The 92,558-nt window shown below is 68.1% G+C and carries 91 protein-coding genes, 1 tRNA gene and 1 pseudogene; 70 read left to right on the plus strand and 23 right to left on the minus strand.

Annotation, left to right across the window (positions count from 1 at the left end; all coding sequences use genetic code 11):
- Positions 1-363: 363 nt before the first annotated feature.
- The 3 genes from ctrA to ABIC44_RS11400 form a co-directional block, all read right to left on the minus strand.
- Positions 364-1,065, minus strand: a complete 702-nt coding sequence (ctrA, locus tag ABIC44_RS11390; RefSeq protein WP_307103291.1) for a response regulator transcription factor CtrA — start codon at positions 1,063-1,065, stop codon at positions 364-366.
- Between the two features lie 100 nt (positions 1,066-1,165).
- On the minus strand, positions 1,166-2,260 hold the full coding sequence (locus ABIC44_RS11395; protein ID WP_307103293.1) for an AI-2E family transporter: 1,095 nt from the start codon (positions 2,258-2,260) through the stop codon (positions 1,166-1,168).
- On the minus strand, positions 2,257-3,180 hold the full coding sequence (locus ABIC44_RS11400; protein ID WP_354295516.1) for a LysR family transcriptional regulator: 924 nt from the start codon (positions 3,178-3,180) through the stop codon (positions 2,257-2,259). The genes ABIC44_RS11395 and ABIC44_RS11400 overlap by 4 nt, the downstream gene beginning before the upstream one ends.
- A gap of 138 nt (positions 3,181-3,318) precedes the next feature.
- Between ABIC44_RS11400 and ABIC44_RS11405 the strand changes: the two genes are divergently transcribed.
- Both ABIC44_RS11405 and wrbA read left to right on the plus strand, forming a co-directional pair.
- Positions 3,319-4,050, plus strand: coding sequence for a pirin family protein (locus ABIC44_RS11405; RefSeq protein ID WP_307103297.1), 732 nt, complete (start codon positions 3,319-3,321; stop codon positions 4,048-4,050).
- A gap of 27 nt (positions 4,051-4,077) precedes the next feature.
- Positions 4,078-4,680: an NAD(P)H:quinone oxidoreductase gene (wrbA, locus tag ABIC44_RS11410; protein WP_307103299.1), complete on the plus strand. Its 603-nt coding sequence runs from the start codon at positions 4,078-4,080 to the stop codon at positions 4,678-4,680.
- Positions 4,681-5,088: 408 nt separating this feature from the next.
- Here the strand turns inward: wrbA and ABIC44_RS11415 are convergent, their stop codons facing one another.
- On the minus strand, positions 5,089-5,862 hold the full coding sequence (locus tag ABIC44_RS11415; RefSeq protein ID WP_354295518.1) for a M15 family metallopeptidase: 774 nt from the start codon (positions 5,860-5,862) through the stop codon (positions 5,089-5,091).
- 49 nt (positions 5,863-5,911) lie between these two features.
- Here ABIC44_RS11415 and ABIC44_RS11420 point away from each other — a divergent pair, with 49 nt between their 5' ends.
- Positions 5,912-6,556 carry an RluA family pseudouridine synthase gene (locus ABIC44_RS11420; RefSeq protein WP_354295520.1) on the plus strand — a complete coding sequence of 215 codons (645 nt, stop codon included), beginning with the start codon at positions 5,912-5,914 and terminating at the stop codon, positions 6,554-6,556.
- 12 nt (positions 6,557-6,568) lie between these two features.
- Entirely contained in the window at positions 6,569-6,994 is a 426-nt protein-coding gene (gene arfB, locus ABIC44_RS11425) for an alternative ribosome rescue aminoacyl-tRNA hydrolase ArfB (protein WP_354295522.1), read from the plus strand.
- Positions 6,995-7,175: 181 nt separating this feature from the next.
- Here the strand turns inward: arfB and ABIC44_RS11430 are convergent, their stop codons facing one another.
- The gene (locus ABIC44_RS11430; RefSeq protein ID WP_309693246.1) at positions 7,176-7,553 is read right to left on the minus strand and encodes a hypothetical protein; all 378 of its coding nucleotides are present in this window, start codon (positions 7,551-7,553) and stop codon (positions 7,176-7,178) included.
- 125 nt (positions 7,554-7,678) lie between these two features.
- On the opposite strand from ABIC44_RS11430, the gene ABIC44_RS11435 reads away from it, so the two are divergent.
- From ABIC44_RS11435 to ABIC44_RS11460, 6 genes are all read left to right on the plus strand, one after another.
- Complete coding sequence (locus ABIC44_RS11435; protein WP_354295524.1) at positions 7,679-8,641, plus strand: ArsR/SmtB family transcription factor; 963 nt, start codon at positions 7,679-7,681, stop codon at positions 8,639-8,641.
- Complete coding sequence (metF, locus tag ABIC44_RS11440) at positions 8,638-9,579, plus strand: methylenetetrahydrofolate reductase (RefSeq protein WP_354295525.1); 942 nt, start codon at positions 8,638-8,640, stop codon at positions 9,577-9,579. The genes ABIC44_RS11435 and metF overlap by 4 nt, the downstream gene beginning before the upstream one ends.
- A 258-nt stretch (positions 9,580-9,837) precedes the next feature.
- Positions 9,838-10,884, plus strand: a complete 1,047-nt coding sequence (locus ABIC44_RS11445; protein ID WP_354295527.1) for a homocysteine S-methyltransferase family protein — start codon at positions 9,838-9,840, stop codon at positions 10,882-10,884.
- A 142-nt stretch (positions 10,885-11,026) separates the two neighbouring features.
- Entirely contained in the window at positions 11,027-13,621 is a 2,595-nt protein-coding gene (gene metH, locus ABIC44_RS11450; protein ID WP_354295529.1) for a methionine synthase, read from the plus strand.
- A 130-nt stretch (positions 13,622-13,751) separates the two neighbouring features.
- Positions 13,752-14,471, plus strand: a complete 720-nt coding sequence (gntA, locus tag ABIC44_RS11455; protein WP_354295531.1) for a guanitoxin biosynthesis heme-dependent pre-guanitoxin N-hydroxylase GntA — start codon at positions 13,752-13,754, stop codon at positions 14,469-14,471.
- Complete coding sequence (locus tag ABIC44_RS11460; RefSeq protein ID WP_354295532.1) at positions 14,468-15,064, plus strand: DUF1989 domain-containing protein; 597 nt, start codon at positions 14,468-14,470, stop codon at positions 15,062-15,064. Before gntA ends, ABIC44_RS11460 begins: the two co-directional genes overlap by 4 nt.
- 125 nt (positions 15,065-15,189) lie before the next feature.
- Here ABIC44_RS11460 and ABIC44_RS11465 read toward each other — a convergent pair whose 3' ends face one another.
- Entirely contained in the window at positions 15,190-16,881 is a 1,692-nt protein-coding gene (locus ABIC44_RS11465; RefSeq protein WP_354295533.1) for an alkaline phosphatase family protein, read from the minus strand.
- Between the two features lie 67 nt (positions 16,882-16,948).
- On the opposite strand from ABIC44_RS11465, the gene ABIC44_RS11470 reads away from it, so the two are divergent.
- From ABIC44_RS11470 to ABIC44_RS11485, 4 genes are all read left to right on the plus strand, one after another.
- Positions 16,949-18,976, plus strand: a complete 2,028-nt coding sequence (locus ABIC44_RS11470) for a protein-disulfide reductase DsbD family protein (protein WP_354295535.1) — start codon at positions 16,949-16,951, stop codon at positions 18,974-18,976.
- Positions 18,977-19,183: 207 nt separating this feature from the next.
- Positions 19,184-20,677, plus strand: coding sequence for a circularly permuted type 2 ATP-grasp protein (locus ABIC44_RS11475; protein WP_354295609.1), 1,494 nt, complete (start codon positions 19,184-19,186; stop codon positions 20,675-20,677).
- Positions 20,677-21,612 carry an alpha-E domain-containing protein gene (locus tag ABIC44_RS11480; RefSeq protein ID WP_309693270.1) on the plus strand — a complete coding sequence of 312 codons (936 nt, stop codon included), beginning with the start codon at positions 20,677-20,679 and terminating at the stop codon, positions 21,610-21,612. Before ABIC44_RS11475 ends, ABIC44_RS11480 begins: the two co-directional genes overlap by 1 nt.
- Positions 21,612-22,385, plus strand: a complete 774-nt coding sequence (locus ABIC44_RS11485) for a transglutaminase family protein (RefSeq protein ID WP_354295536.1) — start codon at positions 21,612-21,614, stop codon at positions 22,383-22,385. The genes ABIC44_RS11480 and ABIC44_RS11485 overlap by 1 nt, the downstream gene beginning before the upstream one ends.
- 54 nt (positions 22,386-22,439) lie before the next feature.
- Here ABIC44_RS11485 and ABIC44_RS11490 read toward each other — a convergent pair whose 3' ends face one another.
- Both ABIC44_RS11490 and ABIC44_RS11495 read right to left on the minus strand, forming a co-directional pair.
- Positions 22,440-23,237, minus strand: coding sequence for an arginyltransferase (locus ABIC44_RS11490; RefSeq protein ID WP_307103326.1), 798 nt, complete (start codon positions 23,235-23,237; stop codon positions 22,440-22,442).
- A gap of 128 nt (positions 23,238-23,365) precedes the next feature.
- On the minus strand, positions 23,366-24,643 hold the full coding sequence (locus ABIC44_RS11495) for a threonine ammonia-lyase (RefSeq protein WP_354295538.1): 1,278 nt from the start codon (positions 24,641-24,643) through the stop codon (positions 23,366-23,368).
- A gap of 480 nt (positions 24,644-25,123) precedes the next feature.
- On the opposite strand from ABIC44_RS11495, the gene ABIC44_RS11500 reads away from it, so the two are divergent.
- The 5 genes from ABIC44_RS11500 (at position 25,124) to ABIC44_RS11520 (ending at position 30,223) form a co-directional block, all read left to right on the plus strand.
- Positions 25,124-27,043 (plus strand): potassium transporter Kup, encoded by a 1,920-nt coding sequence (locus ABIC44_RS11500; protein WP_354295540.1) that lies wholly within the window; start codon positions 25,124-25,126, stop codon positions 27,041-27,043.
- Positions 27,040-27,552: a 2'-5' RNA ligase family protein gene (locus tag ABIC44_RS11505; RefSeq protein WP_354295542.1), complete on the plus strand. Its 513-nt coding sequence runs from the start codon at positions 27,040-27,042 to the stop codon at positions 27,550-27,552. The genes ABIC44_RS11500 and ABIC44_RS11505 overlap by 4 nt, the downstream gene beginning before the upstream one ends.
- 55 nt (positions 27,553-27,607) lie before the next feature.
- Positions 27,608-27,684 (plus strand) — tRNA-Met (locus ABIC44_RS11510).
- Between the two features lie 575 nt (positions 27,685-28,259).
- Positions 28,260-28,595, plus strand: coding sequence for a hypothetical protein (locus tag ABIC44_RS11515; protein ID WP_354295543.1), 336 nt, complete (start codon positions 28,260-28,262; stop codon positions 28,593-28,595).
- A 395-nt stretch (positions 28,596-28,990) separates the two neighbouring features.
- Positions 28,991-30,223 (plus strand): GGDEF domain-containing protein, encoded by a 1,233-nt coding sequence (locus ABIC44_RS11520; RefSeq protein ID WP_354295544.1) that lies wholly within the window; start codon positions 28,991-28,993, stop codon positions 30,221-30,223.
- A 7-nt stretch (positions 30,224-30,230) separates the two neighbouring features.
- Here the strand turns inward: ABIC44_RS11520 and fdhD are convergent, their stop codons facing one another.
- From fdhD to ABIC44_RS11535, 3 genes are read right to left on the minus strand one after another with little or no spacing between them, the layout of a single operon-like run.
- Positions 30,231-31,037, minus strand: coding sequence for a formate dehydrogenase accessory sulfurtransferase FdhD (gene fdhD / locus ABIC44_RS11525; RefSeq protein ID WP_354295545.1), 807 nt, complete (start codon positions 31,035-31,037; stop codon positions 30,231-30,233).
- A complete protein-coding gene (mobA, locus tag ABIC44_RS11530) occupies positions 31,034-31,540 on the minus strand; it encodes a molybdenum cofactor guanylyltransferase (RefSeq protein ID WP_309693293.1) in 507 nt (168 codons plus the stop codon). Before mobA ends, fdhD begins: the two co-directional genes overlap by 4 nt.
- A 10-nt stretch (positions 31,541-31,550) precedes the next feature.
- Positions 31,551-33,839 carry an FdhF/YdeP family oxidoreductase gene (locus tag ABIC44_RS11535; protein ID WP_354295547.1) on the minus strand — a complete coding sequence of 763 codons (2,289 nt, stop codon included), beginning with the start codon at positions 33,837-33,839 and terminating at the stop codon, positions 31,551-31,553.
- A 121-nt stretch (positions 33,840-33,960) separates the two neighbouring features.
- Between ABIC44_RS11535 and trxB the strand changes: the two genes are divergently transcribed.
- Positions 33,961-34,929 carry a thioredoxin-disulfide reductase gene (gene trxB / locus ABIC44_RS11540; RefSeq protein WP_354295548.1) on the plus strand — a complete coding sequence of 323 codons (969 nt, stop codon included), beginning with the start codon at positions 33,961-33,963 and terminating at the stop codon, positions 34,927-34,929.
- Between the two features lie 38 nt (positions 34,930-34,967).
- Here the strand turns inward: trxB and ABIC44_RS11545 are convergent, their stop codons facing one another.
- Positions 34,968-35,423 (minus strand): universal stress protein, encoded by a 456-nt coding sequence (locus ABIC44_RS11545; protein ID WP_307103347.1) that lies wholly within the window; start codon positions 35,421-35,423, stop codon positions 34,968-34,970.
- A 130-nt stretch (positions 35,424-35,553) separates the two neighbouring features.
- Between ABIC44_RS11545 and ABIC44_RS11550 the strand changes: the two genes are divergently transcribed.
- The 4 genes from ABIC44_RS11550 (at position 35,554) to lpdA (ending at position 38,997) form a co-directional block, all read left to right on the plus strand.
- Positions 35,554-36,894 carry a pyruvate dehydrogenase complex dihydrolipoamide acetyltransferase gene (locus tag ABIC44_RS11550; protein ID WP_354295549.1) on the plus strand — a complete coding sequence of 447 codons (1,341 nt, stop codon included), beginning with the start codon at positions 35,554-35,556 and terminating at the stop codon, positions 36,892-36,894.
- Positions 36,895-36,913: 19 nt separating this feature from the next.
- The gene (locus ABIC44_RS11555) at positions 36,914-37,126 is read left to right on the plus strand and encodes a hypothetical protein (protein ID WP_307103351.1); all 213 of its coding nucleotides are present in this window, start codon (positions 36,914-36,916) and stop codon (positions 37,124-37,126) included.
- A complete protein-coding gene (locus ABIC44_RS11560; protein ID WP_354295551.1) occupies positions 37,123-37,518 on the plus strand; it encodes an acyl-CoA thioesterase in 396 nt (131 codons plus the stop codon). Before ABIC44_RS11555 ends, ABIC44_RS11560 begins: the two co-directional genes overlap by 4 nt.
- 66 nt (positions 37,519-37,584) lie before the next feature.
- Positions 37,585-38,997: a dihydrolipoyl dehydrogenase gene (lpdA, locus tag ABIC44_RS11565; protein ID WP_354295553.1), complete on the plus strand. Its 1,413-nt coding sequence runs from the start codon at positions 37,585-37,587 to the stop codon at positions 38,995-38,997.
- A 168-nt stretch (positions 38,998-39,165) separates the two neighbouring features.
- Here lpdA and ABIC44_RS11570 read toward each other — a convergent pair whose 3' ends face one another.
- Entirely contained in the window at positions 39,166-39,711 is a 546-nt protein-coding gene (locus ABIC44_RS11570) for an isochorismatase family protein (protein ID WP_354295555.1), read from the minus strand.
- Positions 39,712-40,141: 430 nt separating this feature from the next.
- Here ABIC44_RS11570 and ABIC44_RS11575 point away from each other — a divergent pair, with 430 nt between their 5' ends.
- Entirely contained in the window at positions 40,142-41,524 is a 1,383-nt protein-coding gene (locus ABIC44_RS11575; protein ID WP_354295557.1) for a hypothetical protein, read from the plus strand.
- A 46-nt stretch (positions 41,525-41,570) separates the two neighbouring features.
- Positions 41,571-41,909: a DUF3140 domain-containing protein gene (locus ABIC44_RS11580; protein ID WP_354295559.1), complete on the plus strand. Its 339-nt coding sequence runs from the start codon at positions 41,571-41,573 to the stop codon at positions 41,907-41,909.
- Between the two features lie 306 nt (positions 41,910-42,215).
- Here the strand turns inward: ABIC44_RS11580 and ABIC44_RS11585 are convergent, their stop codons facing one another.
- Entirely contained in the window at positions 42,216-43,970 is a 1,755-nt protein-coding gene (locus ABIC44_RS11585) for a fatty acyl-AMP ligase (RefSeq protein ID WP_354295561.1), read from the minus strand.
- A 132-nt stretch (positions 43,971-44,102) separates the two neighbouring features.
- Between ABIC44_RS11585 and ABIC44_RS11590 the strand changes: the two genes are divergently transcribed.
- From ABIC44_RS11590 to ABIC44_RS11610, 5 genes and pseudogenes are all read left to right on the plus strand, one after another.
- On the plus strand, positions 44,103-44,633 hold the full coding sequence (locus ABIC44_RS11590) for a regulatory protein RecX (RefSeq protein ID WP_354295563.1): 531 nt from the start codon (positions 44,103-44,105) through the stop codon (positions 44,631-44,633).
- A gap of 132 nt (positions 44,634-44,765) precedes the next feature.
- A complete protein-coding gene (locus ABIC44_RS11595; protein WP_354295611.1) occupies positions 44,766-45,329 on the plus strand; it encodes a cold-shock protein in 564 nt (187 codons plus the stop codon).
- 18 nt (positions 45,330-45,347) lie between these two features.
- Entirely contained in the window at positions 45,348-45,839 is a 492-nt protein-coding gene (locus ABIC44_RS11600; protein ID WP_354295612.1) for a DUF192 domain-containing protein, read from the plus strand.
- Positions 45,840-46,036: 197 nt separating this feature from the next.
- Positions 46,037-46,429: an NADH:ubiquinone oxidoreductase subunit NDUFA12 gene (locus ABIC44_RS11605; RefSeq protein ID WP_307104758.1), complete on the plus strand. Its 393-nt coding sequence runs from the start codon at positions 46,037-46,039 to the stop codon at positions 46,427-46,429.
- Between the two features lie 206 nt (positions 46,430-46,635).
- Positions 46,636-46,869, plus strand: a pseudogene (locus tag ABIC44_RS11610) (DUF2155 domain-containing protein); the annotation flags it as partial.
- A gap of 35 nt (positions 46,870-46,904) precedes the next feature.
- On the opposite strand, the gene aat reads toward ABIC44_RS11610, so the two are convergent.
- The 3 genes from aat to ABIC44_RS11625 form a co-directional block, all read right to left on the minus strand.
- Positions 46,905-47,663: a leucyl/phenylalanyl-tRNA--protein transferase gene (gene aat / locus ABIC44_RS11615; RefSeq protein WP_354295564.1), complete on the minus strand. Its 759-nt coding sequence runs from the start codon at positions 47,661-47,663 to the stop codon at positions 46,905-46,907.
- Positions 47,660-48,373: a ParA family protein gene (locus tag ABIC44_RS11620; protein ID WP_309693338.1), complete on the minus strand. Its 714-nt coding sequence runs from the start codon at positions 48,371-48,373 to the stop codon at positions 47,660-47,662. Before ABIC44_RS11620 ends, aat begins: the two co-directional genes overlap by 4 nt.
- Before the next feature lie 117 nt (positions 48,374-48,490).
- Positions 48,491-48,877, minus strand: a complete 387-nt coding sequence (locus ABIC44_RS11625) for a hypothetical protein (RefSeq protein ID WP_307103371.1) — start codon at positions 48,875-48,877, stop codon at positions 48,491-48,493.
- Positions 48,878-49,062: 185 nt separating this feature from the next.
- Here ABIC44_RS11625 and ABIC44_RS11630 point away from each other — a divergent pair, with 185 nt between their 5' ends.
- The 22 genes from ABIC44_RS11630 (at position 49,063) to ABIC44_RS11735 (ending at position 73,662) form a co-directional block, all read left to right on the plus strand.
- Positions 49,063-50,028 (plus strand): cysteine synthase A, encoded by a 966-nt coding sequence (locus tag ABIC44_RS11630; protein WP_354295566.1) that lies wholly within the window; start codon positions 49,063-49,065, stop codon positions 50,026-50,028.
- Positions 50,029-50,149: 121 nt separating this feature from the next.
- Entirely contained in the window at positions 50,150-50,377 is a 228-nt protein-coding gene (locus ABIC44_RS11635) for a hypothetical protein (protein WP_309693344.1), read from the plus strand.
- Positions 50,378-50,834: 457 nt separating this feature from the next.
- Positions 50,835-51,350 (plus strand): division/cell wall cluster transcriptional repressor MraZ, encoded by a 516-nt coding sequence (locus ABIC44_RS11640; RefSeq protein ID WP_502959845.1) that lies wholly within the window; start codon positions 50,835-50,837, stop codon positions 51,348-51,350.
- Positions 51,347-52,336, plus strand: coding sequence for a 16S rRNA (cytosine(1402)-N(4))-methyltransferase RsmH (rsmH, locus tag ABIC44_RS11645; protein WP_354295570.1), 990 nt, complete (start codon positions 51,347-51,349; stop codon positions 52,334-52,336). The genes ABIC44_RS11640 and rsmH overlap by 4 nt, the downstream gene beginning before the upstream one ends.
- Entirely contained in the window at positions 52,333-52,995 is a 663-nt protein-coding gene (locus ABIC44_RS11650; RefSeq protein WP_354295572.1) for a hypothetical protein, read from the plus strand. The genes rsmH and ABIC44_RS11650 overlap by 4 nt, the downstream gene beginning before the upstream one ends.
- Entirely contained in the window at positions 52,992-54,710 is a 1,719-nt protein-coding gene (locus ABIC44_RS11655; RefSeq protein WP_354295574.1) for a peptidoglycan D,D-transpeptidase FtsI family protein, read from the plus strand. Before ABIC44_RS11650 ends, ABIC44_RS11655 begins: the two co-directional genes overlap by 4 nt.
- 10 nt (positions 54,711-54,720) lie before the next feature.
- The gene (locus tag ABIC44_RS11660) at positions 54,721-56,151 is read left to right on the plus strand and encodes a UDP-N-acetylmuramoyl-L-alanyl-D-glutamate--2,6-diaminopimelate ligase (protein WP_309693352.1); all 1,431 of its coding nucleotides are present in this window, start codon (positions 54,721-54,723) and stop codon (positions 56,149-56,151) included.
- Positions 56,148-56,279, plus strand: a complete 132-nt coding sequence (locus ABIC44_RS11665; RefSeq protein WP_354295575.1) for a hypothetical protein — start codon at positions 56,148-56,150, stop codon at positions 56,277-56,279. Before ABIC44_RS11660 ends, ABIC44_RS11665 begins: the two co-directional genes overlap by 4 nt.
- Entirely contained in the window at positions 56,276-57,655 is a 1,380-nt protein-coding gene (locus ABIC44_RS11670) for a UDP-N-acetylmuramoyl-tripeptide--D-alanyl-D-alanine ligase (protein WP_354295576.1), read from the plus strand. The genes ABIC44_RS11665 and ABIC44_RS11670 overlap by 4 nt, the downstream gene beginning before the upstream one ends.
- Entirely contained in the window at positions 57,655-58,725 is a 1,071-nt protein-coding gene (gene mraY / locus ABIC44_RS11675) for a phospho-N-acetylmuramoyl-pentapeptide-transferase (RefSeq protein WP_307103386.1), read from the plus strand. Before ABIC44_RS11670 ends, mraY begins: the two co-directional genes overlap by 1 nt.
- A complete protein-coding gene (gene murD / locus ABIC44_RS11680; protein WP_354295577.1) occupies positions 58,722-60,089 on the plus strand; it encodes a UDP-N-acetylmuramoyl-L-alanine--D-glutamate ligase in 1,368 nt (455 codons plus the stop codon). Before mraY ends, murD begins: the two co-directional genes overlap by 4 nt.
- A 47-nt stretch (positions 60,090-60,136) precedes the next feature.
- The gene (locus ABIC44_RS11685; protein ID WP_307104767.1) at positions 60,137-61,318 is read left to right on the plus strand and encodes an FtsW/RodA/SpoVE family cell cycle protein; all 1,182 of its coding nucleotides are present in this window, start codon (positions 60,137-60,139) and stop codon (positions 61,316-61,318) included.
- A complete protein-coding gene (gene murG, locus ABIC44_RS11690; RefSeq protein ID WP_354295578.1) occupies positions 61,315-62,466 on the plus strand; it encodes an undecaprenyldiphospho-muramoylpentapeptide beta-N-acetylglucosaminyltransferase in 1,152 nt (383 codons plus the stop codon). Before ABIC44_RS11685 ends, murG begins: the two co-directional genes overlap by 4 nt.
- Positions 62,463-63,878, plus strand: coding sequence for a UDP-N-acetylmuramate--L-alanine ligase (murC, locus tag ABIC44_RS11695; protein ID WP_354295579.1), 1,416 nt, complete (start codon positions 62,463-62,465; stop codon positions 63,876-63,878). The genes murG and murC overlap by 4 nt, the downstream gene beginning before the upstream one ends.
- Positions 63,875-64,762, plus strand: a complete 888-nt coding sequence (murB, locus tag ABIC44_RS11700; RefSeq protein ID WP_354295580.1) for a UDP-N-acetylmuramate dehydrogenase — start codon at positions 63,875-63,877, stop codon at positions 64,760-64,762. The genes murC and murB overlap by 4 nt, the downstream gene beginning before the upstream one ends.
- 169 nt (positions 64,763-64,931) lie before the next feature.
- Complete coding sequence (locus ABIC44_RS11705; protein ID WP_354295581.1) at positions 64,932-65,864, plus strand: D-alanine--D-alanine ligase; 933 nt, start codon at positions 64,932-64,934, stop codon at positions 65,862-65,864.
- Positions 65,861-66,814 (plus strand): cell division protein FtsQ/DivIB, encoded by a 954-nt coding sequence (locus ABIC44_RS11710; RefSeq protein WP_307103399.1) that lies wholly within the window; start codon positions 65,861-65,863, stop codon positions 66,812-66,814. Before ABIC44_RS11705 ends, ABIC44_RS11710 begins: the two co-directional genes overlap by 4 nt.
- Before the next feature lie 7 nt (positions 66,815-66,821).
- Complete coding sequence (ftsA, locus tag ABIC44_RS11715) at positions 66,822-68,081, plus strand: cell division protein FtsA (protein ID WP_307103401.1); 1,260 nt, start codon at positions 66,822-66,824, stop codon at positions 68,079-68,081.
- Between the two features lie 119 nt (positions 68,082-68,200).
- Entirely contained in the window at positions 68,201-69,718 is a 1,518-nt protein-coding gene (gene ftsZ / locus ABIC44_RS11720) for a cell division protein FtsZ (RefSeq protein WP_354295582.1), read from the plus strand.
- 357 nt (positions 69,719-70,075) lie between these two features.
- On the plus strand, positions 70,076-72,121 hold the full coding sequence (locus tag ABIC44_RS11725) for an SPOR domain-containing protein (protein WP_354295583.1): 2,046 nt from the start codon (positions 70,076-70,078) through the stop codon (positions 72,119-72,121).
- The gene (locus tag ABIC44_RS11730) at positions 72,118-73,284 is read left to right on the plus strand and encodes a deoxyguanosinetriphosphate triphosphohydrolase (protein WP_354295584.1); all 1,167 of its coding nucleotides are present in this window, start codon (positions 72,118-72,120) and stop codon (positions 73,282-73,284) included. The genes ABIC44_RS11725 and ABIC44_RS11730 overlap by 4 nt, the downstream gene beginning before the upstream one ends.
- Positions 73,285-73,476: 192 nt before the next feature.
- Positions 73,477-73,662: a hypothetical protein gene (locus tag ABIC44_RS11735; RefSeq protein ID WP_354295585.1), complete on the plus strand. Its 186-nt coding sequence runs from the start codon at positions 73,477-73,479 to the stop codon at positions 73,660-73,662.
- Positions 73,663-74,025: 363 nt separating this feature from the next.
- Here the strand turns inward: ABIC44_RS11735 and ABIC44_RS11740 are convergent, their stop codons facing one another.
- Positions 74,026-74,322 carry a hypothetical protein gene (locus ABIC44_RS11740; protein ID WP_307103408.1) on the minus strand — a complete coding sequence of 99 codons (297 nt, stop codon included), beginning with the start codon at positions 74,320-74,322 and terminating at the stop codon, positions 74,026-74,028.
- Between the two features lie 224 nt (positions 74,323-74,546).
- On the opposite strand from ABIC44_RS11740, the gene argS reads away from it, so the two are divergent.
- From argS to tatC, 8 genes are all read left to right on the plus strand, one after another.
- Positions 74,547-76,271: an arginine--tRNA ligase gene (gene argS / locus ABIC44_RS11745; RefSeq protein WP_354295587.1), complete on the plus strand. Its 1,725-nt coding sequence runs from the start codon at positions 74,547-74,549 to the stop codon at positions 76,269-76,271.
- On the plus strand, positions 76,271-77,014 hold the full coding sequence (locus tag ABIC44_RS11750; RefSeq protein ID WP_354295589.1) for an SPOR domain-containing protein: 744 nt from the start codon (positions 76,271-76,273) through the stop codon (positions 77,012-77,014). Before argS ends, ABIC44_RS11750 begins: the two co-directional genes overlap by 1 nt.
- 52 nt (positions 77,015-77,066) lie before the next feature.
- Entirely contained in the window at positions 77,067-78,071 is a 1,005-nt protein-coding gene (locus ABIC44_RS11755) for a glycoside hydrolase family 3 N-terminal domain-containing protein (RefSeq protein WP_354295591.1), read from the plus strand.
- A 302-nt stretch (positions 78,072-78,373) separates the two neighbouring features.
- Positions 78,374-79,099: a segregation and condensation protein A gene (locus ABIC44_RS11760; RefSeq protein WP_307103417.1), complete on the plus strand. Its 726-nt coding sequence runs from the start codon at positions 78,374-78,376 to the stop codon at positions 79,097-79,099.
- On the plus strand, positions 79,096-79,701 hold the full coding sequence (gene scpB / locus ABIC44_RS11765) for an SMC-Scp complex subunit ScpB (RefSeq protein ID WP_309693391.1): 606 nt from the start codon (positions 79,096-79,098) through the stop codon (positions 79,699-79,701). Before ABIC44_RS11760 ends, scpB begins: the two co-directional genes overlap by 4 nt.
- 141 nt (positions 79,702-79,842) lie before the next feature.
- Entirely contained in the window at positions 79,843-80,079 is a 237-nt protein-coding gene (locus tag ABIC44_RS11770) for a Sec-independent protein translocase subunit TatA (RefSeq protein WP_007405493.1), read from the plus strand.
- A 29-nt stretch (positions 80,080-80,108) separates the two neighbouring features.
- Positions 80,109-80,567, plus strand: coding sequence for a Sec-independent protein translocase protein TatB (tatB, locus tag ABIC44_RS11775; protein ID WP_354295593.1), 459 nt, complete (start codon positions 80,109-80,111; stop codon positions 80,565-80,567).
- Positions 80,564-81,346, plus strand: coding sequence for a twin-arginine translocase subunit TatC (tatC, locus tag ABIC44_RS11780; RefSeq protein ID WP_354295595.1), 783 nt, complete (start codon positions 80,564-80,566; stop codon positions 81,344-81,346). The genes tatB and tatC overlap by 4 nt, the downstream gene beginning before the upstream one ends.
- Before the next feature lie 226 nt (positions 81,347-81,572).
- Here tatC and ABIC44_RS11785 read toward each other — a convergent pair whose 3' ends face one another.
- The 4 genes from ABIC44_RS11785 to ABIC44_RS11800 form a co-directional block, all read right to left on the minus strand.
- Complete coding sequence (locus ABIC44_RS11785; RefSeq protein WP_007405456.1) at positions 81,573-81,707, minus strand: entericidin A/B family lipoprotein; 135 nt, start codon at positions 81,705-81,707, stop codon at positions 81,573-81,575.
- A gap of 286 nt (positions 81,708-81,993) precedes the next feature.
- Positions 81,994-83,586 (minus strand): sensor histidine kinase, encoded by a 1,593-nt coding sequence (locus tag ABIC44_RS11790; RefSeq protein ID WP_354295596.1) that lies wholly within the window; start codon positions 83,584-83,586, stop codon positions 81,994-81,996.
- Between the two features lie 12 nt (positions 83,587-83,598).
- Complete coding sequence (locus ABIC44_RS11795) at positions 83,599-83,754, minus strand: NepR family anti-sigma factor (RefSeq protein ID WP_354295597.1); 156 nt, start codon at positions 83,752-83,754, stop codon at positions 83,599-83,601.
- A gap of 71 nt (positions 83,755-83,825) precedes the next feature.
- Positions 83,826-84,020, minus strand: coding sequence for a hypothetical protein (locus ABIC44_RS11800; protein WP_354295599.1), 195 nt, complete (start codon positions 84,018-84,020; stop codon positions 83,826-83,828).
- Here ABIC44_RS11800 and ABIC44_RS11805 point away from each other — a divergent pair.
- From ABIC44_RS11805 to ABIC44_RS11815, 3 genes are all read left to right on the plus strand, one after another.
- Positions 84,019-84,819, plus strand: a complete 801-nt coding sequence (locus tag ABIC44_RS11805) for a response regulator (protein WP_183951702.1) — start codon at positions 84,019-84,021, stop codon at positions 84,817-84,819. The genes ABIC44_RS11800 and ABIC44_RS11805 overlap by 2 nt on opposite strands.
- A 63-nt stretch (positions 84,820-84,882) precedes the next feature.
- Entirely contained in the window at positions 84,883-85,020 is a 138-nt protein-coding gene (locus ABIC44_RS11810) for a hypothetical protein (protein ID WP_307103430.1), read from the plus strand.
- A gap of 118 nt (positions 85,021-85,138) precedes the next feature.
- Positions 85,139-85,777, plus strand: a complete 639-nt coding sequence (locus tag ABIC44_RS11815; RefSeq protein ID WP_354295601.1) for a sigma-70 family RNA polymerase sigma factor — start codon at positions 85,139-85,141, stop codon at positions 85,775-85,777.
- Between the two features lie 108 nt (positions 85,778-85,885).
- Here ABIC44_RS11815 and ABIC44_RS11820 read toward each other — a convergent pair whose 3' ends face one another.
- Positions 85,886-86,053 (minus strand): hypothetical protein, encoded by a 168-nt coding sequence (locus tag ABIC44_RS11820; protein ID WP_354295602.1) that lies wholly within the window; start codon positions 86,051-86,053, stop codon positions 85,886-85,888.
- 109 nt (positions 86,054-86,162) lie between these two features.
- Here ABIC44_RS11820 and ABIC44_RS11825 point away from each other — a divergent pair, with 109 nt between their 5' ends.
- The 6 genes from ABIC44_RS11825 to xth all read left to right on the plus strand — a co-directional run bounded on the left by ABIC44_RS11825 (position 86,163) and on the right by xth (position 92,227).
- The gene (locus tag ABIC44_RS11825) at positions 86,163-88,823 is read left to right on the plus strand and encodes a bifunctional [glutamine synthetase] adenylyltransferase/[glutamine synthetase]-adenylyl-L-tyrosine phosphorylase (RefSeq protein WP_354295603.1); all 2,661 of its coding nucleotides are present in this window, start codon (positions 86,163-86,165) and stop codon (positions 88,821-88,823) included.
- Between the two features lie 4 nt (positions 88,824-88,827).
- The gene (locus tag ABIC44_RS11830) at positions 88,828-89,283 is read left to right on the plus strand and encodes a peroxiredoxin (RefSeq protein WP_354295604.1); all 456 of its coding nucleotides are present in this window, start codon (positions 88,828-88,830) and stop codon (positions 89,281-89,283) included.
- A 2-nt stretch (positions 89,284-89,285) separates the two neighbouring features.
- Positions 89,286-90,110: a ferritin-like domain-containing protein gene (locus ABIC44_RS11835; RefSeq protein WP_354295613.1), complete on the plus strand. Its 825-nt coding sequence runs from the start codon at positions 89,286-89,288 to the stop codon at positions 90,108-90,110.
- Between the two features lie 89 nt (positions 90,111-90,199).
- On the plus strand, positions 90,200-90,940 hold the full coding sequence (locus tag ABIC44_RS11840; protein ID WP_309693425.1) for a M23 family metallopeptidase: 741 nt from the start codon (positions 90,200-90,202) through the stop codon (positions 90,938-90,940).
- A 170-nt stretch (positions 90,941-91,110) separates the two neighbouring features.
- Complete coding sequence (gene erpA, locus ABIC44_RS11845; RefSeq protein ID WP_354295606.1) at positions 91,111-91,449, plus strand: iron-sulfur cluster insertion protein ErpA; 339 nt, start codon at positions 91,111-91,113, stop codon at positions 91,447-91,449.
- Between the two features lies 1 nt (position 91,450).
- Positions 91,451-92,227, plus strand: a complete 777-nt coding sequence (gene xth, locus ABIC44_RS11850) for an exodeoxyribonuclease III (RefSeq protein WP_354295608.1) — start codon at positions 91,451-91,453, stop codon at positions 92,225-92,227.
- Positions 92,228-92,558: the final 331 nt, after the last annotated feature.

Raw genomic sequence — 92,558 nt, forward strand, 5'->3', positions numbered from 1 at the left:
GGAGAGGGTTGCGCAGACTTGGCCTTTGCGAAAGCAAAGGCTTAGTCGGAGCTGGGTGAGGGGTGGGCGCTCGCTTGGCGAGCGCGCGAGCCCTTGGGCTCGCTGTACCCCTCACCCAAGCTGCGCTAGCCAGCAGGCTGGCAAGCTTCGCTAACCCTCTCCCCCTGTCCAGGGGAGAGGGAAGAAGACGCAATCCTAAATGTCGATCCGACCTGGACTGCGCCCAGGCCGAACGGGGGTTTGATGCATCCCCTCACGCCGTTCAGCCTGAGCGCAGTCGAAGGCCACGCGACACCCAGGCAACGAAAAAGGCCGGTCCGCCCCCGCGAACCGGCCTTTTCTGCATTTCCGAAACCGGGTCGATCAGGCGACGGCGGCCTGTTCGCCCTCGTCGGGCTCGCGCAGCACATAGCCGCGGCCCCAGACCGTCTCGATATAATTCTCGCCCTCGCAGGCCAGGCTCAGCTTCTTGCGCAGCTTGCAGATGAAGACGTCGATGATCTTCAGTTCGGGCTCGTCCATGCCGCCATAGAGATGGTTCAGGAACATCTCCTTGGTCAGCGTCGTGCCCTTGCGGAGCGACAGCAGCTCCAGCATCGCATATTCCTTGCCGGTCAGGTGGACGCGGGCACTGTCGACCTCGACCGTCTTGGCGTCGAGATTGACCGCCAGCTTGCCGGTGCGGATGATCGACTGCGAATGGCCCTTGGAGCGGCGGACCACGGCATGGATGCGCGCGATCAGTTCCTCGCGGTGGAACGGCTTGGTGACGTAATCGTCCGCGCCGAAGCCGAAGCTGCGCACCTTCGAGTCCATCTCGTTGATGCCGGACAGGATCAGGACCGGGGTCGAGACACGGGCGACGCGCAGCCGCTTCAGCACGTCATAGCCATGCATGTCGGGCAGGTTCAGATCGAGCAGGATGATGTCGTAATCATACAGCTTGCCGAGATCGAGGCCTTCTTCGCCCAGATCGGTGGTATAGACGTTGAAGCCTTCGCTGCCGAGCATGAGCTCGATCGCCTTGGCGGTCGTCGGTTCGTCCTCGATCAGCAATACGCGCATCGATTGTCCCCATTCGCGGAAATGTCGCCCCCTGTGCCCCGGCGACTGGTATTCTAAACATTAACCAATGCAGCAGTGAACGTAAAAGGTTAATTCGGTCCTAACCCGGAACATTGTCGTCGGGCTTCAGCCTTGCACCGGGTCCCAGCAGCGTCTGGTGTTCGACGCGCGGAATATCCTCGCCCAGCACTTCGCGCAGATACAGGCTGCGGATCAGGGTGAAGGCGACGATAAGCAGCGCGGCGGAGAAGAACAGCCCGAACAGGCCGAAGATCGTGCCGATGCCGATGATCGCGAACAGCGTGACCGCCGGGGGGATGGCGACCACGCGGCTGGTGACGAAGGGGGTGATCGCGTTGGTCTGGACCAGCCGGACGACCGCGAAGGTGATGAGCGTGCCGATGATCGCGCCGTTGCCCCCCTGCGCCGCCAGCCCCAGCGCGGGCAGCATCGCGGCGATCGGCCCGACATAGGGCACGAACTCGCTGAGGCCGGTCAGCAGCCCCAGCGCGGCGGCGGAGGGTACGCCCGCAATGGCGAGCCCGACGCCGACCAGCACCCCCATCGTCGTCATCTGGATCAGCTGCGCGCGCAGCCACAGGCGCAGCGTCGACCCCGTGTCGAACAGCGCATCCTCCATCGCCGACCGCATCGAGCGGGGCACGAGCAGCAGGAAGCCGCGCTCGTAGATTTTGGGATCGGCGGCGAAGAACAGCGCGCCGACCAGCAGGAGCAGGCAGTTGAGCACGAACTCCCCGGCGCCCGACACGATGCCGCCGATATCCTGCGCGACGCGACTGCCCGCATAGGCGGCGCGCACCGCATCGACGACTTTGGCCCCGACCGGCGACTGCGACGCCCAGGCGGCGAGCTGGTCGATCAGGATCGGCAGTTGCGTGACCAGCGTGTTGAGCTGCTGGCGAAAGGCGACTCCGAACAACCAGGCGAGGAACCCCAGCACCGCCAGCACCGTGGCGACCGACAGGGTCAGCGATCGCTTCGGCCCGATCGGCAGGTGGTCGGCATAGAGGTCGGCGATCGCATGGATGACGATCGCCCCCAGCACCGATCCGAAGGCGAGGATCAGCAGGTCGCCCGCGCGGAACAGGGCGGCGGTGATGCCCAGGACCAGCAGGGTCAGGACGATGCGGCGGATGAAGCGCGCATCGCTGTCGTCGGGGCGCAGCCGGTTCATCGCACCGCCTCCCGTTCGCGCGCCACGGTACAGGGATCGCGCACCGTATCGGCCAGCCAGGCGATCAGCGCCTCGACGCGGGCGGGACGCAAGGGGCTGGGCGGGGTCAGCAGATGCAGCCCGATCGGCGGCGGGGTCCAGTCCTCCAGGATCGGCACGACGCGCCCGCTGGCCATGTGCGGCCCGATGATGAAGCCCGGCAGCCGCGCGATGCCCAGCCCGGCGACCACCGAGGGGACCAGCGCGTCGCCGCTATTGGCGGTCAGCGGACCCTGCGGTCGCACCGACACCTCGGCCCCGCCGGGATGGCGGAAACGCCAGGGGCCGGTGACGTTGGAATAGCTGAGCAGCCGATGCTCGCCCAGTTCGTTGGGATGGCGCGGCGTGCCATGTTCGGCCAGATAGCCGGGCGAGGCGACGACATGGGTCGAGATGCCGCACAGCCGCCGGGCGCGCAGCGAACTGTCGGGCAGGTCGGCGATGCGCAGCGCGATGTCATAGCCCTCCGCGACGATATCGACCTTGGCGTCGGACAGGCTCAGCTCGATCTCGATCCCCGGATGCCGCGCCAGGAAGTCGGCGATGACCGGCGCGATGTTGGTGACGCCGAACGACATCGGCGCGGCCAGCCGGATGCGGCCCGCCGGCGCGCTGGCGGCGTCGCGCGCGGCCTCCTCGGCGGCGCGCGCCTCGGCCAGGATGCGCGAGGCATGCTCGGCCAGCGGCTTGCCCGCCTCGGTCAGCGCCAGGCGGCGCGAGGTGCGGTGGAACAGCGACTGGTTGAGCTGCGCCTCCAGCCGGGTGATCGCCTTGGACACGGTCGCCTTGGACAGCCCGATGGCATCGGCGGCGGCGCTGAACGAACGATGCTCGACCACGGCGGCGAAGATCGCCCAGGCCTCCAGATCCGGCAGACGCATCGCTTTCCCTTGCCCCTTCGCGCGACCATCGGCGATCGGCTCCGCGTTACAATGAACGTGGAAACGATCGGTTTCCAGCGTTTCCGTTTACGCGATCCTATTCGGCCCTATCTTGTGAGCATCCAAGGGAGAAATTCCATGACTGCCATTACCGCCGAGAAGGGCATCGACCGTCGCAGTTTCGAAAGCCTGGGCCATGCCAATCATGGCTGGCTGGACGCGCGGCATCATTTTTCCTTCGCCAGCTATTATGATCCCGCCCGCATGGGCTGGGGCGCGATCCGGGTGTGGAACGACGACGTCATCGCGCCCAATGCCGGTTTCCCGCCGCATCCCCATGCCGACATGGAGATCATCACCTATGTTCGCACCGGCGCGATCACCCATCAGGACTCGATGGGCAATGTCGGCCGTACCGCAGCGGGCGACGTGCAGGTGATGAGCGCCGGGTCGGGCGTCCGCCACGCCGAATATAATCTCGAGAACGAGCCGACGACGCTCTTCCAGATCTGGGTCGAGCCGCGCAGCCGTGGCGGCCAGCCGAGCTGGGGTGCCAAGCCCTTTCCCAAGGGCGAGCGGTCGGGCCGGTTCGTGACGCTGGCGAGCGGCTTCGACGATGACGGCGACGCGCTGCGCATCCGCGCCGATGCCCGCGTGCTGGCCGCGACGCTGCGCGCCGGGGAAAGCGTCGAGCACCGGGTGGGCGCGGGGCGTCACGCCTATCTCGTCCCCGCCACCGGACGGATCGAAATCGACGGTGTGCCGTTCGCGGCACGCGATGGTGCGGCGCTGTCGGGCGATGCGGAAGGCCGGACGGTGACGATCACCGCCATCGAGGATGCCGAGATCGTTCTGGTCGATTCCGAATAATTCCATTTACCCAAGGGAGTATTTCACATGGCGAAGGTTCTGGTCCTTTATTACTCGTCCTATGGCCATATCGAGCAGATGGCCGACGCCATCGCCGAGGGCGCACGCTCGGCCGGTGCCGAGGTGGACATCCGCCGCGTCGCCGAGACCGCCCCGGCCGAAGTGGTCGCCGCGGCGCACTTCAAGACCGACACCGCGCATCCCGAGATCGAGGGCCCCGACGCACTGACCCATTATGACGCGATCATCGTCGGGACGCCCACCCGCTATGGCCGGATGGCCAGCCAGATGGCGGCCTTCTGGGACACGACCGGCGGCGTGTGGATGCGCGGCGGCTTGGTCGGCAAGGTCGGCGGCGCCTTCACCTCGACCGCCAGCCAGCATGGCGGGCAGGAGACGACCCTGTTCTCGGTCCTGACCAACCTGATCCACCACGGCATGACCATCGTCGGCTTGGATTATGGGTTCCAGGGACAGATGGGCGTCAAGGAAGTCCATGGCGGCACGCCCTATGGTGCCTCCACGCTGGCGGACGGCGACGGCAGCCGCCAGCCCAGCCAGGTCGATCTGGACGGCGCCCGCTATCAGGGCAAGCGCATCGCCGAGACGGCGGCCAAGCTGTTCGGTTGATTTCAGGGCCGACCGGCATTCGGCGATGCCTTTCCTTCCCTCGCCCCTCGCAGAGGGGAGAGGGTTGCGCAGACTTGGCCTTTGCGAAAGCAAAGGCTTAGTCGGAGCTGGGTGAGGGGTGGGCGCTCGCGAAGCGAGCGCGCGAGCCTTTGGGCTCGCTCAACCCTCACCCAAGCTGCGCTAGCCAGCAGGCTGGCAAGCTCCGCTATCCCTCTCCCCTGTCCAGGGGAGAGGGAAGAAGCGATTATTAATATCGATCCGACCTGGGGACGGGGGTGCCGAAGGGTGCCCCCGTTTTTGGTGCCGGGCGTGGCCTTCGACTTCGCTCAGGCTGAACGGAGGTTGGGGAACTGGGCTGGATACCAAACCCCGTTCTGCCTGAGCGAAGTCGAAGGCCACGGGAAACCCCTATCGCCGCTTGCCCTTCGTTTTCACCGGCACCGGCGGAGCCGCCACCGGCACCGGCGGCTGGCTCGTGACCACCACATTCAACGGATCGCGCACGCCCGGATCGGCGGGGAACTGCGCGCGTGCCTTGGCGAAGACCGCCCGCGCCTGTGCCGCGCCCGGTTCGGTCGGACTGGTGCCGACCCAGCGCCAGTGCCACGGCTCCCACTTCACCCGCTGCCTGTTGCCCGCCGGGAAGCTCATCTCGAACCCGAAGCGCGGCGCGTTGGCGATCAGCCAGCGTGCGGCCGGGGTCGCCGCCATGCAGGCCTCGGCATCGGGGCAGCCCTTGGCCGGGCGGACCGCGAAGTCCAGCGCATAGCCGGTCGCATGCTCGCTATGCCCCGCAGGCGCGACCGAGACGACGCGCTCGGCGGCGGACACGCTGCGGTCGCGGCAGAAGACGTTGCGCTGGCGCGCGACCTCGCGGTGGCAGGACAGGCCGCGCAGCGTGCCCCCCACCGACGGATCGCGGCGGGCCGCGTCGAGCAGTCGCTGAAGATCGGGGATCATCGCCCGGTGCAGGCGGCAATAGGGCTTGAGCCCGAAGCCTGCCGGGGCGGGCACGATGTCCTCGGGCGGCGCATCGCCATAAGCGAAATGCCCCGCGACCCGGCCGTCGGGGCCGGGCGGCGGCAGCGCGCCGTCGCAGGATTGCGCCCGTGCCGTCACGGGCATCGCGGCGATCGTCAGCAGCGCCAGGAAGCGCAGTAAAAGGGCGGGGGCGGTCGGCATGACGCGCGCGCCTCTGGCATGTCGGCGCGCACGGTGGCAAGGGAGCGGCATGCACGGAGATCGCGTTCTATTCATCGACGGCGAAGCGCTGGTGATCGACAAACCGGCGGGCTTGCCTGTCGATCGGCCCCGTAACGGGTCGATCAGCCTCGAAAACCATCTGGAATCGCTCAAATTCGGGTTCAAGCGCTGGCCGACCGCGGTCCACCGGCTGGACCGCGACACCAGCGGCTGCCTGTTGCTGTCGCGCAATCCCAAGGCGCATGCCCGCTTCCAGCAGGCGTTCGAGGCCGGGCTGGTCGAGAAGCGCTATCTGGCGGTGCTGAACGGCGTGGTCGAGGGCGAAGGGATGATCGACCTGGCGCTGGCCAAGGTCTCGACGCGCGAAGATGGCTGGCGGATCGTCACCGATCCGGCGGGCAAGGCGGCCCGCACCGGCTGGCGCGCGCTGCGCCATGAGGGCGGGCGGACGCTGGTCGAGTTCCGTCCCGAAACCGGCCGCACGCATCAGATCCGCGTCCATGCCGCCACGGGCCTCGGCGCGCCGGTGGTGGGCGATCCCGTGTATGGCGCGGGCGAGGCGGGGGGGATGCTGCTCCACGCCGCCAGCCTGACGCTGCCGCGCGGCGAGGCCAAGGACCCGATCACGGCGGAGGCCCCGTTGCCCGAACGCTTCGGCGCGTTTCGCGACTAGGGCGGACCGGCGATGGCGCTGATCCCCGTCACCCGCGCCATCGCGATCGACGAGCGCGAGATCGCCGAGAGCTTCACCCGCGCCTCCGGGCCGGGCGGGCAGCATGTCAACACGACCGACAGCGCGGTGCTGCTGCGCTTCGACGTGGGCGGCTCGCCGAGTTTGCCGGAGGCGGTGAAGATGCGGCTGGCCGTGCTGGCGGGGCAGCGGTTGAGCAAGGACGGCGTGCTGACCCTGCGCGCCGATGCCAGCCGGTCGCAGGAGATGAACCGGCGCGAGGTGCGCGAGCGGCTGATCGACCTGATCCGCGAGGCGACGATCGTGCCCAAGACGCGCCGTCCGACCAAACCGACTCGGGCATCCCAGACCCGGCGGGTGGATGCGAAAAAGGGGCGGGCGCAGGTGAAGGCGGGGCGGGGGAAGGTGCGGTTCGATTGAAAGCGTCGGGGCGTGGCCTTCGACTTCGCTCAGGCTGAACGGCGTGAGGGGTTTGTGGCCCCATATTCCAACGTCCGTTCAGCCTGAGCGAAGTCGAAGGCCACGCGAACCGCTCGCCCAAAGAAAAACGGGCCGGCGAACTGATCGCCGACCCGCTTCCCATTGCCGAAGGGCGAACCCTTTAGCGGCGGACATCCTCGCCCGCGCGGACCAGCGCGTTGCCGGTCGCCTGGCGGGCATTGTCCGCGCCCTGCTCGATCTTGTCGCCCGCCCGGTCCAGGCCACGGTCGATATTGTCGCCCGCGCGGTCGGCATGCGCCGCGGCCCGGTCACCGGCGCGGTCCAGCTTGTCGCCCGCCTTGTCCATGGCATTCTCGGCCGAGTTCAGCGCGCGTGCGGTCGCCGCCTCGACATCGTCCGAGGCATTCTGCGTCGTCGCCTTCACGTCCGAGCCGATGGCGTCGGCGGCCTGCTCGGTCTGCTGCTGGGCGTTCTCGCTGCACGCGGCCAGCGACAAGGCGGCGGCACCGGTCAGGGCAAGGATCAGGGCCTTCTTCATCGCAAACACTCCCGTTTTCATCATTTGATCGGCGTGCCAACGCAGATTATCCGTTTCGGGTCCGTGTCGGCCGAAATCTGTTCGCTCCGTTGACCGCATATAAAGATATCTTTATATCGTGATCCATGGCCAATGCGCTCGAAATCTTTCGCGCCCTCAGCGATCCGACGCGGCTGCGCATCCTGGCGCTGCTGCGGTCGATGGAGCTGTCGGTCGGCGAACTGGCGCAGGTGCTGGGCCAGAGCCAGCCGCGGGTCAGCCGCCATGTGAAGATCCTGGTCGATGCCGAACTGGCCGAGCGCCGCAAGGAGGGCAGCTGGGTCTTCGTCGCGCTGGGCGATCGCGAGGCGGTGGAGCCGATGATGGCGGCGCTCGATCGCTGGACGGCAGAGGCGCCCGATCCTTGGATGGTCGCCGATGTCGCGCGGCTGGCGGCGGTGCGGGCCGACCGGGCGGCGAGCGCGGCGGCCTGGTTCGAGGATCATGCGGGCGAGTGGGATGCGATCCGATCGCTCCATGTCGCGGACAGCGAGATCGAGGAGGCGATGGCGGGCCTGATCGGCGAGGGCGATCTGGGCGCGCTGATCGATATCGGCACGGGCACCGGGCGGATGCTGGAGCTGTTCGGCGACCGGGCGGACTCGGCGCTGGGCATCGACCGCTCGTCGGAGATGCTACGGCTGGCCCGCGCCAAGCTGCACGGCCGCACCAATACCGAGTTGCGGCAGGCGGACCTCTATGCGCTGCCCATGGGCGACGGCGCGGCGGATATCGCGATCCTGCACCATGTGCTGCACTTCGCGCAGCAACCGGGCGCGGCAATCGCCGAGGCGGCGCGGGTGCTGGGGCCGGGCGGGCGGCTGTTGATTGCCGACTTCGCGCCGCATGATCGCGAGGAATTGCGGCAGAAGGCGGCGCATAGCCGCCTGGGTTTCGCCGACGAACAGATGGCGGGCTGGTTCGGCCCCGCCGCGCTGACGCTGGCGCGGACCGAGACGCTGGAGGGCGGCGAACTGACCGTCAAGCTCTGGCTGGGTGTGAAGAAGGGGCTTCGGCCCGTCGAGACGAATAGGGTGAAGGCGGCATGACGAACACGATCCTGACGCGGGCCGAGGCCGCGCTGGCGCATGAGGAGCCGCTGTTCGCCGATGTGGGCGGCGATATCGCGGTCAGCTTCGAATTCTTTCCGCCCAAGACGGAGAAGATGGACGCGCAGCTGTGGGACGCGATCCGCACGCTGGAGCCGCTGGACCCGCGCTTCGTGTCGGTGACGTACGGCGCGGGCGGCTCGACCCGCGAGCGGACCCATGCGACCGTCGCGCGCATCCAGCGCGAGACGACGATGGACGCCGCCGCGCATCTGACCTGTGTCGAGGCGACCCGCGAGGAGATCGACCAGGTCGCGCAGGAATATTGGGCGGCGGGCGTGCGGCATATCGTCGCGCTTCGCGGCGATCCGCCTGCCGAGGGCGCGCGCTTCGTCAGCCATCCCGGCGGCTATGAGAATGCCGCCGATCTGGTCGCGGGCCTGAAGAAGCTGCACCCGTTCGAGATTTCGGTCGCGGCCTATCCCGAATGCCACCCGGATTCGGCGGATCAGAAGGCGGATATCGACAATCTGAAGCGCAAGATCGATGCGGGCGCCAACCGCGCGATCACGCAGTTCTTCTTCTCGCCCGAGGCCTATTTCCGCTTCCGCGATGCAGCGGCGTCGGCGGGGATCACCGCCGAGATCGTGCCGGGCATCCTGCCAGTGTCCAACGTCGCGCAGACCCGCAAGTTCGCCGCGATGTGCGGCGCGGCGATCCCCGAATGGATGGACCGTCTGTTTGAGGGGCTGGACGATCATCCCGGCGCGCGCCAGCTGGTTGCCGCCACGATCGCCGCCGAGATGTGCCGCCGCCTCTATGCGGGCGGGGTGAAGGGGTTCCACTTCTACACGCTCAACCGCGCCGAGCTGGCCTATGCGATCAGCCATTTGCTGGGCGTGCGGGGGAAGAAGGCCGAGGCGGTCGCGGCGGCGTGATCTTAACCCTTCGGGGGTAGGGCGGAGGCGATGCGGCGGGCCGTGTCGCTTCGTGGCTTTCCCTCCCCCGGCCCCTCCCGCTTGCGGGAGGGGAGTGATGAATTCGAGGGTCGGGGTCGGCGACAGCGCATAACCCACGACCCAGGCACGCCCCTCCCGCAGGCGGGAGGGGATGGGGGAGGGCAGGGCCACAGGCGGTGACGCTTGCGGCGCACCCGAACCAGACGAACAACCGCTCGCCAGAGCAGGAGCAAGACGATGACGACCCGCGAAACCTTCCTGGCCGAAGCCGCCAAGCGCATCCTGATCACCGACGGCGCGTTCGGCACCGAGATCCAGAACTGGAAGCTGGACGAGGCGGCCTATGCGGGGACGCTGGGCCTCTCGCACGACCAGAAGGGCAATAACGACATCCTGGCGCTGACCAAGCCCGAGGTGCCCGAGGCCATCCACCGCGCCTATTTCGAGGCGGGGGCGGACATTGCCGAGACCAACACCTTCTCCGCCAACCGGATCAGCCAGGCCGATTACGGCGCGGAGCATCTGGTGCGTGAGATCAATGTCGAGAGCGCCAAGCTCGCCCGTCGCATCGCCGACGAGTTCGCCGCGAAGGACGGCCGCCCCCGCTTCGTCGCGGGCGCGATCGGGCCGACCAACAAGACGCTGTCGCTGTCGCCGGATGTCAACGATCCGGGTTACCGCGAGATCGACTTCGACTATCTCAAGGACGTGTACCGCGAGCAGATCGACGCATTGGTCGAGGGCGGAGCGGACTTCATCCTGATCGAGACGGTGTTCGATACGCTGAACGCCAAGGCCGGGATCATGGCGACGATCGAGGCGGGCGAGGCGTTGGGCCGCGACATCCCGATCATGCTGTCGATGACGCTGACCGATCTGTCGGGCCGCAACCTGTCGGGCCACACGGTCGAGGCCTTCTGGCACGCGGTGCGCCATGCCAGGCCGTTGACCATCGGGCTGAACTGCTCGTTCGGCGCGGAGCAGCTTCGTCCGCATGTGAAGACGCTGAGCGAAATCTGCGACACGCTCATCATGATCTATCCCAATGCCGGGCTGCCCAACGAACTGGGTGCCTATGACGAGGCGCCCGTCACCACCGCCGGTCTGGTCGGCGAATGGGCGGTCGGGGGGCAGGTCAATGTGCTGGGCGGCTGCTGCGGCTCGACCCCTGCGCATATCAAGGCGATCGCGGACAAGGTGAAGGGCATGCAGCCCCGCACCATCCCGACCCCGCCGGTCGTCACCCGCCTCGCCGGGCTGGAGCCGTTCACCATGGCGGCCTGACCCCATAATTCCTCCCCTGTAAGGGGAGGGGGACCATGCGGAGCATGGTGGAGGGGTGTCCCCCCTCTCGATAGCGCGACACCCCTCCGTCAGGCCTTCGGCCTGCCACCTCCCCTTAAAGGGGAGGAATAGAGATCGAGATATGACCAACACCTCCACCAATTTCGTCAATGTCGGCGAACGGACCAACGTCACCGGATCGGCGGCGTTCAAGAAGATGATCCTGGCGGGCGATTACACCCGCGCGGTGGAGGTGGCGCGCAGCCAGGTCGAGAATGGCGCGCAGGTGGTCGACGTCAACATGGACGAAGGGCTGCTCGACGCCGAATACGCCATGACCACCTTCCTCAAGCTGATCGCCGCCGAGCCCGACATCGCGCGCGTGCCGATCATGATCGACAGCTCGAAATGGAGCGTGATCGAGGCGGGGCTGAAATGCGTCAGCGGCAAGCCGATCGTCAATTCGATCAGCATGAAGGAAGGCGAGGAGGCGTTCCTCCACTATGCCCGCCGCTGCATGGCGTATGGCGCGGCGGTGGTCGTCATGGCGTTCGACGAGGTGGGGCAGGCCGACACCAAGGACCGCAAGGTCGAGATTTGCGCGCGCGCCTATGAGCTGCTGATGGGGATCGGCTTCCCGCCCGAGGACATCATCTTCGATCCCAATGTCTTCGCGGTCGCCACCGGCATCGAAGAGCATAACAATTACGGCGTCGACTTCATCGAGGCGTGCCGCGAGATCAAGGCGCGCTGTCCGCACGTCCATATCTCGGGCGGCCTGTCGAACCTGTCGTTCAGCTTCCGGGGCAACGAGCCGGTGCGCCGTGCGATGCACTCGGTGTTCCTCTACCACGCCATCCCGGCGGGCATGGACATGGCGATCGTCAATGCGGGCCAGCTCGACGTGTACGACACGATCGACCCCGAACTGCGCACCGCCTGCGAGGATGTGATCCTCAACCGCGACCCGGAAGCGGGCGAGCGTCTGGTGGCGCTGGCCGAGCGTTATCGCGGCACCGATGCGGTGGCCGAGAAGCAGGCCGCCGAGTGGCGCAGCCTGCCCGTCACCAAGCGGCTGGAATATGCGCTGGTCAAGGGCATCGACGCGCATGTCGTCGACGATACCGAGGAATGCCGCCAAGCCTTTGCGCGGCCGATCGAGGTGATCGAAGGCCCGCTGATGGACGGGATGAACGTCGTCGGCGACCTGTTCGGCTCGGGCAAGATGTTCCTGCCCCAGGTGGTGAAGTCCGCCCGCGTCATGAAGAAGGCGGTCGCGCACCTGCTGCCCTTCATCGAGGCGGCGAAGGAGCCGGGCGCCAAGGGCAAGGGCAAGATCGTGCTCGCGACCGTGAAGGGCGACGTGCACGATATCGGCAAGAACATCGTCGGCGTCGTGCTTCAGTGCAACGGCTTCGAGGTGGTCGATCTGGGCGTCATGGTCCCCTGGTCGAAGATCATCGCGGCGGCGAACGAGAATGACGCCGACATGATCGGGTTGTCGGGCCTGATCACCCCCTCGCTGGATGAGATGGTGACGGTGGGCGAAGAGATGCAGCGGGCGGGCATGACCATGCCGCTGCTGATCGGCGGGGCCACGACGTCGAAGGTCCATACCGCGCTGCGCATCGCGCCTGCCTATTCGGGGCCTGTGGTGCACGTCCTCGACGCCAGCCGCGCGGTCGGCGTGGCGACGACTTTGGTGTCCGACACCCAGCGCGACCCCTATGTCGCGCAGGTCGCCGCCGATTACGAAGCCGTCCGCAAGGCGCGCGAGGGGAAGGGGGCCAATGCCCTGCTGCCGCTGGAGGAAGCGCGCGCGCGCGGCTTCGTCGCGGACATGGCGCTGAAAGCCGGGGAGCCCAGGCAGCCGGGCGTGCATGTCTATCAGGACTGGGACCTGTCCGACCTGCGCGACTATATCGACTGGACGCCCTTCTTCCGCGCCTGGGAACTGGCGGGCAATTTCCCCGCCATCCTGACCGACGAGGTGGTCGGCGAGAGCGCCAGCGGCCTCTACGCCGATGCGCAGGCCATGCTCGACACCATCATCGCCGAGAAGTGGCTGACCGCGCGGGGCGTGGCGGCGCTCTGGCCCTGCCGCCGCGACGGTGACGATGTGATCCTGACGGCCGATGGCGTGGAGACCCGCATCCCCTTCCTGCGCCAGCAGATCGCCAAGCGCGAAGGCCGCGCCAATATGTGCCTGGCCGACTTCATCGATCCGGCGGGCGACTGGATGGGCGGCTTCGCGGTCGGCATCCATGGCATCGACGCGCATATCGAACGCTTCCGGGCGGGGCATGACGATTATAACGACATCCTGCTCAAGGCGCTGGCCGACCGTCTGGCCGAGGCGTTCGCCGAGCGGCTCCATGCGCATGTCCGCACCGACCTGTGGGGCTATGCGGTGGGCGAGCAGCTGACCAACGAGGCGCTGATCCGCGAGCAATATCGCGGCATCCGCCCCGCGCCGGGCTACCCCGCCTGCCCCGAACACAGCATCAAGCGGACGCTGTTCGACCTGCTGGGGGCGGAAAGCGCGGTCGGGCTGGAGTTGACCGACAGCTTCGCGATGCTGCCGACGGCGGCGGTCAGCGGCTTTTACTTCGGGCACGCCCAAGCCGAATATTTCGGCGTCGCGCGGATCGGCGAGGACCAGGTGGCGGACTATGCGACCCGGCGCGGGGTCGATGTCGCGCAGGCGACCCGGTGGTTGCGCCCCAATCTCGATTGATCGGGGCGTTCCACCATTCCTGACGGCTTGATCTTGATTATTATCAAGGCGAGCGAGTAGTCGATGCTAATCACATAGGATATAAAGGCTTTTTGGGAACGCTGCCCATCGCGTCGCGTTGGGGCATCCCATGTCGAAAACCGGAAGCAGCCTTTTCCCCGCGCACGATCCCAGCGAGCCGCAATCGGCCGAGCTGCTGCGTGCGCATATCGCGGCAGCGGATTTCCCTTGCGTCGGCGCCAAGGCGGCGATGGCGCGGGGGACGCTGGATATCCTGGGCGCGCGCGACATCGCCAGCGCCTGGGACGATCTGCGCATCCATGACCGGCTGCGGCGCTTCGCCGAACGCTATCGTGCCGAGCCGCAGCTGTTCCGCAGCCTGGCGGTGGTGTTCGCCGGGCCCGAGCAGCTAGACGAAGCCGCGTTCGAGCGCGCGATCTGGGCGCGGATCCAGTCGCTGTCGGACAAGGATGTCTGGCTGGGGCAGGACTGGGACGAACGGGTCAGCGCCGACCCGGAAGACCCGCATTTCTCGCTGTCCTTCGGCGGCGAGGCGTTCTTCGTCGTCGGGCTGCATCCCAACGCCAGCCGCCCTGCGCGGCGCTTCCCGCGCCCCGCGATGATCTTCAACCTGCACGACCAGTTCGAGATATTGCGCGCCCAAGGCAAATATGAGGGGATGCGCGAGAAGATCATGGTCCGCGACGAGGCGCTGGCGGGATCGCGCAACCCGATGCTGGCGCGCCATGGCGAGATGAGCGAGGCCCGGCAATATAGCGGTCGCGCGGTGGAGGAGGGCTGGCGCTGTCCCTTCCACTATGCGGGCACGGAGGCCGGGGCCGGGCGATGAGCGCGACGACGGTCGAAATTCCGCCCCGTAGCGGCGACGCCTTTCGCATGGCCAGGGGCGACAGCCTGACCGTCATCGACCCGCGGGGCCGACAGGTCGCCGATCTGCTCGCCTTCAACGCGGAGGATCTGGACGAGGTGATCTCGTCGGGCCGGACGCTCGACTATGCCGAGACGATCCGGCTGACCACCGGGCACAAGCTCTATTCCAACCGATCGCGGGTGATGCTGGAGATCGTCGCGGATACGGTGGGGATGCACGACTTCCTGCTGACGCCCTGCTCGGTCGACACGTTCGACCATTTCTATCCCGACCTGCCGCGCCATCGCGGATGTTTCGGCAATCTGGCGGCGGCGCTGGCGCCTTTCGGGGTGGTGCCCGACCGGATTCCGGTGGCGTTCAACTGTTTCATGAACGTGCCGGTCGACGGGACGACCGGCAAGCTGGAGGTGTTGCCACCGCTCAGCGGACCCGGCGACCATATCCGCTTCGTGGCGCATATGGATCTGGTGATCGGCCTGACCGCCTGTTCCGCACCCGCGTCGAACGGGGGGAGCTTCAAGCCGATCGAATATAGGGTCGAGCGCCCCTGACATTCCTCCCCTGTAAGGGGAGGTGGCAGCCCGGAGGGCTGACGGAGGGGTGTCGCGGCCAGCGGGGACACCCCTCCACCATCGCTTCGCGGCGGTCCCCCTCCCCGTGCCGGGGAGGAACAAGCTTACTTCTTACACGTATCCGCCGCACCGGGATCGAGGTCCAGGCAGCGCCCGTCCACGCCCGGTATCGGCAGGCCGATCGTCGCCGCCAGCGTCGGCGCGATGTCGACCGTTTCGACCGACAGCGGCTGCTCGAACCCGGCCATGCCCTTGCGCCAGAACAGGATCGGCACGCGGCGGTCATAGTCCCAGGGCGAACCATGCGTCTCGACATAGCCGGGCGCGGCTTCCTCGATCGTCGTCACGCGCGGCTTGAGCAGGATCAGCAGGTCGCCCGAACGCGTCGGGTCGTAGGAGGACCGCGCCTTCTCCTTCAGCGTCCAGGTCTCGGGCGGGGTGGTGGGCCAGGGCGTCGCGGCGATCTCGTCGCGGGTCAGCGCGGCGGCGACCTGGGGCAGCGCCTCGTAACGGCGCTTCGCCTCGGCCAGCACCTTGGCGCGGGTGGCGGCGGGCAGGTCGCGGTTGATATAGATGTCGCCCTCCGCGCTCATCATGATCGGCGGGGTGTTGGACAGGCCCAGACCTTGCGCGATGACGGCGGCCATCGCCTTGGTCTTGGCCTCGGGCGCGATATGGCTTTCCATCGGCATGGCGCGAATCTGCTGCCGCTCGGTCATGTCGTGCGCGCCGTGGTCGGCGGTCAGCATCACCTCATAGTCGACGCCCGTCGCATCGAGCACGTCGAAGAACCCCGCCAGCGAGCGGTCGAGCTCCTCCATCTGGATGCACATCTCGGCCCCCTGGGTGCCCAGCGCATGGCCGATATAGTCGGTCGCCGACAGGCCGACCGACAGCATGTCGGTCTGCGGACCCTGGCCCAGCTTCATGTCCTGAACGAAGCCCGCCGCCATCGCCAGCACCGCCGCATCGGCGGCGGGCGAGACGCGGAACGCCTTCAGGTCGCCCGCCGCGCGCTGGAACCGGCCGGTGCCCAGGGTCTGGCTGCCGACCGTGATCGGCCGGTCGAGCGACTTGCAGAAACCGGGCAGCGGCAGCGGCGCCTGCGGTTTCGCGACCAGATCGGCGACCGCCTTGCGCGTGCGCTCCACGACCGGCGGCACGGCGCGTCCGGCATAGGAGACATAGGTCTTGCCGTCCCACCACCAGATCTCGTCCATCTTGTGCCCGCCCATCATCACGGCGGCGCGGTCTTTCCCTGCGACCGAGACGGTGCGGACGCGCGGATCGGCGGTCTTCATCCGCTCGCCCAGCGTCGGCACCTTCAGGTGCATGTCCGACACGGTGTAGTTGTTATGGTCGTTGCCCGCGACGCGCTCGTCCTCCGAGCAATAGACGATCTTGTCCGCGCGCCCGACCGACTGGTCGATCCAGTTGTTGGCGATGATCCCGGTATGCGCGGGGCGATAGCCGGTCAGGATGGTCGAGTGGCCGGGGCAGGTCTCGGTCGCGGCATGGCTCTGATAGCCCGAGGGGAAGACCGCGCCGGTCAGCAGGCGCGCCATGCCGCCGGTGAAGTGGTTGCGATATTGCTGGAACAGGTCGGCGGAGAACTGGTCGACCGAGATCGCCACGATCAGCTTGGGCGGCGTGGTGGGAAAGGGGGGCTGCGGCGTGCCCGGCAGGGTGGCGACGGGGGCGGGCGCGGTGCCCGGCACGGGGCTGGCGGTCTGGGCGAGCGCCGGGGTGGCGAACAGCGCGGCGGAGGCGAGAAGCGCGGCAGTCAGGGAGTTCATGGGCAACCTTGGTGCAAAGCGTGGACGGGGACGCTATGGAACGCGAAAGCGGGTTAGGGCAAGGTCGATGCGCGGTTGGTTTTACATCCTGATGACGGCGCTTTTCATGGTGATGGGCTATGCCCCCGCCATGGCGGAAAGCGGCCCCCCGGCCGCGCCCGGCGCGATCCATCTGCCGATGCGGCTCGTTCCCGAAAGCGCGACCCCGGCGGCGGGCGGCCATGTCACGCTGGCCATCGCCGCCACGCCCGAAAAGGGCTGGCACGGCTATTGGAAGAATGGCGGCGATGCGGGCCTGCCGACCGAGGCGCACTGGACGCTGCCCCGGGGCGTGACGGCGGGCGAACTGCGCTATCCGGTGCCGGGGCGGCTGAAGATCGCCGGGCTGATGAACTATGTCTATGAGCGGCCCTTCGCGCTGCTCGTCGACCTGAACCTGCCCGCCGGGCTTGCCAGGGGCACCGCGCTGCCCGTGTCGGTCAAGCTCGACTATCTGGTCTGCACCGACACCATCTGCGTCCCCGAAAGCCAGACGCTGTCGACCACGCTGACCGTGGGCGACGGCGCGGTCGCACCTGCGACGCGCGCCGAGTTCGACCGCTGGCGCGCCGCGCTGCCCCGGCCGCTGGGCGGCGACGGCGTGATCGAGACGAAGGGCAAGGGCGTGCGGATCGCCATCCCGCTGCCCGCCTCGGTCGCGGTGAAGGATGCCTATTTCTTCCCCGACCGCAGCGGGGTGATCGACCATGCCGCGCCGCAGACGCTGACCCGCAATGGCGACCAGCTGATCCTGGCCATCCCGGCGGCCGCCGTGCCGACGCCGGGGCCGGTGTCGGGCGTGCTGTCGATCGGCGAGGGGCAGGGGCTGGCCTTCGCCGCCAAACCGGGCGCGATCGCCGGGGCGGGCGGCGATGCCGATCATGGCGTTGGCGCGGTGGCGCTGGCCTTTCTGGGGGCGGTGCTGGGTGGGTTGCTGCTCAACATCATGCCCTGCGTCTTCCCGATTCTGAGCCTCAAGGCCCTAAGCCTCGCCCGTGGCGGGGGTGACGAGCGGCATGCGCGGGCCGAGGCGCTGGCCTATACGGCGGGCGTGGTGCTGGTGTGCGTGGGGCTGGGCGTGATCCTGCTGGCGCTCCGCGCAGGGGGGCAGAGCGCGGGCTGGGCATTCCAGTTGCAGGACCCGCGCGTGATCGGCGTCCTCCTGCTGCTCGTCGCGGGGATCGCGTTCAACCTGGCGGGTCTGTTCGAGCTGCCGACCCCGGCCTTTGCGGGCCGTTCGGGCGCGATGGGGGCGTTCGCGACCGGCGCGCTGGCGGCGTTCGTCGCGACGCCGTGTTCGGGGCCGTTCATGGCAGGCGCGCTGGGTGCGGCGCTGGTCCTGCCCGCCGCCGCCGCGCTGGCGGTGTTCGCCGGGCTGGGGATCGGCATCGCGCTTCCCTTCATCGCCATCGGTTTCGTGCCCGCGCTGCGGCGGCGGCTGCCCAAGCCGGGCATGTGGATGGTCCGGCTGCGCCATATCCTGTCGGTGCCGATGTTCCTGACCGCGCTCGCGCTGGCCTGGATATTGGGGCAGGAGGCGGGGGTGACCGGCATGACGTTGGGGCTGGCCGCCGCATTGCTGGCGTCGCTGGGCTTCTGGTGGACCGGGCTTCGCCAGCATGGCGGCAAGGGCCGCGCGGGCTGGCCCGCCATCGCCGCACTGGTGCTGGCGGTGGCGATCGTGGTGACGGTCAAGCCCGCCGCGGCGGTGGCCAGGACCACCGCCGACACCGCCTTCAGCGAAGCCAAGCTGGAGGATCTGCGCAAGCAGGGCCGCCCGGTCTTCGCCTATTTTACCGCCGACTGGTGCCTGAGCTGCAAGGTCAACGAGGCCGCCGCGATCGAGCGCAGCTCGGTGCGCGATGCCTTTGCGCGCAACAAGGTGGCGGTGCTGGTCGGCGACTGGACCGATGGCGATCCCGTGCTGGGACGGTTTATCGAGCGGCACAACCGGGCCGGGGTGCCGCTCTACCTCTATTATGCCCCCGGCGCGAAGGAGCCGCAGGTGCTGCCGCAGGTGCTGACCCCGTCGATGCTGGAGAAGCTTGGGGCGTAAAATCCTCCCCGGTACGGGGAGGGGGACCAGCCGCAGGCTGGTGGAGGGGGCTCTCCACCAGGCGAGTCATTTGCGGCGATCCCCCTCCACCCCCGCTTCGCGGCGGTCCCCCTCCCCGTGCCGGGGAGGATTGCATATCCCCCCTTGCACGCCCCCATCATGCGGTGCAGCATGGAACCCGGCCGCAAGGGGGAGCGTAACAACCGGATGGGGACCATCGCCGCGTTCGACGAAATCATGGGGGGCTCGGGCGCGGTTGCGTCTCGCCCCGAACTGTCTGCTTTGCACCGCTGGCTCGATACCACTCCCGACACCGAATTGCGCCGCCGCCAGCAGGCGGCCGAGGCGACCTTCCGGCAATTGGGCATCACCTTCGCCGTCTATGGCGAGAGCGATGCGGCCGAGCGGATCATTCCGTTCGACATCGTGCCGCGCGTCTTCCTGCCCGACGAATGGGCGCGCCTGTCCGAAGGGCTGGTCCAGCGGGTCGAGGCGATCAACGCCTTCCTCGACGATATCTATGGCGAGCGGAAGATCCTGCGCGACGGGATCCTGCCGCCCGACCTGATCTTCGGCAATCCGCAGTTCCGCCCCGAAATCGCGGGGATGCGCCCGCCGCACGGGGTGTGGGCGCATATCTGCGGCATCGACCTGGTCCGGACCGGCCCGGACGATTTCTTCGTGCTGGAAGACAACGCCCGCACGCCCTCGGGGGTCAGCTACATGCTGGAGAATCGCGAGGCGATGCTGCGACTCTGCCCCGAGCTGTTCCGGCAATTCCGGGTGGCGGCGGTCGACAGCTATCCCGACCGGCTGCTCGCCACGATGAAGTCGGTCGCGCCGCACGGCGTGGCCGAGCCGACCTGCGTCGTGCTGACGCCGGGCCATTACAACTCCGCCTATTACGAGCACAGCTTTCTGGCCGATTCGATGGGGATCGAGCTGGTCGAGGCGGCCGATCTGGTGGTGGACGACGACATCGTCTGGATGCGCACCATCGCGGGCCGGGTGAAGGTCGATGTCATCTATCGCCGGGTCGATGACGATTTCCTCGATCCCTTGGTCTTCCGTCCCGATTCGATGCTGGGCGTGCCCGGCCTGATCGCGGCCTATGCGGCGGGCAATGTCGCGATCCTCAACGCGCCGGGCAACGGCATCGCCGACGACAAGGCGATCTACAGCTATATGCCCGATATCGTACGCTATTATTCGGGTGCCGAGCCCAAGCTGAAGAATGTCGAGACCTGGCGCTGTCGCGAGCCCGAGGCGCTGGCCTATGTGCTCGACCATCTGGACGAACTGGTCGTCAAGCTGGTCGACGGGTCGGGCGGCTATGGCATGCTGGTCGGCCCGACCGCGACAAAGGCGCAGATCGAGCATTTCCGCGCCGCGCTGATCGCCGAGCCGCACCGCTATATCGCGCAGCCGACGCTGGCGCTGTCGACCGTGCCGACCCTGGTGGAAAGCGGGGTCGCGCCGCGCCATGTCGATTTCCGCCCCTTCGTCCTGACCGGCCGCAACGGGGTTGAGGTGACGCCGGGTGGCCTGACCCGTGTCGCCCTTCGCGAAGGCTCGCTGGTCGTCAATTCCAGCCAGGGCGGCGGCACCAAGGACAGTTTCGTCCTGCTCCATCCCGAACCCGATAGCTGGGTGCAGGTGCAGGGCCAGCAGTCGCAGATCCAGACGCAGGGGGCGCGCTGATGCTGTCGCGGACCGCATCCTCGCTCTACTGGCTGGGGCGTTATTTCGAACGGGCGGACTTCATCGCCCGACTGGTCGAGGCGACCGTCCGGCTCGACGTGCTGTCGCCGCGATCGGCGGGGCTGGCCGCCTGGGGCTCGGCGCTGGCCGTCACCGATACCGCCAGCGCCTTTGCCGATGGCGGGCGCGAGCTGCGTCGGCGCGAGGTCGCGCGTTTCCTGACGGTGGAGGGCTGCCATCCCGGCTCGATCGTCCGCTGCGTCGACATGGCGCGGACGAACGCGCGCGCGGTCCGCACCGCGCTGACCCGCGAGGCGTGGAGCGCGATCAACCGCGCCTGGCTGCATTTCGAGGCCAAGCCCGCCGCCGACGATCCCACCGCCGTCCTGGGCCTGGTCGAGGCGGTGAAGAACGAGACGCGCGGGTTCGAGGGTGCGGTGCACCGGATGCTGCGCAACCAGACGACCTGGTTCATCCGGCTGGGCCAGGCGGTCGAGCGCGCGGACAACACCGCGCGGCTGCTCGACGTCAAATACCACATCCTGCTTCCGGCGGGCGAGCGGATCGGCGGCGTCGTCGATCGCGACCAGTGGACGACGATCCTCCAGACTGTCTCCGCGGTCACCGCCTATCGCTGGCTTTATTCCGACGGGTTGAAGCCCGCCAATGTGATCGACCTGCTGATCGCGCGCACCGAGCTGCCGCGCAGCCTGGCGGCGTCGGTCGAGGAAACGGTGGACGTGCTGGGGCAATTGGCCCGGCGTACGGGGCAGCATGGGGAAGCGGATCGTATGGCGAGGGTGCGCGCAAACCGGATGGGCAAGACGCGGTCGGGCGACGTGATCGCGGGCGGGCTTCACCAATATCTCGAAGCCTTTATCCAGGAGAATGCCCAGCTGCACGGCGCCATCGGCCGTCAGTTCAAGTTCGCCTGATGCGTATCGCCATCGAGCATCAGATCACCCACCGCGTGCAAGGGCGCGGCGGGGCGATCGCCCAGATGCTGCGCCTGACACCGGGCAACAGCGACGACCAGACGGTCGGGCACTGGCGGATCGATGTCGACTGCGACGCGCGGCTGCGCCCCGGCCAGGACGGGTTCGGCAATGCGGTGACGATGCTCTATATCGAGGGGCCGGTCGAACAGGTGACGATCACCGCCAGCGGCGACGTGCTGACCAGCGACGCGCATGGCGTGGTCCATGGCACCATCGAGACGCTGCCGCCCGCGCTGTTCCTGCGCGCGACCCCGGCGACCCCGCAGGACGCGGGCATAGCCGCCTTCGCGCGCGAAGTGACGCAGGACACGGACGGGCCGCTCGCCGCGCTCCATGCGCTGAACGCGGCGTTGCACCGGCGCTTTGCGGACAAGGTCGGGCCGGGGGCGGCCGATGCGGGACAGGCCTTCGCCGCGGATGCGGTCGGGGCGTGCGACCTGGCGCATATCTTTTGCGTGGCGGCGCGGTCGCTGGCGATCCCGGCCCGCTTCGTCTCGGGCTTCGCGCTGCTCGACGGCACGACCAGCGCGCATTGCTGGGCCGAGGCGCATGTCGAGGGGCCGGGCTGGATCGGGTTCGATCCCAGCATCGGCCTCAGCCCGCAGGACCGCCATGTCCGGGTCGCGGTGGCGCTCGATGCCGCAGGCGCGGCGCCGGTGGCGGGCGAGGCGTGGAGCGACCGGGTTCCGGTGGCCGCTGCGAGCCAGTAGGATATAAGGCCCGACCCCCGACCCTCCCCTGAAGGAGCGGGGAGGGGCCGTCCGCTATGCCTCGCCCGCCTCGATCGCGGTTTCGACCGCGGGCGGGCCGGAGGCATCGGGGTTGTCGGCATGGAGCGGCGCCCAGCCGCGCGGGCCCAGCGCTTCCAGCGGCTGGTAGCGGGTCTTGTACATCATCCGCGCCGACCCCTTCACCCAATAGCCCAGATAGACATAGGGCAGGTCGGCCGCGCGGGCGCGCAGGATATGGTCCATGATGATGAAATTGCCCAGGCCGGGCCGCGTCGCGTCCTGAGTCTCGAAGAAGCTGTAGATCATCGACAGCCCGTCGCCCTGCCGATCGGTCAGGCAGGCCCCCAGCAACCGCCCGCGCTGCCCCTGCGGACCGGCGGGTTCGCGATATTCGATCAGCATCGACTTGACCGGCGACAGCTCGACCATGTCGGCATAGTCGCTTTCGTCCATCGTGGTCATGCCGCCGCCGGGATGCCGCTCGCCCAGATAGCGGCGCAGCAGGTCGAACTGCTCGGCGGTCGCCCAGGGCTGGCAGGCGGTCACCTCCAGATCGGCGTGGCGGCGGAGCAGCTTGCGCTGGGTGGCGTTGGGGCGGAACCCCGTGCTGAGCACCCGAACCGAGACGCAGGCGGTGCATCCGGCGCAGGAGGGGCGATAGGCGACCCCCTGGCTGCGGCGAAAGCCGATCCGGCTCAGCGCCTCGTTCAGCTCGTCGGCATGTTCGCCGTTGAGCTCGGTGAACACCTTCCGCTCCTCGCGCCCCGGCAGATAGGGGCAGGGCGCCGGGCTGGTGACGAAGAAGCGCGGAAAACGAAAGGGCGCAGTCACCGCCGGGCAGTTCCTTCAGGAGGGGAGAAGCACATGTCTAGCGATCTTCCCGCCCGATGGGATGGGGGTATCGTCGTACGGAAACGGGACGGTCGGCCGGGACATCGCCGACCCGGCCGCCATCCGGATCATGCGAGTTCGACCTGCGTCGTCTCGTAACCCGCCGCGCGCAACGCCTCGATCAGCCGGTGCAGGTGGAGCGCGTCGCGCGTCTCGCACTCGATATCGGTGATCAGTCCCTTGGCGGGCAAAGTGGTGAAGACGCGCTGGTGATAGACCTCGATGATGTTCACCCGCTCGTGGTCGAAGATGCGCGCGACGTTGAACAGCGCGCCCGGCTGGTCCTGCAACCGGATGCGCAGCCGCGCCAGACGCCCGGAGCGGGCGAGGTCGCGCAACAGGACATTGGCGAGAAGGCGCGTGTCGATATTGCCGCCGCACAGCACGATGCCGACAGTCTTGCCCCGGAACCGTTCGGGATAGGACATCAGCGCGGCCAGCCCCGCCGCGCCTGCACCCTCGACCACCGTCTTCTCGATCTGGAGCAGCGCGCTGACCGATTCCTCCAGATGGCGTTCGTCGACCAGCAGGATCTCGCGGACCAGCTGTGCCACCATCTGCGAGGTGAGGCCGCCCGGCTGCTTGACCGCGATGCCCTCGGCCAGCGTATCACCCGCGCAGGGCAGGGCGGTGCCGTTCAGATGGTTGTACATCGAGGGAAACAGCTGGGCCTGCACGCCGACCACCTCGACCGGCGGGGTGGCGGCCGCCGCGACCGTGGCCATGCCCGAGATCAGCCCGCCGCCGCCGATCGGCACAATCAGCGTGTCGATGTCGGGCGCATCCTCCAGCATCTCGAGAGCGACGGTGCCTTGCCCTGCGATGGTGCGGGGATCGTCAAAGGGATGGACGAAGGTATAGCCGCGCTCGGCCTCCAGCACGCGGGCATGGGCATAGGCGGCGTCGAAGGTGTCGCCCTCCAGCACCACGGTCGCGCCGTGCCCTTCGGTCTGGACGACCTTCACGATGGGGGTGGTGCGCGGCATCACGATGGTGGCGGGCACGCCCAGCCGGTTGGCGTGATAGGCCAGGCCCTGCGCATGATTGCCCGCCGAGGCGGCGATCACGCCCTTGGCGCGCGCTTCGTCGGACAGTTGCAGCAGCGTGTTGAGCGCGCCGCGTTCCTTATAGGCGGCGGTGAACTGGAGATTCTCGAACTTCAGATAGACGGTCGCACCGGTCAGCTGGGACAGGGTCCGGCTGATCAGGGTCGGCGTGCGGATGATCCGGTCCGAAATCCGCGCATGGGCGGCGCGGACATCGTCGATCGTGACGATGGGTGCGGCCGATACAGGGACGGAGGACGGGATTTCCGAAGCGGCCTCTGGGGCGGTGCGAGTTACCATGGATCAGGCCGTAGCCGATCGGGGGCGGGAGGTGAACCGTTTCGGTGGCGGCGTTGTCGAGGGCGGGAAACTTCTTCTCCCTTCCTGCGGGCGGCGGGGCGGGCCGGGGAGGGCCTCTCCCCTCCCGCAGGCGGGAGGGGTCGGGGGAGGGCAAGGTGTCTCACCGAGCCCGTCCGCCTGCGGCGTTCCCTCCCCCATCCCCTCCCGCCTGCGGGAGGGGCGTGCCTGGGTGAACGGCATGCGCTGCCGCAGGCGTCCCCCTTCTTGCAGGGGCGCGCTCACCGAAACCATTCCTCGAAGGAACGCCCTACCACTGTTGCATTGCGGCATCGCCGCCCACGCGAATCGTGCCCGAATGCAACAAGGGCCCGGCACCTGCGTTGCTGGCCTTTTGGGGCCATGCTAGGGCGTCGCGATGATCACAGGGTTGCCACGGATGTCGCCGATGATCCGCTCCGTCACCGGCACGATCGCCCAGTCATGAGCGTCGCACCGACCGGGATCGCCACCACCGCGACCGAAGAATCCCATTCCCACCATCCCCAGGGGCTGGGGCGCCTGGCGCTGGGGGCGATCGGGGTCGTCTTCGGCGACATCGGCACCAGCCCGCTTTACGCCTTTCGCGAGACCTTCGCGAACCCGCACCACCCGCTGCCGCTCGACAATGCGCATATCCTGGGCGTCATCAGCCTGATCTTCTGGTCGATGATGATCGTCGTGTCGGTCAAATATGTCGCGATCATCATGCGCGCCGACAATCGGGGCGAGGGGGGCAGCCTGGCGCTGCTCGCGCTCGTGTCGGGGCAGACCAAGACCCGGCGCTGGTCGCGCGGGATCGTCCTGCTCGGCGTCTTCGCCACCGCGCTCTTCTATGGCGACAGCATGATCACCCCCGCCGTCACGGTGCTGGGCGCGGTCGAGGGCCTGGCGGTCGCCGCCCCCGCCTTTGGCAGCTTCGTCCTGCCGATCGCGATCACCATCCTGATCGTGCTGTTCAAGATCCAGCGTTCGGGGACCGAGCGGGTCGGACTGTTCTTCGGGCCCGTCATGCTCGTCTATTTCACCGCCATCGCGGTGCTGGGCATCATGAGCTTCGTCCAGACGCCCGAGGTGCTGTTCGCGCTGTCCCCGCATTATGCGGCGCAATTCTTCCTGATCGAGCCGGTGCGCGGCTTCCTGGCGCTGGGTTCGGTGGTGTTGGCGGTGACGGGGGCCGAGGCGCTCTATGCCGATATGGGCCATTTCGGGCGGCGGCCGATCGGCCTGTCCTGGCTGGTCTTCGTGCTGCCCGCGCTGATGCTCAACTATATGGGGCAGGGGGCGCTGCTGGTCCGCGAGGGCGCGGCGGCGCTGGAGAGCCCCTTCTACATGCTGGCGCCCGAGGGGTTGCAGCTTCCCCTCGTCATCCTCGCCACCGCCGCCGCCGTGATCGCCAGCCAGGCGGTCATCACCGGCGCGTTCTCGGTCACGCAGCAGGCGATCCAGCTGGGGTTCATGCCGCGTCTGCGCATCGAGCATACATCGGCCGCGACCGCCGGTCAGATCTACATCCCGCTCATCAACTGGATGCTGATGGTGATGGTGATCCTGCTGGTGCTGTTCTTCCGCTCCTCGTCCAACCTGACCTCGGCCTATGGGATCGCGGTGACGGGGGCGATGCTGATCGACACCTGCCTGCTGGGCGTCGCGCTGACCCGGTTGTGGAAATGGCCGCTCTATGCCGCGCTGCCGCTCCTCGGCCTGTTCTTCCTGGTCGACGGCGCCTATTTCCTCGCCAACCTGACCAAGGTGCCGTCGGGGGGCTGGTTCCCGCTGCTGGTCGGCTTCATCATCTTCACCTTCCTGACCACCTGGTCGACGGGGCGCAAGCTGATGATCCAGCGGTTGCGCGAAGGGACGATGCCGATCCACATCTTCATCGATTCGGCCGCTGGCGCCGCCAGCCGGGTGCCCGGCACCGCAATCTTCATGACCTCCTCGCCGGAGGGGGTGCCGCACGCGCTGCTCCACAATCTCAAGCACAATAAGGTGCTGCACGAGCGGATCATCCTGCTGACCGTCAAGATCATGAGCCAGCCCTATTGGGCCGAGGGCGAGCGCGCCAAGCTGGACGATCTGGGACATGGTTTCCACCGTCTGGTGCTGCGTTTCGGCTTCATGGAAGAGGCCGACGTCCCATCGGCGCTCAAGCGGGTCGAGATGGCGGGCGGCGCGTTCAAGATGATGGACACCAGCTTCTTCCTGTCGCGCCAGACGCTGCTCGCTGCCGAGCGGCCGGGCATGTCGGTGTGGCGTGAGAAGCTGTTCTCCTGGATGCTGCGCAACGCCGAAAGCGCGATGGAATTCTTCCGCCTGCCCACCAACCGCGTGGTCGAGCTGGGCAGTCAGGTCGAGATTTGAGCGGCGAGCCAGCCCCGATCATCGTCACCGCGCTGTTCGGGCGCGCCGACCAGGGCTGGTTCGACGGCTTGCGCCGCCAGCATTTTCCGCCCGAGCGCAACGTGCTCGATGCGCATTGCACGCTGTTCCACCATCTGCCGCCCTCGGTTGAGGCGGAGTTGAAGCATCGGCTGAACGGCCTGACGCGTGGGCAACGCGCGCCGCAGGCGCGGGCGGGCGGACTGATGTCGCTGGGCCGGGGCGTGGCGATTCGGATCGAATCGCCCGGACTGGTCGCGATCCGGCGCGAACTGGTCGATGTCTTTGCCGGGATGCTGACCCCGCAGGATGCGGGCGGCTGGCGTGCGCATGTGACGATCCAGAACAAGGTGACGCCCGCCACCGCCAAGCTACTCCTCCAGCAGATGGAGCGCGATTTCCGCCCGCGCGAGGTAGAGGTGATCGGGCTGGGGGCCTGGTGGTATCGCGGCGGCCCCTGGGAAATGCTTTCGCGTCATTTGTTCGCTTGACGCCCGAAAATAGCCTGTCTATAGGCGCGCCTCCACCGGGTGGAACGCCTAGCATGGCGAAGTAGCTCAGCTGGTTAGAGCAGCGGAATCATAATCCGCGTGTCGGGGGTTCAAGTCCCTCCTTCGCTACCACCCGGTGTATTTCCTTCTTCAGAATGACGCGGATGGCCAGGCCTCCGATGTCTCCGGTCCTGGCTTACCGGATTGGCACGCGACCCTGACGCCGGGCGTCCTTTATCCCGACAGTATCGAACGTGCCCCAAAGGCCCGTGGCGTTGCGGACGCCGGAAATCGGGTCCCGCCATGTGCGATGATGCCCATTCCAGCGCATGATTGTTGGGCAAGCGAGAGCGTGTTGGATGCCCATGCGACCGCCTGCGATCGGAGCGTGCATCCTCTCAAAACTGGGATACGCGAAAAGACGGAAGTCGCCACGCCCCAATCCCGATCCTTCATTCTAAATTGTCCAATATCTTGATGAACTTAGATTGGCTCATATAGTTCTCGATCAAGAAGTCTGTCGTCAAAATATTTACTAATAAAACAACTGGCGATATAGTTGAGGCATGGGAAACACGCCCAGAAATTCTCTTATTTATTCAGTGGTATAATCGGAATGCCTCCATATTTGTCTGGCGCGATGTGATATGGGAGGGGCGCGCTATGCCGGATTGGGGCGGGTGGCCAAGGCGGCCGCGAGGGCGGTCATGGATCTGCTCGAATGGCCCAAGCAAAGGCCTTCCCCGGATTTGGTCCCGGCCATGGTTTTCGATTATCGGATGGATGATGGTTCCGAAATCCATGTCCAGTTGCGCAACTGGATCGAGGATGGCGATTGTGTCTGGGGTTCGCCTTTTCCGGACGAAGAGCAGAGATGCTATCATCGTCTTCGCATCGTGCGGTTTCATTGGCCCGCAATGGATCAGGACACGTTCCGTCTGATCAACGAATTGCCGCTCGCGAGCTTCATGTTTCGACGCGATATTCCAGTCGTTTTCGAAAATCTCGACCTGTCGGTATATCCCCGGCGGAACGCAGGCTGAAGAAGGCGAGGTATCGCCTCGGCTTCATCGGACAATATACAGATTGATCCGCACCTTTTGGGACGCGGCGGCGAATAGCCTTGCCGCAGCCATGGGTGTTCGGGCTGTCCTGTCGGAATCGACCGGCGGCGGCATCTTGCCGCTTCTGTCTCAGGACTCGCCCGGCGGGTCAGCGGTCCGCGTGGGCGTCCAGAAACCGCGCGGAAGCCGCGTCATGCCCATTGTCCTCCGACCTGACCTATGCGGAAGGATGACATCTTGGCCATTGTTACGATAGAGGGGCGGCGGACGTATTTTCGTGCCGCGATTCATGACCTGATCTTAACGGATATTTGGTCAAACGGGCGATAGGTCCCCTCATCACGATCCCAATGGGAGGCTTTGGGTTCCACGCCGTGAATGCCGCCGTCTATGCCCTGATAGCCAATAGCTGCATGGCGGCGCTGTTCGTCGTGACTTACGGCGTCGTCGCAATAACCTATTCGCGGCAGCGCGCGGCGGTCTGGTTCATGGTCAGCTATCTGCTGGGTTTCCTGACCCCGATCTGCGAATTGCTGTTCCGCTTCACCGATTATCGGCTGCTGTTCGCGGTGCTGGGATATGCCGCGTTCCTCGGCGCCATCACCGTGATGTCGGTGGGGATCCAGGCCTTTGCGGGTCATCGGCTATGCCGCCGTCCCGCCGCCTTGCTATGGGCGGGCGGAATGACCCTGCGGATGAGCCTGCTGGGCGGCACCCGCAACAGCCTGCCCTATGAGATGCTGTTCCAGCTGCCGTTCGCGCTCGGATCGATCCTGGTCCTGTTCTCCATCCGGCGGATCGCGCAGAAGGGGCCGATCCGAACCCTGCTGATGGTGGTGTTCGGGATCATCGGCGCGCATTTCCTGGCCAAGCCGTTCATGGCGGCATCGCTGGGTTCGGGGCATTCGGCGCAATATTATGCGACCAGCTATTATGCGGTCGTGTCGCAGGTCTCGACCGGGGTGTTGCTGGTCGCGGCCGGGCTGTTCCTGATGCTGCTGGTCATCCAGAAGGCGCTGGACGACACGATACGGGATGCGGAGAGCGATCCGTTGACCGGGCTGGCCAATCGGCGTGGACTGGCCCGGGCCGGCCCCGCGCTGCTCGCCGAGGCCAGGCGCGACGGGCACGGCCTTTATGCGATGGTCCTGGACCTCGATCACTTCAAGCGGGTCAACGACATGTTCGGGCACGCGATGGGGGACCGGGTGCTGGTGGCCTTTGCCGACCTGCTGCGGACCGTGGCCGCGCGCGACGTGCTGGCGGTGCGCCTGGGGGGTGAGGAATTCGCGCTGCTGGTGCCCGATGCCTTTGGCCCGGCGGAGCGATCCGACAACCGGGCCAGCCACCTGGCCGGCGACATCCGCGCCCTGCTTCGTCGTTTCGACCGGCAGGGCCTGCCACCTCTGACGGTCAGCGGCGGCATCGTGCGCCATGCACCGGGCGAGACGCTCGACGATCTGATCGCCCGCGCCGACCAGCTGGCCTATCGCGCCAAGCGGGCCGGTCGCGACCATATCCTGCACGAGCCGGTGCCCGTGTCGGTCGAGCCGTCCCATGACTGGCACGACGAGGCCCAACCCGGGCGGCGCGTCGCCACGGGCTAAGGCCCGGTCAGTCGCGGAACAGCCCGTGCGGGTCGTTCGCGACCAGCATGGCATCGGCGCGCGCCAGCGCGATCAGCGTCAGGCCCTGCGCACGGGCATGCTCGATCGCGAGACTGGTCGGGGCCGAGATTCCGACCAGCATCCCGACGCCCGCGACCAGGGCCTTGTCGACCATCTCATAGCTGATCCGCGAGGTGACGAGGATGAAGTCCGCCGCCCGATCCGATCGCGCCAGCGTGCCGACCAGCTTGTCGAGCGCATTGTGCCGCCCGACATCCTCCGCCGCCGCGAGCGTCGCGCCCGCCGCATCGCAGGCGATGGCGGCATGGACCGCGCCGGTCAGCGCGTTGAGCGGCTGGGACGCGCGAATGCCCTCCAGCGCGGCGAACAGCGTCGCGGTGCGGGCCTGGGGGGCAGGGGGGCGGTTGGCGACGGGGCGGGCGATCTGCTCCAGCCCGGACAGCCCGCACAGGCCGCAGCTGGTGTCGCTCGTACGGTGGCGGACCCGGTCGTGGATCCGCCCCCGGCAATGTTCGGCCAGCGTCACGCGGACGATCCAGCCCGCCTCCGCCGCGAAGGGATCGATCTCGACGATATCGCCCGGCGCGTCGATCAGCCGCTCGGTCAGCAGGAAGCCGGTGGCGAAGTCCGCCAGCCGCTCGGGCGTCATCATCATCACCGCATAGCCGAACCCGTCCACCTCGATCGCGACCGGGCATTCGACCGCGACGGCGCGGGTGATCGGCTCGACCGTATCGGGCGACAGGCGGACGAGCGTCAGCGGCCGGACGGGATCGCCATTGACCGCCGTCACAGGGCGGCGAGGTCGGCGGGGGTGTTCACATTGGCGATCGGCTGGGGCGATGCGATGGGGATCGCCCCGATCGCCCGGACCCAGCCGCGCACCGAGCGATCGCGGTTGAGCGACAGATGCGCCATCAGATGCGCCCCCAGGGCGGAGGGCCAGAGCCCCAGCACCGGCGCATCCTGGCAATAGCTGGGCTCGCGCCGCAGGATCGCGTCGATCAGCCCGTCGGGCAGGCGCGGCATGTCGCATCCGATGGTCAGCACACAGCGAAAGCCATGGGCGGCGGCATAGTCCAGCGCACCCGCGATCCCGCCGAGCGGCCCCAGATCCGGCTCGGGCATGTCGGGCACGCCTTGCGCGCCGCCCACCTGCACCACGCGCGCGCAATGGGGGGCGATGGTGGCGCGGGCATGCGCCACCAGGGTACGGTCGCCCAGCATGGCGACCGCCTTGTTCGATCCGAAACGCGACGAACGCCCCCCGGTCAGGACGGCTCCCAATATGCTCATGACGTCATGCTCATGCGGGGACGCGCACCTTCACCGGCACCGACTTGCCCGCGGGCACATGGCTTTCCAGCGCATGATGTTCCAGCGGGATCAGATAGTTGAGTTCGGGGTAATAGCCGCCGATACACCCTTCGGGGATGTTGTATTCGACGACGCGCAGGCCCTCGACCACCCGGTCCTGCCCGTCATCGGCATCGCTTTCCAGCGCGATGGTCTGTCCGTCCGACAGGCCCAGCCTGGCGATGTCGGCCTTGTTCATCATCGCCACCATGCGCGTCCCGCTGATCCCCCGGAAGCGATCGTCATAGCCATAGATGGTCGTGTTGAACTGGTCGTTCGAGCGCAGCGTGATCAGCCGCATCCGCCCCTCGGCGGGGGGGATGCCGGAGGCGTCCATCGCGCGCGGCACGTTGAACTCGGCCTTGCCGCTCTCGGTTTCCCATTTGCGGTGCGAGGCGGGATTGCCCTTCCAGAAGCCGCCGGGCTCGAACAGCCGTTCGTTGAAGTTGGCGAACTTGTCAGGATAGACATTCTCGATCGCGGTGCGGACCAGCCCGTAATCGCCGACCCATTCGTCCCATGGCACGTTGGGATTGGGCGGCAGGACCGCCTTGGCGATCCCGGCGACGATGGCGGGTTCGGACAGTAGCGTGTCGGCGGCGGGCGTCGCCTTGCCGACCGAGCCATAGATATGGCTGAACGAATCCTCCATCGACACCGCCTGGCGGCCGCTCTTCTGCATATCGGTCTCGAGACGGCCGAGGCAGGGGAGGATGTAGCTTTCCTCGCCCGGCACCAGATGGCTCTTGTTGAGCTTGGTCGCGATATGGACGGTGATGGGCAGCTTCGCCCACGCCGCCTTCATCCTGGCATGCTCGGGCGTGGCGCGCAGGAAGTTGCCGCCGAGCTGGACGAAGCCTTGTGCGGTCCCGGCGATGATCTGGCGGCACGCCTCGACCGTGTCCCATCCCTTTTCGGTCGGCGGCTCGAACTCGAACAATTCCTTCAGCCGCTCGACCGGGGCGAGTTCGGTCTTCTCGGTGATGCCGACGGTGCGCTGGCCCTGCACGTTGCTGTGCCCGCGCACCGGCCCCGGCCCGGCACCCTCGCGGCCGATATTGCCGCGCAGCAGGAGTAGGTTGACGATCATGTGCAGCGCATCGATGCCATAGCGATGCTGGGTGATGCCCATGCCGTACACCGCGATGACGCGCTCGGACTTCATATAGACGCGCGCGGCCTGTTCGATAGCGTCGCGGGTCAGGCCGGAATCGCGGATGATCTCGCTCCACGCCGCCTGGCGGCAGTAATTCGCGAAATCCTCGAACCGGGTCGTGTGCTGCTCGATGAAATGATGGTCGAGGATGCGCTTGGTGCCCTTGGCGAGCGCGCGGTCGTCCTCCTCGATCACCAGCTTGCAGATGCCGGTCAGCGCGGCGATGTCGCCGCCCGCCTTCACCTGATGATATTGGGTCGAGATGTCGGTCGAGCTGCCGGTCAGCATCTGTATCGGGTTCTGCGGCGAGGCGAAGCGTTCCCAGCCGCGTTCGCGCAGCGGGTTGAACGTCACGATCTCCACCCCGCGCTTGGCGCAGGCCTGGAGGTTGTGGAGCATGCGCGGCGCGTTGGTCGCGACATTCTGCCCGAAGGAGAAGATCGCGTCGCACTTGTCGTAATCCTCCATCTGGATCGTCGCGACGGGCGAGCCGATGGCGGACTTGAGTCCGACCGAGGTCGTCTCGTGGCACATGTTCGAGCTGTCGGGCAGGTTCTGCTGCCCCCACATCCGCGCGAACAGCGAATACATGAACGAGGTTTCGAGGCTCGCCCGCCCCGAGGCATAAAGCACGACCTTGGTCGGGTCGCAGGTCTTCAGCTTGGCGCCGATCGCCGCGAACGCCTCGTCCCAGCTGATCGCGACATATTTGTCGCTCGCGCGGTCGTATCGCATCGGATGGGTCAGGCGGCCCGCCTGCTCCAGATCATGGTCGGGCCATGCCTCCAGCTCCTTGACCGTATGCCTGGCGAAGAAATCGGGCGTGACGCGAAGCGAGCTGAGCTCCCACGCGGTCGCCTTGGCCCCGTTCTCGCAGAATTCGGCGATGTGCGGCTTGGCGGGCTTGCCCCAGGCGCAGCTGACGCACATCGCCCCGCCGGGCTTGTTCTGGCGACGCAACGTGTCGAGCGTCTCGGGCCCCAGCCCCTCCTTGGGCAAGATCTTGGCCATGCCCTTCATCGATCCCCAGCCGCCGGCGGGGGCGGTATATTCGGTGATCTTCACATCGTCGTCGTCGCGCATCAGGCCCATCTCCACTTGCAGCGTCAAACGAAGCTAGCGCCGAATGGCCGCATGAGAAGCGGTTCATTTTTGTCGCTCGCGCGACTATCTAGGGCGAAAACATGCTTCACAGGACTATGACATGACCACCCACGCCACCCGCATGCTCATCCTCGGCTCGGGCCCAGCCGGGCTGTCCGCCGCCATCTATGGCGCGCGCGCGGGGATGCAGCCGATCGTGGTGCAGGGCATCCAGCCGGGCGGCCAGCTGACCACCACGACCGATGTCGAGAATTATCCGGGCTTTGCCGACGTCATCCAGGGCCCCTGGCTGATGGAGCAGATGCAGAAGCAGGCGGAACATGTCGGCGCGCGGATGATGTGGGACACGATCACGGAAGTGGACCTGACCAACCGCCCGTTCCGCCTGATCGGCGACGGTGGGGACGTCTATGAGGGCGAGGTGCTGGTCATCGCGACGGGCGCCCAGGCCAAGTGGCTGGGGCTGGACAGCGAGGATGCGATGAAGGGCAAGGGCGTGTCGGCGTGTGCGACCTGCGACGGCTTCTTCTATCGCGGCAAGAAGGTGGCGGTGATCGGTGGCGGCAACACTGCGGTCGAAGAGGCTTTGTACCTGACCAACCATAGCGACGACGTGACGCTGATCCACCGCCGCGACTCGCTGCGCGCCGAGCGCATCCTGCAGGAGCGGCTGTTCGCGCATCCCAACGTCAAGGTGCTGTGGAACAAGGAAGTCCGCGAGTTCGTCGACGGCGGCGGCAATGCGGGCCTCGTCGCGCTCGACCTGCTCGATACGGTCACGGGCGAGCATAGCCGCCTGGACGTGGAGGGCGGCTTCGTGGCGATCGGCCATCACCCGGCGACCGAGCTGTTCCGGGGGCATCTGGAGCTGGATTCGGACGGCTATATCGCGGTCGAGACGGGATCGACGCGGACCAGCGTGCCCGGCGTGTTCGCGTGCGGCGACGTGGCGGACAAGGTCTATCGCCAAGCGGTGACGGCGGCGGGCACCGGCTGCATGGCCGCGCTGGATGCCGAGCGGTTCCTGGCGGCGGCGGAGTTCGAGGACATGGCCAAGGCGGCGGAGTAACCGCGCGCATTCCTCCCCTTGCAGGGGAGGAATTTATCTTAACTCAACCGATCGATCGCCTCCAGCGTCAGCGACCCCGGAATGATCATCACCGGCACGGGCAGCGCGCCCGCGTCGGTGCCCGAGAAATGGCTGACCAGCTTGCCCGGCGCGCCGCTGGCGGCGGCGCCCAGCACCAGCGCGGCGATGTCGGGATTGGCCGCGATCATCTCGCGGATCACCTTGGGCGCATCGCCCTCGCGCACCGTGATCGAGGGACGCAGCCCCGATTCGTCGAGCAGCGTGCCCGCCGCGCTCGCGACCAGCGCCTCGGCCTGCTGGCGCGCCTCGTCCTCGATCGTCGCCTGGACGCCGCCGAACGCGATGAATTCCTGCGGCGGCAGGACGGTCAGGATCTCGACGCCGCCGCCCGTCTTCACCGCCCGTCGCGCAGCAAAGCGCAGGGCGATCACCGATTCCGGACTGTCGTCGATCACGACCAGATAGATACGCATGGCGGCCCCCCAATTTGTGTCGAATGGATGCCGTTACATAACATTTCGTGCAAGGCCATGACTTGACCGGGCGCAATTCGGGCGCAAGAGACGGGCCGCTACGGAATTGGTTTGCCCCGAGAGGACCTCCATGTCGATCGAGATCAAGATGCCCGCGCTGTCGCCGACCATGGAGGAAGGCACGCTGGCCAAATGGCTGGTGAAGGAAGGGGATACGGTGAAGTCCGGCGATATCATGGCCGAGATCGAAACCGACAAGGCCACGATGGAATTCGAGGCGGTGGATGAAGGCGTGATCGCCAAGATCCTCGTCGCCGAGGGTTCGGACAATGTGAAGGTCGGCACCGTCATCGCGATCCTGGCCGAAGAAGGCGAGGACGCCGCGTCGGTTCAGGCGCCGTCCAAGTCGGAAACCCCGGCTCCGGCCAATCCGATGCCGACCGACCCCGCCGATCCCAACAAGACCGGCAGCGAAGCCAAGCCCGTCGAGCGCACGGTCGAACAGGCCGAGGATCATGGCAAGCCCGCCGATTCGGGCAAGCAGGCCGGCCAGGGCGGCCGCGCGATCGCCAGCCCGCTGGCGCGCCGCATCGCCTCGCAAAAGGGCCTCGACCTGTCGGCACTGACCGGCTCGGGTCCGAACGGCCGCATCGTGAAGGCGGACGTCGAGAATGCGCAGCCGGGCCAGGCCAAGGCTGCGGCTCCGGCCGCGTCGACCTCGGCTCCGGCGGAAAGCGCCTCGGCCCCCGTCGCCGCGCCGAAGCCCGCGCAGGTGCCGGATATCCCGCACGAGGCGTCGAAGCTGTCCAACATGCGCAAGACGATCGCGCGTCGCTTGACCGAGTCGAAGCAGCAGGTTCCGCACATCTACCTGACGGTGGACGTGCGCCTCGACGCGCTGCTCAAGCTGCGTGGCGAGCTGAACGCCGGTCTCGAATCGCGCGGTGTGAAGCTGTCGGTCAACGACATGCTCATCAAGGCGCTGGGCGTCGCGCTGATGGCGGTGCCGAAGTGCAACGTCATGTTCACGCCCGATCAGCTGATCAGCTTCAAGCGCGCCGACATCTCGGTCGCGGTGTCGACCCCGGCGGGCCTCATCACCCCGATCGTGTCGGAGGCCGATACGCGCTCGCTGTCGTCCATCTCGACCACGATGAAGGACCTGGCCACCCGCGCCCGCGACAACAAGCTGCAGCCGCATGAATTCCAGGGCGGCACCGCCTCGATCTCGAACATGGGCATGTTCGGCATCAAGCAGTTCGAGGCGGTCATCAACCCGCCCCAGGGCATGATCCTGGCGATCGGCGCGGGCGAGAAGCGCCCCTATATCGTCGACGACCAGCTGGGCGTGGCGACCGTCATGTCGGCGACCGGCAGCTTCGACCACCGCGCGATCGACGGGGCCGATGGCGCCGAGCTGATGAAGGTGTTCAAGGAACTGGTCGAGCGTCCGCTGGCGATGCTGGCCTGATAGACCGGGGGCGGGCGCCATGCGGGTTCGGATCGAGCTGTTCTATATCGGCCTGGGGCTGATCGCGGCGCTCGTCATGACCTGGGCCGCGGCCTGGGCCTATCCGCTGGGCCGCACCGAAATCTGGTGGTGCGGCGTGGCGGCGATGGTCGCGACGATGGCGATGGGCATCGGCCCGCTCCACCGGGCGCGCATCGCCGACCGCATGGCACGGAGACACGCCGAACAATGAGCACGCTGCCCGATCAGAACCCCACCATCCGCGTCACCGCCATGCCGTCCGACGCCAATCCTTATGGCGATATCTTCGGCGGCTGGCTGATGGGGCAGATGGACCTGGCGGCGGGTTCGGTGGCGTCGCGCCATTCGGGCGGCCGCGCGGTCACGATCGCGGCGGAGGGGATGAAGTTCCACGCCCCCGTGCTCGTCGGCGACGAGGTATCGGTCTATGCAACGCTGGTCCGGGTCGGCAACACGTCGATGACGATCGAGGTCGAGGCCTGGCGCCGCGCCCGCCACGTCGAGGATGCGACCAAGGTGACGCAGGCCCGCTTCGTGTTCGTCGCGACCGACAAGGACCGCAAGCCGCGCAGCGTTCCGCCGCTGGCTTCCGCGCAAGACTAAATCCCAATTTCTCGGGGGGCGAACCCCCGCGCACCGTCAAGGCGCGCGTTCAGAAGGAAGAGCAAAGTGGCTGACACTTACGACCTTATCGTCCTCGGCTCCGGCCCCGGCGGCTATGTCGCGGCGATCCGCGCGAGCCAGCTTGGCCTGAAGGTCGCGATCGTCGAGCGCGAGCGGCTGGGCGGCATCTGCCTCAACTGGGGCTGTATCCCGACCAAGGCGCTGCTGCGCTCGGCCGAGGTCTATCACTACATGACCCACGCCGCGCAATACGGCCTGTCGGTCGAAAAGCCCTCGTTCAGCCTGGACAAGGTGGTCGATCGCAGCCGCAAGGTGGCGGGCCAGCTGAATGCCGGCGTCAAGGGCCTGATGAAGAAGAACAAGGTCGCCGTCCATGAAGGCGTCGGCACGGTCACCGGAAAGGGCAAGCTGTCGGTCGTCCAAGGCGACAAGACCACCGAGCTGACCGCCAAGCACATCATCGTCGCCACCGGCGCGCGCGCCCGCGACCTGCCCTTCGCCAAGGCGGATGGCGAGCGTATCTGGACCTATCGCCACGCGATGGTGCCGCCCGCCATGCCGACCAAGCTGCTGGTCATCGGATCGGGTGCGATCGGCGTCGAATTCGCCAGCTTCTACAACGACATGGGCGCGGAAGTGACCATCGTCGAGATGCTCGACCGGATCATGCCGGTCGAGGATGCCGAAGTCAGCGAGTTCATGACCAAGCAGCTGACCAAGTTCGGCATGACCATCAAGACCAAGACCGGCCTCGAGAAGCTGGAGGCGACCGCGTCGGGCGTCAAGGCGACGATCAAGGGCCCGGACGGCAAGGTCGAGACCGCCGAGTTCAGCCATGCGATCGTCGCGATCGGCATCGTCCCCAACACCGAGAATATCGGTCTGGAGAAGCTGGGCATCACTACCGATCGCGGTCACATCAAGACCGACGGCTATGGCCGCACCAATGTCGACGGCATCTGGGCGATCGGCGACGTGACGGGCGCTCCCTGGCTGGCGCACAAGGCGAGCCATGAAGGCGTGATCGCCGCCGAGGCCATCGCGCAGGCGCTGGGCAACAAGGACGTCCACCCGCACGCGATGGACAAGGGCAATATTCCGGGCTGCACCTATTCGCGTCCGCAGGTCGCCAGCGTCGGCCTGACCGAAGCGAAGGCCAAGGAAGCCGGTTACGAAGTGAAGGTCGGCAAGTTCCCCTTCATCGGCAACGGCAAGGCGATCGCGCTGGGCGAGGCCGAGGGTTTCGTGAAGACCGTGTTCGACGCCAAGACCGGCGAGCTGCTGGGCGCGCACATGGTCGGCGCGGAAGTGACCGAGATGATCCAGGGCTATGTCGTCGCCCGCCAGCTGGAGACGACCGAGGCCGAGCTGATGGAAACGGTGTTCGCGCATCCGACCATCTCCGAATCGATGCACGAGTCGGTGCTGGCCGCCTATGGGCGCGCGCTGCACATCTGATCCGGCTTTTCCGGTTTCGGGATGGGGAAGGGGCTCGCGGTGGCGGGCCCCTTTTTCGTTGTGGTTTCCCTTGGCCTTCGACTTCGCTCAGGCTGAGCGGAGCGATGGAATGATGCCGCTCCCCAATTCCCGTTCAGCCTGAGCGAAGTCGAAGGCCACGCCCAACCCTCACCCCAATTCGGCCAGGACCGCCTCGCTGTCGCGCAATTCGGCAAAATCCGCCGCCAGCAATCCCATGGTGACATCGAAGATCGCTTGCGCCTCCAGCCCGGCGGAGGGCAGGTCGAAGCCCAGCACCGCATCCGGCACCACCGTCACCGCAAAGCCCAGATCGGAGGCCGCGCGGACCGTCGAGTTGACGCAGAACCCCGCCACCGCTCCCACGATGTGGAGATGCGACAGCCCCTGTTCGTGCAGATGCGCCGCCAGCGGCGTCGTGGCGAAGGCGGAGGAACTGCGCTTCACGAAGATCGCCTCACCGGGCCGCTCCACCGCGCAGGCCATTGGCGGATAGCCGGGCGCGTCGGGATGTAGCGGCGAGGTCGGGTCGGCCTCGGCATGGCGGATATGGATGACCGGCCGCCCTGCCCCGCGAAACGCCTCGGCCAGCGCCTCGATCCTGGCGGGGGCATCCCCGTTGACGTGCGGACGCCCGGCGTCGATCCGGTCCTGCATCGCCTGTTGCATGTCGATGATCACCAAGGCGCTGGTCATACCCACTCGCTCCCCCATCTTCGCTGCAATGTCCCTCGGTAGTATCGACATTCAGTATTGCGTCTTCTTCCCTTTCCCCTGGACAGAGGAGAGGGTTAGCGAAGCTTGCCAGCCTGCTGGCTAGCGCAGCTTGGGTGAGGGGTCGAGCGAGCCCAAAGGCTCGCGCGCTCGCCAAGCGAGCGCCCACCCCTCACCCAGCTCCGACTAGGCCTTTGCTGTCGCAAAGACCAAGTCTGCGCAACCCTCTCCCCTCTGCGAGGGGCGAGTGAAGGAAAGGCATCGTTGCATGTCGATCGGCCCTAATCCACGCGGGCGGCCGCGCAAAGGCCATGGCCGATCGGCCTATCCGGGCCATCCTGCCGCATTCCGCTTGCGAAACGGATGGTTTTGGCCGCATCGGTCGCATCCGCAACAGTTCGACCGGCGAGCCATGACCCGAGCCTTTTCCCACCGCCTGCGCATCGCCATCGCGGCGCTGATCCTGTTCGGGTTGAGCCTGCTGATCTTCGCGCCGGGCTATGTCGAATATGACAGCGTGGGCCAATATGCGCAGGCGCTGACCGGGACATATGACGACTGGCACCCGCCGATCATGGCGCGGCTCTGGTCGCTGTTTTCGGGGCAGGGGGCGCGGCCGATGCTGGTCCTGCAACTGGCGACATGGTGGCTGGGGCTGGGGTGCATCGCGGCGGCGATCGTCGACCGGCGGCCGCGCGCGGCGCTGGGCGTGCTGGCGGTCGGACTGGTGCCGCCCTGGCTGGGCTGGCAGGTGGCGATCCTGAAAGACGCGCAGATGACCGGCGCGGCGCTGGCGGCGGTCGGCATCCTCGGCTGGTGGCGATTGCGCGGACGGCCGGTGGCCGGATGGGGCTGGGCGGCGGCGGGCATGTTGCTCGCCTATGCCGCGCTGGTCCGCGCCAATGCGATCTTCGCCATCGCGCCGCTGGTCGCCTTGCTCGTCGCCGATCGCTGGGGCCGCCGGATCGCGATCACCGTCGCGCTGACGCTGGCGACGCTGGCGGCCGCGCCGCTCGTCAATCACGAACTCCTCGGCGCAAAGCCCAGCGGCGTCGCCCGATCGCAGGCGCTGTACGATCTAGCCGGAATCGCCGTGCGGGTGCCCTATGACGCGCGGCTGGGCTTTACCCCACGGGAAGTCGCCGAAATCCGCGCCAAGGGGTGCGTGAAGCCGTTCTTCTGGGACCCGCTGGGCGAGCCCGCGCGGTGCGGCACCCGGTTGCAGCGGTTCGAGACGATCCCGCCTTCGCGTCTCTATGCCAGGCTCGCCCCCGCCATGCTGCATCATCCGCTGGCCTATGCGGCGCAGCGGCTGGCGCATGTCAATTCGACCTGGCGTCTGTGGGTGCCGCCGCGCTGGCCCAATGCCGCGCCGCCGCAGGGCAGCGAGCCGAACGACTATGGCCTGGGCCATCCGGGGCCCGTCGCGCTGACGTGGCAGCGCATGGCGAGCCCCTGGGTCGATGCGCCGATCATGTGGCCGATCGTCTGGATCATCCTGGCGGCGGGCGGCCTGGCGGTGACGCGGGGGAGCGGGCTGGCGGGGGCGTTGTTCGGATCGACGCTCGGGCTGGAGGCCAGCTTCCTGGTCGTCAGCGTCGCCTCGGATTTCCGCTATCACCTGTGGCCGATCATGGCCTGCGCGCTGGGGCTGATCCTGGCCAAGCCGTGGCAGGGCGACCGGCGCATCGTCCGCGCGACGCTGGCGGCGTTGGTCGCGGTGCTGCTGCTCGGCGGGATCGCACGCGCGACCATGGCCGTGCCGCCGCAAAGCTATCAGGGTATGCTGGTCTGAACCCGAAATCCGGTCGGCGGCGTTACCCCGCCGAAAGGAGCCGCAAATGGCCGACGACCACGACCAGATCTATGCCGACTTCAAGGAGGCCGTGAACATGGCCCCCGCCGAACTCGAGAAATTCCTCGACAGTCACGAGTCGAAGGAGGTCGGGCAGAAGAAGGACGGCGCCAACGAAAGCGTGGGGCATGAATCGGGCGGCAAGATCGTCGCGATCAAGCGCAAAAAGAAGGCCGATCTGACCGACGACGACTATGCGCATATGAAGAAGGTCATCGGCTATGTGCACCGGCATCTGAAGCAGGGCGGCCCCGACAAGGATGTCGAGCATTCGCCATGGCGCTATTCGCTGATGAACTGGGGGCATGATCCGCTGAAGGACTGAGATGCCTGGAACGCCGTTCAGCCTGAGCGAAGTCGAAGGCCACGCCTTGTCCTCACCCCATGCCGCCGCCGCCCCCGCGAAGGCCGGGGTCCAGTCGGGGTGGTCTATCGAGCACGCGACGGACCTAGTGGCCACTGGACCCCGGCCTTCGGCGGGGTGGTGGTTGGAGTAGGAGCGACCGGATTCCCTTGGCCTTCGACTTCGCTCAGGCTGAACGGGGGGATGGGGATACCGGCTCCGAAGTGATGGAGACGGAAAAAGGGCCCGGTCTTTCGACCGAGCCCCTCTTTGCCCCCGATGGGAAAATCAGGCCGCGACGTCGTACGGCTTGATTTCACCCGCCAGATACAGGTTGCGGGCCTTGGCGCGGCTCAGCTTGCCCGAGCTGGTGCGGGGCAGGGTGCGCGGCGGGATCAGTTCGATGACGCAGTTCATGCCGGTCACCGCGCGTACGCGCTCGCGGATTTCGTCACGCAGGCGGGCGCGTTCCTCGTCGTCCGAGCTGCGGCACTGGACCAGCACGGCGGGGGTTTCCTCGCCGCCCGGCGTGGTGATGGCGAAGGCGGCGATGTCGCCTGCCTTGAAGCCCGGCAGCTGCTCGACCGCCCATTCGATATCCTGCGGCCAGTGGTTGCGGCCGTTGACGATGATCATGTCCTTGGCGCGGCCGACGATGTAGATATAGCCCTTGGACATATAGCCCATGTCGCCGGTGTCGAGCCAGCCATCGACCATGCAGGCTTCGGTCGCGGCCTGGTCGCGGAAATATCCCACCATGACCGACGGGCCCTTGCACCACACCTTGCCGATCGCCCCGTCGGGAAGCGGCGTGCCGTCCTCCTCACGGATCTCGATCACCATGTCGCGCGCGGGCTTGCCGCAATTGACGATGGCGCGGAAACGCTGCGGCCGGTCGGTGCCGCGTGCGCCGCCGGACAGCTGGGTTTCCTCGACCAGCTCGACGCGGATGCCTTCGCCCGGCGGCATGATCGACACCGCCAGCGTCGCCTCGGCCAGACCATAGGAGGGCAGGAAGGCGGTCGCCTGGAAGCCCGCATCGGCAAAGGCGTCGACGAAGGACTGCATGACGTCGGGGCGGATCATGTCCGCGCCATTGCCCGCGATCCGCCAGCGCGACAGGTCGAACCGGTCCGACGCCTTGGTCTGCGACGAGATGCGGCGCGCGCAGATATCATAGCCGAAAGTCGGCGAATAGCTGACCGAGGTGCCCGGATTGCGGCTGATCATGTCGAGCCATGCCAGCGGGCGACGCGCGAAATCCTCGGTCTTGAGGTAATCGGTCGACACCTGGTTGGCGACCGGCGACAGGAAGCAGCCGACCAGACCCATGTCATGATACCAGGGCAGCCACGAGACGCAGCGGTCGCTCTCCTGGATCTTCATGCCATGGCTGTGCGCGGCGAGATTGTTCAGCAGCGCATGGTGGGTGATCGCCACGCCATGCGGGAAACGGGTCGAGCCGCTGGAATATTGCAGATAGGCGATCGCGTCCGACTTAGCCTCGGGCAGCGGCGCCTCTGGCGCCTCGCGAGTGGCGAAGCTGTCCCAGTCGATGCCCTCGACACCCGCCGCCTCGGCCGCCGCACCGGCCATCTGCGCCAGTTCGGGCGGGAAGATCAGCATCTTGGGGTCGCAGCTGGCGAGCTGGACGCGCAACTGCTCGATATAGCTGTCGCGCCCGCCGAACGAGGTCGGCAGCGGCAGCGGCACCGGCCAGGCGCCCGCATAGATCACGCCGAAGAAGAGGGCGGCGAATTCCGGGCCCGTCTCGGCGACCAGCGCGATCCGCTCCTCGGGGCGCACGCCGCTGGCGATCAGCCGGCGGGCGCAGGCCAGCGCGTCGTCGCGCAGCTCGGAGAAGGGATAGGGACGGGTCAGGACCCCGCGCGCATCGTGGAAGTTCAGACCGCGCGAGCCCGAGGCGGCATAGTCCAGCGCCTCGCCCAGCGTATCGAAGTCGGCGAAGCGGCGCGGCAGCGCATCTTCGGTCGGCGTCGCGATGATGGCGCGCGCGTCGTCCTGATGGTGCTCGATCGTCATGGCCTTGCCTTCGTTCCTTATGCTCTTGCGTCGTCCGGGCCGCGGGGCCGCGGAGACGAGTATGATTCTTTCGCCGGATGGACGGCGGCTTCCCGCGTTCTAATTCCAGTGTCAGTGTGGCACAAACAAGGCGTGTCTGCCGATCGTCGCCCGCCAAAGCCCCTTGATCCCAAATTGCTGGAGCAGATCGCGCTGCGCTATGTCGAGCGGTTCGCGACGACCGAGGGCAAGCTGGTCGAATATCTGACCCGCAAGCTGCGCGAACGCGGCTGGGCGGGGGAGGATGCGCCCGATCCGCGCGGGCTGGCGGCCAGGATGGTCGAGCTGCGCTATATCGACGACCGCGCCTATGCCGAGATGAAGGCGGCGTCGCTGGCTCGCCGGGGGCTGGGGGCGCGGCGGGTGCGGCAGGCGCTGCAGGCGGCGCGGGTCGGGCCCGAGGATCACGAGGCGATTGCGGGGCAGGTGGCGGAGGCGGCGCGCGACGCCGCGCTGGCCTTTGCCCGGCGGCGGCGAATCGGGCCTTTCGGCGATGGCGGGGCGGATCGCGCGCTTCGCGAGAAGCAGTTCGCGGCGATGCTGCGCGCCGGTCACGACATGGCGCTGGCCCGGCAGATCGTGTCGGCGGCCCCCGGCGAGATGATCGACGACCGGGAATATTGATCCAAATTTGGCAAATTTTCCTTCAAGCAAAGAATCTTGGCCGTTTCGTCCCACTCCGGACCAGCAAAAAGTGATCCGCCTCGCATTGCGGGTGCGAACAAAGATGCTAGCAATGCATCCAAGGGTGCGATGATGCTGGATGAAACGCCAAATACAGGGGGCGGCATCGACGGCGAAGCGGCGGATGCGGCCGTAAGGCTGACGGGGGTCGTCAAGTGGTTCGATGTGACGCGCGGCTTCGGCTTCGCGGTCGCGGACGATCGGGCGTACGGGGATGTGCTGCTGCACTTCACCGTGCTTCAGGCGCATGCCCGGCGCAGCCTGCCCGAAGGTGCGCGGGTGGAGATGCTCGCGGTGGAGCGGGGGCGCGGCTATCAGGCGCGCGAGGTGCTGAGCATCGACCTGACCCATGCCGTGCCCGAAATGCCCAAGCGGCCCCGCTCGCCCGACAGGGTCGATCCCGAGACGCTGGTCGATGCGGCGGGCGATCCCGAACTGGTCGCGGTCAAATGGTTCAACAGGCTGAAAGGCTATGGCTTTCTGCTGCGCGACCGCGACGGGGCGGATATCTTCGTGCATATGGAGACGCTGCGGCGCGGTGGCCTGATCACGGTCGAGCCGGGGCAGCCGCTGGCCGCGCGGATCGTCGATGGGCCTAAAGGGCCGTTGGCGGTGGTGGTGACGGAAAGGATGTAAGGCGTGCGACAGCGGGCTATGGGGGCGGGGCGCGGCATGGCGCTCGCGCTGGGGCTGGCCGCGATCCAGCTAAGCGGCTGCTCGGGCGCGGATCCGGCCGCCAAGACGGCGGACGTCCAACAGGCGTCGAAAATGCCGGTGACCATCACCACCGCATCGGGCAAGCAGCAGCTGCACGTCGAACAGGCCCGCACCGCCGCCGAGCAACAGCAGGGGCTAATGTACCGCACCGACCTGAAGCGCGATGACGGCATGTTGTTCGCGCCCTATCCGCCCGAGGGCGGCGGCCCGCGCGAGGCGAGTTTCTGGATGAAGAACACGCCGACCTCGCTCGACATCATCTTCATTCGCGCCGACGGCACCATCGCGCGCATCGCCGAGAATACCACGCCTTTCTCGGAAACCCCCATCCCCTCGGGTGAGCCGGTCGCGGCGGTGCTGGAACTGGTCGGCGGCCGCGCGGCCGAACTCGGCCTGTCGGAGGGCGATTCGGTGTCCTGGGCGAAATGAGGCCGTTCGGGGCGGGTAACGTCTGAACCACGCCAAGCCACTCCCGAAGGTGGGAGGGCGGGGGGCTCATCGAGCGAACCCCTTGCGGCGCTTCCCCCACCCCAAACCCCTCCCCCTGCCGGGAGGAGGGGCTTCATGTGCCCCATGCATGCGGAACGCGGTTGAAGGGCGGCGACAGCCGGGCTACACGGCGCCTCATGGGCATCAACCTCAATCCCTTCACCTGGTGGAACGGCGCCACCATCGGCACCTGGTTCGGTCTGCGCGGCAAGGCGCAGGTGGGCGAGGATGCCCACGGCAATGTCTATTATGAAGGCGGCAGCGACACCGCCGGACGCCCGCGCCGCTGGGTGATCTACAAGGGTTCGAACGATGCCAGCCGGGTTCCGGCGGAATGGTTCAGCTGGCTGCATCATCAGATCGAGGATGTGCCCGACCGCTCGCTGCCGCTGCGTCGCGCGTGGCAGAAGCCGACCCTGCCCAACCAGACCGGCACCGCCATGGCCTATCGCCCGGCAGGTGCGCTCGAAAAGGGTGGCCAGCGCGCCGCCGCGACGGGCGATTACGAAGCCTGGACGCCCGAGGGGTGAAGACGGCTCGCTGGCTGGCCGGCGCTGCGCTGGCGGCCGCGCTGGGCGTAGGGGGCTGGTTCGGCTATCACGCCCTGACCCATAAGGACGGGACGACCGCCGAGGATGCGGCGGTCAGCCAGATCCTGCCCGACCGCCCCGGCGGCGGGTCGGGGATCGAATCGGTCGATGCGGGCCAGGCGAACCTGCCTAGCGGCGGTACGCCGATGGCCGAGCGCGTCGCGGTGGTCGGCCTGCTCAACAAGCGCAACGGCGTCTCGCGCGAACTGACGCTGAAGCCGGGCCAGGCGATTCGCGTCGGGGACGCGGTCGTGCGCCTGCGCGCCTGCGAAAAGACCGCATCCTGGGAACCCGAACAGCTGACCGGCGCCTTCGTCCAGCTGGACGTACGTGGGGCGAATCAGCGGTGGCAGCGGGTCTTTTCGGGATGGCTGTACAAGGAACGCCCGGCGCTGAACGTCGTCCAGCACCCGGTCTATGACGTCTGGGCCAAGAGCTGCACGATGTCCTGGCCCGAAACCGGACCGGAGACGGTGCCCGCCGCCTCGTCCGGCGCGGCGCCCAGGCGGTCGAGCGCGCCGAAGTCGCCCGCCGCCGACACGCCCGCGGACGAAGCCCCCGGCGCGACCACCCCGGCCAACGCATCGGACAGCAGCGCGACATAATCGTCGCGCCCGATCTCGACCGCGCCCATGGTCGACAGATGCGGGGTCTGGAACTGGCAGTCGAGCAGGCTGTACCCCCCGGCGCGCAGCCGCGCGACTAGCCAGACCATCGCGACCTTGGACGCGTCGGTCCGGCGGCTGACCATCGATTCGCCGAAAAAGGCGCGGCCCAGCCCCAGGCCGTACAGCCCGCCGACCAGCTCTTCGCCGTCCCAGCATTCGATCGAATGGGCAAAGCCCATGTCGAACAGGTCGATGAAGACCCGCTCGATCGCGTAATTGATCCAGGTCTCGGGCCGGTCGGGCACGCTTTCCGCGCACATCCGGATGATCGATTCGAATGCGGTGTCGGCGGTCACGCGAAACCGGTCGGCCGCGACCGTCTTGCGCAGCGAGCGCGACAAGTGAAAGCCGTCGAGCGGCAGGATCGCGCGCTTGCGGGGCTCGACCCAATAGACATGGTCGGCCTCGCGCGTGTCGGCCATGGGGAACACCCCCACGGCATAGGCGCCCAGCACGAGATGGGGAGTCAGCCGCTCGACCGGGCCCGGCTGATCCCGCCGGCTCATTTCCCCGACAGCCGCCGTTCGACCGCCCGCCACAGCGTCGCATAGGCCTGCGCCGCCGCGCTGCGCGGGGCGAAGGCGCCGATGGGGGCGCGGTGCTCGCCCATCGCCTCGACCAGGCTGGCCATGGGGATGGCGGGCCAGTCGGGCTGGGCGGCGACGGCCTCTGCATGAAGGCGACGGCGGCGGTCGACCATGACATGGACCGGCAGGATCGGCACCCGGCCCCGGACATGGCTGTCCACCACCTCTAGCGCACGGGTCGACAGCGCGGAGGGGACCACCGGCACCACGATCAGGTCGACCGCGCGCAGCACCTGGTCGGTCGTCTCGGTCAGCCCCGGCGGGCAGTCGAGCAGCACCCGGTCATAGCCGTCCAGCCCGTCGATCAGCTTGCCCAGCCGCTTCTTCTTGTCGAGCTGGTGGAACAGCAGGTCGAGCCCGCGCAACGAGGTGTCGGCGCCGATCAGCGACAGGTTGGGCGTGTCGGTCCGGCGCACCAGCCGTTCGACCGCGACATCGCGCGAAAAGATCGCCTGCGCCTGGTCGCCGGGAGCCGGACCGCCCAGCAGCCAGGTCGACGCGGCCTGCGGATCGAGATCCCATAACAGCGTGCGGCGCGCGCACTGGGTCGCCGCGCACCAGGCCAGGTTGACCGCCATGCTGGTCTTACCCACGCCGCCCTTCATGCTGTAGATCGCGATCGCCGCCACGATTCGTCCCCCGACCTCCCGAGCCTGCCCCAAGAAAAAGGCCGACGAGGTATCCCCGCCGGCCCGATTTCGATCAAGTCCCTATCGTCCGATTGCCGAACGATGGAGAAAGACGTCTTAGACGTGGCAGCTCTGCGCGGCCTTCTTCGGGGTGGTCAGGGTGATGGTCTTCTCGTCACCCGTCAGGCGCCAGCCACCCTCGGCGGTCAGCGGCTCACCGGCGGCCGGAGCCTTCAGCACGACCGGCGTCTCGCCTTCCTTCAGGCGGACATTGGCCTGCTTGTCACCCTGGAAGAAGGTGACGTAGGCCAGGCTCTGGTCCTTGCAGCGGAAGGTCTTTTCGGCCTTGATCGCGGGCGGCAGTTCGACCGGCGCGCGGTTGGCCAGGACATTGGCCATGGGATCCGGGTTGGTGTCGACCACCTCGGGCTGGCTGGGCTTGGAATTGCACGCTGCCAGGGCGAGCAGCGGTGCGGCGACGATGAGGGGGAGAAGGCTCTTCATAGCGAGGCGTTGCTTCGCAAATGCAGCAATGCCCCGTCAAGCGCGCAGATGGCCGTCGGGATCGAAATGTCCGGCATCCGCACGCGCCGCCGCGTCCTCCGCGCCCCGCGACCCGGCCTTGCGCTTGGGGCTTCCCAAGCAAGGCTTTGCTTGCCGAGCGGCGGGGCAGGGGCCATCTAGCGGGCATGGATGCGACACCCGACACGCTGGCCCTGATCGGCAACACCCCCCTCGTCCGTCTGAAGGGGCCGAGCGAGGCCACCGGCTGCGACATTTACGGCAAATGCGAATTCGCCAATCCGGGCGCCAGCGTGAAGGACCGCGCCGCGCTGTTCATCGTCGAGGATGCCGAGGCGCGCGGGGCGCTGCGCCCCGGCGGCACGATCGTCGAGGGGACGGCGGGCAATACCGGCATCGGCCTGGCGCTGGTCGCCAATGCCAAGGGCTATCGCACGATCATCGTGATGCCCGAGACGCAGAGCCGCGAGAAGATGGACACGCTGCGCGCGCTGGGGGCCGAACTGGTGCTGGTGCCCGCCGCGCCCTATTCCAGCCCCTGTCACTTCGTCCACACCTCGCGCCGGATCGCCGAGGAGACCGACAATGCCATCTGGGCCAACCAGTTCGACAATATCGCCAATCGCCGCGCGCATATCATCGGCACCGCCGAGGAGATCTGGACCCAGCTGGACGGGCGGATCGACGGCTTCACCTGCGCGGCGGGCACGGGCGGCACGCTGGCGGGCGTCGGCATGGGGCTGAAGGCGCATGACGAGTCGGTCGTCATCGCGCTCAGCGACCCGCACGGCGCGGCGCTCTATGACTATTATGCGCATGGCGAGCTGAAGTCCGAAGGCTCGTCGGTCGCCGAGGGGATCGGGCAGGGGCGGATCACCGCCAATCTTGACGGCGCGCCGATCGACACGCAATTTCGCATTTCCGACGCGGAAGGCTGGTACTGGGTGCAGCGACTCCTGAGCGAGGAAGGGCTGTGCTTGGGCCTGTCGTCGGGCATCAATGTCGGCGGCGCGGTGGCGCTGGCCAAGGCATTGGGGCCGGGCAAGCGTATCGCAACCATTTTGTGCGATACGGGGTTTCGCTACCTCTCCACGCTCCATAATCCGGCGTGGCGGGCGGAAAAGGGTCTTTAAATCCGGGACGGTGGGGCCGTTCCGGTGGTAGAGGTCGACATCGGTGCAGGCGCAGGATAGTTACACCCACTTCATGAAGTCACCCGACCACCATCATATCATGCAACGTGTGAAGGTCGGTATGATCGGCCTGGCTGCGGTCATCCTGTTGATCGCCATCGCCAGCACCATCCTGGGATCGCTGAATCGCGACAATCCGCCGGTCGAGACGGCCGGGGCGGCGCAGAGCAACATGGTGGCCGACATGGCCGTGGCGAACGCGACCGCCCCCAGCAGCGAACCGCTGGCCGAACTCGGCGTCGCGCCCGCCCCCGTCAACGCCCAGTCGCCCGCCGAACCCGCCCGCTGATCCGCGACACTGGCCTGGACCCGGTCCCGTCATAGCGGGGCGGTGCGGTCCGACGCCCGATCGCATGGATTGATTCGAATCAAGACCGATTCGGGCGTGCTTCGGCCGGTGACCCGGCTCGGCCGTCGTGCCCCGCCGCCTTTCTCACCGCATCCCGACGCCGTCTGGCGATGATGGGAATCCTTCGGGGAAATCCGGGGATCGGTGCTTCGTGCGCCCGTTTTTCGGCACTTTTCCGCCAGTTCGCCGATGCGCTCCCTCCCGCGCCGCGCCCAGCCGTTCGTCGCATATACAGCGATTTAGGAGCGGTTTCCCCGATCATCCCCAAAAATCCCGTTGCCACCCGTTGACGCTATAGGTAAACCCATTCCCAACAGAGGGGCAGGCTCATCATTGTCCAGCAATGGGTCGGAGCGCGGCATCGGCCGGGTTTCGAAGATGTGAGGCCGTGCGCGCCATGTGCGAGGTTGGCGTGTCCGAAAGGGGTTTGTATCAGGGAAGTGGCATTGGCCTTGTCGACGACAAGGGTCGCGTGGCCATCCCCAACGCCCTTCGTTCCACCCTGGCTCAGAACGCGCCGCGCCCCGATGGAAAGGACGGCGGGACCATCATCATCGCCGTACACGAAACCGAACGTTGTCTGATCGCTTATGACCCGGGTTATGTCGCGGTGCTGAAGAAGGAACTGGACGCGCGCACCGAGATGTCGCGCGGGCCCGACGGCCGCATCGACTATAACATCAAGCGCGATCTGGCGAACGGCGAAGCCGTGCCCTTTGACGGGTCGGGCCGTTTCATCATGCCGGGCTTTCCCCGTTTCCATGCCGGGATCACGGGCCATGCCTTTTTCTGGGGCACGTTCGACTATATCGAAATCTGGGACCCCAGGACGCTGGTCGAGACGCCGGGCCTGCCGCCCAAGATGATCTCGGCTGCGCGCTATCACTGCCAGGAAAAGGGGATCGTGCTGTGAGCGATCCCGTGACCCTGCCCGCCGACGCCCCGCACATCCCCGTCCTGCTCGACGAGGTGCTGGACGCGCTCGCCATCCAGCCCGGCGAGACGCATGTCGACGGCACGTTCGGCGCGGGCGGCTATACGCGTGCGATGCTGGGCCGGGGGGCGAAGGTCGTCGCCTTCGACCGTGATCCCGACGCGATCGCCAATGGCCAGGCGCTGGTCGCGGCCGCGCCGGGGCTGACGCTGATCCACCGGGAATTTTCTAGCCTGGATCAGGAACTCGATACCCGCGTTGATGGCGTGGTGCTCGATATCGGGGTGTCCTCGATGCAACTCGACCAGGCGGAGCGCGGCTTTTCGTTCCAGGGGGACGGGCCGCTCGACATGCGGATGGCGCAGGAGGGGGAGTCGGCCGCCGATTTCCTCAACACCGCCGATGAGGCCGCGATCGCCGATGTCCTCTATCATTATGGCGAGGAACCGCGTTCGCGCCGCGTCGCGCAGGCGATCGTCGCCGCACGCCCGCTGACCCGTACCGGCGAACTGGCCGCCGTGGTCCGCCGGGCCCTGGGCTATCGCCCGCATGACAAGAAGGACCCGGCGACCCGGACCTTCCAGGCGATCCGCATCCATGTGAACCGCGAGCTGGACGAACTGGCCGAGGGGCTGGCGGCGGCGGAGCGCGCGCTGAAGCCGGGCGGGCGGCTGGTGGTCGTCACCTTCCACAGCCTGGAAGACCGCATGGTCAAGCGCTTCTTCCGCGAGCGCGCCGGGCAGATGCCGGGCGGGTCGCGTCACCTGCCGCAACAGGCCGCCGCCGCCGCGCCCAGCTTTGCCCAGGTCGGCAAGGCGGTGCGCGCGGGCGAGGCGGAGCTGGCCCGCAATCCGCGCGCGCGTTCGGCGACGCTGCGTTTTGCGACGCGGACCGAGTCCCCCGCCTGGTCGGCGGGATCGAATGGATTGCCGGGGGGCGAGTTGAGTCAGGAGTTGGGCGTATGACGGCGGCGTATCGGTTGAAGGGGATCGGGTGGTTCGGGAGCTGCGTCACGGTGGTCCTGGGCTTCTACCTGGTCTCGCTCCAGGTCGCGTCGGAGCGCAAGAAGCTGGACGACGTCAACGCCCGCATCGCCGCCGCGCAGCGCGACATCCGCGCGCTGGAGACCGAGTTCGACACCCGCGCCAACCTGGTCCAGCTGGAAAAGTGGAATGGCGACACGCTGGCGCTGACCGCGCCGGTCGCCGGGCAGTTCGTCGGTGACGAGTCGCAGCTCGCCTCGCTCGACGTGACGCAGGGGCCCGCCGCCGGAGCGATCCAGACCGCCGCGCTGCTCGTCCCCTCGCAGCCCCAGCCCGCTCCGGTCGCCCAGCCGGACGCGCCGGTCGCCGCCCCCGCCGCCGCCAAGCCCATCGCGCCCGCTCCCGTCGTCCGGCTCGCCAAGGTCGAGCTGCCCAAGGCCCAGATCGTCAAGGCCGTCTCCGAGCGTGTCGTCGCGACCAAGGGCGCCAAGCCCGCGCCGATCGCGACCGTGCGCACCGCCGCCGCCGTCGCGAAAGTCCGGCCGCAGGCGGTGGCGATGCTCGACCGCCAGCTGCTGTCCGACACGACGCTGGGCGACATTCTGAAGGGGGCCAAGTCCGAATCGCGGCGGCCGCGTTGAGCGTACTCGTCGCACGTCCCACCGGCACGCAGCGTACCGCCGGCCAGCGCCATGCGCTGGTCGCGACGACGCATATGCGGCTGATGATGCTGATGATGCTGTTCGGCGCGGCGGTGCTCGTCGTGATCGGACGGCTGATGATGCTGGCGATCTTCGCCGGCCCGGCCGACGCGGCGGCGCGCACCGCGACGCTGGCCGCGCGCGGCGACATCGTCGACCGCAACGGCGCGCCGCTCGCGCGCACGATCGACAGCTGGACGATCGCGGTCCATCCCAAGAAGCTGATCGGCGATCCGATGGAGATCGCCGCGCGCCTCGCCGCGCTGATGCCCGATCGCGGCGACCAGGCCTGGTTCTACAACCAGCTGACCCGCAAGGCGAATTTCGTCTATCTGCAACGCCGCGCCAGCCCCGCGCTGGTCGAGCAGGTGAACGCGATCGGTGAGCCGGGGCTGGTCTTCGACCGCGAGACGCAGCGCCTCTATCCGCAGTCCAACCTGGCGGCGCACGCGCTGGGCTTCCTGTCGACCGACGGGCACGGCATGAGCGGCATGGAGCGCGTCCTCGACCAGCGGCTGCTCGACCCGGCCCAGGCGGGCAAGCCGGTCGCGCTGTCGATCGACACGCGCGTCCAGGCGGCGATGGAGAGCGAGCTGGGCCGCGCCATGACGACCTTCTCGGCGCGCGGCGGCGGCGGCATCGTGCTCGACGTGGCGACGGGCGAGGTGATCGCGATGGTCTCGCTGCCCACCTTCAACCCCAATCGGGTCGGCATGGCGGGAGCCGAACAGCTGCGCAACATCACGACGCAGAGCGTGTTCGAGCTGGGTTCGACCTTCAAGCCGATCACCATGGCGACCGCGATGGAGAATGGCGTCGTCACCTCGATGGCGCGACGCTTCGACGCGACCCATCCGCTCAAGGTCGGCGGCTATACCATCCATGACGAGGCGGGCGATCCGAAGCGCTGGCTGAACATGGCCGAGACGCTGATCTATTCCTCCAACATCGCCACCGCGCGCGTCGCCGACGAGATCGGTCCGCAGCGGATGCAGGCGATGTTCAAGAAGCTGGGCTTCGATACCAAGCCCGATATCGAGCTGCGCGAAAAGGGCCGTCCGCTGCTCCCCACCTATTGGGCGCGGACGACGACGATGACGACCGCCTATGGCCATGGCATCGCGGTTACGCCGCTGCACCTCGCCTCGGCCTATGCCGCGCTGGTCAATGGCGGCATCTGGCGGCCCGCGACGCTGTTGAAGGTGGCGCCCGGCCATGCGCCCGAGGGACGCCGCGTGCTGAGCGAGGCGACGAGCGCGCGGATGCGCCAGATGCTGCGGCTGGTCGTGATGCGCGGCACGGGGCGCAAGGGTGATGCGCCGGGCTATCGCGTCGGGGGCAAGACTGGTACGGCCGAGGCGGCGGTGGCGGGCGGCTATGACCGTTCGCGCAACGTGGCGACGTTTGCGGCGGCCTTTCCGATGGATGCGCCGCGCTATGTCGTGCTGGCGATGCTCGACTCGCCAAAGGGGACGAAGGAGACGTTCGGGTGGAAGACCGCAGCCTGGAACGCCGCGCCGGTGGTCGGGCGGACGATCACGCGGGTCGGTGCGATGCTGGGCGTCGTGCCGGACGCCAACAAGGATGTGGACGTGTCGGACATTCTGCCGACCCTGTGGCAGGACCCCAAGGCGCCGCCCGTGGATGGACGATGAGGCGCGCGGCATGAAGCTGAACCAACTGGACCATGACATCACGGGCGAGGGCGGCGACGCCCTCGTCTCCGGTTTCGCGATCGACCATCGCAAGGTCGCGCCGGGCACGATCTTCGGCGCGTTCCAGGGCGCGCGGGTGAATGGCGAGGATTTCATCGCCGATGCGGTGCGCAGCGGCGCGGTGGCGGTCGTCGCCCGGCCGGGCGTGGCCGTGGAGGGGGCGGTGCACATCGCCTCCGACGAACCGCGCGCGGCCTTTGCCCGGCTGGCGGCGGCGTTCTTCGCGCCCTTCCCGGCGACCGCGGTGGCGGTGACAGGCACCAACGGCAAGACCTCGACCGTCGAGATGACGCGCCAGCTCTGGCGGATGGCGGGGCATCATGCCGCCTCGATCGGCACGCTGGGCGTGACCACCGCCGACGAGCGGACCTATACCGGCCTCACCACGCCCGACGTCGTGACCTTCCTGTCCAATGTCGCGGGGCTGGCGCGCGAGGGCGTGACCCATCTGGCGTTCGAGGCGTCGAGCCACGGCCTGACCCAGTATCGGACCGAGGGGCTGGAGGTGTCGGCGGCGGCCTTCACCAACCTGTCACGCGACCATCTCGACTATCATGGCGACATGGGGGCCTATCTGGCGGCCAAGATGCGGCTGTTCTCCGAGGTGCTGTCGCCCGAGGGGACGGCGGTCGTGTGGGCCGACGACGTGGAAAGCGGCCGGGTGATCGACCTGGCGCGTGCACGCGGCAACAGGCTGGTGACGGTCGGCACGCGCGGATCGACGCTGAAGCTGGTCGAGCGGCACCCGACCCTGCTGGGCCAGGGGCTGGTGATCGAGGATGAACAGGGCGCGGTGCACAAGGTGCAGCTGCCGCTGATCGGGGCCTATCAGGCGGCCAATGCGCTGGTCTCGGCTGGCCTGGTCATTGCGACTGGCGGCGACGTCGCGCGGACGGTCGCCGATCTGGCGCGGTTGCAGCCGGTGCGCGGGCGGCTGGAACGCGCCGCCATCGCGCGCAGCGGGGCGCCGGTCTATGTCGACTATGCCCATACCCCCGATGCGCTGGAGGCGGCGATCGCCGCGCTCAAGCCGCATGCGGGCGGGCGTCTGATCGTGGTGTTCGGCGCAGGCGGCGACCGCGATCCGGGCAAGCGCGAGGTGATGGGACAGGTCGCCTCGCTGCATGCCGACCGGGTGATCGTGACCGACGACAATCCCCGGACCGAGGACCCCGCCGCGATCCGCGCGCAGGTGATGCGCGGTGCGACCGGCGCGATCGAGATTGGCGACCGGCGCGAGGCCATCGCCGCCGCCATCGCGGAGGCAGGCGAGCAGGACATCGTGCTGATCGCGGGCAAGGGGCATGAACAGGGCCAGATCGTTGGCGACCTCGTCCTGCCCTTCGACGATGTGTCGGTGGCGCGGGAGTGCGCGGCATGACGTCCCAGGCCCCCACCAAGACGCCGCCGGTCGACAAGGCCGATTCCGCGCAGCCGGACGTGCCCGCACGCGTGCGCCCCAAGCTGTCGCTGCATTATGGTGCCAAGACGCCCGAGGAGCGCAAATGACCCTGTGGACCGCGCAGGAGATCGCGGCGGCGACCGGCGGGCAGGCATCGGGCGATTTCGCCGTGTCGGGCGTCGCCTTCGACAGTCGCGAGGTCGGGCCGGGCGACCTGTTCGTCGCGATGGCGGGGGAGGCGACCGATGGCCATCGCTTCCTGGACCAGGCCTTTGCGCAGGGCGCGGCGGGCGCGCTGGCCAGCCAGCCGACCGATCATCCGCATGTCCGCGTCGCCGACAGCTTCCACGCGCTGGAGGACCTCGCGCGCGCCAGCCGGGCCCGGACCCAGGCGACGATCATCGGCGTCACCGGCTCGGTCGGCAAGACCAGCGCGAAGGAAGCGCTCTATGCCGCGCTGGACCGGGGCTGGCGCGGGGCGGTGCACCGTTCGGTCAAGAGCTACAACAACCATACCGGCGTTCCGCTGAGCCTGGCCCGCATGCCGCGAGGCGTACGCGCGGGCGTGTTCGAGATGGGGATGAACCATGCGGGCGAACTGTCCGCGCTGACCGCGATGGTCCGCCCGCACATCGCCATCGTCACCGCCATCGCGCCCGCGCATACCGAATTCTTCCCCGACGAATCCGCCATCGCGGATGCCAAGGGCGAGATTTTCCAGGGGCTCCAGCCCGGCGGCACCGCCATCGTCCCCTATGACAGTCCGCATCGCGACCGCCTGATCGCGGCCGCCCGGCCCTATGCCGCGCGGATCGTGACCTTCGGTTTCGATCCCGCCGCCGATGTCCGCGCGGTCGAGGCGATGCGCGGGCCCAATGGCGGCAGCTTCGTGACCGCCCGGCTGGGCGACAAGGAACTGAACTTCACCCTGTCGCAGCCGGGCCAGCATTGGGTGTCCAACGCGCTGGCGGTGCTGGCGGCGGTGGATGCGGCGGGCGGCGATCTGGGGCTGGCGGGGCTTGCGCTGGCCGAGATGGGCGGGCTGGCCGGGCGCGGTGCGCGGTTCCGCATGGCGAATGGCGCGCTGGTAATCGACGAAAGCTACAATGCCAACCCCGCCTCGATGCGTGCCACGCTGGCGGTGCTGGCCGAGGAGCCTGGACGCCACGTCGCGGTGCTGGGCGAGATGCGCGAGCTGGGCGAGGATTCGGCCGACTATCATGCGGGCCTGGCCGAGCCGATCCTGGCCGCGCGCGTCGAACGGGCGCTGCTGGTCGGTGAATCGATGGCGCCGCTGGCCGCCGCGCTTGAGGGGCGGGTCGATTTCGTCCATGTGGCCGATGCTAAGGCCGCGCAAGCCGCGCTGGCCTCGATCATCGCGCCCGACGACGTGGTGCTGATCAAGGGTTCCAACGGGGTCGGGCTGTCGCGCGTCGTCGCCGCTCTGGGACGCGAATCTCGACTGGGCGGGGCGCAGGGTTAATGTTGTACTGGATCGCGGAGCATCTGGGTTTTCCGGGGCTTTTCAACCTTATCCGCTATCAGTCCTTTCGCACCGGCGCGACGGTGGCGACCGCGCTGTTCATCGGCCTGATCATCGGCCCGCGCTTCATCGGCTGGCTGCGCGTCCGCCAGGGCAAGGGGCAGCCGATCCGCGCCGACGGACCGCAGACCCATCTCGCCAAGCGGGGCACGCCGACCATGGGCGGGCTGATGATCCTGACCAGCATGGCGCTGGCGATCATCATCTGGATGAACGTCTTCAACCCCTATGTCTGGGCGTGCCTGTTCGTCACGCTGGGCTTCGGGGCGATCGGGTTCCTCGACGACTATGACAAGGTGCGCAAGGCCTCGACGGCGGGCGTGTCGGGGCGGACCCGGCTGCTGCTGGAATTCGCGATCGCGGGCATCGCGGCATGGATCATCATGGGGCAGAACGGGCCGCACCTCTATCTGCCCTTCACCTCGCGCATGTATATCGACCTCGGCTATTTCTATCCGTTGTTCGCCGCCTTCACGATCGTGGCGTTCGGCAATGCGGTGAACCTGACCGACGGGCTCGACGGCCTCGCCACCATGCCGGTCATCATCGCCAGCGTCGCGTTCATGGTCATCGTCTATCTGGCGGGCAACGCGAAGTTCGCCGACTATCTGGGCATTCCGCATGTGCCGGGCGCGGGCGAGCTGGCGATCTTCTGCGGCGCGGTGGTCGGCGCGGGGCTGGCCTTTCTGTGGTTCAACGCGCCCCCGGCGGCGGTGTTCATGGGCGATACCGGCAGCTTGGCGCTGGGTGGGGCGCTGGGCACCATTGCGGTCGTCGCGCATCACGAGATCGTGCTGGGCATCATCGGCGGCCTGTTCGTGGTCGAGGCGATGTCGGTCATCATCCAGGTCTTCTTCTACAAGCGGACCGGCAAGCGGGTGTTCCGCATGGCGCCGATCCACCATCATTTCGAACAGCTCGGCTGGTCGGAGCCCACGGTCGTGATCCGCTTCTGGATCATCGCCTTCGTGCTGGCGCTGGCGGGCCTGTCGACGTTGAAGCTGCGATGATCGTTTCGCGGGACTGGGCGGGAAAACGTTACGCGGTGCTGGGGCTTGCACGCTCCGGCGCCGCGACCGTTTCGGCGCTGCTGGCGGGCGGGGCGAGGGTCGTGGCGTGGGACAGCGATCCGGCCAAGCGACAGGCGCTTGCTTCCCTATCCTTCAGCGGTGGGGCGTCGCCGCAAACCGTATCGCTAGAGGAAGCGCCCCACCCCAACCCCTCCCCTGAAGGGGAGGGGCTTATTCTGGCCGACCTCGACACGCTCGACCTTTCGGGTTTCGACGCGCTGGTCGTATCGCCGGGGGTGCCGCTCAATACACATCCGCTCGCCGCCGCCGCGCGCGCAGCGGGTGTGCCGATCATCGGCGACATCGAACTCTTTGCCCAGGCGCGCCGCGATCTGCCGTCGCACAGGGTCGTCGGCATCACCGGCACCAACGGCAAGTCGACCACCACTGCGCTGGTCCATCACATCCTGAAGACGGCGGGCGTGCCGACCCTGATGGGCGGCAATATCGGCCTGCCGATCCTGGGGCAGGCGCCGCTGCCCGAGGGCGGCGTCTATGTGCTGGAGCTGTCCAGCTATCAGATCGACCTGACGACCGGCCTCGATTGCGACGTGGCCGTGCTGCTCAACATCACGCCCGATCACCTTGACCGCTATGACGGCTTCGCGGGCTATGCCGCGTCGAAGGCTCGGCTGTTCGCGATGCAGTCGGCCGGGCATGTCGCGGTGGTCGGCACGGGCGACGAAGCGTCGGCCAATATCGCGCAGGGGCTTGCCGGGCGGACCGACGATCTCGTCACCATCGCATCGGACCCGATCGACCAGAGTCGCTGGCCCGCCTTGCAGGGGCCGCACAATGCCCAGAACGCCCGGGCCGCCATCGCGGTCGCGCGCGCCCTGGGTGTCGCCGAGGATGCGATCGAGGCGGGGCTGGCCAGCTATGCCAGCCTGCCGCACCGGATGCAGCAGGTCGCGACGCGAAACGGCGTGGCCTTCGTCAATGATTCCAAGGCGACCAATCCCGAATCCACCGCGCCCGCGCTCGGGGCTTTCCCGCGCGTGCACTGGATCGTCGGCGGCAAGCGCAAGGGCGACGATCTCGACGCCTGCGCCGCGCATCTGGACCATGTCGTCGCGGCCTATACCATCGGCGAGGCGGCGCCGCTGTTCTTCGATCTGTTGAAGGACAAGGTGCCCGTGGTCGAGCAGTCGGGCACGCTGGAGGCGGCGGTCGCGCATGCCGCAGCGGCTGCGCGGCCCGGTGACACGGTGCTGCTGTCGCCTGCCTGCGCCAGTTTCGACCAGTTTCGCGATTATGAAGCGCGGGGCGACGCCTTCCGCGCGGCGGTGGAGGCTCTGGCGTGACCGACCGGGCACCCAAGCCAGGCCCGCGTCCCGGCCTGATCGGATCGATGAAGGGCCGGGGCGGGCGCGGCGATCGTTCGCCGCTGGGCACCTGGTTCTGGGATATCGACCGGGTGCTGCTGCTGCTCACCCTGTTCCTGATCGCCATCGGCCTGGTCGCGGTCGCGGCCGCCAGCCCGGCGACCGCGATGCGCTATTCGGGCGAGCACCGCAAATTCGCCCCGCTCTATTATTTCTGGCGACAGGTGATGTGGGTCGGCGTCTCGCTGCCCGTGCTGTTCGGCGTCTCGATGCTGCCGGTCGTCACCGCGCGGCGCATGGCGGTGCTGGGGACGGGGATCCTGATCGCGATCCTGGCGGTGACTCCCTTTATCGGGGTGGAGATCAACGGCGCGCGGCGCTGGATCGGCTTCGGCATCGCGCAGTTCCAGCCGTCCGAATTCCTGAAGCCGATGTTCATCGTGACGACCGCCTGGCTGTTGTCGCTGAAGGCCAAGGAGCGTGATCTGCCCGCCACGCTCATCACCATGGGGATGACCGGACTGGTCGCGGGCCTGCTGATGCTGCAACCCGATTTCGGGCAGACCATCGTCTTCTGCCTGGTCTGGGTCGCGCTGCTGATGATTTCGGGCACGCCGCTCAAGGTGATGCTGGCGATCGGGGCGATGGCGCCGGTCGGGCTGGTCACCGCCTATATGTTCTACAGCGTGGCGCGGAACCGCATCAACGCCTTCCTGTTCCCCGATGTCGACGGCGAGGGCGCGGCCGACCATTTCCAGGTCAATGCCGCGCATAACACGCTGACCGCGGGCGGCTGGACCGGCACCGGCCCCGGCGGCGGCACGGCCAAGTTCGGCCTGCCCGAAGCGCATACCGACTATATCTTCTCGGTGATCGGCGAGGAGTTCGGGCTGATCGCCTGTTCGATCATCGCGCTGGTCTTCCTGGCGATCGTGGTGCGGGTGTTCGTGAAGCTGCTTGACGAACAGGACGAGTTCAAGCTCTACGCCGCATCGGGCCTTGCCGTGCAGTTCGGCGCGCAGGCGCTGATCTCGATGGCGGTGAATACGGGGCTGGCCCCGTCCAAGGGGATGACCCTGCCGTTCATCAGCTATGGCGGCTCGTCGATGATCGCGCTGTCGATCGGGATGGGGTTGTTGCTGGCATTCACCCGGCGCAATCCGTTCCTGACGCGCAGCCCCTATGTAGTCAGGTGGAGCGGGCAATGAGCCGTCACTTCGTCCTCGCCGCCGGGGGTACCGGCGGCCATATGGTCCCCGCCGCCGCGCTGGCGGCCGAACTGACCCGGCGCGGCCACCGCGTGGCGCTGGTATCGGATGCGCGCGGGGTGCGCTTTCCGGGGCTGTTCGAGGATATCCAGACCCATGTCCTGCCCGCCGGGCGCTTTGCGGGCGGGCCGGTCGGCTGGGCCAAGGCGCTGCGCGAGATGTGGCGCGGCCGGGCGATGGCGCGCGAGCTGTACAGCACCTTCCGCCCCGCCGCCGTCATCGGCTTTGGCGGCTATCCGGCGATGCCCGCTTTGCTGGCGGCGTTCGCGGAAGGCATCCCCACCGCGATCCACGAGCAGAACGCCGTGCTGGGCCGGGTCAACCGGCTGGTCGCGGGGAAGGTCGATGCGATCGCGCTGTCCTATGAGGACACGCAGCGGCTGAGCGCCAAGCATTCGGCCAAGACCCGGCTGATCGGCAATCCGGTGCGCGACCAGGTTCTGGCGCTCCGCTCGCGGCCCTATCCGCTGCTGGAGGAGGACGGCATCTTCCGCGTCCTCGTGACGGGGGGCAGCCAGGGGGCGAGCATCCTGTCCAAGGTGGTGCCCGATGGCCTGGCCATGCTGCCCGTCACCTTCCGGCGGCGGTTGCAGGTGACGCATCAGGCGCGGATCGAGGATATCGACGCGGTGCGCGCCAAATATGCCGAGCATGAGATTCCGGCCGAACTCGCCACCTATCTGCCCGACCTGCCCGAACAGCTGGCCTGGGCGCATCTGGTCATCGCCCGGGCAGGGGCCTCGACGCTGGCCGAGCTGACGGTGGCGGGACGCCCGGCGATCCTGGTGCCGCTGCCCTCCGCGACCGACGATCACCAGACGGTGAATGCGCGCGAGATGACCAAGGCGGGCGGCGCGCGGACGATCGCGCAGAAGGATTTCACGCCGGTCGAACTGGCCAAGCAGATGCAGAAGCTGGGCCTCGACCCGGCGGCGCTGGAGAATGCGGCGGGGCGGGCGCGGGGCTGTGGCCGACCGCAAGCGGCGAGCGACCTCGCCGATCTGGTCGAAAGCCTCGACGCGCCGCGCATGGTCTTGCCGGTGGGCAAATCGCAAAGGACACGGAATTTGGCAGGGATGGGCGCATGAAGGGCGTCGCCACGGATATCGGCACGATTCACTTCGTCGGCATCGGCGGCATCGGCATGTCGGGCATTGCCGAGGTGATGAAGAATCTCGGCTACCGCGTGCAGGGTTCGGACGTGGCCGAGGGCTATGTGGTGCAGGGCCTGCGGGACAAGGGTATTCCGGTCGCCATCGGCCACCGTGCCGACAATCTGGGCGATGCGGCGGTGGTGGTCACCTCGACCGCGATCACCCGGTCGAACCCGGAAGTCGAAGCCGCGCTGGAGCGCCGCATCCCCGTGGTGCGCCGCGCCGAGATGCTGGCCGAGCTGATGCGGCTGAAATCCACCGTCGCGGTGGCGGGCACGCATGGCAAGACGACGACCACCTCGATGGTCGCGGCGCTGCTCGATGCGGGCGGTGTCGACCCGACCGTCATCAATGGCGGCATCATCAACAGCTATGGCTCCAACGCGCGTCTGGGCGCCAGCGACTGGATGGTGGTCGAGGCGGACGAGAGCGACGGCAGCTTCCTGCGGCTGGACGGCACGATCGCGGTCGTGACCAATATCGATCCCGAGCATCTCGACCATTATGGCTCGTTCGACCGGGTGAAGGACGCGTTCGTCGAGTTTGTCGAGAACGTCCCCTTCTACGGCGCGGCGCTGCTCTGCCTGGATCACCCCGAGGTGCAGAACATCCTGCCGCGCGTGCGCGACCGGCGCGTCGTGACCTATGGCTTTTCGGCGCAGGCGGACGTGCGCGGCGTCAACGTCACGCCCATCCCCGGCGGCAACCGGTTCGAGGCGATCATCCGCAACCGCGACGGCTCCAGCCGCTCGATCGAGGGGATCGAACTGCCCATGCCCGGCCGCCACAATGTCCAGAACGCGCTGGCCGCGATCGGCGTCGCGCTGGAGCTGGGCATCGAGGACGCGACCATCCAGCAGGGCTTCGGTCAGTTCGGTGGCGTGAAGCGGCGCTTCACCAAGGTCGGCGAGATCGCGGTGGACGGCGGCACGGTGACCGTGATCGACGATTACGGCCACCACCCGGTCGAGATCCGCGCGGTTCTCGCCGCCGCCCGCGAGGGCGCGCGGGGCCGTGTCATCGCGGTGGTGCAGCCGCACCGCTTCACCCGGCTCGGCAATCTGATGGAGGAGTTCCAGACCGCCTTCAACGATGCCGACCGCGTGCTGGTGACGCCGGTCTTCGCGGCGGGCGAACAGCCGATCGAGGATGTCGATGCGCAGGCACTGGTCGAGGGACTGAAGCGGCGCGGGCATCGTTCGACCGCGACCGTCGCCGATGCCGATGCGCTCGCCGAGGAACTGGCGGGCTCGATCCGCGCGGACGACATGATCGTCTGCCTGGGTGCGGGCGACATCACCAAATGGGCGGCGGGTCTGGCCAGCGCGATCGAGGCGCGCCGATGACCCTGCCCGATACCGCCGGCCGACTGACCCCCGGAGCGCCGCTGGCGCCGCTGGTGTGGTTCAAGGCGGGCGGAGCGGCCGAATATCTGCTGGAGCCCAGGGACGTCGATGACCTGTCGGCGTTCCTGAGCGCGCTTGCGCCGGACGTGCCGGTGATGGCGCTGGGCCTCGGCTCCAACCTGATCGTGCGCGACGGCGGTGTGCCGGGCGTGGTCGTGCGGCTCGGCAAGCCGTTCAGCTATGCGCGGGCAGGGGAGGGGCATCTCGTCACCTGTGGCGGCGGCACGTCGGGCATCCTCGTCTCGTCCAATGCGCGCGATGCAGGGATTGGCGGGCTGGAATTCCTGCGCTCGATCCCCGGCACGGTCGGCGGCTTCGTGCGGATGAACGGCGGGGCCTATGGCCGTGAGGTCGCGGACGTGTTGGTCTCCGCCACGGTCGTCCGCCGCGACGGCACGGTCGAGACGCTGGGTGTCGCCGATCTCGAATATACCTATCGCCACTCCAACCTGACGGACGGGACGGTGGTGGTCGAGGCGGTTTTCCAGGGCCATGCCGCCGAGCCGGAGGCGATCCAGGCGGAGATGGACCGCATCGCCGCCGCGCGCGAGGCGTCGCAGCCGCTGCGCTCCAAGACCGGCGGCTCGACCTTCAAGAATCCCGACGGGCACAAGGCCTGGGCGCTGGTCGATGCGGCGGGCTGTCGCGGGCTGACCCTGGGCGATGCGCAGGTGTCGGAGAAGCACTGCAACTTCCTGCTGAACCTCGGCGGCGCCACGGCGGCGGAGATCGAGGCGCTGGGCGAGGAAGTCCGGACCAGGGTGAAGGCCCAGTCGGGGGTTTGCCTCGAATGGGAAATCCAGCGCGTCGGGGTGGCGAAGTGAAGGCCGCCACCTCCATCCTCCCCATCGTAGATGGGGAGGGGGACCGCCGCGAAGCGGTGGTGGAGGGGCGAGGGGCTTGCCCCTCCACCAGCCTGCGGCTGGTCCCCCTCCCCAAGCTACGCTTGGGGAGGAATGAAGAAGATCCCACGCAAACAACAAGGATCGCGTGATGCATATCGTCGTACTGATGGGCGGCTGGTCGGCGGAGCGGCCGGTGTCGCTGATGTCGGGGGCGGGCGTCGCCGATGCGCTGGAGCGGAACGGCCACCGCGTTACCCGGATCGACATGGGCCGCGACGTCGCGGCGAAACTGGTCGAGGTCAAGCCCGACCTCGTCTTCAACGCGCTGCACGGCTCGCCGGGCGAGGACGGCACGGTGCAGGGGATGCTCGACCTGATGGGCATTCCGTACACCCATTCGGGTCTCGCCACCTCGGTCATCGCGATCGACAAGGTGCTGACCAAGCAGGCGCTGGTCCCGCACGGCATCCCCATGCCCGGCGGCCGGATCGTGAAATCGCAAGAGCTGTTCGCCGGCGATCCCCTGCCGCGCCCCTATGTGCTGAAGCCGGTCAATGAAGGCTCGTCGGTCGGCGTCGCGATCGTCACCGACACCAGCAACCACGGCAACCCGATCGCCCGTGATGGGGCGGGGCCCTGGGCCGAGTTCGAGGAGTTGCTGGCCGAGCCCTATATCCGGGGCCGCGAGCTCACCACCGCCGTTCTGGGCGGCCGCGCGCTGGGCGTGACCGAGCTGAAGCCCAAAAATGGCTGGTACGATTTCGACGCCAAATATACCGACGGCCTGACCGAGCATGTCTGCCCCGCGCAGATCCCGGACGAGATCGCCGAGGCGTGCAAGTCGCTGGCGCTGGAGGCGCACCGCATCCTGGGCTGTCGCGGGGCCTCGCGCTCCGACTTCCGCTGGGACGATGAACGCGGCGTCGACGGGCTGTTCCTGCTGGAGGTCAACACCCAGCCGGGCATGACCCCGCTCAGCCTGGTGCCCGAACAGGGCCGCCATGTCGGCATGGATTACGACGCGGTGGTCCAGGCGATCGTCGATGAGGCGGTCCACTGGTACAAGGACCAGGCGGGATGAGCCGGACGATCAAGCGCGGCACCTCGCCCCGCCGCCCGGCGCCGCGTCGTCGCCAGCCGGTCAAGCGCGCGACGCTCTCCGAACGGTTGCTGGCGAAGCTGCCGGTCAGCGAGGAGACGGTCAAGAAGGCCGTGACCTGGACGATCCTGGGCGGTGCGGGCGCGGCGGCGCTGGCGCTGGCGACCTGGGTCGGGGTGCCCGGCATGATCGGCACCGCTATCGCCGAACAGGCGGGCCATGCCGGTTTCCGCGTCCAGCAGATCGAGGTCACGGGCCTGAAGCGGATGGACCGGATGACGGTCTATGCCGTCGCGCTCGACCAGCAGAGCCGGGCGATGCCGCTCGTCAATCTGGAGGATGTCCGCGCCAAGCTGCTCCGTTACGGCTGGATCAAGGACGCGCATGTCTCGCGCCGTCTGCCCGACACGCTGCTCGTCGATATCGAGGAGCGGAGTCCGGCGGCGGTGTGGCAGGACAATGGCCAGCTGACCCTGATCGATGCGGGCGGCGTGCTGCTGGAACCGGTGCGGCCCGAGGCGATGCCCGACCTGCCGCTGATCATCGGGCCGGGCGCGAATTTGCAGGAGCCGGGCTATCAGGCACTGCTGTCCGCCGCACCTGCGCTGAAGCCGCGCGTGAAGGCCGCGACCTGGATCGGCAATCGCCGCTGGGACCTGACCTTCGACAGCGGCGAGACGCTGGCCTTGCCCGAGGACGGCGCACCGGCTGCGCTGATGAAGTTCGCGGCGATGGACGGATCGCGGCCGCTGCTGGGGCGCGGCTGGTTGCGGTTCGACATGCGCGATCCTGCAAAGCTGGTTGCGCGCAGGCCCGGTTTGAATCAGAATCACGCTTTGGCCGATCCGGCGAAGGCCGGGGGCATGGCGGGCGACGTCGGACCGGGGAACGGCGCGGATGCGGCGGCGGTCGACGGGACATCACAGGGGTAACAGGGGCATGGCGAAGATCGCACCCGAGGGACTGATTACCGCACTGGACATCGGATCGTCCAAGGTGTCCGCCCTGATCGCGCGGAAGGGCGATGGCGGCGAGTTGATCGTGCTGGGCACCGGCCAGCGCGAGAGTCGGGGCGTCAAGCGCGGCTATATCGCCGATATGGGCGCGACCGAGGCGGCGGTGCGCGAGGCGGTCGAACAGGCCGAACGCATTGCGGGCCTGAATATCGAGAATGTCTGGGTCGGCTTCTCGGCCGGGGGGCTGGTGTCCGACGTGGCCGAGGTCGAGTTCGAGCTGGGGGGGCATCAGGTCGAACAGGGCGATATCGACGCGCTGCTGGCGGCCGGGCGCAACTCGATCGATCCGCAGGGGCGGATGGTGCTGCACGCGCAGCCCGCGCTCTACACGCTCGACGGGCTGACCGGGGTGAAGAAGCCGCTGGGGCTGCATGCCGACCGGCTGGGCGTGCATATCCATGTCGTCGCCGCCGACGGCTCGCCGGTGCGCAACCTCGACCTGTGCGTCCGCTCGGCGCATCTGGAGGTGAAGTCGATCATCGCCGCGCCGGTCGCGACGGGGCTGGCCTGTCTGTCCGACGAGGAGCGCGAACTGGGCGTCGCGCTGGTCGAGATGGGGGCGGGGATCACCAATGTCTCGCTGTTCGCCGGGGGCATGCTGGTCGGGCTGTGCTCGCTGCCGATGGGGGCGGCGGATATCACCGACGATGTGGCGTCCGCCTTCGGGACGCGGCGGCAGATGGCCGAGCGGATGAAGTGTTTCCACGGCTCGGCCAACGCGTCCCCGCGCGACAATCACGACATGATCCAGGTCACGCCCATCTCCGCCGAGGATGGCGGCGACACGATGCAGATCACCAAGGCGCAGCTGATCGGCGTGATCCGCCAGCGGCTGGAGCATCAGATGGGCGAGATCCGCAAGGCGCTCCAGCATCTGAAGTTCGAGGGGCCGGTGGGGCGCCAGGTCGTGCTGACCGGCGGCGGCGCGGAGCTGAAGGGCATCGCCGACTATGCGCAGCAGGCGCTGGGCCGCTCGGTCCGCATCGGCCGGCCGCGCGGGCTGGCCGGTCTGCCCGATGCGCATGGCGGCCCGGCTTTCGCGACGCTCGCGGGTCTGGCTTTCTATGCCGCGACCGATCCGATCGACCTGCGCAGCATCGCTCCGGTCAACCAGACGGTGCACCGGCCGAGCGGCATGGGGCTGTTCCGGCGGTTAATTCAGGCGGCAAAGGCCAATTATTAACGAAAAGCCTTCCAAACTGGACGGTTTTATGTTGGCACCGGGCAGTCCTCTGGTGCACTAACGATCAATCAGGGGCCCGGTCTTAGCGTATCGACCGGGAACGGCGGAGTAATATTGGGATGAGCATCGAATTCATCGCACCCGAGGTCGACGAACTGACGCCGCGCATCGCGGTGATCGGTGTCGGCGGTGCCGGCGGCAACGCGATCGCGAACATGATGCGCGCCGAGGTGCAGGGCGTGGATTTCCTCGTCGCCAACACCGACGCGCAGGCGCTGAAGCAGTCGATCGCGCCGCAGCGTATCCAGCTGGGCGCCAAGATCACGCAAGGGTTGGGTGCCGGCAGCCGTCCCGAGATCGGCCGCGCGGCCGCCGAAGAGACGATCGACGACCTGTCGAAGCTGCTCGAGGGCAGCCATATGTGCTTCATCGCGGCGGGCATGGGCGGCGGCACCGGCACGGGTGCGGCCCCGGTCATCGCCAAGGCGGCGCGTGACATGGGCATCCTGACCGTCGGTGTGGTGACCAAGCCCTTCGCCTTCGAGGGCAATCGTCGCGCCAAGTCGGCGGATGGCGGCATCGAGGAGCTGCAGAAGTACGTCGATACGCTGATCGTCATCCCCAACCAGAATCTGTTCCTGATCGCCAATGCCAACACCACCTTCAAGGAGGCGTTCGCGATGGCGGACGAGGTGTTGCAGCAGGGCGTGCGCGGCATCACCGACCTGATGGTCATGCCGGGCCTCATCAACCTCGACTTCGCCGACGTCCGCTCGGTGATGCAGGAGATGGGCAAGGCGATGATGGGCACCGGTGAGGCGACCGGCGACAATCGCGCGATCGAGGCGGCGCAGAAGGCGATCGCCAACCCGCTGCTCGACGGCGTGTCGATGCAGGGGGCCAAGGGCGTCATCATCTCGATCACCGGCGGCGACGACATGCGCCTGCTGGAGGTGGACGAGGCCGCGAACCATATCCGCGAGCTGGTCGATCCGGACGCGAACATCATCTGGGGCTCGGCCTTCAACCCCGAGCTGGAAGGCCGCATCCGCGTGTCGGTGGTCGCCACCGGCATCGACGCCGAGGTGAAGGTCGCGCCATCGCCCAGCGAGTCGAACCGCAGCGGCTTCAGCATGGGCGGCATGGCGCGCAAGACCGACGACACGCCCAGCTATCGCCCCAGCGAGCCCGCCGCCCCGGCACCCGCGCCGCAGGCGAGCGTGACCCCGCCCGCACCGGTCGAACAGCCCGTCGCCGCCGCTCCGGCACCCGCCCCGGTGGCACAGCCCGCCCCGGCGCCCGCCGCCGCTGCGCCTGCCGCTGCCAAGTCGACCGAGGAAGACGAGCTGGTGCTGGGCGCGGACACGATGGTCCCGGCGCCGTCCGCAGCGCCCGCCACGCCCGCGAGCCCGGCCGCCCCGGCGGCGGGTGGCGACGATGCCCGTCGCCGCTGGCTGGCCCCGGGCAGCGAAGCGGGCGAGGCTCCGGCCCAGCCCGCGCCGCGCGTGAAGCTGGGCGGCACGCTGTTCGAGCGCATGTCCAACGCCGCACGGGGTGCGCAGCGTGACGAGAATGCGCAGGGCGGCGACTCGTCGCTCGACATTCCGCGTTTCCTGCACCGGCAGAACAACCAGTAATCCCGTCCCGCAAGGGATGGACGAGAGGCCCGCGCGATCCGTTCGCGCGGGCCTTTTTCGTTGGGCGGCGGACCCGCGACGCCGTTTTCATCCGTCATGCCGGTGAAGCGGGGATCGTCCCGAACCCCGACCCCGCAGCGAAAGGCCGGGCCTTTGCCGGGCGACGGCGCTGGGGTGTCGCGTGCCGAGTATTCGAGATGTCACGCCTCGGCCCGGTGACCCAAAAGGCCCCAGCCTTGGCCGGGGCGGCGGTCGGTCGCCGCGCCTGTTGGTCGACGGCGTGGAGCGATCGGGCGCGTCGGGGGCGGGAAGGGCATTGCCGTGCACGGCAAAACGCGCTTTATGCGGATCGGTCCCATGACGTTCCCCTATCTTTCCCGCGCTTCGCTGGCGCTCGCCCTGATGCTCGCATCGGCCCCCGTTCCGCTTCTGGCACAGGCCATGGTCCAGCCGCTTCCCGGCACGACCGATGCCGACCGGCTGGGCGATGTGATGCGCCGCGTCGCGCAGAACCCGCGCGACATCGACGCGCTGATCGAGGCGGGCGAGCTGTCGATCCGCCTCGACGATCTGTCGGGCGCGGCGTCGCTGTTCGCCCGCGCCGAGAAGGTCGATGCGCGCGATCCCCGGATCAAGGCGGGGATGGGATCGATCCTGGTCCGGTCCGAGCGACCGGGCGAGGCGCTGCGCTACTTCGCGCAGGCCGAGACGGCGGGACTGGCCCCGGCGAAGTTCGCCGCCGATCGCGGTCTGGCCTATGATCTGGTCGGCGATCAGGTGCGGGCGCAGCGCGATTATCGGCTGGCCCTGGCGAGCGAGCCGAATGACGAGATCGTCCGCCGCTATGCGCTGTCGCTGGGCATTTCGGGCCAGCGCGAGCGGGCATTGCAGGAACTCGATCCGCTGCTCCGCAAGACCGACCGCGCGGCGTGGCGCGCCCGCGCCTTCATCCTGGCGATGGCGGGCGACCTGCCCGAAGCGACGCGCATCGCGGGCACGATGATGCCCGCCCAGCTAGCGCAGGGGCTGCAACCCTTTTTCCAGCGTCTGCCGACGCTGCCCGCCACCGACCGGGCCTTTGCCGTCCATTTCGGCGAGACGCGCGCCACGCCCGAACGGCTGGCGGACGCCCGGCTGGCCCCCAGCCTGCCGGTGTTGACCCCGGATGCGCCCGTCGCGCTGGCCTCCGCGACGGTGGCGACGCCCGCGCCGGTGCAGCAGGCGACGGCACGCGACGAGCGCCGCCGTGGCGGTCGCGGTTCGTCGCGCCGCGATCCCGGCGTTGCGACGGCGGCGCTTCCCGCTCCGGTCCGCACCGCGTCGACCGCGATGATCCAGCCCTTGCCCGACACGAACCGGGTCGTGGCCGCCGCCTCGCCGATGCGCCCGGTCCAGCCGCAGCCGGGCTTCACCTCCGCGCTGCCGACCGCGCCCGCCGCGCGCCCGGCGGAACCGGCCGCCGCGCCCACGGCCCCCGTCGCGCTGGCCACCGCCGAGCCCGCACGGCCGATGATCCAGCCCCTGCCCGCGCCCGCCACGGCGCCGGTTGCCACCGCACCGGTCACTGCGCCGCCGGTCCAGATGGTCCAGGCGGTTCCGACCACGCCCGAGCCGACGCCCGCCGCCCCGCCGGTCCAGCTCGCCAAGGCCGAGACCGCGCCGATGGTCCAGCCGATCCCGGTCGAGACTAGCGAACCGACTCCGCCGTCGCGCCCGACCCGCACGGCGGCGCGTCGCCCCTCGCTCGCCGCCTCGCACGCCTTGCGCGAGGATTCGGTGCTGGCACGGATCGTCGCCAATCTTTCCATCCCCGCCTCCGAACTGGGGGTCGAAGGGCCCGAGCGTCCGGCGGTGGTCGCCGCCAACACGCCGGTATCGGGCGGGGCGCAGCGCGTCCTGGCCGAAGCTCGCGCCAAGGCCGATCGCGATCACCAGGCGCGCGAAAAGGCGAGCGAGGCCGCCGAGCCCGCCGCGAAGGAAAGCAAGACGCCGACCGCCGCCGAGCGCAAGGCCGCCGCGGCCAAGGCGGCCGCCGAGAAGAAGGCGCTCGCCGCCAAAAAGGCCGAGGCGGAGAAGAAGGCGGCCGAAGCCAAGGAAGCCGCCGAGGAGAAGAAGCGCGCCAGGGCCAATCCCGAGCGCATCTGGGTCCAGGTCGCGGGCGGCGCGAACGAGGATGATCTGCCCAAGGCCTGGGCCGCGACCAAGGCGAAGGCCCCCGAGCTGTTCGCCGCGCGCAAGGGCTACAAGACCCCACTGCGCGCGACCCACCGGGTCCTGACCGGCCCGTTCAAGACCGAGGCGGAGGCGCGGGCCTTCGTCAATCAACTGGCCAAGAAGGGGGTTTCGGCCTTCCCCGTGACCAGCGACGCAGGGCAGGCGGTGACGCGGCTCGACGCGAAGTGAGCCGCTTCGCCCCCTGGGCCGCTTATCCCGATCGGAGCCGGGGCCGTCGCCATGACGAGGCCAAGGGGCTGGAGCGCGGCCCGCGCGACGCGTTCCAGCGCGACCGCGACCGGATCATCCATTCGATCAGCTTCCGGCGGCTGCGGCACAAGACGCAGGTGTTCATGGCGCCCGATGGCGACCATTTCCGCGTCCGCCTGACCCATAGCCTGGAAGTGGCGCAGATCGGGCGGACGATCGCGCGGACGCTGGGGCTGAACGAGGATCTGACCGAGGCGCTGTGCCTGGCGCATGACATCGGCCACCCGCCCTTCGGCCATGCGGGCGAGGACGCGCTGAAGGCGGCGCTGACCGATCATGGCGGGTTCGATCACAATGGCCACACGCTGCGCACCCTGACCGCGATCGAGCGGCCCTATCCCCGCTGGGACGGGCTGAACCTCAGCTGGGAGACGCTGGAGGGGCTGGCCAAGCATAACGGCCCGGTCCGCCACCCCGGCTGGGCGCTGCGCGAGGCGGATGCGGGCTTTCCGCTCGACCTGGACAGCCATGCCTCGCTGGAGGCGCAGGTTGCGGCGCTGGCGGACGATATCGCCTATGACAATCACGATATCGACGACGGCCTACGCGCGGGGCTGTTGACCCTCGACCAGTTGCTGAGCGTGCCGCTGGTCGCGCGCGGGTGGGACGTGGCGCGGGCGCAATTCCCCGATGTCGCACCCAAGAGGCTGGCGAGCGAGCTGATCCGTTCGCAGATCGGAGTGATGGTCAACGACCTCGTCGCCGAGACGCGGGCGCGCATCGCCGATAGCGGGGTGGGGGACGTCGCCGATGTCCGCGCGGCGGGCCGGGCGCTGGTCGGCTTCTCGGACGCGATGCGGGCCGAGGAGCGCGACCTGAAGCGGTTCATGTACGCCAATCTCTACCACCACCCGCGCCAGCTGGCGGCGGCGGACGCGGCGCACGGCATCGTCCAGGGCCTGTTCGCCGCCTATCGCGCCGACCCCGCGCAACTGCCTGAGGAATGGCGTGAGCGCTTGCCCGAGGACGAACCGGCGCGGAGTCGGCATATCGCCGACTTCATCGCGGGGATGACGGACCGTTATGCGGTGCGGTGCTATCGCGAGGTGATCGGCGCGATCGACCTGCCGGACGGCTTCTGACCGGAAGGCGGTGTTCGGGATTGGTGGCAATCGAGGCCTGACAAGCGCTATCGTGCCGTCATGCGGCAGCGCTCGACCAGTTGGTTGCGATCTCGAAGACCTGCACATGATCCGGCCGCCTAAGCGAGCCGTGCGGGACCGCCGCCATTCCGGTCCGATCACGATCTCTATTGGTGGCGAATATGGATTCGCATGGCCTTCCCCTTGACCCTTCTCAGCTATGGGGGACTGTGCGATTTGGGATTGCTCCTGGTCTACGCTCCATTGGCCGTGGTTCCGGCGATCCTGGTCTACTTCATGATGAAGCTGCAGGCATGGCGTGATCGCCGGGCGGGGCGACGCTTCAGCCACTATGACGTACGCGACTTTACCCACTGAGGATCGCACCAGCTCAATGTAATCTAAGTAACTGAAATTAAATGGAACGTGCCGGGGTTCGGTCCTGTTCTTGATCGGTTGGACAGGAGATCGATCATGGCACAGAAGGGCGCAGGCGGTAATCCCGGAGCGGTTACGGCCAAAGGCGGAGACGGCGCGCGTGGCAGCTTGGGGACCGGGCGAGGCGGTGGCACAGGCACCGGCGCGAAGAAGACCGCTTCCGGAAAATCGGACAAGGAGGGCGGGCATTCGGGACAGAAGATCAGCGGTGCGTGAACACGCCTGTCGGTCGTCCCGAATAGGAAACGGCCCGCTCTTCCCATCGGAAGAACGGGCCGTTTCTTTCAAGCCGTAAGGCGGAGATCAGCGAGCGCTGGTCTCGACGCCTGCGCCCAGTGCGCCACGGGCTTCGTCGGTCGTGAAGGCGACCTGGGTGGTGCCGGTCGTGCCGGTCACGCGGTGGCCCTTCACCACGAAGCGGAACGGCTCGCCGCCCGGATAGCGACGGCCCTGGATCACCGGATTGCCGTTTTCGGTCGACCGGGTGTAGACATAGGTCTGGCCTTCGTGAACGAAGCGCTGCTCGCCCTCGGCGGCGATCGCGCCGACGGTGGGGATGGCGGCGACGGCCGCGGCCAGGATCAGAATGGTCTTGCGCATGATCGAAACTCCCGCTTTTTGCGTTGAGCCGGATCAGGTCCTCTCGCGCTGTAACTTTCGTATACCGAGTTATTGCGGCGCAGCATGGACGGCAACTGCAAAGGGCTGGGGCATGGATGCACTGCGCGCAATCGCCCGCCCGGCCCGCCCGCCAAGCATGATTTGAAGCGCGCGCCCGATTTCGCTAGAGCGCAACGCTTTCCTATCCCCGATCGGACGATGCGATGACCCTCTACACCCGCTTTGCCGCGCATATCGATGCGGCGCTGGACACGCTGGTTGCCGCCGGCACGTTGCCCGGCGGGCTGGATCGCCGCAACGTCACGGTCGAGCCGCCGCGCGACGCGTCGCATGGCGACCTCGCCACCAACGCCGCGATGGTGCTGGCCAAGCCCGCCGGGACCAACCCGCGCGCGCTGGCCGAGGCGCTGGCCGCCGAACTGGGCAAGCTGGACGAGGTGGACAGCGTCGCGGTCGCCGGGCCGGGCTTCCTCAACATGCGGCTGACCGACGCCGCCTGGCGCGACGAACTGGCGGCGATCCCGCAGGCGGGGGGCGATTATGGTCGCTCGGCGCGCGGGAACGGCGTGACGGTCAACATCGAATATGTCTCGGCCAACCCGACCGGCCCGATGCATATGGGCCATTGCCGGGGCGCGGTGGTGGGCGATGCGCTCGCCACGCTGCTGGAATTTGCGGGCCACAAGGTCATCCGCGAATATTATGTCAACGATGCGGGCGGCCAGGTCGACGTGCTCGCCCGTTCGGCGCATCTGCGCTACCGCGAGGCGCTGGGCGCGACGATCGAGATTCCCGAGGGGCTCTATCCGGGCGAGTATCTGAAGCCGGTGGGCGAGGCGCTGGCCGCCGAGTTCGGCGACGCCTATGTCGACGCGCCCGAGGGCGAATGGCTGATCCTGTTCCGCACCCGCGCGGTGGCGGCGATGATGGCGATGATCCGCGAGGATCTGGCGCTGCTCGGCATCCATCACGACCTGTTTTCCTCCGAGGCCGAGCTTCAGGCGGCGGGCAAGCCCGAGGCGGCCGAGGCCGAGCTGCGCGCGCGCGGCCTGGTCTATGATGGCGTGCTGGAAGCCCCCAAGGGCGAGACGCCCGAGGATTGGGAGCCGGTCGAGCTGCCGCTGTTCCGCTCCAGCCAGTTCGGCGACGATCAGGATCGCCCGATCAAGAAGTCGAACGGCAGCTGGACCTATTTCGGCGCCGACCTGGCCTATCACTATCAGAAGGCGCAGTCCGCCGATCAGCTGATCGACATCTGGGGCGCCGACCATGCGGGCACCGTCAAGCGGATCGTCGCGGCGGTCGAGGCGCTGACCGGCGGCAAGACCAAGTTCGACGTCAAGCTGGTCCAGATGGTCCGCCTGCTGCGCGGTGGCGAGCCGGTGAAGATGTCGAAGCGCGCGGGCAATTTCGTCACGCTGGCCGATGTCGTGCGCGAGGTCGGCAAGGACGTGGTGCGCTTCACCATGCTGACCCGCCGCGCCGATGCGCAGATGGACTTCGACTTTGCCAAGGTGGTCGAGGCGTCGAAGGACAATCCCGTCTTCTACGTCCAATACGCCCATGCCCGCATCGCCTCGCTGAAGCGCCGCGCGGCCGAGGCGGGGATCGAGGGCGGCACCGCCGACCTGTCGCTGCTCGATACCGAGGATCTGGCGCTGGTGAAGCTGGCCGCGCAATTCCCGCGCATCGTCGAGACGGCGGCGGCGGCGCGCGAGCCGCATCGCATCGCCTTCTATCTCTATGACCTGGCGGCGGCCTTCCATGCCGCATGGAATGTCGGCAACGACCGGGTCGATCGCCGCTTCCTGATCGCGGAGAATCCCGATGTCACGCGCGCGCGGCTTTTCCTGAGCGAAGGGATCGGGCAGATTATCCGCAACGGCCTGGCGCTGATGGGCGTCGAGGCCGTGTCGGAGATGAAGTGATGGCGAACGAGATGGACCTGCGCGGCTATGACCAACAGGAGGACGATCGTCTTCCCTGGCTGGAAACCGTCGAGGCGGACGAGCCCGAGGGCGTCGGCATCGGCAAGGTCGTGGCGCTGGTCATCCTGGGCCTCGCCATTCTCGCCTTTATCGGCTTCGCGTTGTACAAGTGGCAGGCGCACACCGCCGCCGCCGATGGCGACGGTGCGATCATCGCCGCGCCCGAGGGCGACTATAAGGTGCGTCCGGCCGATCCGGGCGGGCTGAAGGTCAAGGGCGAGGGCAATACCGCGATCGCCACCAGCGCGGGCAAGCCCGGCGGCACCGGCGCGATCGACCTGCGCGCCGTGCCCGAGGCGCCGATGAACGGCACCCGCGTCGTCCAGAAGCCCGCCGAGCCCAATGGCGGCCGCAATGCCGTGGCGCAGGTGCCCGAATCGGGCGGCAGGCTGGTCGCGCCCGCGCCCGTGGCGGCGGCGCGGCCCGCCCCGGCTGCCGCGACCGGCAGCGGGTCGATGGTCCAGCTGGGCGCCTATCCCAGCGAATCCTCGGCCAATGCCGCATGGGACCGCTTCTCCAAGCGCTTTTCCTATGTCGGCGCGCTGGGCAAGGTGGTCCAGCCGGTCGCGTCGAACGGCAAGACCCTCTACCGCCTGCGCGTGAATGCCGGGTCGGCCAACCAGGCCGCCGATATCTGCGGTCGCCTGCGCGTGGCGGGCGAGAGCTGCTTCGTCGCCAGCTGATCCATCACGCCCCTTTCCCGCCCATGCGGGGAAGGGGCCGGAGTGTGCGTTCATGATCCCCGTCATTTTCGGCCTGTCGGGCCCGGTGCTGACCCCCGACGAGCGGGCGTTCTTCGCCGCGGTCGAACCGGTGGGTTATATCCTGTTCAAGCGCAACATCGTCGACCGGGCGCAGGTCCGTGCGCTGACCGACAGCTTGCGCGCGCTGGCGGGGCGTGACGATCTGGCGATCCTGATCGATCAGGAAGGCGGCCGGGTCGCGCGCATGGGGCCGCCCGAATGGCCTGCTTTCCCCGCCGGGCCGGTCTTTGCCCGGTTGTACGAGACCGCGCCGATGTCGGCGATCCAGGCGATGCGCGCCAATGGCCAGGCGCTGGGCCTGATGCTGCGCGAGGTCGGGATCAGCGTCGATTGCGCGCCGCTGCTCGACGTGATGCAGCCGGATACGACCGAGGCGATCGCCTGCCGCGCTTACGGTGCCGAGCCGATGCAGGTCGCGGCGCTCGGCCGTGCGATGCTCGAGGGGCTGGCGGCGGCGGGCGTCGTCGGCGTGGTCAAGCATATGCCCGGCCATGGCCGCGCGCTGGTCGACTCGCATCACCTCCTGCCCACCGTCACCGCGAGCGAAGCGGAGCTGGCGGTCGATCTCGAACCCTTCGGCACGCTGGCTGCCGCGCCGATGGGCATGACCAGCCATATCGTGTTCGAGGCCTGGGACGCCGAGCGCCCCGCGACGCTGTCGCCGACCGTGATCGAGCGGATCATCCGGGGGCGGATCGGGTTCGACGGGCTGTTGATGACCGACGATATCGACATGAAGGCGCTGAGCGGTACGGCGGGCGAGAAGGCGGCAGGCGCGCTGGCGGCGGGATGCGACCTCGTGCTCGATTGCTGGGCGCGGATGGATGAGATGGTCGAGATTGCGGGCCGGGTGCCCGCCATCACCGACGCGGCCCGCGCCCGGCTCAACCGCGCGATGGCGAGTGTCGGTCCGGGGGAGGGCGATTTCGCCGAACTGATCGCGCGCCGCGACGCGCTGCTGGCGCTGGCGGAATAGGAGCCCCTCCGATCCTCCCCATCGAAGATGGGGAGGGGGACCGCGCCCGCAGGGCGTGGTGGAGGGGTGGCGGCGTCAGCCGCCGTCTGCGACGGCGCCCCTCCACCATCGCTATGCGATGGTCACCCTCCCCAAGCAGGCTTGGGGAGGATCGGGGTGGCGATGGGCCGGTTTCCCAATTCCTTTCCAAGCGATGCACGGGGCCGCACTTCGCAAGGGGTGGACGCTCGGCCCCCCTTCCGCTTTGGAAAGATAAACCCCGCCCGTCTCGCCATGGCTTCGCATCGCCGCTAAGCTGGCGCATGATGACGGGGGAACAGCTGACGCTTGATCTGGACGGGTGGGAAGGGCCGCTCGACCTGTTGCTGTCGTTGGCGCGTTCGCAAAAGGTCGATCTGCGGCAGATTTCGATCCTGGCGCTGGTCGAGCAATATCTGCGTTTCATCGACCGGGCGGGGCGGATGCAGCTGGAACTGGCCGCCGATTATCTGGTGATGGCGGCGTGGCTGGCCTATCTCAAATCCTCGCTGCTGCTGCCCCGCCAGCCCGAGGAGGAGCCGGACCCCGAGGACCTGGCGCTGCGGCTGCAACTCCGGCTGGAGCGGCTGGCGGCGATGCGCGAGGTGGGGGCGCGGCTGATGGCGCGCGACCGGCTGGGCCGCGACGTCTTCGCGCGCGGCGCGCCCGAGGGGCTGGCGGTGCAGCGCAAGGCGCAGTGGCAGGCCGGGCTCTATGACCTGATCGCCGCCTATGGCCGGATCAACGCGCGCACCCGCCCGGTCATGCATGTCGTCGCGGACCGGCAGGTGATGACGCTGGAGGCGGCGCTGGACCGCGTGTCGATGCTGGTCGGCAGCCGGATCGACTGGTCGGCGATCGAGACGTTCCTGCCCGACGGCAGCGAGAGGCTGCGGCGTTCGGCGCTGGCGTCCAGCTTCCTCGCGGTCCTGGAACTGGCGCGGCAGGGCAAGGTCGAGCTGCGCCAGGCCGCGCCCTTCGCGCCGCTTCTGGTACGCCAGCCGCGATGAGCGCCATCGATCCGACCGTCCGCGCGGTGGAAGCGGTGCTGTTCGCCTCGCCCGAGCCGATGAGCGTGGATTCGATCCGCGCCCATGTCGGCGTGACGAAGGGGGCGGCCGACATCCGTGCCGCGCTGGACACGCTGGAGGCGCATTATGCCGGGCGCGGGATCGCGCTGGTGCGGCGCGGCGACCGCTGGCATTTCCAGACCGCGCCCGATCTCGCCCATCTGCTGCGCCGCGACCGCGAGGAGATGCGCCGCCTGTCGCGCGCGGGTATCGAGACGCTGGCGATCATCGCCTATCACGAACCCGTCAGCCGCGCCGAGATCGAGGCGATCCGCGGCGTCGCCATTTCCAAGGGGACGCTGGACGTGCTGATGGAGGCGGGCTGGGTGCGGCCCGCGGGGCGGCGCGAGGTGCCGGGGCGGCCGCTGATCTATGCCACGACGCCCGCTTTTCTCCAGCATTTCGGGCTGACCAGCCGGCGCGATCTGCCCGGCCTGGAGGATCTGCGCGCGGCCGGGCTGCTCGATCCCGTCGATCTGGCGCTGGAGCGGCTGGAGGATGAGGAGGAGGCCGCATCCGATGCGTCGCCGGAGGGCGATTGAGCTTTTCTTTGCGTCACGCCCACGTCACAATGAGGCGGCACGGCTCCTTGCTCCCCGTTCGGGGCTTTGCACGCATCGCTGAACCATTGCCGCTGGCGATGCCAAGGCCTAGATAGACCATGAATTCCCAGGAGACGTGCCATGGGCAGCTTTAGCCCGATTCACCTTCTCGTCCTCGCGATCGTCGCCATCCTTCTGCTCGGCGGCGGCCGCTTCTCCAACCTGATGGGCGATGTCGCCAAGGGTGTGAAGAACTTCAAGAAGGGCATGGCCGAAGAGGACGAAAAGCCCGCCAAGCCGTCCGCCCGGATCGAGGCGCAGAAGTCGGCCGAGCCCGCCTTCGACCGTGATGGCGAGCGCGTGCGCGACGATCGCTGATCGCGTCCGCCAGCTGATACCGGACGTCCATGTTCAATATCGACTCCAGCGAGTTCCTGCTCGTCGCCATCGTCGCGCTGGTCGTGATCGGTCCCAAGGATCTGCCCAAGGCGATGCGCGTCGTCGGCTATTGGGTCGGCAAGGCGCGCGGCGTCTCGCGCCAGTTCCGGCAGGGCTTCGACAATATGGTCCGCGAGGCCGAGCTGGAGGAAATGGAAAAGCGCTGGGCGGCGGAGAATGAGCGGATCATGCGCGAGCATGCCGCCGAGGTGCCGCCGGTCGTCGATCCCGCGCCCGATCACACGGTGCCGGATCACGCCGCGCCCGTCCCCGCCTTGCCCGACGCCGCCTTGTCTGACCCCCACGCGTCCGCGCACGAGGATCACAGCGATCGGCCGGTGATGGTCGAGAAGCCCGTCGTCGCCCCCGCGCCCGCCGATCCCGCCGCGCATCCGGCCCCGCGCCCCAATGAAGGGGCGGCGTCGTGACCGACCATGACGAGATCGACGCCAGCCGCGCGCCCCTGCTCGACCATCTGATCGAGCTTCGTCGTCGGCTGCTCTATTGCATCGTCGCGATCGCGCTGGGCTTCGGCGTGTCGATGTATTTCTCGGAGTCGATCTTCGGCTTCCTCGCCAAGCCGCTGCTGGCGGCCGGGCAGGGCAAGCTGGTCTATACCGAGATTTTCGAGGCGTTTTTCGTTCAGGTGAAGGTCGCCTTCTTCGCCGCGATGATGATCGCCTTTCCGGTGATCGCCAACCAGCTGTGGCAGTTCGTCGCGCCGGGGCTGTACCGCAAGGAAAAGCGCGCGCTGCTGCCCTTCCTGCTGGCGACGCCGGTGCTGTTCCTGATGGGCGCGGCGATGGCCTATTATATCGCCATCCCGATGGCGCTGCATTTCCTGCTGGGCTTTGACGGGGTCGTCGGCGGCGTGCGGCGCGAGGCCTTGCCCGCCATCGGCAATTACCTGTCCTTCATCATGCAGTTCCTGTTCGCCTTTGGCCTGGCGTTCCTGTTGCCGGTGCTGCTGATGCTGCTGGAGCGGGCGGGCATCGTGACGCGCAAGCAGCTGATCGGGGCGCGGCGCTATGCGATCGTGGCGGCGACCGCGATCGCGGCGGTGTTGACCCCGCCTGACCTGATGTCGCAGGTGCTGCTCGCGGTGCCGCTCATCATCCTCTACGAACTGGCGATCATCGGCATCTGGTTCACCGAACGGAGCCGGGCCAGACAGGTGCCCGAAGAGGAAGCCGATGCGGGGGCGTGATGTCGATGTGGATGGTTCTGGAAAGGCCTCGGTGAGAACCGGGGCCTTTTTCTTTGGTGCTCGCTTGGCCTTCGACTTCGCTCAGGCTGAACGGAGCGAGGGAAGGGCTCCAAGGCCCCAAACGGCGTTCAGCCTGAGCGAAGTCGAAGGCCACAGACTGAACCCCAACAAAAAAGGCCCCGGCGAAACCGCCAGGGCCTTTCCTGTCTTCAGCCGGGTGAAGGGCTTACTTGGCGTCGTCCGCCGTCTTGGCGACGGTGTTGCCCGCCGAGCTCACGTCGCGACCCACGCCCTCGACGGTGTTGCATGCGCTGACCAGCAACGCACCGGCGACGATTGCCAGACCCATGAGCTTACGCATTCTCAGTCTCCTTTGTGAAATCCTTGCGCGTCCAATGCGTCAACACGGCATTCGTTCCGGCCCTGTCACGGGTGGCGACTCGGGCGGCGAAGCGGCGGAGTCTCGGACTGCGGAAAAGATTAAGGCCTGGAAGCGTCACCGGGGGGGGGGAGGGTGGACGCTTCCAGGCCTATGGCTTGGATAGCGAGAGCGGGGGGGCATAAGTTCGCTATCCGAAGAGCAGAACCCTCTGCCGGGGCAAGGGTTCCCGGCTTTTTCGCAGTTGCGAATCTTTTTCGCCGATTTTTCAGTCGCGCCCGACGATCGCGATGGAAATCTCATAGGCGCCGGTCAGCGGATCATGGTGCAACGGCGCACGAAGCTGCCGCGCCAGCCCCTCCATGACCCGGCCATAGCGCTTGCCGATCAGGTGCCGCAGCTCGTCGGTTTCGACCAGCGCGCGCGATACGACGCGGACAACCGCGCGGCCTTCCTGCTCGGCGGGCTTGACCGCGACGCGGATCTGCGCGGCGGGGTCGCAATTCATCGCCAGCTCGATCGTCTCGGTGACGAGGAAGGCGACCGCGACCGCCACGTCCTGGTTCACCAGAAGCGGCGCGACGTCGAGCGAGATGCCGATCCCGGCGGCGTTCTCCGGCGCGGTGGCGCGGATGTTCGCCGCCAGCTCGCCGATCATCGTCCGCAGGTTCAGCCCGCGATTTTCCTCCAGCTCGGCGAAGTGGTGGCGATGCACCACCGCCAGCGCATCGACGCGTCGCTGGATCGAGGAATAGGCGGCCATCGCCTCCGGCCCCGTCGCGCCGCGCGCGTGGAAGTTGATCAGGCTGGAGATGACCTGGAGATTGTTCTTCACCCGGTGATGGACTTCGCGGGTCAGCTTGGTCTGGCGGACCAGCCCTTCGGCCAGTCCGGCCTCGTGGGTGGCGACCGTCTGGGTGATCGCCTCGAACGTATCGGCCAGGTCGCGGATTTCCTGGGCGGGCGCGGCCTCCACCTGCGAGATGTCGAGCGTCTCGCCCGGCTGATAGGCGGCGACGATCCCGCGCAGCTGGCGCAGGGGGCGGATGAGCAGGCGGTCGACGATGAACCAGCCCAGCACCACGGCGGCCAGCCACATCAGCAGCGGCAGCGCGAGCGCGACGATCAGCGAGGAGGTGATCGGCGCGCTGGGGGCCGAGGTCCGCAGCACCAGGCCGCCAATGCCCAGCTCGGTCCGGATCGACTTCATCCGCCCGAGCGCGCCCCGGCCGGGCAGGCTGGCCAGCGGCAGGGATTCGCCGTCCAGCTCGATCACCGATGCGACCGCGCTGGTGTGATTGCTCTGGTCAATCAGCGTGCGCAGGAAGGGCAGGGGGAAGAAGGCGCGCGCCTGGGTCCGGCCGTCCTGATGCACGACCGACAGGACCAGGCCCTGTCCGGCCAGGATATCGGCGCCGATCGGCGATCCGTCGGCCAGCACCGGCAGCGCGGCGGGCAGCGGGTCGCCGCACAGCGTCTTGCCCGTCCGGTCGGTGATGAGGAAGCGCGCGCCGGTCATCGACTGTTGCGCGAACACACCCTGGGCGCGGGCGCAGCTGGGCATGTCGAGCGGGTCCTGGCCCAGCGCACGGACCGCGACGCGCAGCGCGGTCATGTCGCCGACCAGTTCGGTGGCGATGGCGCGCGCATCCTCGTTCGCGGCGATGCGCAGGCGGCCGCTCGCCTCGCTGTCGGCCAGCCGGGTCGTCTGCAACGTGGCAAAGACCGCGATGGCCGCCAGGATCAGCAGCGTGCTGCCCAGCACCAGAACGAGCTTCGCGCCCGTGGTCAGGCGCGGTGCCGGGACCGGGGGGCGTTCGACGGGGTTAGCCGGGGCGGGAATGATGGGGGCGTTGGCCATGCGGCCGGATCGTCAGTCCAGCTTGCTGAGAAGGTCAAGCATCTCGTCAGGAATCTTTTCGTCGACGGTCTTCTGATATGCTTGGCGCAGGGCCGAGCCGGCATCCTTCTCGCCACCGTTTTCGGGCGTCGAGGAAGGCGTCTTCTTGGTCTTGTTGCCCAAACTCAAAATATCCCCCTGCACGACCCACTAGCGGGGCAACCGACGCAATGGCGACCCAATCGCGCCGCCGGTCGGCGTTACGCCAGAGCCATAGTTGATGTGGCGATGAAACCAAATTCGATCTGGTTGGTTCCCGATGCGATACGAAAAAACCGGACGGACGTCCATGCGGCGCGTCGATCGGGGATTTCGGAGAAAACGGCATTGAAAACACGCGCGGCGGCCAGCACATCAGGCTTTCGCGAATACCTCAGGGAGTGATCATTACCCATGTCGCTTGGACAGCAGCTTGCGCCCCATCTTCCCTTCCTGCGGCGCTATGGCCGGGCCCTGACCGGCAGCCAGATGCACGGCGACAAATATGTCCGCGCCACGCTGGAGGCGATCGTCGCGGCCCCCGACCAGTTTCCGCGCGACGTCGATCCGCGCCTGGGCCTTTACCGCATGTTCCAGGGCATCTGGTCGTCGGCCAATTACGACGAACTGGACAATGACGGCGTCGATGCCGACGGCAATGAGGGCGTGGCGCGCGCCCGGCTGGCGCGGATGACCCCGCTGTCGCGCCAGGCGCTGCTGCTGACCGCGATGGAGGGCTTCACGCCCGAGGACGCGGCCTATCTGATCGATGTCGAGCCGAGCGAGGTCGAGAATCTCGTATCCGAGGCGCTGGCCGAGATCGAGAAGCAGACCCGCGCCCGCGTCCTCATCATCGAGGACGAGCCGATCATCGCGATGGATATCGAGACGATCGTCCGCGACCTGGGGCATGAGGTGACCGGCGTCGCCGTGACCCGCGACGAGGCGGTGGCGCTGGCGATGGAAGACCGGCCCGGCCTGGTGCTGGCCGACATCCAGCTGGCCGACGACAGTTCGGGTATCGACGCGGTCAAGGACATCCTGGCCGAGTTCGAGGTGCCGGTGATCTTCATCACCGCCTTCCCCGAGCGTCTGTTGACCGGCGAGCGTCCCGAGCCGACCTTCCTCATCACCAAGCCGTTCCAGCGGTCGACGGTGAAGGCGGCGATCAGCCAGGCGCTGTTCTTCGACCAGAGCACCGTTCCGGCCGAGTAAGGTCGCCAGGACGAAAGATCATCGGTTACGGACCCAAAACGGTCGATAGGCGTTGAGGTGGACATGGCTGATCCCGAACATCCCATCCATGTCTCCAAGGAAGACGCGAGGGCAGGATCGACCCCGCATGTGACGCGGTACATCCTGCCCATATCGCTGGTGCTGGTCATCGCGATCTTTGCCTGGCTGGTGCTCCGCTGATCGCGATACGGCCTCTGGGCGGGTCCATTATAGCTTTGGACCGGCTGGCAATTTTGGGCCCCCAACCCTATATTTCGAAACGGTCGCGCATGCGGCCGCTTCCGACGATCGGATTTTCATGACGCAGCCACTGATGCAGGACGATATCGAGGTCGACGCCCCCGTCGAGCACGTCGCCCTGTCCGATTCCGAGTTCAAGACCGAGCTGGCGCGCGTGATTCCCCATCTTCGCGCATTCGGGCGCTCGCTGTCGGGCAGCCGCGATCTGGCCGATGATCTGGTGCAGGAAACGCTGCTCAAGGCCTGGGCGGCGCGCAAGCGGTTCCAGGCGGGCACCAATATGCGGGCCTGGACCTTCATCATCCTGCGTAACCTCTATCTCTCGCAGATGCGCCGCGCGCGCTTCAAGGGCGAGTGGGACGATCTGGTCGCCGACCGCATCCTCGCGGCCCCCGCCAGCCAGGACCGTCATGTCGAGCTGGGCGACATGCAGCGTGCGCTGATGCACCTGCCGCAGCCGCAACGCGAGGCGCTGATCCTCGTCGGCGCGGGTGGCTTCGCCTATGAGGAAGCGGCGGAAATCTGCAACGTCGCGGTCGGCACGATCAAGAGCCGGGTCGCACGGGGCCGCGTCGCGCTGGAGGCGATCCTGAGCGAAGGCGCCTTGCCCTCGCGTCGCCTGCACGAAACCGACAGCAGCAAGACCGCGCTCGACAGCATCATGGGCGATGTCGACCAGCTAAGCGGCGGCCGCTAAGCCAACCCGACGAATTTTCCGGCCGCTCTGCCCGATGGGGTAGGGCGGCCGTTTTCATGACCTGGGGCCGGGCCGACATGGCATACCAGCCCGAGCATCGCGGTCGGATCAGTGGCGTTGGGCGGATTCGTCCAGTCGCGCGAGCAGGCGGACCCAATGGTCGGGCAGGCGCAACGGATCGGAAAAGGCGGCGCGCAACGCGCAGCCGATATCGTCCACCCGCCGGGGGGCGGGAACGATATGGATAGGTCCGGTCCATGCTTCTGTGCTCGTCATGCCATCATAACGGATGAGGGCTTGACAGGTTGCAAAAATTGTGAAGCTGCTTCGTTAACCTTGGGGAAAGCCTTTTGCGGTGCGCGCGCAAGAGGGTAGAAGCAGGGGCATGAATGTCCCCGCCTGTTCGCAACTGCCCGATGCCCTCGACCGGGCGCGGCGTCATTCCCCCTTTCTGGCGATGTTGCTCGACCGCGAGCCGGAAATCGCAGCGATGGCCAGCGAAGGGCGGCTGGCCGATCTGCCGATGCTCGACCCCACGCTGCCGGTCGGCACCGCGCTGCGGCGGCGGCGGCGCGCGCTGGCGCTGACCGTCGCGCTGGGTGATCTGGCGGGCATCTATGACCTGACCGAAGTGACCCGCCGGCTGACCGACTTTGCCGACGAGGCGCTGTCTCACGCGATCCGCGCGGCGATCCTGGAGCGGACGCCGGATGCCGAGCCGGTCGGCTTCGCCGCCATCGCGCTGGGGAAGCAGGGCAGCCGCGAGCTCAACTATTCCTCCGATATCGACCCCATCCTGATCTTCGACCCCGAGACATTGCCCCGCCGCCCGCGCGAGGAACCCGAAGAGGCGGCGGTGCGGATCGGCAAGCGGGTGGTCGAACTGCTCCAGGCGCGTGACGGCGATGGCTATGTGCTGCGCGTCGATCTGCGGCTGCGCCCCTCGCCCGAGGCGACGCCGATCGCGATTCCCGTCGAAGGGGCGATCGCCTATTATGAAAGCCAGGCGCTGACCTGGGAGCGCGCGGCGTTCATCCGTGCGCGCGCGGCGGCGGGGGACATGGCGCTGGGTCAGCGTTTCCTCGACGCGATTCGACCCTTCGTCTGGCGCCGCGCGCTCGATTTCGGGGCGGTGGGCGAAATCCGCGACCTGACCCGGCGGATTCGCGATCACCATGCGCAGGGGCAGGCGCTGGGCCCCGGCTATGACCTGAAGCGCGGGCGCGGCGGGATTCGCGAGATCGAGTTCTTCGCGCAGATTCACCAGCTGATCCATGGCGGCCGCGACCCGTCGCTGCGCGCGCCCGCCACCCGCGACGCGCTGGCGCGGCTGGCCGAGGCGGGGCGGATCGATCCGGGCGAGGCGGCGGCGCTGTCCGACGCCTATGTCCTGCTGCGCACCATCGAGCACCGGGTGCAGATGATCGACGACCGCCAGACTCACCAGCTGCCCAAAAGCGAGGCGCTCGACCGGGTGGCGCATCTGCACGGGCTGGCGGACGGCGCGACGCTGGTCGCGACGCTGGCCCCGGTCACCGCGCGGGTGGGGCAATGCTATGATGCGCTGGACGCCGACGAGCGGCCGCGGCTGCCGCACGACCCGGTGCTGCTGGGCGAACGGCTGGTCGCGGCGGGCCTGCGCGATATTGAGGCGGCGGCGCGGCGGATCGCGGCCTGGCGTGGCGGCGACTATCCCGCGCTGCGCAGCCCGGCCGCACGCGAGGCGCTCGACGCGGTGCTGCCCACCCTGGTCGAGGCGCTGGGCGAGGCGCCCGATCCGGATGCCGCGCTGCTCAAGCTCGATTCGCTGTTCGAGCGGATGACGAGCGCGATCAACATCTTCCGTCTGCTGGAGGCGCGGCCTGGGCTCGCCAGCCTGACCGTCGCGATCCTCAGCCATGCCGCACCGCTGGCGACCGAACTGGCGCGGCGACCGGCCTTGCTCGACGGGCTGATCGACGCTTCGGCCTTCGAGCCACTGCCCGCGATCGCGGTCCTCGAAAGCGCGATGCGGGGCGGCGAGGCGGGGCAGGATTATCAGGACCGGCTGGACCATGTCCGCCGCGTCGTCGGCGAGCTGCGGTTCGCGCTGGGCGCGCAGATCGTGGCGGGGCGTGCCGATCCGCTGGAGGTGGCGGGCGGCTATGCCCGCGTCGCCGAGGCGGCGGTCGGGGTGCTGGCGCAGGCGACGGTGGACGCATTCGTCGCGGCGCATGGCCGGGTGCCGGACAGCGAGCTGGTGATATTGGCGCTGGGCCGGATGGGCGGGGCGGCGCTGACCCATGCCTCGGACCTCGACCTCGTCTATTTGTTCACCGGCGATTTCGCGGCCGAGTCCGACGGTCCCAAGCCGCTGGGCGCGACGCTCTATTATAACCGGCTGGCACAGCGGGTGACGGCGGCCCTGTCGGTGCCGACCCAGGCGGGGCCGCTCTATCCGGTCGACACCCGGCTGCGCCCCTCGGGGACGCAGGGGCCGCTGGTCGTCTCGGTCGACAGTTTCGCGCGCTACCAGAGCGAGGATGCCTGGACCTGGGAGCATATGGCGCTGACCCGCGCGCGGCCGATCTTCGGATCGGCGGCGGCGCGCGCGGATGTCGCGGCGATCGTCGCCGATGTGCTGGGCGGCCGCCGCCCACCACGCGATGTGCAGGCCGAGGCGGGCGAGATGCGCCGCGAGATGGCGCGGCACAAGCCGCCGCAGGGGCCCTTCGACGTGAAGCTGCTGCCCGGCGGTCTGGTCGATCTGGAGTTTGCGGTGCATCGGACCCAGCTGGCCGAGCGGACCGGCTTTGCCCCCGATCTTGCGCAGGCGATCGCGGCGCTGGTGGGGCAGGGGCTGATGCCGCCCGCCATGGCGCAAGCACATGACGTGCTGACCCGCGCGCTGGTCGCCTTCCGCCTGCTAGTTCCCGATGGGCAGGAGCCGCCGGTCGCGACCCGCCCGCTGATCGCGCGCGCCATGGGGCTGGCCGATTGGGCGGCGGTGGTTGCCACGCTGGAGGCGACGCGGCAGGAGGTGCTCCACGTCTGGCAAGGAGAATGAAGCGATGGACAAGGGCGATCCGATTCCGGCGGTCACGGTGACCACGGCCGAGGGACAGCCGCTGGCGCTGGGCGAGGTGGCGGGGCCGCTGGTCGTCTATTTCTACCCCAAGGACGATACGAGCGGCTGCACCCGCGAGGCGCAGGACTTCACCGCGCTGGCCGAGGGGTTCCGGGCGGCGGGCGTGCGGGTGATCGGCATCTCCAAGGACAGCCCCGCCAAGCACCAGAAATTCGCGGCGAAATACGAGCTGACCGTCGAACTCGCCAGCGACGAGGACGGCACGGCGTGCGAGGCGTTCGGCGTGTGGGGCGAGAAGAAGCTGTACGGCAAGACCTATATGGGAATCGAACGCGCGACCTTCCTGTTCGATCGCGAGGGGCGGCTGGCGACCAGCTGGCGCAGGGTGAAGGTGCCGGGACATGCCGAGGCCGTGCTGGAGGCGGCGCGCGCGCTTTGACCATGACCAGCCTGGCCGAGGCATGTGCGGCGGTGCTGCGCGAGAGCGACCCGCTGACCAAGGTGCGGCTGGCTCGTGCGGCGGCGCGGGCCTGGCGGCGCGGCGATCTGGCGCATCGGTTCGACGCGGCGATGCCCGACGCGCCGGGGCGGCCCCAGCGTCCCGAATTGCTGCCACCCAACCGGATGCCCAAGCGCGGGCGCGGCGGATCGGAAAAGGGACGGATCGCGCTGCTCCATGCGCTGGCGCATATCGAGTTCGCGGCGATCGACCTGGCCTTCGACGCGGCGGGCCGGTTCGGCGCGCAGTTTCCGCGCAGCTTCGCCGATGACTGGATTTCGGTCGGCGCGGACGAGGCGATGCACTTCGCGGTGCTGTATCGACGGCTGCGGGTGCTGGGGTCGGGTTATGGCGAGCTGCCCGCCCATGCCGGATTATGGGAGGCGGCCGAGGAAACCGCGCATGACGCGATGGCGCGGCTGGCGGTGGTGCCGCTGGTGCTGGAGGCGCGCGGGCTGGACGTCACGCCCGAGACGGTCGCGCGGGTCCGCGCCGGGGGCGACGAGGTGTCCGCGCGCATCCTCCAGCGCATCTATACCGACGAGATCCGCCATGTCGGATTCGGCGCCAAATGGTTCGGCTATCTCGCCGCGAACCATGACATCGCGCCCGCCGAGCATTGGCGGATGCTGGTCCGCCGCCACTTTCGCGGGGTCGTTAAGCCACCGTTCAACGACTCGGCGCGCGCCGCTGCCGGTCTGACGCGCGACTTCTATGCGCCCCTTGCGGACGAGGAACCTTCGACGGCACAAGCTGACCGTCTGTAACGCGGTGGGGCTGCGAAACAGCATTGGATGGACGAAAGCCGGGCGATCCCGACAATGGGTGCGCTCGGCCGGAAAATTGCCGGGGTTCGATGAAGCAGCGTCATACGTGGGGTAAATCGATTGCGGCACTCGTCGGAATCCTGACTGTCACCCTTTCCGGCCAGGGCGCCATCGCCGCCACCGGCCGTGCCGCCGCCACCCACAGCCCCGCCGGCCATGCCGCTCCCGCCAAGGCGGTCGGCGGCGAGTATATCCCCGCCAACAGCGCCGAAGCCTCCGCCGACCTGCGCACCGACCAGCAGTTCCGGACCCTGTTCCAGACCTGGAAGAAGATGGACTCGGTCCAGAAGGGCGTGATCGCCATTCCGTCGGTCCAGCCGGTCGAGCAGCTCAAGTTCACCAGCAATTTCGGCATCCGTTCCGACCCGTTCCGCGGCACCGCCGCGATGCATGCCGGGGTCGACATTCCCGGCCCGGTCGGCACCCCCATCTATGCCACCGCCGACGGCATCGTCGATCATGCCGGTTGGCAGGGCGGCTATGGCAATCTGGTCGAGATCAACCATGGCAAAGGTATCGCCACCCGCTATGGCCATTTGTCGAAGATCCTGGTCGCCGACGGCGCGCGGGTGACCCGCGGCCAGCTGATCGCGCTGATGGGCTCAACCGGCCGCTCGACCGGCCCGCACCTTCATTACGAGGTTCGCATGGACGGTCATGCGGTCAACCCGGTGCCCTTCCTGACCACCGGCGACTATCTGATGGCGTCGCAGGATCATGCGATCCACCAGATTCCGGTGTCGACCGACGGTCCCGCCGCGCAGGACTGATCGATATTTCTCCCCTGCAAGGGGAGGGGTACCATGCTCGACATGGTGGAGGGGTGTCTCGCTGGCCGCGACACCCCTTCGTCAGTCCTAAGGACGGCCACCTTCCCTTGCAGGGGAGGAATAGTGCGATCGGGATTGTTCACCCGGCCCCCTGCGCCTATCTGATCCCCATGGCCACCCAGATTTCCGACATCGCGCTGACTCCGTCCGCCGCCGCCCGCGTCGCGGCGATCGCCGAGCGGCAGAACAAGCCCGCCATCCTGCGCCTTTCGGTCGAAGGGGGCGGCTGTTCGGGCTTCCAGTATAAGTTCGGTCTGGCCGACAGCCCCGCCGAGGACGACACGGTCGCCGAGACCGACGGCGTCCGGCTGGTCGTCGACAGCATCAGCCTGGACCTCGTGCGCGGGGCGGAGGTCGATTATGTCGAATCGCTGGGCGGCGCGGCGTTTCGCGTGACCAATCCCAACGCGGCCTCGGGCTGCGGCTGCGGCACCAGCTTCGCGGTCTGACGTGAAGATCACCACCTACAATATCAACGGGATCAAGGCCCGTTTGCCCCGCCTGCTCGAATATCTGGCCGAGGCGGACGCCGATATCGTCTGTCTCCAGGAACTGAAGACCAGCGACGAAACCTTTCCCGCCGCCGAGATCGAGGCCGCGGGGTACGGCGCGGTCTGGCACGGGCAGAAGAGCTGGAACGGCGTCGCGGTGCTGGCGCGCGGCACCCAGCCGGTCGAGCGGCAGCGCGGGCTGGCGGGCGAGCCCGAGGACGAGCATAGCCGCTATCTGGAATGCCAGGTCGGTGATCTGGTCGTCGCCTCGCTTTATCTGCCCAACGGCAATCCGCAGCCGGGGCCCAAATTCGACTATAAGCTGCGCTGGATGGAGCGGCTGGCCGATCGGGCGCGGGCCTTGCTGGCCGAGGAAGTGCCCGCGGTGCTGGCGGGGGATTACAACGTCATCCCGAATGACGACGACACCTTCTCGGTGCCCGCCATGGCCAGCGATGCGCTGATGCAGCCGGAGAGCCGCGCGGCCTATCGCCGGTTGCTGGCGCAGGGCTGGACCGACTCGCTGCGCACCCGCGCGCCCAAGGGCGGGGTGTGGACCTTCTGGGACTATCAGGCCGGGTCGTGGCAGCGCGATGCGGGTTTCCGCATCGACCATCTGCTGCTCAGCCCGCAGGCGGCGGACCGGCTGGTCGATGCCGGGGTCGACAAAAGCTATCGCGGCCGGGAAAAGGCCAGCGACCACGCCCCGACCTGGGTGCGGCTGCGCGGCGACTGACGCCGGTCCGGGCCATCCCGGTTAAGGCTGGCCCCCGACGCGCCGTCCCCGTTTCCTAGGTTCCCGACATTCGCCGGGGACATTGAATCTAGGTCTATCGCCATTCAGCGCTGCCTTTCCCTCCCTCGCCCCTCGCAGAGGGGAGAGGGTTGCGCAGACTTGGTCTTTGCGAGAGCAAAGACTTAGTCGGAGCTGGGTGAGGGGTGGGCGCTCGCCCCGCGAGCGCGCGAGCCTTAGGGCTCGCTCAACCCCTCACCCAAGCTGCGCTAGAGCAAATTCCGATCAGTCTGCATCGTAACCGGCTGCGGCGAAGTAGTTGGCGCATTCGGCA

This window comes from Sphingomonas sp. 1185 (assembly GCF_040544655.1).
Classification (GTDB): Bacteria; Pseudomonadota; Alphaproteobacteria; order Sphingomonadales; family Sphingomonadaceae; genus Sphingomonas.

What these genes read in the sequence shown, in the direction of transcription:
- murG (WP_354295578.1), top strand. Translation starts at nt 61,315, where the DNA reads ATGAGCCGTCACTTCGTCCTCGCCGCCGGGGGTACCGGCGGCCATATG.
- tatB (WP_354295593.1), top strand. Translation starts at nt 80,109, where the DNA reads ATGTTCAATATCGACTCCAGCGAGTTCCTGCTCGTCGCCATCGTCGCG.
- ftsA (WP_307103401.1), top strand. Translation starts at nt 66,822, where the DNA reads ATGGCGAAGATCGCACCCGAGGGACTGATTACCGCACTGGACATCGGA.
- arfB (WP_354295522.1), top strand. Translation starts at nt 6,569, where the DNA reads ATGGCGCTGATCCCCGTCACCCGCGCCATCGCGATCGACGAGCGCGAG.
- ABIC44_RS11785 (WP_007405456.1), bottom strand. Translation starts at nt 81,707, where the DNA reads ATGCGTAAGCTCATGGGTCTGGCAATCGTCGCCGGTGCGTTGCTGGTC.
- ABIC44_RS11735 (WP_354295585.1), top strand. Translation starts at nt 73,477, where the DNA reads ATGGCCTTCCCCTTGACCCTTCTCAGCTATGGGGGACTGTGCGATTTG.
- ABIC44_RS11650 (WP_354295572.1), top strand. Translation starts at nt 52,333, where the DNA reads ATGACGGCGGCGTATCGGTTGAAGGGGATCGGGTGGTTCGGGAGCTGC.
- ABIC44_RS11710 (WP_307103399.1), top strand. Translation starts at nt 65,861, where the DNA reads ATGAGCCGGACGATCAAGCGCGGCACCTCGCCCCGCCGCCCGGCGCCG.
- ABIC44_RS11555 (WP_307103351.1), top strand. Translation starts at nt 36,914, where the DNA reads ATGCGGGTTCGGATCGAGCTGTTCTATATCGGCCTGGGGCTGATCGCG.
- ABIC44_RS11605 (WP_307104758.1), top strand. Translation starts at nt 46,037, where the DNA reads ATGGGCATCAACCTCAATCCCTTCACCTGGTGGAACGGCGCCACCATC.
- ABIC44_RS11395 (WP_307103293.1), bottom strand. Translation starts at nt 2,260, where the DNA reads ATGAACCGGCTGCGCCCCGACGACAGCGATGCGCGCTTCATCCGCCGC.
- murB (WP_354295580.1), top strand. Translation starts at nt 63,875, where the DNA reads ATGACCCTGCCCGATACCGCCGGCCGACTGACCCCCGGAGCGCCGCTG.
- gntA (WP_354295531.1), top strand. Translation starts at nt 13,752, where the DNA reads ATGTCGAAAACCGGAAGCAGCCTTTTCCCCGCGCACGATCCCAGCGAG.
- ABIC44_RS11545 (WP_307103347.1), bottom strand. Translation starts at nt 35,423, where the DNA reads ATGCGTATCTATCTGGTCGTGATCGACGACAGTCCGGAATCGGTGATC.
- ABIC44_RS11580 (WP_354295559.1), top strand. Translation starts at nt 41,571, where the DNA reads ATGGCCGACGACCACGACCAGATCTATGCCGACTTCAAGGAGGCCGTG.
- wrbA (WP_307103299.1), top strand. Translation starts at nt 4,078, where the DNA reads ATGGCGAAGGTTCTGGTCCTTTATTACTCGTCCTATGGCCATATCGAG.
- ABIC44_RS11535 (WP_354295547.1), bottom strand. Translation starts at nt 33,839, where the DNA reads ATGCGCGACGACGACGATGTGAAGATCACCGAATATACCGCCCCCGCC.
- ABIC44_RS11670 (WP_354295576.1), top strand. Translation starts at nt 56,276, where the DNA reads ATGACCCTGTGGACCGCGCAGGAGATCGCGGCGGCGACCGGCGGGCAG.
- ABIC44_RS11515 (WP_354295543.1), top strand. Translation starts at nt 28,260, where the DNA reads ATGGATCTGCTCGAATGGCCCAAGCAAAGGCCTTCCCCGGATTTGGTC.
- ABIC44_RS11595 (WP_354295611.1), top strand. Translation starts at nt 44,766, where the DNA reads ATGCTGGATGAAACGCCAAATACAGGGGGCGGCATCGACGGCGAAGCG.
- ABIC44_RS11830 (WP_354295604.1), top strand. Translation starts at nt 88,828, where the DNA reads ATGGACAAGGGCGATCCGATTCCGGCGGTCACGGTGACCACGGCCGAG.
- ABIC44_RS11405 (WP_307103297.1), top strand. Translation starts at nt 3,319, where the DNA reads ATGACTGCCATTACCGCCGAGAAGGGCATCGACCGTCGCAGTTTCGAA.
- ABIC44_RS11770 (WP_007405493.1), top strand. Translation starts at nt 79,843, where the DNA reads ATGGGCAGCTTTAGCCCGATTCACCTTCTCGTCCTCGCGATCGTCGCC.
- trxB (WP_354295548.1), top strand. Translation starts at nt 33,961, where the DNA reads ATGACCACCCACGCCACCCGCATGCTCATCCTCGGCTCGGGCCCAGCC.
- ABIC44_RS11725 (WP_354295583.1), top strand. Translation starts at nt 70,076, where the DNA reads ATGACGTTCCCCTATCTTTCCCGCGCTTCGCTGGCGCTCGCCCTGATG.
- ABIC44_RS11430 (WP_309693246.1), bottom strand. Translation starts at nt 7,553, where the DNA reads ATGAAGAAGGCCCTGATCCTTGCCCTGACCGGTGCCGCCGCCTTGTCG.
- ABIC44_RS11665 (WP_354295575.1), top strand. Translation starts at nt 56,148, where the DNA reads ATGACGTCCCAGGCCCCCACCAAGACGCCGCCGGTCGACAAGGCCGAT.
- ABIC44_RS11570 (WP_354295555.1), bottom strand. Translation starts at nt 39,711, where the DNA reads ATGACCAGCGCCTTGGTGATCATCGACATGCAACAGGCGATGCAGGAC.
- ABIC44_RS11755 (WP_354295591.1), top strand. Translation starts at nt 77,067, where the DNA reads ATGATCCCCGTCATTTTCGGCCTGTCGGGCCCGGTGCTGACCCCCGAC.
- ABIC44_RS11420 (WP_354295520.1), top strand. Translation starts at nt 5,912, where the DNA reads ATGCACGGAGATCGCGTTCTATTCATCGACGGCGAAGCGCTGGTGATC.
- ABIC44_RS11685 (WP_307104767.1), top strand. Translation starts at nt 60,137, where the DNA reads ATGAAGGGCCGGGGCGGGCGCGGCGATCGTTCGCCGCTGGGCACCTGG.
- ABIC44_RS11575 (WP_354295557.1), top strand. Translation starts at nt 40,142, where the DNA reads ATGACCCGAGCCTTTTCCCACCGCCTGCGCATCGCCATCGCGGCGCTG.
- mraY (WP_307103386.1), top strand. Translation starts at nt 57,655, where the DNA reads ATGTTGTACTGGATCGCGGAGCATCTGGGTTTTCCGGGGCTTTTCAAC.
- erpA (WP_354295606.1), top strand. Translation starts at nt 91,111, where the DNA reads ATGGCCACCCAGATTTCCGACATCGCGCTGACTCCGTCCGCCGCCGCC.
- ABIC44_RS11840 (WP_309693425.1), top strand. Translation starts at nt 90,200, where the DNA reads ATGAAGCAGCGTCATACGTGGGGTAAATCGATTGCGGCACTCGTCGGA.
- murC (WP_354295579.1), top strand. Translation starts at nt 62,463, where the DNA reads ATGAAGGGCGTCGCCACGGATATCGGCACGATTCACTTCGTCGGCATC.
- ABIC44_RS11760 (WP_307103417.1), top strand. Translation starts at nt 78,374, where the DNA reads ATGATGACGGGGGAACAGCTGACGCTTGATCTGGACGGGTGGGAAGGG.
- ABIC44_RS11790 (WP_354295596.1), bottom strand. Translation starts at nt 83,586, where the DNA reads ATGGCCAACGCCCCCATCATTCCCGCCCCGGCTAACCCCGTCGAACGC.
- aat (WP_354295564.1), bottom strand. Translation starts at nt 47,663, where the DNA reads ATGAGCCGGCGGGATCAGCCGGGCCCGGTCGAGCGGCTGACTCCCCAT.
- ABIC44_RS11500 (WP_354295540.1), top strand. Translation starts at nt 25,124, where the DNA reads ATGAGCGTCGCACCGACCGGGATCGCCACCACCGCGACCGAAGAATCC.
- ABIC44_RS11550 (WP_354295549.1), top strand. Translation starts at nt 35,554, where the DNA reads ATGTCGATCGAGATCAAGATGCCCGCGCTGTCGCCGACCATGGAGGAA.
- metH (WP_354295529.1), top strand. Translation starts at nt 11,027, where the DNA reads ATGACCAACACCTCCACCAATTTCGTCAATGTCGGCGAACGGACCAAC.
- ABIC44_RS11750 (WP_354295589.1), top strand. Translation starts at nt 76,271, where the DNA reads ATGGCGAACGAGATGGACCTGCGCGGCTATGACCAACAGGAGGACGAT.
- mobA (WP_309693293.1), bottom strand. Translation starts at nt 31,540, where the DNA reads ATGAGCATATTGGGAGCCGTCCTGACCGGGGGGCGTTCGTCGCGTTTC.
- ABIC44_RS11470 (WP_354295535.1), top strand. Translation starts at nt 16,949, where the DNA reads ATGCGCGGTTGGTTTTACATCCTGATGACGGCGCTTTTCATGGTGATG.
- ABIC44_RS11660 (WP_309693352.1), top strand. Translation starts at nt 54,721, where the DNA reads ATGAAGCTGAACCAACTGGACCATGACATCACGGGCGAGGGCGGCGAC.
- ABIC44_RS11825 (WP_354295603.1), top strand. Translation starts at nt 86,163, where the DNA reads ATGAATGTCCCCGCCTGTTCGCAACTGCCCGATGCCCTCGACCGGGCG.
- ABIC44_RS11705 (WP_354295581.1), top strand. Translation starts at nt 64,932, where the DNA reads ATGCATATCGTCGTACTGATGGGCGGCTGGTCGGCGGAGCGGCCGGTG.
- ABIC44_RS11815 (WP_354295601.1), top strand. Translation starts at nt 85,139, where the DNA reads ATGACGCAGCCACTGATGCAGGACGATATCGAGGTCGACGCCCCCGTC.
- ctrA (WP_307103291.1), bottom strand. Translation starts at nt 1,065, where the DNA reads ATGCGCGTATTGCTGATCGAGGACGAACCGACGACCGCCAAGGCGATC.
- ABIC44_RS11495 (WP_354295538.1), bottom strand. Translation starts at nt 24,643, where the DNA reads ATGGTAACTCGCACCGCCCCAGAGGCCGCTTCGGAAATCCCGTCCTCC.
- ABIC44_RS11585 (WP_354295561.1), bottom strand. Translation starts at nt 43,970, where the DNA reads ATGACGATCGAGCACCATCAGGACGACGCGCGCGCCATCATCGCGACG.
- murD (WP_354295577.1), top strand. Translation starts at nt 58,722, where the DNA reads ATGATCGTTTCGCGGGACTGGGCGGGAAAACGTTACGCGGTGCTGGGG.
- ABIC44_RS11635 (WP_309693344.1), top strand. Translation starts at nt 50,150, where the DNA reads ATGATCGGCCTGGCTGCGGTCATCCTGTTGATCGCCATCGCCAGCACC.
- ABIC44_RS11625 (WP_307103371.1), bottom strand. Translation starts at nt 48,877, where the DNA reads ATGAAGAGCCTTCTCCCCCTCATCGTCGCCGCACCGCTGCTCGCCCTG.
- ABIC44_RS11740 (WP_307103408.1), bottom strand. Translation starts at nt 74,322, where the DNA reads ATGCGCAAGACCATTCTGATCCTGGCCGCGGCCGTCGCCGCCATCCCC.
- ABIC44_RS11435 (WP_354295524.1), top strand. Translation starts at nt 7,679, where the DNA reads ATGGCCAATGCGCTCGAAATCTTTCGCGCCCTCAGCGATCCGACGCGG.
- ABIC44_RS11400 (WP_354295516.1), bottom strand. Translation starts at nt 3,180, where the DNA reads ATGCGTCTGCCGGATCTGGAGGCCTGGGCGATCTTCGCCGCCGTGGTC.
- metF (WP_354295525.1), top strand. Translation starts at nt 8,638, where the DNA reads ATGACGAACACGATCCTGACGCGGGCCGAGGCCGCGCTGGCGCATGAG.
- ABIC44_RS11800 (WP_354295599.1), bottom strand. Translation starts at nt 84,020, where the DNA reads ATGGGTAATGATCACTCCCTGAGGTATTCGCGAAAGCCTGATGTGCTG.
- ftsZ (WP_354295582.1), top strand. Translation starts at nt 68,201, where the DNA reads ATGAGCATCGAATTCATCGCACCCGAGGTCGACGAACTGACGCCGCGC.
- ABIC44_RS11640 (WP_502959845.1), top strand. Translation starts at nt 50,835, where the DNA reads ATGTGCGAGGTTGGCGTGTCCGAAAGGGGTTTGTATCAGGGAAGTGGC.
- scpB (WP_309693391.1), top strand. Translation starts at nt 79,096, where the DNA reads ATGAGCGCCATCGATCCGACCGTCCGCGCGGTGGAAGCGGTGCTGTTC.
- ABIC44_RS11810 (WP_307103430.1), top strand. Translation starts at nt 84,883, where the DNA reads ATGGCTGATCCCGAACATCCCATCCATGTCTCCAAGGAAGACGCGAGG.
- ABIC44_RS11415 (WP_354295518.1), bottom strand. Translation starts at nt 5,862, where the DNA reads ATGCCGACCGCCCCCGCCCTTTTACTGCGCTTCCTGGCGCTGCTGACG.
- ABIC44_RS11835 (WP_354295613.1), top strand. Translation starts at nt 89,286, where the DNA reads ATGACCAGCCTGGCCGAGGCATGTGCGGCGGTGCTGCGCGAGAGCGAC.
- argS (WP_354295587.1), top strand. Translation starts at nt 74,547, where the DNA reads ATGACCCTCTACACCCGCTTTGCCGCGCATATCGATGCGGCGCTGGAC.
- ABIC44_RS11600 (WP_354295612.1), top strand. Translation starts at nt 45,348, where the DNA reads ATGGGGGCGGGGCGCGGCATGGCGCTCGCGCTGGGGCTGGCCGCGATC.
- ABIC44_RS11485 (WP_354295536.1), top strand. Translation starts at nt 21,612, where the DNA reads ATGCGTATCGCCATCGAGCATCAGATCACCCACCGCGTGCAAGGGCGC.
- ABIC44_RS11465 (WP_354295533.1), bottom strand. Translation starts at nt 16,881, where the DNA reads ATGAACTCCCTGACTGCCGCGCTTCTCGCCTCCGCCGCGCTGTTCGCC.
- ABIC44_RS11820 (WP_354295602.1), bottom strand. Translation starts at nt 86,053, where the DNA reads ATGACGAGCACAGAAGCATGGACCGGACCTATCCATATCGTTCCCGCC.
- ABIC44_RS11475 (WP_354295609.1), top strand. Translation starts at nt 19,184, where the DNA reads ATGGGGACCATCGCCGCGTTCGACGAAATCATGGGGGGCTCGGGCGCG.
- ABIC44_RS11445 (WP_354295527.1), top strand. Translation starts at nt 9,838, where the DNA reads ATGACGACCCGCGAAACCTTCCTGGCCGAAGCCGCCAAGCGCATCCTG.
- ABIC44_RS11630 (WP_354295566.1), top strand. Translation starts at nt 49,063, where the DNA reads ATGGATGCGACACCCGACACGCTGGCCCTGATCGGCAACACCCCCCTC.
- ABIC44_RS11805 (WP_183951702.1), top strand. Translation starts at nt 84,019, where the DNA reads ATGTCGCTTGGACAGCAGCTTGCGCCCCATCTTCCCTTCCTGCGGCGC.
- ABIC44_RS11560 (WP_354295551.1), top strand. Translation starts at nt 37,123, where the DNA reads ATGAGCACGCTGCCCGATCAGAACCCCACCATCCGCGTCACCGCCATG.
- ABIC44_RS11460 (WP_354295532.1), top strand. Translation starts at nt 14,468, where the DNA reads ATGAGCGCGACGACGGTCGAAATTCCGCCCCGTAGCGGCGACGCCTTT.
- ABIC44_RS11480 (WP_309693270.1), top strand. Translation starts at nt 20,677, where the DNA reads ATGCTGTCGCGGACCGCATCCTCGCTCTACTGGCTGGGGCGTTATTTC.